The following is a 115,343-nucleotide window of genomic DNA, read 5'->3' as shown; positions in this document are numbered from 1 at the left end:
CCCGTATTACTTAACGCTGCAATTGGTGTACTTCCTCTTACCCCCCATGTCCAACCTCTTCCCGCTGACTCATTCATGTTCATTTTAATACTATAATCAGTAACAGGACCATAATGATATTCGCCTGTATTTCCCATATGAATTTTATAATTGTCATTACCTCCCCAAAAACGAAATCCGTTACCATGGGCTGCAGAAACATCATAATTGGTTGGCTGCCCGTAAGAAATAAAGGATATCCAAAAAAAGAAGAATCTAAATAGTATTATAATATTAATTTTAACTCTCATGGTTGATTACAGTTTTCTAGCTCGGCTTCTAATTTTTTTATTCTTTTATTTTGCTCAATAACGTACAGAGTCAATTCCTCAATTTTTTGCAATAATTTTGAATCCATCTCTCCTAAGAGGATTCCATTTTCTTTTACTTCCTTCGCACTGGGAATATCCTGTAAATGTCCTTTTTCTTGAATATGTCTTTCAACTTCATCAAGCGTGGGTAGGTTATAATCATTTTCAAAAACAAAATCGCTCCAGCCATCTACGTCTACTTTTACTTCTTTAGCCACAAACCTGCCTTTTATACCTAAATTCCCTTTATTACCATCTAAATACATACTGTAATAATTAGGTTTTGTTGCTTTTTGTCCTGTCCCCCAATAGAAATTACCATTAGCATGCATCCCAAACATAAGCTCATCTGCTTTACCAGGATGATAAACTATGGCCGCATGACTCCCATTTAAAAATTCTATTCGGTTTGCAAAACCATTCACTGATGCTATCTGATTATTTGAATCTACACTAAGAGAATTACCATTAATCACTCCATTAACATCAAGTTTTGTTTTTGGAGATTCAGTCCCTATTCCTACATTTCCAGCATTAAAGTATGTTGCATTGTTATTAGCTGAAGTTATTCGTATTCGCTTTTCATGGTTATCTTCTCCTATAGCATGAAAAAATTCCATCGAAGAGTACAACTCTCCATGTGAAGCTCCTCCTGGCTTTAGCTGAATTAAATTATGTGCATACCGCCCTGGAAGTGTTCCAAAAATTAAGGAATGCCCTTTCCAATGTACTTTTGTTTGCGCCCATCCATTTATGCTCTCGTTCCCATCCAAATATAAATCGCCTTTCAAATGAAGTTTTGCTAATGGATTTTGTGTTCCTATTCCTAATTTCCCTTTATCATCTGGTAGAGCAATTACATTACCTTTTCCTGAGCGAAGAACAATATCTCTATCGTTATAGGTGAAGATTGTAAAATCATTCCCATTACCGAAACTTCCTGCCATTTCATTCCACATAAATCCTGCATAATAATTATTCAAATCTCCAAAGCGTAAAAACTTATACGTACCCGAAGAACCTAAATTTGGATTTAAATAACTAACATCAACCGTTTGCCCCACGATACATTGAACACAAAGTACCATCGATACTAAAAATGATATTTTATTTTTCATTTAACCTTTTTAATTTGTTTATTTCTTTTTGCTGAAGGTCATTTTGTTTCTTAAGCTCTATTACGTATAAAGTCAACTCCTCTATTTTCTGCAGCAACTTCGCATTCATTTCACCTAAGTGGATACCGTTCTGTTCTACTTCCTTCGCACTGGGAATATCCTGTAAATGTCCTTTTTCTTGAATATGTCTTTCAACTTCATCAAGCGTGGGCAGGTTATAATCATTTTCAAATACAAAATCACTCCAACCATCTACATCTACTTTCACTTCTTGTGTATGTATTTTACCATTCACTGCTAGTTTGGCGTCAGGAGTTATAGTACCGATCCCTACGTTCCCTTCTCTTGTAATCCTCATTGCTTCTTTTTCTCTAGGAATAAACTGAAAACCATCCCTACCACTTATTCTAAATATATAATCCACTCTTTCTCCCCCTCCTATTGCATCAAGATTATTTATTTCAAAATAATCTCCTAATCCACTCTCCCAACTTTGTTTAATTATATACCCTCTATCTGAATTTACACCAAAACCATAACCCTCTTTATATATAGTATTATTATCGCTTAACAACAAAGACTTAGCTTTTACCACTCCCACTACCTCCAGTTTAGCAGCAGGACTTAAGGTTCCAATACCTACACTTCCCGAACTAGGGAATTTATTTGTTTGCGCAATTATTAGACAAGGAGCTAACACAATAAAAAGTAATAATGATTTCATCTTCTTATACTTAAAAATTTCTTAAAAATAGAAAATATACTCACAAAAACAACTCTTTAATTCCTTTTTTCGATGAAATTAAAAAAATTCAACAAACAATTGTCAACCTATAAAACACATTCATGCGCTAAAAACTTGAAAAAGTATAACCCTACATAAATATTGAAGTCAAAATAAAAACAAACCAATGCTGGCAAAACTTTCTGAATGCAGAAAACTTTATAACTTTACAAACTTAAAATTTAACTCGTCCTCATGGCAACACAAAAAAGGCTATTTCTTTTAGACGCATACGCATTGATTTTTAGAGGCTATTATGCTTTTATCAAAAACCCTCGAATTAACTCTAAAGGAATGGATACTTCTGCCATTATGGGGTTTATGAATTCGCTTTTAGATGTTATTAAAAGAGAGCAACCCGACCATTTGGCGGTAGCTTTCGACAAAGGCGGAAGTGTAGACCGTGTGGAGATGTTTGAAGCTTACAAAGCCAACCGAGACGAAACACCAGAAGCCATTAAAATTGCTGTTCCGTATATTCAAGAAATCTTAAAAGCGATGCACATTCCGTGTGTGGTAAAAGAAGGCTACGAAGCCGATGATATTATTGGAACACTTGCCAAACAAGCCGAAAAGGAGAATTACCAAGTTTTTATGGTTACTCCAGACAAGGATTTTGCGCAGTTGGTTTCTGAAAATATTTTTATGTACCGCCCTGCACGTATGGGAAATGGAATTGAAATATGGGGTATTCCAGAGGTGCAAAAAAAGTTTGAAGTTGAAACGCCAGACCAAGTAATTGATTTTCTTGGGATGATGGGCGATGCTGTGGATAATATTCCTGGACTTCCGGGTGTTGGCGAAAAAACTGCCAAAAAGTTTTTAAAAGAATATGGAAGTATGGAAAACCTTTTAGCAAACACCGACAAGCTAAAAGGGAAAATGAAAGAAAAGATTGAAGCCAACAAAGAACAAGGATTGCTTTCAAAAGAATTAGCGAGAATCATGCTTGATGTTCCGGTGGAATTTCATGAAGAAGATTTTAAGTTGGACACTCCAGATATTGAAAAAGTTCAAGAGATATTTCAAGAATTAGAGTTTAGACGTCTTGCTGAAAACCTTATGAAAACTTTCGGGCAAGAAACTCCAAAAGAAACTGCTACCGCAACAGAAGAAAAGGCAAAAGTAAACAGTAATCTCGAAGTACAATACGACCTTTTTGGAAGTAACAACCCGAGTGAAGAAACTACAACCGCCGTAACTGGATTTAAAACCATCAACGACGTACCGCATTTTTACCAACACGCCAATACACCGCTAGCAAGAAAACTCTTGCTACAAAAATTAATGCTACAAAAAAGTGTTTGTTTTGATACTGAAACCACTAGCTTAAAATCGTTAAACGCAGAATTGGTAGGATGTGCTTTTTCGTGGGAAATAGGCACAGGTTTTTACGTGAGTTTTCCAGAAAATCAAGAAGAAACAAAAGCGATTTTAGAAGAATTTCGTCCGTTTTTTGAAAGTGAAACCATTGAAAAAGTTGGTCAGAATTTAAAATACGACATCAAAGTATTGTCAAACTACAACATGCCTGTAAAAGGGCCTATTTTTGACACCATGATTGCGCATTACCTTATCAATCCAGATATGCGTCATAACATGGATATTTTGGCAGAAACCTATTTAAACTATTCGCCAATTTCTATTGAAACACTCATCGGGAAGAAAGGTAAAAACCAACGCACCATGCGAAGTGTTTCTGTTGAAGAACAAACCGAATATGCAGTTGAAGATGCCGATATAACACTTCAGCTAAAAAATATTTTTGAAAAAGAATTGCCAAACCGAAATGCGCAAAAACTTTTCCAAGAAATTGAAGCACCACTGGTAAAAGTACTTGCCGAAATGGAAATTGAAGGAATCAACTTAGATGAAAAATTTCTTCGCTCCTTAACAGAAGACCTTATAAATGATATTGTTCGATTAGAAAAAGATATTTTTGAACAAGCTGGAGAGACTTTCAATTTAGCTTCTCCAAAACAATTAGGTCCTATTTTATTCGACAAATTAAAATTGGTTGACAAGCCTAAGAAAACAAAAACTGGGCAATATTCTACTGCTGAAGATGTGTTGTCGTATTTAGCAAAAGACCATCAAATTGTAGCCGATATTTTAGAATGGCGCCAACTTAACAAATTAAAAAGTACATATGTTGATGCGCTACCGAATGAAGTAAATAAAAAAACCAACCGAATTCACACCGTTTACAGTCAGGCAGTAGCAGCAACAGGAAGATTGAGTTCGAATAACCCCAACCTGCAAAACATCCCGATTAGAACAGAAAGAGGACGCGAGGTTCGAAAAGCGTTTGTTCCGCGCAACGAAGACTACATTTTACTCGCCGCCGATTACTCGCAAATTGAACTCCGCATTATCGCTGCTTTAAGTGAAGAAGACACCATGATAAAAGCCTTCCAAGAAGGTCAAGATATTCATGCGGCAACAGCAGCACAAGTATTTAAAATTCCGTTAGAAGAAGTAACTCGCGAGCAGCGTAGTAATGCCAAAACGGTTAACTTCGGAATTATTTATGGAGTTTCTGCCTTTGGGTTGAGCAATCAAACCTCGCTGAGCAGAAGCGAAGCCAAAGAATTGATTGATGCATACTACGAAACCTATCCAAAACTAAAAGCTTACATGAGCAAACAAGTGCATTTTGCACAAGATAATGGATATGTAGAAACCATTTTAGGAAGACGCAGGTATTTAAAAGACATCAATTCGCGCAATCAAGTTGTACGCGGTGCTGCCGAACGAAATGCCGTAAACGCACCGATTCAAGGAAGTGCTGCCGATATTATAAAAATTGCGATGATTAACATTCAGCAAAAATTAAAAGAAGGTAATTTCAAAACTAAAATGCTACTTCAAGTACATGATGAATTGGTTTTTGACGCGCACAAAGAAGAACTTGACATAATCAAAAACCTTATCAAAACAGAAATGGAAAATGCTCATACTCTGAGTGTTCCGTTAGATGTTGAAATTGGCACTGGAAACAACTGGCTAGAGGCGCACTAAACACCCTTAATTTTATTCATTTTTTCTATTATTTTAACATTAGTTTTACGTTCTTTAACGGAAATTTAAAGCTAATCAAAAATGAATGTAAACATGAAATGGGTTTTAATGCTTTTATGCATTGCCACCTGGCAAGTTTCACTTGCTCAAGAAAAGACAGTCTCGGGAACTGTAACATCGGCCACCGATGGACTACCATTACCAGGAGCCAACATTGTAGTGAAGGGGACTACAAGTGGGGTTCAAACAGATTTTGATGGAAATTACAGTATTTCTACTCAAGTCGGAGAAACTTTATCTTTTTCTTACATCGGTTACAAAACTATTGATGTTAAAGTTGGAGCTAAGAGTGTTATCAACATCAATCTTGAAGAAGACGCTCAATCGCTAGACGAAGTAATCGTTGTTGCTTATGGTACCTCCAAAAAAGAAGATTTTACAGGGTCGGCGACGCAAATTAATGCGGAGCAATTAGACCAAAGAGTTATTACAAATGCGCTTAATGCGCTAGATGGTGCAGCTGCTGGGGTAAATGTTTCTGCTCCAAACGGTCAACCAGGCGCATCACCAAGTATCCAAATTAGAGGTACAGGTTCTTACAGTGCTTCAAACACTCCTCTTTATATTGTAGACGGAGTACAGTTTAACGGAGAACTTTCAAGTATCAACCCTAATGATATTGAAAGTATGACAGTTCTTAAAGACGCTGCTTCTACTTCTCTTTATGGTGCTAGAGCTGCAAATGGAGTTGTATTAATTTCAACAAAAAAAGGAAAACAAGGAAAAAGCAAAATCTCTTTAAACTTTAGTCAAGGGGTTACTTCAAGATCGATTCCTGAGTATGAAAGAGTAAATGCTAAACAATACTATCCTTTATTATGGGAGGCATACAGAAACGGACTTTCAATGTCTGGAAGCACTCCTGTTGATGAAGCAAACGCAGAAGCTTCTGCAGAAATTTTTAACGAATTAGGATACAATCCTTTTAATGTTGCTAACGATCAAATTGTACTTACAAACGGACAATTAAATCCAAATGCACAATATAAATTAGATCAAAACGATTTAGATTGGCAAGATCAACTTATTAGAACTGGAACAAGACAAAATGTAGATTTTTCTTACCAAGGTGCTAATGAAAACACAGACTACTATGCTTCTTTAGGATATCTTAACGAAGAAGGGTATATCGCAAATTCTGATTTCGAAAGAATTTCAGCAAGAATTAATGTAAATTCAAAACTAAAAGAGTGGGTTAAAACAGGATTAAACCTTTCAGGAACTAGCTCAATCTCTAACCAAGCTGCAGATGGAAGTAGCACTGGGTATGTAAACCCATTTTATACTACTAGAAGAATTGCTCCGATTTACCCTGTTCATCAACACGATCTAGTAACTGGAGAGTACCTTTTAGATGACTACGGACAAAGAATCTACGATATAGGAGACTACCGTGTAGGTGGTGGTGGTAGCGGAAGAAACGTTATTCAAGAAACTATGTTAAATGTAGACCGCGATAAAATTTTCTCTTTCTCTGGACGTACTTATGCTGAGTTTTACTTTTTACAAAACTTTACATTTACAGTAAATGCAGCCTTAGACAAAAGATTTTATTACAACGAAGATTTCGACAATCCAATTGTTGGAGATGGTGCACCAGACGGTAGAGCTGGAAGAACATCTACTACAAGATCTACTCAAAACTACAACCAACTTTTAAGATACGACAGAGACTTCGGAAAACACACCGTTTCTGCTTTATTAGGACATGAGAGTTTTGAAACAGAATACAACTATTTGGATGGATCAAGACAAGAACAAATTGTAGAAGGTAATACTGAGCTTATCAACTTTACTACTACAAACAACTTAGACTCATATACAAGTAGACAAACTACAGAAGGATATTTCTCTAGATTAAACTACGACTTCGACAACAAGTATTACATTTCTGGATCATTCAGAAGAGATGGTTCTTCTCGTTTTGATGAAGATGCAAGATGGGGTAACTTCTTCTCTGTTGGTGGTGCATGGAGATTAGATCAAGAAAACTTTATTAAAAATGTTACTTGGATTGACCTTTTAAAACTTAGAGCTTCTTACGGAGAGGTAGGTAACGATAACTTAGGAGGTTATTACGTAAGTCAGTCGTTATTCGATTTAGGATACAACAACGGTTCTGAAGGAGGTATTTTAGTAAGTTCTCCAGGAAACCCAGTTTTAAAATGGGAAACAAACATCCAAACAGACTACGCTTTAGAATTTGGTTTATTCCAAAACAGAGTTGCTGGTACAGTAGAATACTACAGACGTAAATCTGAAGATTTATTATTTGACGTTCCGTTACCTGTATCTTCTGGATTAGACGATTATCCTGCAAACATTGGAAGCTGGACAAATAGTGGTATTGAAGTTGAACTTAACTTCGGAATTGTAAGAAACCAAGATTTTGGATGGGATTTAGGAATAAACGCATCTACGCTTAAAAACAAAATCAACGAACTTTCTCAAGAAGAAATCATCAACGGATCTAAAAAACTAATTGTTGGTGGAGATATCTACGATTATTGGTTAAGAGATTGGTATGGTGTTGACCCTGCAGATGGAGCTGCTTTATATATCGCAGATCCAGAATTAATCGAAGAAGATGATGACGCAGTGAGAATCATCAATGGTACAACTGTTACAACAGACCAAAACAAAGCTTTATACGACTTTGTAGGATCGGCTACTCCAGATGTATTTGGAGCTATTCGTAACAACTTCAGATTTAAAGGTGTAGAATTAGGATTTACATTTACTTACCAAGTTGGAGGTGAAACTTACGATACTAACTACGCTGGTTTAATGGAGTCTGGAGAGTACGGAACAGCACTTAGCACCGACATTTTAGACCGTTGGCAACAACCAGGAGACGTTACAGATGTTCCTAGATTAGATGCTACAAAAACTTCTGTATTTGGAGCAGGATCAAGCAGATGGCTTACAAGCTCAGACTATCTTGCACTTAGACAAGTAAACTTATCTTACAGCTTTGACAGCAGTGTATTAGACGCTTTAGGACTTAACAGTCTTAAAATTTATGCATCGGGAGAGAACTTATTTAAACTTACCGAAAGACAAGGAATGGATGTAGGACAAAACTTTAATGGTACAACAAGTAACAGGTTTACTCCTGCAAGAGTTATTTCATTAGGGTTAAACGTAATTTTTTAATTAAAAAATCATGAAAAAAACTATAAAAAACAGCATACTAGTCGGATTATCAGTTCTAAATTTAGGACTCTTCTCTTGTAGCGACGACTTCCTAAATGAAGTTCCTACAGAGAGTGTTTCCGATCAATCAGCGACTACTACCACAGGAAACTTATTCTTGGTAATAAACGGTATTCACAGATCGCTATACATTCGTTACCAAGATTCTCAAGGGAAAAGTGGAATCGGATCTTTAATGATTCAAAACGATGTTCTAGGAGAAGATTTCGTTATGACTTCAAGAGGAAATGGTTGGTTTGTTAGTGCATCAGCATGGAACGACCACACCAATGCAAACGATAGTGATGACTTATTCCCATACAGAACCTATTATAGAATCATCAGAAATGCAAACGTAGTTATTAACGGAGCTGAAAATGCCGAAGGACCAGATGCTGAAAGAAATGCAGCAGTTGGGCAAGCGCTAGTTTATAGAGCATGGGCACATTTTCAGTTGGTTCAATTATTCGGAAAAAGATATGATGCTTCTTCTGAAAACACACAGCTTGGAGTTCCAATCCGTTTAACTGCAGACAACGATCCTTTAGCTAGAAATACAGTTGAAGAAGTGTACACACAAATTCACACAGATATCGATGAAGCAATCTCACTTTTAGAAGGTTATGAGCGTCCAAACAAATCACATCTTGATAAATCTGTAGCTCTTGGACTTAAAGCAAGAGTCGCTTTGGTGCAACAAGACTACACTACAGCTGCTACGTATGCTAAAATGGCAAGATCTGGCTATAGCTTAATGTCAAGAGATGATTACTTCGGAAATTTCAACGACTATGGAAATGGTGAATGGATGTGGGGAAGTCATATTCAAGAAGATCAAACAGATTACTTTGGAAACTTCGGAGCATATGTATCTAGAAACTATAGCTCAACAAACATTAGAACAAATCCAAAAGCTATAAACAATTTATTGTATGATAAAATTGAGCCTACGGATATTAGAGCTAAACTTTTTGACCCAACAGGAGAACACGATAGTTTACCTCCAGGGTATGAAATTGCATCAAACTTTACGAAGTATCCCTATACAAGTCAAAAGTTTCTAGCTGCAGGAACAGGAGATAGTAGAATGGACGTACCTTATATGAGAGCTGCTGAAATGTATTTAATTGAAGCAGAAGCATTATCATATACTAATGAAGCTAGTGCAAAACAAGTATTGTTAGAATTTGCTTCTTCACGAGATCCAGAATACACTTTATCTTCAAATTCAGGTCAAGCCTTAAAAGAAGAAATATACATTCAAAGACGTATCGAACTTTGGGGAGAAGGATTTAGATTTTACGATTTAAAACGTTTAAACCAACCATTAGACAGAAATGGTGCAAACCACGTAGGAAGTGTTATTAATAACGTGTACGATGTACCAGCTGGAGACAACAGATGGCAGTGGCTTATCCCACAAGACGCATTAAATGCAAATCCATTATTAGAACAAAACCCGATATAACTACATATCAAACAGATATTAAAACTCCCTTATTCAAGGGAGTTTTTTTATACCCTAAATCTTGTAAATTAACTATAGTAACAATACAAAACTTACCACAGCAGCAACTCAACATACAGTTCATAGTAGTAAAACTAAAAAACGTAGTAAATTGAAAAAACATTAACCCCCTAAAAACCAAACGCTTCAAAACAACAAATAATTAACAACCACTATTTGCAAATAACATAAATAGTTGTACTTTTGCACCCCATTATCCCGAATTCACGTTTGGGGATGGGAATGGAATGTTTAATTTTTAAAAAAAGTTAGTGTGGATACATTAAGCTACAAAACAATTTCAGCAAACAAAGCTACTGTAAACAAACAGTGGGTTTTAGTAGATGCTGAAGGTCAGACGCTAGGCCGTCTTTCTTCTAAAGTAGCAAAGCTACTTAGAGGTAAGTACAAGCCTAATTACACACCGCATGTTGACTGTGGAGATAATGTAGTAATTATCAATGCAGAAAAAATCAACTTAACAGGTAAAAAATGGGATGCAAAACAATACGTGCGTCACACAGGTTACCCAGGTGGTCAGAGAATAACAACAGCTACAGAGCTTTACAAAAAAGACCCAGCGCGTTTGTTAGAAAAATCAATTAAAGGAATGCTTCCTAAAAACAAATTAGGTGCAGCTTTATTCCGTAATTTAAAAGTGTACGTTGGTGCTGAGCATGCTCAAGAAGCGCAAAAGCCAACTGCTATTAACTTAAACGATCTTAAATAATGGAAGTAATTCACAAAATCGGCAGAAGAAAAACTGCAGTTGCAAGAGTGTACGTTTCTGAAGGTAACGGAAACATCACCATCAACAAAAAAGAATTTACGCAATACTTCCCAACACCAACATTACAGTACAAAGTACAACAGCCTTTAGAACTTACAGGAAATGTTGAAAACTTTGACATTAAAGTAAATGTTTACGGTGGAGGTGTTACAGGGCAAGCAGAAGCTATCCGTTTAGCTATCTCTAGAGCACTTTGCGAAGTAGATGCAGAAAACAGAGGAACTCTTAAACCAGAAGGATTATTAACTAGAGATCCTAGAATGGTAGAGCGTAAGAAATTTGGTCAGAAGAAAGCACGTAAGAAATTCCAGTTCTCTAAACGTTAATCTGAATCATTTTTTTACATGTGTTTTTCGCACATGGTTCATTTATTATTGAATTTAAAACATGTCGTTGCTTCGATTCTCTCGAGAAACGAAGATGAGTTTAGCATCCAAATGGTAAAGGCAATCGAACAATCGTGACCACTTTAACATTGCTAAATAAAAAACCCACCTTGTGGGCAACGGAACGTAAACTATTACAAAAATGGCAAATAACATAGAAGTTAAAGATTTACTAGAAGCAGGTGTACACTTTGGTCACCTTACTAGAAAATGGAATCCAAACATGGCTCCTTATATCTACATGGAGCGTAACGGAATCCACGTTATCAATTTATACAAAACAGCTGCAAAAATCGAAGAGGCAAACGAAGCCCTAAAAAAGATTGCAGCTTCAGGTAGAAAAATTTTATTTGTAGCTACCAAAAAGCAAGCAAAAGATATCGTTGCTGATAAAGCAGGAGCAGTAAACATGCCTTACATCACAGAAAGATGGCCAGGTGGAATGCTTACTAACTTTGTTACTATCCGTAAAGCTGTTAAAAAAATGGCTTCAATCGATAGAATGAAAAAAGACGGTACTTTTGATACACTTTCTAAAAAAGAAAAACTACAAGTAGATCGTTTAAGAGCAAAATTAGAGAAAAACTTAGGTTCAATCTCTGACATGACTCGCTTACCAGGAGCATTGTTTATTGTAGACACGATGCGCGAACACATCGCGGTAAAAGAAGCACAAAAATTAAACATTCCAATATTTGCAATGGTGGATACAAACTCAGATCCAAGAGAAGTTGAGTACGTAATTCCATCAAACGATGATGCTTCAAAATCTATCGAGAAAGTTCTAGCTCATGTAACAGGAGCTATTGCTGAAGGTCTTTCTGAAAGAAAAGCAGACAAAGCTGCTGAGAAACAAGCTGACGAAGCTGAAGAATCAAAAGCTGAGCTTGACGCGAAAGAAAAAAAGGCAAAAGCTTTAGAAGCTGAAGAAAACGAATAAATAATAATTTCATAAAGTCGTTATCCGTTTATCTTCTTTACTTTTGTATAGAAATAAATAGGTAACGACTTTACTAATTAAAACTGAAATAGAAATGGCAAAAATTACAGCCGCTGAAGTAAATAAATTAAGAAAAGCCACTGGTGCTGGTATGATGGATTGTAAAAATGCATTAGTAGAAGCAGATGGCGATTTTGATACAGCAGTAGAAGTTCTTCGTAAAAAAGGACAAAAAGTTGCAGCAAAAAGAGCCGACAGAGAATCTACTGAAGGTGCAGTAATTGCAAAAGTAAACGACGCCAACACAAGAGGGGTAATCGTATCTTTAAACTGTGAGACAGACTTCGTAGCTAAAAACGATTCGTTCGTAACTTTAGCAAACGATCTTGCCGAGTTAGCTTTAAACTTCGATTCTAAAGATGCATTCTTAGAAGCAGATTACAAAGGAATTAAAGTTGCCGATAAATTAATCGAGCAAACTGGAGTAATTGGAGAGAAAATCGAAATCGGAGATTTCAGAACTTTAGAAGCTCCATTTGTAGGTTCTTACATCCACGCAGGTAACAAAATTGCTACCCTAGTTGGTTTATCTGCAACTGCAGAAGGTGCAGATGTAGCTGCAAAAGACGTTGCTATGCAAGCCGCTGCAATGAATCCTGTTGCTTTAGACGAAACTGGTGTTGACCAAGAAATTATCGATAAAGAAATCGAAATTGCTAAAGACACTTTAAGAGCTGAAGGAAAACCAGAAGCTATGTTAGAAAACATCGCTAAAGGTAAATTAAAGCGTTTCTTTAAAGACAACACTTTAGTAAACCAAGACTTTATTAAAGACAACAAACAAAGTGTTGCTGAATACGTAAAATCTTTTGACAAAGAGCTTACTGTAGTAGCATTCGAAAGAGTTGCTTTAGGATAAACTATAGCCTTTCAAACATATTTAAAACCCATTTTCAATACTATTTTGAAAGTGGGTTTTTTTATAAATTATATCCAACAGAAAACATCAAAATACGTGGCATGATATAATTACGAGTATCAGAAATAATATAAGATGAAAAACTATTGGAATTTTTATATTGAACATTAAACAAGTTTTTAGCCTCTATCTTAAAACTCCATGCGCTATTATCATTTTTATAATACAAAGAAGCATTTGCGATGTCGTAATTATTTTGAGCATTAAACGTTTTATTTTTATAGGTGTAGGAAGTAAAATCAAATGAGGCTATACATCCTTTTAAAAAATCGTAATCAATATTTATAAATGGTTCGGTAGTCACAAATTTAGACTCGCTACTACTTAAAGTGTACGTCCCAACACTTTGTTTAAAACCTGCTTCAATAGTTGGAAAATTATCAAACAGTGTTTTGGCAGATAAATTATAAGAAAAATTATTGCTTTTATTGGTTTCTAAAACCGAATTGATGTTTTGTAAGTACTTTGAAGTAAATTGATGAAACCCAAAAGCCAAATTTATATTCTTTACATTTTTTCGAATGCGCCCATAAACACTAAAACGATTGGATGGATTATCGATATAAATTGGTATGACACTTTGATTGATGCCTTCATAATTTACATCGTTTATAACACCTTTTGTTTTTTCAGCATAATTAAATGTAATATAATAACTAAAACCCCTATACGTACTAAATTTATTAAAACGTAATCTAAAATTATGCGACAGTTGATTTTCCAAAGCATTGTTTCCTTTAAAAACCGAATTGTACGACAACACATACAACCTGTTTGCAAACATAGAGGCGTTGGAGAACGAGCTATTTATTTCATAACTAAACTCCAACTCTTTTCGCTTACTAAACTTAGCTTTAATAGATACGCTAGGCAACAATACTGCTTTACTTTTAGAAACCTCTTCTTGTTGCGCAATATTCCAATTGTACTGATGTAAAAACGCTCCCTGATCTAGTGTGAAAATTCCTGTTTTAAATTTATAATGTACCCCAAAAAAGAAATCGTTTAAACTAAAATCCAAATCGTTCCCAAAACCACTCGTATTGAAATTATTCATACTTCCGTCGTCCAAAATTTGCATATCGTTTGTAATAAAACGATTGCCAATAAGTGTATTTCCGAGCGTAGTGTAAATATGATTTTTACCATTTAACACCCAATAATATTTAAAAATGGCATCTAGCTGATTTCTCTTTATCTTTTTTAGTTGATCGAGCTCGTATGATTCTGCTTCCATAAGCGGTACAAAACCTTCCAAAATGGGCATATCTGAAAACAAATTCATCTTCGGGTAACGCTCATCAAATTGATAATTTGTAGCAAATGAAAAGATATGGTTTTTTGATTTTTTCCGATGCCATTCTACTATTTGATTAAAAAAAGTATTTACCACATCATCCTGAGAAATAAATGAATTGTTAATAGTATCTACCACAGATTGTAAACGAGTAGTCCCTACATTAGAAGCTCTTTTAAATTGAGTTTTAAACAACCATTGATCGGTTAAATTTGGTAAATATGTAGCGTTTAAACTAGCAATACCAAGTGTGTTTTTTAAATTGGAAGTTTGCTCTTTTAGTTCAGAAAATGTATTGTATTGATTATAAGTTTCAGTTAAAGTACCTTCTTTTGTATGAGAGAATATTCCGTAGCCAGCAATATTAATTTTATCATTAAATTCATTTGAAATATTTAGCGCACCAAATTTGCGATCGCTGGATGTAACATCTTGCTCTTTTAAAAACTGAGAAAACTCATCTGTAGGAAGATCAAAATTGGTATTCCCCTTTAAAAGACTTCGATTTATACCATTTTGAAAATCGGAATATTGCTTATACGTAAATACTTGCTTGGCGGTATTATTTAAATTCCCAATACTGTTTACACTCGTTTTTGGACTGTAATAAAAAAGATTGCTGTGTACATTATAAAAATCTTCATTCCCTTTCCCTGCTTCAATATCCCCAAAAACAAAATTTTTCTTATCCTCCTTCAGCTTTACATTTAACGCCATATCGTTGGTGTCTTCTAGTCCTTTTAAAAAAGACACTTCATTATAATTATCGAGTACCTCTACCTTATCAATAGCGTTAGCAGGTATATTATCGACTCCCAATTTAGTACCTCCACCAAAAAACTTTTTATTCTCTACCAACAATACAGTTACCTTTTTGCCTTGCACCGTAACGGTACCGTCTCTAGCAACTTCAATTCCTGGAAGCTTTTTAAGAACGTCTTTTAACTTACGTTCGTCTCCTTTAACAAACTTATCTACGGTATAAACAATGGTGTCTTCTTTTACTACTACCGGAGGTTCAATAACAACCTCTCCCAATTCTTCTGCTTTTTGTTTTAAAACAATATCCCTCTCTGTATCTTGAGTTGGAGTTATTTCAAAACGATAAGGGAGATACCCCAAATAACTAGTTGTAACAGCATACGAAGTCTCTTTTAAATCTAACCGATAATTTCCTTGCTCGTCTGTGATGGAAAACTCCATTTTTACTTTTTGAAGCGAATCTGTAGTTTGTGCAATTACGTTTGCATATGGTAAAGGATTTTGCAAACTATCTCTCACAACTCCTTTAAGCACTCTTTGTGAAAAACACGAAGTGCCCAGCAGTAGAAAAACTAAAAGAAATAAGAGTTTGTTTAAATTCATGCCTGTTTAAAATAGTTTGAAAACAAAGTAAGGCTTTGATCAATATCTGTTTTTTCGCATTTCTTTTTGGCGTCGTATCAATTCTTGAAAAGATATAATTCGCTCATTTTCATCAACACGGTTTATTTTTAAATCGGCTTCATCTGGATTTAAATCAACATGTATTGCCGTTAACGTATACCGTCTATGCTCTATTTGTAAAATTAGGCCTGGTAATCCTTTATATTCCTGAGGACCAAAACTCAACGGAATATCTGGCGTAAACCAAACTTTAGCCCCTTTTTTATAATAATAAGAATCTGTCATAGCATTATATCGCTTATAAACAGGGATGGCTTGTACACATCTATAATCCCCTATCATTTTAACCCCATCTGTAATCTCCCAATGCTTTTCTGGCATAAAAAGCACATTTCCCATTGACGTGGTCACCTGAATAATAGAATTTGTTTTACTGTTTGTATAGAATGGAGTTCTTTTTGCTAAACTGCCCTTTGTATTTATATTATTTACTTTTAAAGTTTCATCTTCAAAATAATAAGACTCCCCATCTTTAATATGTAAGTAAAATTCATCAGTCATTGCATTCTGATATTTATTAGCAATCTCTTGTTTTAGATGCATTGAAACATTTTTCTTTGCTTTTAACGCTGTCACAAAACTATCTACATATTTCTCGTTTATAACTCCTTGATATTTTATTATTGCAGACCTGCTTTGACTACACAATTCAATAGGTAGTAGCGTTAAACATAAAAGTAAAAGTGGTAATAAGTGTTTATTCATAAATAAAAATCAACTCAATTAATAACGGTTTTTCCGCATTTCTTTTTGACGTCGTATCAATTCTTGAAAAGATATAATTCGCTCATTTTCATCAACACGGTTTATTTTTAAATCGGCTTCATCTGGATTTAAATCAATATGTATTGCCGTTAACGTATACCGCCTATGCTCTATTTGTAAAATTAAACCTGGCAGCCCTTTATATTGTGCAGGGCCAAAACTCAACGGAATATCTGGCGTAAACCATACTTTGGTTCTCTTTTTATAATAATAAGTGTCTGTCTTTTCATTATACCTTTTATAAACAGGGATGGCTTGTATACATCTATAATCCCCTATCATTTTAACCTCATCTGTAATTTCCCAATGCTTTTCTGGCGTAAAAAGAACATTTCCAATAGTTTCATTTAGCTTAATAATAGCTCCTGTTTTAGAATTAGTGTAATAATCATCGTTTGAAGCGAGACTCCCAGCATTGTCCTCTCCTTCTACTTTTAAAGAAAAGTCGGTATAATAATATGACTCTAAACCTTGAATGTGCAAATAAAATATTTCTGGTTGTGCACTTCTATAGTAATTATTTACATTTTGTTTGATGTGCATTGACACATCTTTTTTAGCCTCTAAATCAATTAAAAAACTATCTACATATTTCTCGTTTATAACTCCTTGATATTTTATTATTACAGAACTATTTTGACTACACAACTCAATAGGTAGTAGCGTTAAACATATAAGCAAAAGTGGTAGTAAGTGTATTCTCATAAATAAAAATCAACTCAATTAATAACGGTTTTTTCGCATTTCTTTTTGGCGGTTTATCATTTCTTGAAAAGATATAATTCGCTCATTTTCATCAACACGGTTAATTTTTAAATCGGCTTCATCTGGATTTAAATCAATATGTATTGCCGTTAACGTATACCGCCTATGCTCTATCTGTAAAATTAAGCCTGGCAACCCTTTATATTGTGCAGGACCAAAACTCAACGGAATATCTGGTGTAAACCAAACTTTAGCCCCTTTTTTATAATAATAAGAATCTGTCATAGCATTATATCGCTTATAAACAGGGATGGCTTGTACACATCGATAATCCCCTATCATTTTAACCTCATCTGTAATTTCCCAATGCTTTTCCGGCATGAAAAGAACATTCCCCAGTGTTTCATTTTGCATTATTACAGTACTAGCTTTGGAATTGGTATAATAATAATCGTTTGAAGCAAGACTTCCTACATTATGCTCTCCTTCTACTTTTAAAGAAAAGTCAGTAAAATAATAAGATTCGTGATTTTGTATATGCAAATAAAACTCCTCAGGTTTAGCACTTCTATAAAAATTCGTAACTCTTTGCTTACTATGCATAGACATATCTTTATCAGCCTCTAAAGCTTTAACAAAGCTATCTACATATTTCTCGTTTATAACTCCTTGATATTTTATTATTGCAGACCTGCTTTGACTACACAATTCAATAGGTAGTAGCGTTAAACATAAAAGTAAAAGTGGTAATAAGTGTTTATTCATAAATAAAAATCAACTCAATTAATAACGGTTTTTCCGCATTTCTTTTTGACGTCGTATCAATTCTTGAAAAGATATAATTCGCTCATTTTCATCAACACGGTTTATTTTTAAATCGGCTTCATCTGGATTTAAATCAATATGTATTGCCGTTAACGTATACCGCCTATGCTCTATTTGTAAAATTAAACCTGGCAGCCCTTTATATTGTGCAGGGCCAAAACTCAACGGAATATCTGGCGTAAACCATACTTTGGTTCTCTTTTTATAATAATAAGTGTCTGTCTTTTCATTATACCTTTTATAAACAGGGATGGCTTGTATACATCTATAATCCCCTATCATTTTAACCTCATCTGTAATTTCCCAATACTTTTCTGACGTATGAAGAACATTTCCAATAGTTTCATTTAGCTTAATAATAGCTCCTGTTTTAGAATTAGTGTAATAATCATCGTTTGAAGCGAGACTCCCAGCATTGTCCTCTCCTTCTACTTTTAAAGAAAAGTCGGTATAATAATATGACTCTAAACCTTGTATGTGTAAATAAAATATTTCTGGTTGCGCACTTTGGTAATATTTTGCAATCTCTTGTTTTAGATGCATAGACACATCTTTATCAGCCTCTAAAGCTTTAACAAAGCTATCTACATACTTTTCATTTATAACTCCTTGATATTTAATTATTGCAGATCTGTTTTGACTACTCAACCTAATAGGCAATAGCACAAAACATAAAAGTAAAAGTGGTAGTAAGTGTTTTTTCATATAATAAAAATTTTGTAAAAAATAAAGCTTTCATTACACATTATTGATTAATTCATCTGGTAATGAAAGCTTTTACATTTTTAGTATTGGTATCATCCACAACCGTTATCTCTCATGCAAACATCGAACTCTGCGAAATTATCATCATGACCGTTTTCATCTTCCTCTACAGGGTTATCTTCATCACACTTATTAAAAACTTCACTACAATTTGTTTCTTGAAGAATTGCAGCAGTTGCATAGGAAGACATTAAAGTCAATGCAAAAAGGAAGAACATTCCTAACATTGTTTTGTTTAAGTTTTTCATAATTAAAATGTATTTGGTTAGTACATAAGCACTAACTGATTAAACAATAAAATACATTCAGTCTGGTATTCAGTCGGTAATTGGTTTCAGTCATAAATAAAAAAATCGGCACCGATTTCGTTGCAACTTAATTAACATCCTACACTTGGTTTTGAATGAATAAAAAAACAAGTTTATAGCGCTAATTTTCTCTAATGTAAAAAAAAAAAAAACATACCACACTATAAAAAGTACATATTTTCGATGAAATACATGAAACTGAAACATATTTTCTCACAAAGTTTCCTAAAATCCTTTTTAAGTACTTTACATGGTTTATGAATAGGACTTATACCATTTATAGATTGATTTTACTGTAAAAGAAAATGGATGATTTTTTTCTTTTAGCAAAGAAGAAAATCAAAACATAGCCTAAGCTACGGTTTTATTTTATGATGAAGATAAGAGGAAAAAGAAACATTTTATTCCAGTAATATTGATGTATAAATGGTATTAATAATTTTGTTTATTTTTGCTTCGGAAAATATTCAGAAACAATCTTCAACATACAAACATGCAATACAAAAGAATACTTCTTAAATTAAGTGGAGAGGCCCTAATGGGAGAAAAACAATACGGAATCGACCCTAAAAGGCTTAAAGAATATGCTGAAGAGATAAAAGCCGTAATCGACGCTGGGGTACAAGTTGCTGTTGTTATTGGTGGCGGAAATATTTTTAGAGGTCTTGCTGGAGCCAGCAACGGTATGGATAGAGTGCAAGGAGACCACATGGGAATGCTCGCAACGGTTATTAACGGCCTTGCATTGCAATCGGCTTTAGAAGACGAAGGAATTCAAACTCGTTTACAATCGGCTATTAAAATTAATGAAGTGGCAGAGCCATTTATCCGTCGTCGTGCCATGCGCCATCTCGAAAAAGGTCGCGTTGTAATTTTTGGAGGAGGAACAGGAAACCCTTACTTCACAACCGATTCGGCTGCTGTACTTCGTGCCATAGAAATCGATGCCGACGTTATTTTAAAAGGTACACGTGTAGATGGTATTTATACTTCCGACCCAGAAAAAAACAAAGACGCAACAAAATTCGACAACATTACCTTTAAAGATGTTTTAAACAAAGGCCTAAAAGTAATGGACACTACAGCCTTTACCTTAAGTCAAGAAAACGAATTGCCAATTATAGTTTTTGATATGAACAAGCCAGGAAATCTACTCAAAGTAGTTTCAGGAGAAAATATCGGAACAAAAGTAAATCTTTAATAAACTTGGCTTATTTTTGCCAAACTATTCAAAACATACATCGTTATGACCGAAGAAGTTGATTTTATATTAGACAGTACCAAAGAAGCAATGAACGGTGCTATCAAACATTTAGAGAAAGAGTTTACAAACATCCGTGCCGGAAAAGCAAGTCCTGCAATGGTTGGTAGTGTAATGGTAGATTACTACGGGTCGCCAACACCGCTTAGCCAAGTAGCAAACGTAAGCACACCAGACGGACGTACTATTTCTATTCAGCCTTGGGAAAAATCGATGCTTCAAGAAATCGAAAGAGGAATTATGATTGCCAATCTTGGGTTTAACCCAATGAACAACGGAGAAATGGTAATTATCAATGTTCCGCCACTTACCGAAGAAAGAAGAAGAGATTTAGTAAAACAAGCCAAAGCTGCAGCTGAAGACGCAAAAGTTTCGATTAGAAGTGCACGTCAAGATGCCAATAAAGACATCAAAAAATTGGATGTTTCTGAAGATGTAAAAGCAAATGCCGAAGTAGATATTCAGGAATTAACCGATGAGTTTATCAAAAAAACAGATGCGCTATTGGTAGTAAAAGAAAAAGAAATTATGACGGTTTAAAAATCGTTAAACTTTCAATAAAAAATAAAGCGACTTTCAACAGTCGCTTTATTTTTTTGTAACATTACACGATTATTCTATTTGCAATTATTCCCTCACGAAAAATGAAAAACGTAAACCTCGTTTTTTTGATTTTCTTATTCTTTTTAGCTGAAAATACTTTCGCTCAAACCCCTGTGCCTAAAATTGTAAATTTAGACACCATCCAACAACTCGACGAGGTTGTTCTTCAGCAGAAAAAAGACAGCACAATTGTCATCATCAAAAAAGCTATTGCCAACAAACATAGCAACAACCCTGAAGATACGCTAAACACTTTTAATTACAAAAGTTACAGCAAACTCATAATTACTGCCAATAAAGACTCTATCAACGGTTCTATCGACTCAATTTTTAAAGCAAAGCGAAAGGGCTTAAAGTTTAAAAAAATAGACTCGACCAATTATCAGCTTAAAAAACAACTTGAAAAATCGCATTTATACATCCTAGAAAAAGCGTCTAACTTTTTGTTTTCAAAATACAGAGGGAAACGCGAAATTATTTTAGGAACGCGCATGGCAGGTTTACAAAAACCAATTTACGAGGTTTTGGCTATTGAGATGCAATCCTTTTCATTTTATAAAGACCATTACAAAGTTTTTGGTACCGAGTTTGTAAGTCCGCTCGGAAAATCGGCTTTAAAAACATACAACTATCAACTCCTAGACACTGTAATCGAACAAGGAAGAAACGGTTATTTAATTGAGTTTACTCCAAAAAGAGGAAACGAAAACATTGGTCTTGAAGGTGTTTTGTATATCGATGCGAAGAGCTACGCCTTGCAAAAAACTATTTCGAAATTAAACGCTTCTATCTCGGTTACAGCGGTTCAAAACTACACCTACTTTCCTAGCCAAGATATTTGGTTCCCAGCCAATAATAAGGTAGAAGTTGGTAAAGGAAAAAACAACAATGTAGTTAATCTCTTTGGAACGCTTCGCATTGCAAACAGCTCTAAAATGGAAGATTCTACGTTTGTGAGTACCAATCCAGACGATATTACAAAGCATCTGTATTTAACTTCGGAAACAAATAATTTTGAGGTGTTACTCAATCAACCTGTTACCATTGAACGAAAAGGAACGGCAATTGAATTGGTAGATGTTGCCACACAAAGAGATGCTAATTTTTGGGAAGAATACCGCACTGAGCCCATTACTTCAAAAGAAATTGAAACTTACAAAGCGGTAGATAGCCTTGTGCAAGCCAATAATTACGAGAAGAAATTATCTTTTATAAGAAAATTTGCTGTAGGATATGTAAGCACAAAATATATTGATTTTGATTATAAATCGTTGCTGAAGTTTAACCGTTATGAAGGTTTTCGACTTGGTATGAGTGCAGTAACCAACAATAGGTTTTCAACTAAATTAAAACTTCATGGTTATGGTGCCTACGGAACAAAAGACGGAAACTTTAAATTTGGATTTGGCGCTGAAACAAGATTGGATAAATACGATGATACCCGCATCGGACTTAATTACAAAGATGATTTAGTAGAAACTGGAAGTTTGACTTTTATAACCGACGGGCGCGCTTTTTATTTATTCGAACCCAGACTTTTCAATTTGAGTCAGTTTCACAAAGTAAACGACATAAGCGCATACCTTACCCACGATTTTACGGCAAAACTAAGTTCACGGTTTCAGCTGTCGCATCAAGATGTAAAACCAACCTACGATTATACATTTACCAACGATGGAAAAACATACGACACTTACCAAACAAGTTCAATAACGGCCGCTGTACAATGGAATCCGTATAACAAATACATGCAAACTTCAGAAGGTAAAGTTGTTGTAGAAACTGGCTACCCACAATTTACCTTTCAAACCACACAAGCGTTGCGCGATATTTTTGATAGCGATTTGAGTTTCTCGAAATTCTCGATGCGCATCATGCACGAAATTAGTCCGCTAGACATGGGTAAAACCACCTTTTTATTGTTAGGAGGAATTAGTTTTGGCGATTTACCGATAACCGAATTGTACAACACCTCGCCAAACCAACCCGGCGGAGAACATATTTTAAACCGATTTTCGGTAGCGGGTCGCGATAGTTTTGAAACCATGTATTTCAACGAATTCTTTTCCGACAGATACGCGGTAGCACAAGCAAAACATTATTTTAAACGATTTAATATCACCGAAAAATTTAGACCAGAATTGGTTTTAATCTCCCGATTTGCAATCGGAAATATATCAGAAAGACAACAACACCAAGGGATAGAATTTAGCTCGCTAGAAAACGGATATTTTGAAAGTGGACTCGAAGTCAACAAAATTTTAAAAGGCTTCGGACTCAATTTCATGTACCGCTACGGAGCGTACCATTTGCCAAATTTCGACGACAATATTTCGTTTAAATTTACCTACTATTTTACTTTAGGTTTTTAGGCTCATTAAGCTAGGTTTTCTACCTTTGCACGGAAATTAAATTTGATGCTAAACAAGATCACAAAAGGTTTTTGGAAAAAAACTGCTAGGTTAATACTTCGCAATCGCATTCTTATTTTATTAATCTTAATCGGTATTACCGCTTTTCTCGGTACACAGTGGAAAAACATGCGCTTCACCTTTACCGAAGCCAACCTCCTACCCGATCATCATCCTGTAAATGTAGAGTACAATAAGTTTTTAGATACATTTGGAGAAGAAGGAAACTTAATAATTATTGCCGTAAAAGACAGTAATTTATTTACACCTGATAACTTTAACGAATGGAATAAACTCAGCAAACAATTACAAGCAAAACCAGAAGTCGATATAGTTGTTTCTACGGAAAGTCTTCAGAAACTTGTAAAGAATACCGAAAAGCAACAGTTTGAACTCGAGCCACTCATCAAAGAAGATTTCAAAACAAAAGCTGAAGTAGATAGCATTAAAAATGAACTTTTCCTGAAACTTCCTTTTTACGAAAGTTTACTTTTCAACAAAAAAACACATACGGTTAGAACCGCCATTTATATCGATAAAGAAATTGTAAACACCAACGTCCGAAAGGATTTTGTAATCAACGATTTCGAACCCCTTATCGACGATTTTGAAGCCAAAACAGGACTCGATGTAAAAGTCTCTGGAATGCCGTACATCCGAACGCTCAACTCCCAAAGTATCATCGATGAAATTAGTATGTTTATTGGTGCTGCACTTGGAGTTACCTCGTTAATTTTCTTTTTCTTTTTCCGTTCGTTCCGCGCAACCTTCATTTCAATGATTGTTGTAATTGTAGGTGTTATGTGGGCCTTCGGAATTTTAGGCTTGCTTCATTATGAAATTACAGTACTTACGGCGTTAATTCCTCCGTTGATAATTGTGATCGGAATTCCCAATTGTATTTTCCTCATTAATAAATATCAGCAAGAAGTACAAAAACACGGAAACCAAGCCAAATCATTACAGCGCGTTATCTCGAATGTTGGAAACGCAACTTTAATGACCAATATTACGACTGCGGCTGGTTTTGCAACTTTTATTATTACTGAAAGCAAATTGCTCAAAGAATTTGGTATTGTAGCCTCTTTAAACATCTTTGCTATCTTCGTTTTATCGCTGCTTATCATCCCGATTATTTATAGTTTTATGCCTTTGCCAAAAACAAAGCACTTAAAACACTTAAACAAAAAGTGGATAAACACTTTTGTTGGTTGGATGGAAAAGTCGGTAAGACATCACCGAATTGCTGTTTTTATAATTTCTTTAATTGCATTAGTAGCTAGTATTATCGGTATTTACCAAATACGAATTTCGGGTAGTTTAATTGAAGACATGCCGCAAGATGCAGCCTTTTTTGACGATATTCGTTTTTTTGAAAAAGAGTTTGATGGTATTCTGCCTGTAGAAATAATGGTAGACACCAAACGTAAAAATGGTGTTTTAAAATTATCTACTTTAAGAAGAATGGAAGAATTGGAAACTCTCATTAAAGAAATTCCAGAACTTTCTGATCCTATATCGGTAACCAATTTGGTAAAGTATTCCAAACAGGCATATTACAATGGTAATCCAAATTATTATCAGTTGCCAAACAATCAAGAAAACACATTTATTTTATCATACGCCAAAAAATCGGCCGACAATGCCGATCTGCTAAAAAGTTTTGTCGATTCAACAGGGCAAATTGCACGTATTACAACTTTCATGCAAGATATCGGGACCGACAAAATGGAAGGCATCGAAGAAGATTTATGGAAAAAAATACATAAAGTCCTCCCACAAGATCGCTATAATGTAACTCTAACAGGAAAAGCGCTTGTATTCATGAAAGGAACTAAGTATTTGGTAAAAAACTTAGTGATGTCGCTCGCCTTAGCTATCTTTTTAATTTCGCTATTTATGGCGTACATGTTTAGGTCTTTTAAAATGATTGTAGTTTCTTTAATTCCAAACATACTACCACTTATCATCACTGCAGGAATGATGGGCTTTTTGGGTATTCCTATAAAACCATCAACCATTTTAGTATTTAGTGTTGCCTTCGGGATTTCTGTAGACGACACCATACATTTCTTGGCAAAATACAGACAAGAATTAACCAAAAATCATTGGAATATCAGAAAATCAGTATACAATGCTTTAAGAGAAACTGGAGTAAGTATGTTTTACACTTCTATAGTATTATTCTTTGGATTCTCTGTTTTTATGCTGAGTAGTTTTGGTGGTACAAAAGCACTTGGAGGTTTAGTTTCGTTTACACTTTTAATTGCAATGTTGGCAAACTTAATTTTATTACCAGCACTTTTATTAGCGCTTGAAAGAAACATTGCCAATAAAAAAGTACTGAAAAAACCAAATATTGACGTACTTCCAAAAAGCAGTAAAGAGTAAATTATTGTTTTCCGTAGAATTAAATTTTTTTTGGAAATTAATTTTAAATAATTAGCAGTCTGTAAATTCATCTGTATTAATTTTCCCTACATTTTAATTTACTGCATAAAAAAAGTCTGCCGAAAACAAGTTCCCGAACAGACTTTAAGGTTCCCCCAAACCTACATTTTTAAATATTTTGGAATGCCTTTAGGACATTTTATGTACTATTTTCTACAAATATATAAAATTAAAACAATTAAAAAAGGGGTTTTTCCCTATAATTTATTTCCTTAAACTTTTCTTAAAGTTTCAACTTCATATGTTAAATGTACAAAAAAAATTATTACTCCTACATACTCAGTAAGTAAAATTTTATTCGATTTAACAAAAGCATAATATTATCTGATAAATCTTTTTAACAAACTAAGCTACGATGCTTATAATTAATAGGTTTAAAATTTTATCTTTGTGCTCACAATTATTTTGATGTAAGCATAATGAAATTAGATAGCATTAAAGAACTACTTGGAGGTGAAAAACTTCTTCAAGAAGTACACGTTAAAGGATGGATTAGAACTTTTAGAAGCAACCGATTTATTGCACTAAACGACGGTTCTACGATAAACAACATTCAATGCGTTGTAGATTTTGAAAATATTTCAGAAACAATTTTAAAACAACTCAACACTGGTGCTGCTGTTAGTATTAATGGTACGTTGGTTGAAAGTCAAGGAAAAGGACAAAGTGTAGAAATACAAGTAAAAGATATTAGTGTTTTAGGAACTTCTAACCCAGAAGAATACCCAATACAACCTAAAAAACACTCTTTAGAATTTTTAAGAGAAAAGGCACATTTAAGAGTTCGTACAAGTACATTCAGTGCAATTATGCGTGTACGCTCGGCACTTTCGTTTGCGGTTCACCAATACTTCAACCAAAACGGATTTAACTATGTGCACACCCCAATCATTACAGGGTCGGATGCTGAAGGTGCTGGAGAAATGTTTAGAGTAACTACTTTAGATGCTAAAAATCCGCCGTTAACAGAAGATAACGAAATTGATTATAAAGAAGATTTCTTCGGAAAAGAAACCAACTTAACGGTTTCTGGACAGTTAGAAGGAGAAGCGTATGCAATGGGGTTAGGAAAAATTTATACTTTCGGCCCTACATTTAGAGCAGAAAATTCTAACACATCTAGACACTTAGCTGAGTTTTGGATGATCGAACCAGAAGTTGCTTTTCTTGATTTAGACGGAAACATGGATCTTGCTGAAGATTTTATTAAGTACGTTATTAAATATGCGTTAGAAAATTGTAAAGAAGATTTAGAGTTTTTAGAGCAACGACTTCTTGATGAAGAAAAAACAAAGCCTCAAGCAGAAAGAAGTGAAATGACGCTTACAGAAAAGCTTCATTTTGTAATCGACAATAACTTTAAGCGCGTTAGCTATACAGAAGCTATTGAGATTCTTAAAAACTCAAAGCCAAACAAAAAGAAGAAATTCAACTACATTATTGAAGAATGGGGAGCAGACTTACAAAGTGAGCACGAACGCTACCTTGTAGAAAAGCACTTTAAAACACCTGTAATTCTTTTTGATTACCCTGCCGACATTAAGGCTTTCTACATGAGAGCAAACGAAGACGGAAAGACCGTAAGAGCCATGGATATTTTATTCCCTGGAATTGGAGAAATTGTAGGAGGCGCACAAAGAGAAGAGCGTTACGATGTTTTACTCAACAAAGTTAAAGCAATGGGCATCGACGAAAAAGAACTTTGGTGGTACTTAGAGCTTCGTAAATTTGGTACCGCAACACATAGTGGTTTTGGACTCGGATTTGAGCGTTTGGTATTATTTACCACCGGAATGACCAACATTAGAGACGTTATTCCTTTCCCTAGAACTCCGCAAAACGCCGAATTTTAGAATAAATTAACATCAAAAAACAATAAAACTAGCATGTGAATACGTTTCATATAGCTAGTTTTTTTATTTTTATATAAAGGTTTTTTTATGCTTAAACAGCACTTACAATTTAAATTATCGCAGAAATTATCGCCGCAACAAATTCAATTAATGAAATTGATACAGTTGCCTACACAAGCTTTTGAGCAACGCCTCAAACAAGAGCTTGAAGAAAATCCTGCGCTCGAAAGTGGAAAAGACGATTCGGTAAACGAATACGATAATGACGATATTGACAACAGCATGCAGGACGATTACGATAGCGATTCTATTAATGCTGAAGATATAAATGTAGACGAATATTTAAGCGACGACGAAGTGCCAGAATACCGCCTACAAACCAATAATTACAGTAGCGACGATGATGAAAAAACAGTACCGTATGCCGCGGGAACTTCTTTTCATCAGCATTTAATCAATCAATTAAATACATTTAGACTGAATGACGAAGAAAGAGATATTGCTGAATTTCTTGTTGGTAGTGTAGATGAAAGTGGTTACATCCGAAGAGCAATTCCAGACATTGTAGACGATTTGGCTTTTACACAAAACGTATATACGGATGAAGCACAAGTTGAAAGAATATTGCATATTACGCAACAACTCGATCCTGCGGGAGTTTGTGCTCAAAACTTACAAGAGTGTTTACTTATTCAACTAGACCGAAAAAGTCCGTCAAAAAGTACCGAATTGGCTTATGAAATTATTGACAAGTCGTTCGATCAGTTTACCAAAAAACATTATACGCGTTTAATTCAGAAATACAATATTACTGAAGAAGAACTAAGAGATGCCATACATGAAATTGAACGCCTCAATCCAAAACCTGGAGGTTCGTATGCTGGGAACAATCGTATCGTTGAGCACGTTGTTCCAGACTTTACCATTAGAATTGTAGATGGCGAGTTGGAACTTACCTTAAACGGACGAAACGCTCCAGAATTGCATGTTTCTAGAGAGTATAACAATATGCTGAAAGGCTACAAAGACACCAAGTCAAAATCGAAATCTCAAAAGGATGCTGTGCAATTTATAAAGCAAAAACTAGACGCGGCAAAGTGGTTTATTGATGCTATAAAACAACGTCAAGAAACGTTATACGTTACCATGAATTGTATTATGCATTATCAGGAAGAATATTTTTTAACGGGCGACGAGCGAAAACTCAAACCCATGATTTTAAAAGATATTGCAGACCAAATTGGGATGGACGTTTCTACAGTTTCCAGAGTGGCAAATAGCAAATATGTAGACACTCCCTACGGAACAAAACTAATTAAAGAATTCTTTTCTGAATCGATGAAAAACGACGAAGGGGAAGATGTTTCTACACGAGAAATCAAGAAAATACTAGAAACTGTTATTAATGAAGAAGACAAAAGAAAACCACTTACCGACGATAAATTGGCTTCAATTTTAAAAGAAAAAGGATACCCAATAGCACGTAGAACAGTGGCAAAATATAGAGAACAATTGCACATTCCTGTGGCACGACTTAGAAAAGAAATATAAATGCGTTTGCTCTCTAAAATACTTTCGCAAGTTATAAATCCGCTTTTCATCCCATTAGTAGGCACTGTGCTGTATTTTTTAATCACGCCAAAATACAACACCTACGAAACAAAAAGGTTGGTTGTTTTGGCAGTGCTCATCCTCACAGTTATTATTCCGCTTATACTTTTTTTATTACTGAAAAACTTAGGATGGATAACAGGAAACGAAATTGAAACGGCAAAAGAAAAGAAAATACCACTTTACATTGCGATCATTTTAATCTATATCACTTTTCAGAAGATTACCACTATAGATTTTTCAGAAGAACTTTACTTCTTTTTCGTCGGGATTCTAGGCGCACTATTAAGCTGTTTGATTATGGTTTATCTAAATTTTAAGGCAAGTATCCACGCAATGGCAATAAGCGCATTATTAGTCTTTATTTTGGGTTTGTCATTCCACTACGAAACCAACATCACGTTAGGAATTTCAGCAATAATATTTGTATTAGGACTTGTAGCGACTATTAGACTGTATCTACAGAAAAACGATCTATCCGAAATAGCTGTAGGAGTATTTCTAGGTGGAATAACACAGTTTATAACCTTTGGCTATTGGTTATAAAATGTAGAAGATGAGTCCCGCTTTTAGCACACTCAACTCTAAAGATTCATTGTTTACAGTATACAAATCGTCTTCAAAAACATTGGTTAAATCGTACTGCGCGTAAAAATTCCAAGTATTGTACCCAAAACTTAGGTAAATACCATATTGTAGATCTCTAATATCTGGGTTTTTAAATTTTATTGTTTCTGAATCGGTTACAAATTTAGAATTCCCAGAGAAGAGGTATGAAATACGTACTCCTGAATAAATTCGCCAAAAGCGATAATCTTCAGCAACAGAAGAACGCCATCTAAACTCGATTGGAAATTCTACAAAATTGAGAGAAAGTTTATTCCTTTTATATGAAATATCATCTGGAACTGCCTGATAAGAAATACTTCCATCGGCTTCTTCCGTAGCCAATAAATCGGTATAAAGTGCATTAAATGATAATCCTGCTCCTAAACCAAAACCAATGTTTCTTCTTCGATTAATCGGAATATCTTTAATAAAACCTCCAATAATCCCGTATGAAAAGCTACTTTGACCAATTCCGCTAGGCGATTTCGTAAGCAAATTATAATTCACCCCTACATAAAATTGATCTTCTACATACTTATCATCAGCTTCCAAGACATAAAGAGAATCTTGTTGCGCTGTTGCAAAATGAGTACATAAAATAAAAATAATAAAAGTTACCTTTTTCAAATGAATAATGATTTAGCAACGTAAAGGTAATAGAAAAAGTTAAAATGAGTAGAAATAAAAAACGCTTCGATGTAAATACATGAAGCGTTTTTTAAATATAAGTTTAACTGAAATGGATTATTTCAAGTTTTGAAAAGAGGTACCATTTTTGGTGGTATAATTAATCTTTAAAGCATTAATTTTTCTCAATTCTTGTTTAATATCCGATACGAGTCCCATATTGGTTTCGTTATCAACTTTCAAAGCAGTTGTAAGTACGTTTTGTAACTCCTCACGCTTTGAAGCTCTCTCAGCAAGTACGTAGTTCGCTACTTCTGATACGTCTGCAAATTTATCATTTAACTGAATTTTTGCAGCGGTACCAAATTTATCTTGGTAGCGAGGGCTAGGCTTACCTGCGTAGATATAAATTACCCTGTCTTTTTTATCAAGTTTTTGAACTTGATCAGCATAAGGCAATTCATTTTTTATCATCAGTGAACTATCTTTCATTGTAGTTACCGTCATGAAGAAAAATAACAACATGAATACGATATCTGGCAACGATGCGGTTGATACCGCTGGTAAGTCCCCTTTCTTTTTCTTTGTGAATTTTGCCATAATAGCTATACTAATTTAATTAGTTACTTTTTGGTTCTGCCTCAGATAATTTTTGAGGATACATTTGCTGAATACGCTCTAACTTAGGTTTTAACTCGTCTTTAGCAGCGTCTGGAGTTTTAGGATCTAAATACGTAGCATTCATTTCCGTAAAATCTCTACCGTAAAGTCTTTGCGCTTCTCTATTTCTCAATTCATTATATGCAGCAACCAATTCGTTTTGCACTGCTATATATGTCCCGTATTCTGTCAACCTATCGTTCTGTAAAGAAATTACAGCTTTGCTAGGGTGGTCAGAAGATTCTGGGCTCTTAGCTCCTTGACAGTAATCACAAGGCTCTCCTTTTTCGCCAGTTCCTCCTCCATTATCAAGAAAATCTACTGCAGCTTTTCTTAAGTTTTTAAGCTCCATTGGTTCATCTTCAACAAGTAAATCGTTGTTTTTATTTACAACTACTGTAAAGATGTTTTTTTGCTTAATAACAGGTGGATTCTCTGTAGGAGGCTCTATTGGTGGCAGCTTTCTATCTAAACCTGCATCTGTTTCAATGGTAGTAGTTACCAAGAAAAAGATCAAGAGTAGGAAAGCGATATCCGCCATAGATCCTGCGTTTACTTCAGGTGGTGCTCCTCTTCTTGCCATGTTATATAAATGTTTTTTAAATTATTGTTTTTTAAATCCTCCTACTACCATTGCAACTACAGCAACTGCAGCCAATAAGTAGAACGACCATAAACCAGCGCCTACAGTTTTAACTGTTCCTTCGGTAGCTTCGATACCTCTGTTGGCCATGTCGTTAAGATCAACATCTTTACCAGTAGCAAGTACAAAGTAACTTACTAATAGAATGATGGCGAACGCTCCAACAGAAATTAAAGATTTTTTTAATTTCTCTCCGTCTGAGGCTAAACCTATAAGCGAAAGTACCAAGGTAATTCCTGCTATAATTACAGTTAGCCATAAACCTAGACTTATCATTAAGCTAACAACACCTTCGTTGTCGTCAGACTGCACTATCATAACCCATAGTACAAATCCGATTACACTAAGTATTATTGCTAATATTTTAGCTATTTTATACATATCTTGAATTAAAATTTAGTGCTTATTATTTTTTGTGATCTACTAACATATCTACTAAAGTGATAGAAGCATCTTCCATGCTGTTTACGATACTATCAATTTTAGCGATGATATAGTTGTAGAAAATTTGAAGTATAATAGCCACGATAAGACCAAATACTGTTGTTAATAAGGCTACCTGGATATCTCCTGCAATAAGAGATGCATCTAGTCCACCTGCTGCACTAATTTTTTCGAATGCTTGAATCATCCCGATTACTGTACCCATGAATCCTAACATCGGAGCAATAGCGATGAATAAAGACAACCAAGAAACGTTTTTCTCTAATTGACCCATTTGCACACCACCGTAAGCTACAACAGCTTTTTCAGCAGCGTCAACACCTTCGTCAACTCTGTCTAATCCTTGATAGTAAATTGATGCAATAGGACCTCTTGTGTTTCTACAAACTTCTTTTGCAGCTTCTACTCCACCAGACGCTAATGCATCTTCTACTTTTTGAGTAAGCTTTTTAGTGTTTGTTGTTGCCATGTTCAAGAAAATAATTCTTTCGATAGCCACTGCTAATCCTAAGATTAAACATAATAGTACAATTCCCATGAAACCTGCACCCCCTTGGATGAATTTTTCTTTTAGGACTTGTTGGAAACCTTTTGCTTCTGCAGCAGGAGCTTCGTCTTGTACTAATGCTGTTGAAGCATCGTCGATAGCAACAATTTCTGAAATTTGATCAGCCACAACTGGAGTAAAATCCTTTGCGTTGGCAGTTGTTGCGTTAAGAGCCAATAATCCGGCAATTGCCAGCATAGAGAATAGTCTTTTCATTTCTTCTAAACTTAAATTTGTTCGTTAATAGGGTTAAAGATAAAAAAAAAATGTTATTAAACATTAAAAACTACAAGCAGAGAGGAAGGGATTCGAACCCTCGATACGCTTTTGACGTATACACACTTTCCAGGCGTGCGCCTTCGACCACTCGGCCACCTCTCTTTTTAACGTATAGCTTTAGAGCGCCAAATAACGAATTTTTTTTTAGTTGTTAAAATTTATGTCGTTAATTTTAAGCCATTTCGCCTCTTAATGAGGTTTCATATATGGTTTTGAACACTTTACGTTGAATATTATTCCCCAACAAATACATCAATTTTGTTATTGCTGCCTCTGTTGTGATGTCTTTTCCGTTAATTACCCCTGCTTTTTTTAGATGAGAACTCGTTTCATATTGCCCCATTATTACACTTCCTCCCGAACATTGAGTCACATTGACTATAATTTTGCCAGATTTTATGGTTTTTTTTAGCAAATCCTCAAACCATTTTTCGGTTGGAGCATTTCCAGCACCATAAGTTTCTAATATAATTGCTTTGGTATTTGGATTTCCAAACAAACAACTTAATGTGTTTTCATTAATTCCAGGAAAAAGTTTTACAAGCGCAATATTTACATCCATGGTTTTGTGCACCACCAGTTTTTTTCTATTGGGCTTCAATAAATATTCGTGGTTTACTTTTAAATGTACCCCACTTTCTGCCAACGGCGGATAATTTAACGATGCAAATGCTTGAAAGTGCTCTGCATTTATTTTAGTAGTTCGGTTAGCGCGGTACAATTTATATTCAAAATACAAACACACTTCTCTAATAACAGCATTTCCGTTTTTCTTTAAAGATGCTATTTGAATACTGGTAATTAAATTTTCTTTGGCATCGGTACGCAAATCGCCTATTGGAAGTTGAGACCCCGTAAAAATTACAGGTTTTGATAAATTCTCAAGCATAAAACTCAATGCCGATGCTGTATAACTCATTGTATCGCTACCATGCAACACAACAAAACCATCGTAAGCTTCATAGTTTTTTTCTATAATTTCTACAATTTGAACCCAGTACTGCGGATTCATATTAGAAGAATCGATTGGTTCTTCAAACGAAAAAGTATCGATGTCGCAATCTAAATGTGAAAGTTCTGGAATACGTTTCAGCAATTCATCAAAATTAAACGCATGAAGTGCTCCCGTTTCAAAATCTTTCACCATCCCAATGGTTCCACCTGTATAAATAAGTAAAATTTTAGACTGCATGTTTTAATCTTTTATTTGATTTACCACAGGATTTGCATACATCCTTAAAAAGTTTTCTAACGCAACTTTATTTCCTGCTTCCACTCTTCGCTTTACGCGACGTTTAAACTGACGCTTTTCGGCATCGGTATAAAAAGAAGAAAACTTATCGGTTTTATAAAGCATATCGTACGCCAAATAATTTGACGGCCACAATTTGTAATTTTTATGAATTTCCGCATCAATAGCTTCCGCCAACATTTGAAATTGTTTATTATTTGGCTCTCCGCTTTCTTTTATTTCATCTAAAGTTTTAGAAAGCACTTCGCCCGCAGAAATATGAATGCGTTTTTTTCTTCCTGTAATTCCTTTTAAAATACTATTAAAATCTTCATTACTCGATTTTACATATTCAATTTCATGATGCTTTGCCATCAATTCTGGCATTTTCAACACATCGGTAGGGTCGTATTCATAAGAAATCGACACAGGAACAATTTGTAGTTTTTTAAAATAGTCCATCACTTCAGCTTCGTCGTTTGCAAGCGCCAACATTTTTAAAACACCTTGTTGAGTTTGGTCGTCTCCGTTTTTGGTTCTCCCTTCTCGTTGCGCTATCCAAATGGATCTATTTTCTTGCTGAAGTGCATCCTTTATATAAGAGGACACCAATTGCGAACTTTTCAACATTTCGCGAGGCGACAAATCTCTTTTGATAATAAAACTTCTATTTAATCGAGATAATGCCATCAAAAATGGCTTTTTCACTAAATTATCGCCAATTGCAGAAGCCGTCATCACGAGCCCGTTATCGTATAAAGCAACATTCAGCAAGGAGGTATCGAGAATAATATCTCGATGGTTTGAAATAAACAAATATGGTACTCCTGGTGTGAGCTTGTCAAATCCTTCCGTAGAAAAACCTTCCGAGCTTTTATCGAGCACCGCATTTACACTCTTGTAAATTATTTTTGTTTGAAAATCTCTAATTGAGTGGCAACTCTTTACGAGGTCGCCTATTTCTTCGACACTTTTTTCAGGAAAGGTAAACTGAAGCATTGCCATCACCATTGGGTGTGCCATAAATTTTAAAAGCGCATCGTTTACTTCGCTGTCGTAATAAGGTCGTATATCGTCTATTGTAATCACTCGGACACTTGTTTAAAGGCAAAAAAACAAAATTTAGTTTATACCAAAGCTAAGTTGGTGTTAAACTCCAAATACATCTTTTGAGTTTTGCGTGGTAGTTTCAACAATGGTTTCTAACGGAAGCTGGTACACATCTACCAATTTCCCTGCAACTTCGGTAAGGTAAACACTCTCATTTCGTTTTCCGCGGTAAGGTGTAGGTGCTAGGTATGGTGCGTCTGTTTCAAGCACAATTTCCGAAAGCGGAATTTCATTTAAAAACTTGTCTATTTTGCCGTTCTTAAATGTAACCACGCCTCCAATTCCTAATTTCATATTATAAGAAAGTGCTTGTTTAGCTTGTGCTAATGTTCCTGTAAAACAGTGAAAAATACCAAAAAGATCGGTTCCTTTTTCCGATTCTAACACTTCAAAAACCTCATCAAAAGCATCTCTACAATGAATTACAATTGGAAGTTTGTACTTTTTTGCAAGCTGTATTTGATGTCTGAAAGCGTCTTGCTGTTGTTTTAAAAAAGTTTTATCCCAATACAAATCAATTCCTATTTCTCCAATGGCATAAAAACTACGTTCGTTTAACAAAGCTTCAATATGCGCCAATTCATCTGTATAATTTTCTTTTACATGCGTAGGATGCAAACCCGTCATTAAAAAAACATTGTCTGGATAGTTTTTCTCTAAAGCGAACATAGCTTCGGTATACGTAGAATCGATTGCAGGAATAAAAAAGCGTTCTACACCAGCATCTAGTGCTCTTTGCATCATTTCGTCACGATCTTCATCAAAGGCTTCGCTATATAAATGTGTATGTGTATCTGTAAAAATCATGGCGCAAAAGTAATAGTTTAAACGGCTATATTTGCATAAAATTAAAAGAGATAATGCAAAGCCTAAAGAAATTTCTAACTGAAAAAGGATATATCAAAGTTCCTTTAAACTTCACGAAAACAAATCATTTTGAAGTGGTTGCAAAAATAAACGGAATTTCTGGCAGATTTATTCTCGACACAGGCGCTTCCAATACTTGTGTTGGCTTGGATTGTATTGAACATTTTAATTTGGAAACCGAAGCTTCCGAAGTAAAAGCCGCTGGCGCTGGCGCTACCAATATGCTCACACAAGTTTCTAAAAAGAATTCACTTGAAATGGAAACATGGAAACGTAAAAAAGTGAAAATTGTACTCTTCGACTTAACACACGTAAACTCAGCTCTTACCATTCATAACGCCTTACCTGTACATGGTATTATTGGTGCCGATATTTTGAAAAAAGCAAAAGCTGTAATTGATTATCAGAAGAAAACATTGTATTTAAAATAGGTCATTTATAAATAATTTAAATTTCATCTTTCTTATTTATTTAACCTCAGTACGATATAAATACCAACATATAAAACCTTTAACTTTTTTATTTCAAATATTTGATATTTTTTCATTTTTGCCTTGACACAAAAACGAAACAAAAAAGTCAAGACTGATTAAAAAAGCATCAAAAAATCTACGGAACCATCCTCCTCAGATAAAAAGAACTCGCGTCGCTCAAACAGCTTTTATCTTTCTCCCAACACTGCTTCCTTGATTTTCAATACTTTTTAAATAGGTCTATTTTATCTCATATTCATTATTCTTACGACAAAGTTACTTTATTTATCTGAATATCAATATATTTGAGAAAATAAATAGGGTAAAATTCCCTTTGATATTTCTGTATAGTTTGTTGATTTTTACATCACCAATCTAAAAGAAAAGATCATGGAGGCAGAAGCTAAACAACAAAAAAACTCCAACGACATTAACTTAACCATAACGATTGTTTCGTTAGCTATGATCACCGTTCTTATGAACCTTTTTCTGGTTTTATCAATTTAGAAATTTGATATATTAGCCACCAAAACAAAAAACGCCCAACTTTACGTGGGCGTTTTTTAATTTTATAAAACTTAAACTTTTATAGCTCTAATGCTTTTTTAGCATTTCCATCCATCAATAATTCTTCTGGACTTTCTAATGCTTCTTTAATTGCTACTAAAAATCCTACTGATTCTTTTCCGTCGATAATACGGTGATCGTAAGATAAAGCAACATACATAATAGGTGCTATAGCAATAGCTCCATCTCTAGCAATTGGACGCTCAACAATATTGTGCATTCCTAAAATTGCACTTTGTGGAGGGTTGATAATTGGTGTAGACAACATCGAACCAAAAACACCTCCGTTAGTAATTGTAAATGTACCTCCTGTCATTTCATCTACTGTAATTTCTCCTTCACGCGCACGAATTGCCAAACGTTTAATTTCAGCTTCAATACCTCTAAAGCTTAAGTTTTCGGCATTTCTCACTACAGGAACCATTAATCCTTTTGGTCCAGAAACCGCAATACTAATGTCGCAGAAATCGTAACTTACCATTTCTTTACCATCAATCATTGAATTAACTGCAGGATACATTTCTAAAGCACGTACAACTGCTTTTGTAAAGAAACTCATAAACCCAAGACCTACATTGTGCTTCGTCTTAAATTCATCTTTATATTGTTTACGAAGCTCAAAAATTGGTCCCATATCTACTTCGTTAAAAGTAGTAAGCATAGCTGTTTCATTTTTTACTGAAACCAAACGCTCTGCCACTTTACGTCTTAACATAGAAAGTTTTGTACGCTCAGAACCACGACTTCCTGCTCCTGGAGTTCCTAAAGAAGGAGTAGCTTTTACTGCATCGTCTTTTGTAATACGACCGTCTTTTCCTGTTCCTTGAACTTCTTGAGGATTAATTCCTTTTTCAGCAAGTACTTTTTTGGCTGCTGGACTTGCAGTACCACTTGCGTATGTTTCTTTTTTCTCCGGAGCTTTTTCAGCTGGAGCTGCTTTTTCTTCTTTCTTTGGCGCTTCTTTTGCCTTTTCAGCTGATGCATCTGCACCACCTGCAGGTTTCTCTGCAGAAGTATCGATTAAACAAACCACTTCTCCAACAGCTACTGCATCTCCTTCTTCAGCTTTAAGCGTAATAATTCCGCTTGCTTCTGCTGGTAATTCTAAGGTAGCTTTATCTGAATCTACTTCAGCAATTGCTTGATCTTTCTCTACATAATCTCCGTCTTCCACTAGCCATTCTGCTATCTCTACTTCTGTAATCGATTCCCCAGGAGAGGGAACTTTCATTTCTAAAACCATTGTTCTTTATTTTAGTTTTATATGTTGTTGTCTAACTTTCTTAAATTTTAATATAAATATAGATTATTTCGCTTTACGTTGCATATTGTCTTTGGTTTTATCAAAAACATATTCAATAACCTGTTGATGTCTGCGTTTAGAACGCGTTGCACTACCTGCTGCTGGAGCCGCATAAAAACGTCTGGAAGCAACTCTAAAGGTACGCGCTTCTTCAAAATGAAGTAATAAATGACTCCAAGCACCCATGTTACGAGGTTCTTCTTGTGCCCAAACTACTTCTTCTGCGTTACTGTATTTCTCGATTACTGCTCGCATTTCTGCTGCTGGTAATGGGAATAATTGCTCCAATCTAACTAGCGCAACATCTTCTCTGTTTTCTTCTTCTTTTACAGCCAATAAGTCGTAATAGAATTTTCCTGTACAGAACACCAATGTTTTTACTTTTTCTACGGAAGCTTCCGCATCATCTATAACTGTTTGAAATCTTCCGTTTACAAATTCATCTACAGATGAAACTACTTTTGGATGCCTCAATAAACTCTTAGGAGTAAATACAATTAAAGGCTTTCTGTAATCGGCTTTCATTTGTCTTCTTAACAAATGGAACAAGTTTGCAGGCGTAGTAACATCAGCAACAAACATATTATCCTTTGCGCATAGTTGTAAATAACGCTCCATTCTTGCTGAAGAGTGCTCGGCTCCTTGCCCTTCGTACCCGTGTGGCAATAACATTACGAGTCCGTTTTGCAATTTCCATTTATCTTCGGCAGCCGAAATGTATTGGTCGATCATAATTTGTGCTCCATTACTGAAGTCACCAAACTGCGCTTCCCAAATCGTTAGCGTATCTGGACTTGCCATGGCATATCCATAATCAAAACCAACAACTCCATATTCCGAAAGGAAAGAGTTAAACACATCGAAATGTGCATTTTGATTTTTTCCTAACTCGTTAAGCAATACAATTTCTTCTTCTGAATCTTCAACTTTTATCACCGCATGACGATGCGAGAAAGTACCTCTTTCAACATCTTGCCCCGATAAACGCACTCCAAAACCTTCTTCTAATAAAGATCCGTACGCCAACATTTCTCCCATTGCCCAATCCAACTTATCGGTTTCAAAGAACATTTTGTTTCTTTCTTTGATAAGTTTTTCGATTTTACGCATAAACTTCTTCCCTTCCGGAAGATTGGTTACCGCTTCTGCAATAACTGTAAGTTTGTCTTTTGGATAAGAAGTGTCGATGGTTTCCATCATTCTGTCTTCTAAGCAAGGGTTGAAACCTTTCCACTCGTCTTGCATAAAAGGTGTAATGACAGTTTTTTCTTCTTTTCGAGAATCTTCTAATTTTTCTTCAAGCGATGCTTTATAATCGTCTTCGAGTTTCTTCACATACGAATCGTCTATCACACCTTCTTTTTTCAATTTATCAGCATAAATATCTCGCGGATTTTCGTGCTTCGCAATTGCTTTATAAAGTTTAGGTTGTGTAAAACGAGGTTCGTCTCCTTCGTTATGTCCGTATTTTCTATAACCTAAAAGATCGATAAATACATCTCTTCCGAAGGTCATTCTATAATCTAATGCAAATTTTGCTGCGTGCACTACTGCTTCAGCATCATCGGCATTTACATGCAATACTGGCGACAGGGTAACTTTTCCAACATCGGTACAATAAGTAGATGAACGCGCATCTAAGTAATTGGTTGTAAATCCAATTTGGTTGTTTACCACAATATGAATCGTACCACCCGTTTTATACCCGTCTAAAAGTGCCATTTGCACCACTTCATAAGCAATTCCTTGCCCAGCAATAGCGGCATCTCCATGCACTACAATTGGCAATACTTTAGAAAAGTCTTCTTTGTAATGTCTGTCTTGTTTTGCTCTAGTAATTCCTTCCACTACCGCTCCTACGGTTTCTAAGTGTGAAGGATTTGGAGCAATATTCATATTTATTTTCTTCCCGCTTTTTGTTTCGCGGTCACTCGTCCAACCTAAGTGATATTTTACGTCTCCATCAAAAATATCAAGCTCGTAGTCTTTTCCGTCGAACTCACTAAAAATATCTTTAGCCGATTTCCCAAAAATGTTTGTAAGTACATTTAAGCGTCCACGGTGCGCCATTCCCATAACGAATTGTTGCACGCCCATGTCGGCAGCTTTCTCTACCAAAGTGTCCAAAGCAGGAATAAGCGACTCGTTACCTTCCAATGAAAAACGCTTTTGCCCAACATATTTGGTATGCAAAAAGTTTTCAAAAGAAATAGCTTCGTTTAGTTTTCTTAAAATATTTTTCTTCTCATCTTCATTAAACTTCGGATGATTGTCGTTTACATTTAACCAATTCTGAATCCATTGCTTACGCTCTGGGTTACGAATATACATATACTCAATCCCGATAGCATCGCAATAAATTGCTTCTAAATGATTGATGATTTCTTGTAAAGTTGACGGACCAATTCCTAAAATTTCTCCTGCATTAAAAACTGTAGCCAAATCGGAAGTTGCCAATCCAAAATTTTCAATTGCCAACGTAGGCTCGTATTTTCTACGCTCACGAACTGGGTTTGTTTTGGTAAACAAATGCCCACGACTTCTGTAGCCGTCGATAAGGCGTACTACTTGAAATTCTTTGTAAACATCTTGAGAGATTTCGATTTTCTCTCCCGAGTTCATGTTTTGAATGGTTACCGTGTCTGCATCGAAGTTTTCAGAAACCGAAGTTTCCACTCCAAAATCAAAGCCTTGAAAGAAAGCTCTCCAGCTTGGCTCTACACTATCCGGATTAATTAAGTATTGATCGTATAAGTCCGCAAAAAAAGCGGTATTTGCCGCGTTTAAAAAGGAATATTTATCCATGTTATCTTTTCACTGTCTCTATTTAGACAAAATTTATACAAAAATACAATATTTGAGATTATTGCTACATAGTTTTAATATATTTATAAGATAAAATTTATTGATATGCATATTTATAACAACAGTTGTTTTAAAAAATACATCTTATTCTTCATATTGTTAGGAATCACTCATTTTACTACTGCGCAAATGACTCAAACTTATAGAAATCCTAATTTTTGGAATCGCGTAAGTTTTGGTGGAGGCTTAGGATTAGGTTTTGGAAACGATTTTTTTAGTGCGTCTATTACGCCAAGTGCTGTTTACCATGTAAATGAAAAGTTTGCTACTGGTATTGGACTTAATTTTACTTATTCTGACGAACGCAATTATACAGCAACCGTTTTTGGTGGAAGCGTACTTGGTTTTTATAGCCCAATTAGAGAAATTCAACTTTCCGCAGAATTTGAAGAACTCCATGTAAACCGAAGCTTTGAATACGATGGAATTCCAGATTTTAAAGATGAATATTGGTACCCTGCGTTGCACTTAGGAGCAGGATACAACACTGGCCCTGTTACAATTGGAGTTCGATACGATGTACTTTACGACGAAGACAAAAGCATTTACGGAACACCTTTTATGCCGTTTGTGAGGGTTTATTTTTAAAACGTTATAGCGAAAACTTAACACTCAGCAATAATTGTTGCGGTCTAAGGTTAAAACGTGTTGCTACATAACTGTATTCACTCACATTTACAGTGTTGTAATTTTCAGTATTAAAAATATTACTCCACCTCAACCCAAAATCGACATTCTTTTTTTGCCAAGTATACTTGTAAACAACATCTGCAAAAAGATTGGTGTCTGTTTTAGAGTACAAATTGTTACTCACATACTCGGTATTTAACCCAACATAATGATTTTTACTCGGATATAAATTAATGTTTAGCTCATGGAATTGTTGCGCTATTGTTTTATTTTTTTGTTGCTGAATTTTACTATTTGAATATTGAAAAACACTACTTAATTCTGTATTTAACCAATCGGTAATATCTATATCTATTTTGCCATTAAATTGCCAATTTTGATTTTCAACATCTGTTAATTCTGAATTTAATAGTTGCTGAAAGCTCTGTAAACCATATCTAGTACCAAAAGTTAGGTTTGTACTGATATCACTAAAATATTTACTTCCTTTAAAAGACAGATTATGATTGTCGCGATAATTATTTTGCGGTACTGCTTGCAACTCAACAGCGCCATTGTCTAAAATAAAACTCTCATACAGCAGGTTGTTTTTACTGTTTGAATAATTATAAATTACATTAAAAAACAAAGCCGAAATAGGGTTGCGGTAATTTACAAAGAAGGAATAATTCAAGTTTCTCACCACAGGCAAAGGAGCATCTATACGCTGGATGTTTCGATAGTTTTGCAAAATATAATTGTAATACACTTGGTTTATAGTTCCAAAACTATTGCTCAACCCACTAGATGTACCCAAACTCCAAAACCCAGAAACATCATATTTCAAAGATAGTCTTGGCTCGAAAGTTACTTTGGATAATTCTTGCGCTTCATCGAGAGGTTTATCTTCTAACACATAACGATTGTAATTTATCGGCGAGCTCAACTCCACACGCCAATTCTCAACTTTATATTGTGTTTTTAAATGAAAATAAAGCTTGGTATGAAACCAATCTAAGTTGTTTTGAAAATTGGAAGTTTGCAATGTTTCGGATGTCAAAATTTCTGTATCTAGCTGTTGCTTTTCAACTAAAAAACCAACTTTAGGATTAAAACTAAAATTCTTCCATCCTTTGGAAAACTCTACAAAATTATTTGTGTAAAAAGTATGCTGAACTACATCTTGAACAACCTCATTATACGATGCGCCATTGTTTAACAAACCGCTAAACTGCCCTGGCATAACCGATAAAGATTGCGGAACTTTACTAAAAGCTACATACGATTTTAATGTTGCTATTTGCTTCCCTAACGGAAACAAAACTTTAAAATCATTCGACAATCGAAAATACTTATTACTCAAATTTTGATTGACATTTTCATCGGTAAGCTCAACTGTTCCGCGTTGCCCATCCCAATATCCGTTAAACTTAAGACTATTTTTAAAGTAATTTTCTTTAGTGTTTTTCTGAAGAGTCGCAATCGTTTCTAGAGAATTACTATACAATTGATTGTATTTTTGTTCCAACAACATTACCGTATCAGCATTTACAAAATAACGTGTATCTGTATACCCTCTTTGCTGTTGGTAATCATTTAAATGAGATGTATTTACACGCAACTCATAATCGTTTTTTAATTTTTGCAAAAAGTTAAATGTAAGTAAATGCACGTTATTGTCTAGCCAACGTTGCTCCTTAAATACAGGCTGTTCTATAGGTTGAATAGCCAACCAATCTTCTTTTGTATCATTTCGTTCAAATTGATCTAATAAATCTTCAATTGTTAGCTTTTTAAGTTGCGAGGCTACATTCTCACCTGTATTATTGGTTTGATAAGAAGTGAGCATCTGCTGTTTTTTCGAAAACAACATCGGAGTTATATTTACTTTTCTAAGCAATGGAGATGCTCCACTCCCAATTTCGGCTTGCCCTGTAAAAGTATAACTGTTTTTAAGTTTAATATTTAAAGCTGCACGATCGGAATATACTAAGCTGTCTAAAATTTTTATTGGCTGATGATTCTCTAATATTTGAACTTGCGAAACTTCGGCATGCGGTAAATTATTATTTGCAAGGTTGTACTTTCCTTCTAGCAAATCCAATCCTTCAATATAATATTTATTGATTGGTTTCCCTTGATAAAGTATTTGTCCATCGCTCAACACTTCAATTCCAGGCATATTTTTTATAACATCGGCAATCGACCTGTCTTCTTGTTTAGCAAAACTACTTACATTGTAATTGATTGTGTCGCCTTTTTGGGTAATTGGAGAAGATTTCACGACGACTTCCTTTAACTCGGTTACCTGTTCTTTTAACGTAAAATTGAGGGTCTGACTTTTATTTACAACTGCTATTTTGAATGTAGCAAACCCCATACTTTTTGCTACAACATCTACCATTTCGTCTTCTGAAGTAAACGCTATACTAAAATCACCTTGACCATTTGTTATATCGTAAGCAAGTATCGAATCGGTGTTTTTTACGTTTACAACAACACTAACCCCAGATATTGGTATTTTTAAAGAGTCTGATACTTTCCCGCTAATTACAGCTTGAGCACAGCCTATTTTTACAGTAAAAAATAATATCCAAAATACTATTTGCTTCATTCATTTGTCAATTCCAATGGATTATTTTCATACTGCAACCTTTCTTTAGCTCTTCTATCTGCTTTTTCAAGCAATTCTTTCGGAAATTGTATTCCTCCAGTATTTAACATTGCAGACGGTTTTTGCCTGTACCTTTCTAAAAGTTCATCAAAATTTGATTTACTCATTTCAATATGATCAAAAAACTCATCTTTCGTTGCAAAGAAATAACTCACTTTTTCGATACTTCTAACAGTAAACTCATAATGTTTTTTTTCATCGTAAATAGAAAGTATTAACCCTGGAAGACCGTTAAACTTGTATGGCCCGTCCGATATTGGGATATCGGTTGCATACCAAGCAATATAATCTCTACCTGCAAATTGCATAGTTGCCTTTTTACATGTATAGCCTAAAATATCCTTTTCCTCATTTACCAACTTCCATTTAAATTGATTCATGGGCTGAGTGTAATAGTAATAAGACGTTCCTATTCGGTCGCTAAAACTTAATTCGCCCTTTTTAAAATCTTTTATTACAACGTATAACAACCTAGTTTTTGGTCGTGATTTTATTACTGGCATTTGATTAGACCCTCTATAAGCACTAAACATTTCGCGCAACCTCATGTTTTCATTATTTATATAGTATGAAAAATTGTTGGCTACTTTTAAAACCATAGTAGAGGTTTTCTTACTTAATGTATCTACATTGTTTTCCTGATATGAAAAATCATAAACAAACTCGTAATTTATAGTGTCTTTTAAATTGATTTGAGAAAAAACAACCTGAAACGAACCCAACCAAATTATACTTAAAATTAAAACTTTTAAATTCATATTTTTCTATTTAAACCTATAGTTTACAGTACCTCAACTTTTTAATCTTTACTAATCAAATTTCAATTCTATCGGGTTATTGTTATTGTTTTTAAGTTTAGATTGTAATTTTTTCCTATCGTTTGGATTATCAAACTTCAGCGTTAATCCACTATTTTGAGCATTCAAAAGAAAATTCTCATAAAATTTTTTCTTTTGTTCGTGAAATTCTGATTTAGTTAGTTTTATAAAATTATCATTCTCAAAATATATTGATTGATTATTTTTTGATGAAACAGCTATCAATTCATATTTGTAGTGTTCTTTTTCATCTTTCATAAATACAATAAGACCTGGCAAACCATTAAACTTATAAGGCCCTTCCGAAATTGGAATCTCTTTTGAAAACCATGCTTCATAATTTCTCCCACCATAATTTAAAGTTGCTTTTTGACATTGTTGCCCATTAATTTCTTTTGTATCTGCTAAAATTTTCCAGTTTAATTTCTTCAAGTCTTCCTCATACAAATAATGATCTCTAGCCACAATTTCTATAACACTTATTTTATTTATTGGATGGTTTTTATAGACAATTTCCTTTATCTTAGTTCGTGGTATTTTACTAAACACAGCTCCCACATCAATACTGCCTACTTGATTCGATGCCATTTCTTTTGAGACAGAATCAATAGTCTTCATTCCTTCACTTATAAACTTAGAAGTAGTTTTGCCAATTTGTAAAAGCATTATTTCACTTCTCTTATTTTCTGCGGAAGTAGAATCTGGTTGATATGTCAACAAATATTTACATTCATACTTAAGCTCATCAACAACCATACTTTTCTGCGAGAAAACAACGTTTACAGCAACTATACAAAACACTACAAATACCCATTTCATATTTAAAAATCTTGTTGAATAAATAAGTTTTAAATCATTCAAAAACAACATAATTAAATGAATGTATGGAAGTTATTAAAAAAAATGGATTGAGAAAATAATTTTTGTTAAAATGAAAATAAACATCATTTACAAAAACAAAAACCCCTCTCCTTTAACCATAAAAAAGAAGAGGGATTTTATATAAAATGCAAAATCTAAGTCTGTTATCCTATAAGGACCATGTACGACCTCCAGTAGCTTCTTCTACCGTCATACAGCCGTTATAAACTCCAGGAATAGGATCGTAAGCTAATACTTCTTCTCCTATTTTCTGACTGTTTTTATAAGCGTTAATTACCGACCAACGTAAGTCGTTAATCATTCCAAAGGCTAATGCTTCGTTGTCTTCCACCTTGTTTTCGGTAGTTCCAATTTCTACTTCATTTCCTTCAATACTAATACGCTTGTTAAGGTCGTTCTTTTTATCGTCGGACACCTTTAAATTTTCAGCTACAATTTCTTCATATTGTGCAGGTGTAATATCGCTTACGTCTTCGTTGTATTTTGCTTTAAGCTGTTTTACCAATCCTGCCATACGCTTGCGATAGCGCGCTTGCGCCTCATCCGACTCTACTTCTTTTACGTATCTGTCGATAAATTGAGGAACATTAACTTGCGACGCCGATGGCGTATCGGTTTCAGGAATGATAACATCAACAATATTTGTTAGTGCAATACCTTCTTCTGGTGTAAAAAACTCTGGAACCCAAGTAGCTTTATCAGCAGTACAACTTTGTAACATGCTTAAAAGTGTAGGTGTGGCTACGACAAATCCAGTAGTTAAACCAATATTTCTAAGTGCTTTTCTTCTGTTCATTGTTGTAAGTTTACAGGTTCATTTTTTTAAGTTCTTCGACAGCGTGATTTGCTGCTCTTGCAGTAAACGCCATATAACCAAGCGACGGATTATGACATGCAGACGAGGTCATAAACGCACCATCGGTTACATACACATTTGGCACTGCATGTAATTGATTGTACTTATTTAATACCGAAGTTTTTGGATCTCTACCCATACGAGCAGTTCCCATTTCGTGGATTCCAAGTCCCATTCCTCCAATATCATCATACGTAGAAATATCTTTAAACCCAGCAGCTTCAAGCATTTCGGCAGCTTGCTGCTTCATATCTTTACGCATTGCTAGTTCGTTTTCACCAAAATCGGCATCAAAAGTAACCGTTGGCAATCCCCATTCATCTTTCTTATTATAATCAAGGTACATGCGGTTTTTGTGGTCTGGAAGTGTTTCTCCGAAAGCAGTCATCCCCATAGTCCAATCGCCAGGTTTCATAATTGCTTCTTTCAATTCTTTTCCGTAGGCAAGCTCTCTAATCGATTCCGACCAATCACCTCTACTTGCACCTCCTTGATAACCATATCCTCTGATAAAATCTTTTTGATCGGTAGCACCACCAAGATTTCTAAATCGTGGAATATACACTCCGTTAGGGCGTCTTCCTTTGTAGTATTTATCGTGAAAACCATCAAACTTACCACTCGCACCAACTCTAAAGTGATGGTCCATAAGGTTATGTCCTAGTTCTCCACTATCGTTCCCCATTCCGTCTGGGAATCTTTCTGATTTTGATTGTAATAAAATAGAAGCTGAAGCCACTGCAGACGCACATAAAAAGATAACTTTAGCCTTAAACTCAAACGTTTCTTTGGTTTCAGCATCAATAACTTTTACACCTGTAGCTTTTCCAGTTTCGGCATCGTACATAACTTCGTGTACAATAGAATTTGGACGAAGTGTCATATTTCCTGTAGCCTCTGCCGTAGGTAAAGTAGATGAGTTACTACTAAAATAGGCTCCAAAAGGACACCCTCTAATACAACGGTTTCTGTATTGACATGGCCCTCTTCCTTGACCTTCTTTGGTTCCCTGAGTTATATGAGCAACACGACCAATGGTAACGGTACGGTCTCCAAATTTTTCTTCTATTAAATCTTTAAAATGATCTTCAACACAGTTTAAATCCATCGGTGGTAAAAACTGTCCGTCTGGTAAAATATCAAGTCCTAAATTTACACCACTCACTCCAATAAACTGCTCAACTTTGTCGTACCACGGTTTAATTTCGTTGTATCGAATAGGCCAATCGATAGCAATTCCATCTTTTAAGTTTGCTTCAAAATCGATATCTCCCATGCGGTAACTCTGACGTCCCCACATTAATGATCGACCTCCAACGTGGTAACCACGCATCCAATCAAAACGGCGGTCTTCGTTATAGGGATGTTTTACATCATCAACAAAAAAGTGTTCGCTAGCTGCACTCACAGTGTAACCCGTACGATTTTGTTTAAATTTTCTTTCTTTCACTTCTCTGGAAGCTGCGCCTCCGTTTGGCATATCCCAAGGGTCTAGGTTGGCTGTTGGATAATCTTCAACATGTTTTACCATGCGACCACGTTCTAAAACCAAAGTTTTAAGTCCGTTTTCACATAGTTCTTTTGCTGCCCAGCCGCCAGAAACACCTGTTCCAACAACAATAGCATCATACTCTTCTTGTGGTGAATTGTAATAAAATGTACTCATTATTTTTAGCTTGTTTACAATAGTAGTTCTTCAAATATAAAAATTAATTTTTTACATTAGACGAATATTTTAATTATCAATAAATCATTTTAACAACATTAACTTTATTAATTTAATAATTTTAGACCTAATAACCTACGAATATGAAGAGACGGAATTTTATAAAAAACACCAGTAAAGCAGGAGTAGCCCTCTCATTTTTAGGGGTATACGCATGTAAAGAAAACACCCCTCCTAAGTCATCTTCCGAAGAAAAAATCGACACCTTTACTCCTTTCTTTAAATTATCGTTGGCGCAATGGTCGGTTCATAAATTAATTTGGGAAGAAAAATTAGATCCGATGGATTTTGCTAAAAAAGCAAAAGAATGGGGATTTGAAGGTTTAGAATATGTAAGTCAGTTATATACCAAAGAAATTGAAAAAAGAGGAAACAATTCCGAAGCGATTATTTCTTTAGCTGAAGATTTAAAAAAGGTGAGCGACCAATACCATATGAAAAACCAAATCATGATGGTAGATTTACAAGGGGATGAAAATTTATTGGTAACTCCAAATGTCGAGCATCGAAAAAAAGCCATCGAAAACCACAAGGTTTGGATTGATGCTACTGCTGTTTTAGGTTGCGAATCAATGCGAATTAATTTATTTGGATCGAATGACGAAGCTGTTTGGAAAGAAAATGCAATTGCATCCTTAACCGAACTTTCTGATTACGCCGCTTCTAAAAATGTAAATGTTATTGTTGAAAACCACGGCTACTTATCGTCTAACGCAGCTATAATGGCCGAAGTAATGAAAATTGTAAATAAACCTAACTGCGGAACCCTACCCGATTTTGGAAATTTCTGTTTAAAAAGAGAAGGCAACGAGCTATGGGGAACACCATGTATTGAAGAATACGATATTTATAAAGGTGTAGAAGAATTAATGCCTTTTGCAAAAGGAGTTAGTGCAAAATCTTTTAACTTTGACGAAAGCGGGAATGAAACCTCCATCGATTTCTACAAAATGATGAAAATTGTAAAAGATGCAGGCTTCAACGGCTTTGTGGGTGTAGAATACGAAGGAGAAACCTTATCAGAAGAAAAAGGAATTTTAGCAACTAAAGAGCTCCTACTTAAAGTTGCCAAGCAGCTTAACACCTCAACAAATAAAACCAAAGCATAATAAACAAAGCTGTTTTAAATATGTTTTGCTGAAAAAACTCGGAATCTAAAATTGATAGTGTACTAAATTAGAAGCCGATGCAGAACAAGTTTAACAACCATTAAACTTTTAAACAGCACCATAATAATTACTAACTATACTAATATTTAAACGCAAGCTAACATGAACAAAAAAATTCAATTTCAGCTTTCTTTCATGATGTTTTTAGAATTCTTCATCTGGGGAGGTTGGTTTGTAACATTGTCTACCTTCTTACCAAAGACTTTAAACGCAACAGGAAGTGAGACAGCCATGGCATTCTCAACACAATCTTGGGGTGCAATTATCGCTCCTTTTATTATCGGACTTATCGCCGACCGCTATTTTAACGCCGAAAGAATTTTAGGAGTTTTACATCTTATCGGTGCCGTATTAATGTATCTAATGTATCAGAGTACCGATTTTAGCACTTTTTACCCTTATGTTTTGGCGTATATGATTGCTTTTATGCCAACCTTAGCTTTGGTAAACTCTATATCGTTTAACCAGATGACCGACCCTGGAAAACAATTCTCTTTTGTAAGAGTTTTTGGTACTATCGGATGGATTATTGCTGGATTACTGATAAGTAAAGTGTTTGGATGGGACAGCGAACAAGGAGTGAAAGACGGTCTTCTAAAAAATACGTTCTTAATGACCGCTATTGTTTCTGCTACACTTGGAGTATTTAGTTTTACACTACCTAAAACACCACCAAAGGTTTCTAAGGGAGAAAAAGTAAGTCTTTCTGAAATTTTAGGCCTCGATGCTTTAAAACTATTAAAAGACAAAAACTTTTTATTGTTCTTCATATCATCAGTTTTAATATGTATTCCTTTAGCTTTCTACTATCAAAGTACAAATCTCTTCTTAACTGAAATTAAAGTTGAAGATTCAGCGTTTAAAATGACATTTGGACAAATGTCGGAAGTATTATTTATGCTACTTCTACCATTCTTCTTTAAAAAATACGGGTTTAAAAAAACCATTTTAGCAGGTATGCTAGCATGGACTATACGCTATTTGTTATTTGCTTTTGGAGATGCAGGAGATTTAGTTTTTATGCTAATCATCGGGATTGCACTACACGGACTTTGCTATGACTTTTTCTTTGTTTCTGGACAAATTTATACCGACTCTAAAGCTGGTGATAAATATAAAAGTTCGGCGCAGGGTCTAATTACGTTGGCAACCTACGGTGTTGGAATGCTAATCGGTTTTTACATTGCAGGACTTATCTCTGATAAATTCTTACTTGCTGATAGAACCCACGATTGGCAAAATATCTGGATTTACCCTGCTGGTTTTGCACTAGCCGTTGCTGTGCTATTTGCAATACTTTTTAAAGACGAAAAAATAGAATATAAAGATCAATAAATAGCTCGAGGCAAACCTCGGAGCAATTAAATCTCTATAATCGAGTAAAAACAATTTAAGAGTTTAGCAGAAAGCTATCTCGAAAAATAAAAACTTAATGCTGAATTTATTTCAGCATTTTGGCTTATAAAAATTGACCTTTTAAAGGCTATCTCTTTAACATTATAACGATATATACAAATGAGTAAAAAAATAAAATTAGGAATATTAGGAGGCGGAGGCGATTCGTTAATTGGTGTTTTACACCGTATCGCATCTTCTATGTACGACAGTTACCAATTGGTTGGTGGAGTTTTCAATCCAGACTACAATAATAGTGTGAGTTTTGCTGAACAAATAGGTATTCCTACAGACAGAATTTACAAAGACCTCGATACTTTTATCGAAGAAGAATTAAAACTTCCAGCGGAAGAACGTATCCAAGTAGTATCGGTTTTAACACCAAATTTTTTACACTTTCCAATGGCAAAAAAATTGTTGGAATCGGGGTTTAACGTTATCTGCGAAAAACCAATGACCACGACTTTTGAAGAGGCTCAAATTCTTCAAGAAACATTGGATAAAGCGAACACTGTTTTTGCTGTAACTTATACTTATACTGGCTACCCAATGGTACGCCAAATGAAAGAAATGATTGCCAACGGAGTTGTAGGAAATATCCAAAAAATAGATGTACAATATTACCAAGGTTGGATTAACCCAATTATTCACGACAAAGAAAAAAGAGCTACAACTTGGCGTTTAAACCCAGAAAAATCGGGAATTTCTTGTTGTATTGGAGATATCGGAACACACGGTTTTGACATGATTGAGTATGTAACTGGCATGGAAGTGAAAACCATTCTTGCCGACCTCAACTATTTGTATGCCGACAATAAAATGGATATCGACGGAACTGTTTTACTTCGCTTTGCGGAAAATGTAAAAGGAGTTTTAAGAACCAGTCAAATTGCAACAGGAGAAGAAAATAACTTTACCGTGAAAATTTACGGTGATAAAGGAGGTCTAAAATGGGAGCAAGAAAACCCGAACTTCTTATATCATTTAACGGAAAACGAACCGCTTAAAGTTTTAAAACCTGGACACGCTTATAACAGCGAGTTTTCATTAGACGGCACAAAACTTCCGGCTGGGCACCCAGAAGGAATTTTCGATTCGATGGGAAACATTTACAAAGGTGTTGCCAAAGCCATCCGTAAAGAAAAATACCATCCTGGAGAGTTCCCTACGATGAAAGACGGTGTGCGCGGAATGAATTTTATTGAAAAGGCAGTAGCCTCGCATCAGCAAGGAAATGTTTGGGTAACAATATAATTTGTAACCCTCATGCATACAACAAGGATGTTTAATGAATAAAGTTACTGTCAATTTGAATTTGTATCAGTTTGGCAATTATCATTTTTTAAACATCCTTTTCTTTTTTAAACCGAAATTATTCACTTCAGCAATAAAAAAACAATGAGAAAATTAAGAATGGGAATGGTTGGCGGAGGCATCGGCTCCTTTATGGGCGATGTACACCGAAAAGCATCCGGATTAGACGGAATGATAGAATTGGTATGTGGAGCATTTAACAGTTCTCTCGAAAAGACAATCGAAACAGGAAAAGCTCTTTTTCTTCCAGAAGACAGATGTTACGGGAGTTTCCAAGAAATGATTGAAAAAGAAAAGCAACTCCCCGAAGGAGAACGCATGGATTTTGTAACCATTGTTACGCCAAACCACCTTCATTTTGAGCCCGCAAAAATGGCGCTAGAAAACGGTTTCCACGTAGTATGCGATAAACCGATGACACTTACCATTGAAGAAGCTAAAACGCTCGAAAAATTAGTTTCCGAAACCGGACTTTTGTTTGCACTTACGCACAATTACACAGGGAACGCAATGGTAAAACAAGCCAGAGCAATGGTGCTTAACGGCGACCTTGGAGACATTTATAAGGTACAAGTGCAATACCTGCAAGGTTGGATGACTGCCGAAGTGAACGAACAAGCAAAAATAAAACCTTGGAGAGCCGACCCCTCAAAATCGGGAATTGGAGGTTCGTTAGCCGATATCGGAACTCATGCCGAAAACTTAGTTTCGTACATTACAAATTCTGAAATTACAGAAGTTGCAGCCGATTTAGGTAGAATTGGAAAAGACCGCGTACTCGATAACGACGGTAATATTTTACTACGGATGAAAAATGGCGCAAAAGGAACCATGTCTATTTCGCAAGTAGCAACTGGCGAAGAAAATGCACTCATTGTAAAAGTATACGGAAGCAAAGGAAGCATTGAATGGAATCAAGAAGAATCAACCAAGCTCATTACAAAGTGGATAGACAAACCTCAGCAGACTTTTACTCCAGACGGCGTAAATATTTACGACAGTGTTAGAGCTATTTCTCGTATTCCAAAAGGGCATCCCGAAGGATATTTAGAAGCCTTCGGAAATATTTACAAAGCTTTTGCTACGCATTTAATGAGTGTGTTGGCAAACAACCCTATCGAATCGCCAGATTATCCTTCAGTAAAAGAAGGTGTAACAGGTGTTGAGTTTATTTATGCCGCGGTAAAAAGCGATAAAGAAAATGCAGCTTGGACTGCTTTAAAAGCATAATTTTAAGCACATTTATTTTTAATCAATTTTATTTCTGAATACATTTAAAGAAATTAAACACAAAATATTCCCTGAAAAATGAAAACCATAAAAGGCCCTGCGGTATTTTTAGCGCAGTTTGTAGATAACAAAGCCCCATTTAATTCGCTTGACGGAATTTGTAAATGGGCAGCCGATTTAGGCTATAAAGGAATTCAAATTCCAACCACCGAAAAGTTTTTAATCGACTTAGATAAAGCTGCAGAAAGTAAAACATATTGCGACGAACTGAAAGGTAAAATTAATTCCTACGGATTAGAAATTACCGAGCTTTCAACACACTTGCAAGGACAATTAGTGGCTGTGCATCCAGCATACGACATTATGTTCGACAACTTTGCGCCAGACAATGTAAAAAACAACCCGAAAGCACGTACAGAATGGGCTATCAATCAAATGAAAAAAGCTGCAAAAGCAAGTAATCATTTAGGGTTAAAAGCACATGCTACTTTTTCAGGCTCGTTACTTTGGCACACTTTTCATCCATGGCCACAAAGACCAGCAGGATTGGTTGAAATGGGCTTTGAAGAATTGGCAAATCGTTGGTTGCCTATTTTAAATGAATTTGACGAGCAAGGCGTAGATGTTTGTTACGAAGTGCACCCAGGAGAAGATATTCACGATGGCGATACTTTTGAACGCTTTTTAGAAGCCACAGAAAACCATAAACGTGTAAATATTTTGTATGATCCATCGCATTTTGTGCTTCAACAACTAGATTATATCGAATACATTGACCATTACCACGAGTTCATCAAAGCCTTCCACGTTAAAGATTCTGAGTTCAATCCGACAGGAAAAAAAGGAGCTTTTGGAGGTTACAACAATTGGGGAGATCGCGCAGGAAGGTATCGCTCTTTAGGAGATGGACAAATAGATTTTAAAAAGATTTTTTCTAAGTTGACACAATACGGATGCGACGTTTGGGCTGTAATGGAATGGGAATGTTGCATTAAAAGTCCAGAGCAAGGCGCAAGAGAAGGAGCTCCGTTTATCCAAAAACACATTATTGAAGCTACCGAAAAAGTATTTGACGATTTTGCTGGTGGCGATGTTGATAATGACAAACTAAAAAGAATACTCGGACTATAAAATAGCACTTTATGAAAACTTTAAGTTACCTATGCATTGCATCTGTATTGATGTTATCATGCAAGCAACAAACCACAGAAACAAAGGTTACTACAACTGAAAAAGAAGATGTAACACCAGAAATAAAAGTTACACGTGAATTAATTACCGACGAAAATGGTTGGGCAACATTATTTGATGGCACCAACTACGATGCTTGGCATATGTACAATGGCGGTGAAGTAAGCGACTCTTGGACTATCGAGGATGGAGCAATGGCTTTTATCCCTGGAAAAGGAGGCGAAAATATTGTTACTAATGAAGACTTTACAGACTTCGAACTTTCTTTAGAATGGAAAATAGCCGAAGGTGGTAACAGTGGAATTTTTTGGGGTGTTCAAGAAAATGAAAAGTTTAAAGAAGCATACCAAACTGGACCAGAAATTCAAGTATTAGATGACGAAAGACATCCAGATGCTAAGGCTGGAACTACACATCAGGCAGGGGCTCTTTATGATATGGTTGCGCCAAGTAAAAAAGTGGTAAAACCTGCAGGCGAATGGAACACTTGCGTACTTATGATAAACCATAAAACAAATCAAGGTTCAGTTACTTTAAACGGAACCAAAATAGTTGAGTTCCCAGTACATGGTAAAGAATGGGAAGAAATGATAGCCAATTCTAAATTTAATGGTTGGGAAGGTTTTGGAGCATCGAAAACTGGAAAAATTGGACTTCAAGACCACGGGAATAAAGTTTGGTTTAGAAACATAAAAATTAAAGAACTTTAAAAAATGACTAAAAAACTTATCGTAGGCACCCTTATCGCTAGCAGTATTTTTTCATGTACAACAACTACAAAACAGGCAGAATCTTCTTCCGAAGAAATAACGCAAAAAAGTAGTGATCCTACTGTGATTACTTATCCTGAATTCAGCGGAGAGGAACCAACAAAACCAGAACAAACAGAGTTTTATGAGCCTGTTCCACCAACTGTTCAACCCTTCAGTAAAAATGGTGCACCAAGCGATGCAATCGTTTTATTTGACGGTTCAAATCTAGATAATTGGATAAGTAGTAAAGACAGTACTACTGCCGATTGGATTGTAAACAAAGACGGAAGTATGACGGTAAAAGATAAAGCTGGAGATATTCAAACGAAACAAAACTTCGGAAGTATCCAGTTGCATATCGAATGGATGTCGCCTACCGAAATTCAAGGAGATGGGCAACACCGTGGAAACAGTGGTGTTTTTCTTCAGAATTTATATGAAATTCAAGTTTTAGATAACAACGATAACGATACGTACACCAACGGACAAGTAGGAACCATTTACAAACAGGGAACAGCTTTGGCAAAGGCTTCTGTCCCAACTGGACAATGGAATACGTACGATATTATTTACCACGCTCCAGAGTTTAATGCTGAAGGCGGAAAAATAAAATCGGCTACAGTAACAGTTTTACACAACGGCGTGCTTATACAAGACCACACCGAAATTAAAGGAACAACACCTTACATTGGCTGGCCTAAAAATGAAGCACATGGAAAAGGTCCAATTCGTTTACAAGACCATGGCGATAATAGTCGTGTAAGCTATCGAAACATTTGGGTGAGAGAGTTGGAATAAAGAAAATTTAAAATACTAAAAAAGGGAAGTCGCAGTTGCGTTACTTCCCTTTTTTACATTGTATAATTTAAGGTGAAGCTTCTCCTAGCTTTCCTTTCCTCCTTTTAATTCGTCTTGCCAAGCTTTAAGTGCTACCCACTTCCCTTCGTATGCGAGTTGCGCTTGTCGTGGCCAAGTGTCTGGTTTATGAATTTCGTAGGCTTTCCCTCCCGATTGTAAAACTTCTAAACACTTTTCAACGCTACTTTCTGCAAGTGCTTTCCAAGTTTTAATTCCGTGGTTATGAAACAAAATTTCAATTTTTGGTCCAATCCCTTCGATAATTTTTAAATCGTCTTGCTTTATTTTCTTTCCGTAAGTTGTTTTTGCTAATACAGCATCAAACGGAATTAAATGCAATGTAGTATGCTCGGTACTTGCCAAGTTTGTAGCTACAGAAGCATCAGCTTTTACAGCCAATTTCGATTTACAATCGGCTAAATCTGCACTCAATTTATCATACTTTTTTTGCCAAGCTTCAACCTCAGCATTGTTGTTGCCTGCTAATAGTCTTCCGAGTAAATACCCTAAAATTGCGCATATTACGCCTACTATTATTGGAATAAGTAAACACCAGTTCATATTTATTAATTTTTGGATGATTAATTCTTAATTGTTATTACAGTTCTTCTGTTTTTAGCTCTCCCTTCTTCAGTGTCGTTGGTGGCTATTGGTTTTGTTTGTCCCATAGAAATGGTCTCAATATCTTCAGAAGAAATTCCGTTTCTTACCAAATATTCTTTGATATATTCGGCACGGTCTTTCCCTAAAACCATATTATTTTCAGGGTTTCCTGTATTGTCTGTATGTCCTATAATTTGCACAGCAATATCATCTATTTTGTCCATCGCCTGCACTATTGTAGAATACTTAGCGCGTTGCTCATCTGTTAAAGAAATAGTACTTTTTCCTGTATCAAAATACAATACAATTGGGTTTTTCTTAATATCCTCAATTACAGTTTCAGCATCAGCAAAATTAGAATCGGCTGTAACGGTAAAATCAACGGGACCGATATAAATACTGTCTTGAATTTTTAAATTCGGACTCAACTCGCCGTAGGTATTTATTTTTTTAGAAGAAATTCCTTGAGCTATCAAATGGTTTTTAACTGCATGTGCTCTTGCTAGTCCTAAGTTTGGAAATGCAGAGGTATTTTTTTCTGAAACTGAATAATACCCAGTAACATCTATAAACTTACCGTCTTCGGTATTGATATAATCTTTCAGTTTTAAAATACCAGCGCCAACACCTTCTCCAAGTGGTCTTAAGATGATATAATTTGATTTATTGAAGTTGTAATTATCATTGGTACGGTAGTTAAAGTTACCCGTATTATCTTTTATTACTAACGGATTTACAACAGGAGCGATTTCTTTTGGTGCAACTGTTGAAGGAGCAGAAACCGTTTCGGTGGCTTCGCAACATAAAATCCAATTAAAAAAAGAACCTATCAGTATGGTCAGAATAATACCAACTAAGTACAGAGATTTCATAAGCTATTGAATTGGTTGTTAATTTTTTATACTCAAATTTAGTTAATTTTCTAAATTAACAACCTAAATATGTAAAAAACTTTAAGTCAATTAGTTATCAAATTGTAAAATTTATCTTTCAAACAGGAATATTTTGTATCTTTAGGTGTATAAAACTACTCCCCAAAACACTGAGTTTGTCGTAATTTTAAAGATCCTTTATCAAGAAAACTAATAGAAAAATTACAAACTATTCGTTTATCATGTATAGAAATACGATATTTACCACCATAAAACCAGAACCGAATGTCACTACACAATATTAGACTCGAAGTAATGCAGACGATAGAAAAGAGAATTGACGCTTTTCTAGAACAATACCTTATCCCTGCAGACCAAATTTGGCAACCAACCGACTTTTTACCAGATTCGCAAAGTGAAACCTTTTTTGAAGATGTAAGAACCATTCGAGGAGAAGCTCAAGAATTGGGATACGACTTTTGGGTAGTACTCGTTGGAGATACTATTACTGAAGAAGCTTTACCAACCTACGAATCGTGGTTGATGGATGTTGAAGGTGTAGACCAACACGCTCGTAACGGATGGTCTAAATGGGTGCGCCACTGGACTGCTGAAGAAAACCGACACGGAGATGTATTAAGCAAATACTTATACCTTTCTGGCCGTGTAAACATGAAAGAAATTGAAGTTACCACACAGCACATGATTGCTGATGGTTTTGATATTGGTACAGGAAGAGACCCATACAAAAACTTTGTGTACACTTCTTTCCAAGAGCTTGCTACCAACATATCACACAAAAGAGTTGGGCAACTTGCTAAAAAGAAAGGGAATAAAATGTTGGCGAAAATGTGTAACATTATCGCAGGAGATGAAATGAGACACCACTTGGCATACCGTGAGTTTGTAAAAACAATTTTTGAATACGACCCAAGCGAAATGATGATTGCTTTTTCTGATATGATGAAGCGTAAAATTGTTATGCCTGCACAATTTGTTCGCGAATCTGGCGACCACATTGGTAGTGCTTTCGAAAACTTCTCGAATGCAGCACAACGTTTAGGCGTTTATACTACTTTTGATTATATCCAGATTTTAGAAAAATTAAACGAATTCTGGGAAATTGATAAGGTTAGAGACCTTAACGACAAAGGTGAAAAAGCGAGAGATTATCTTGTAAAATTACCAGACAGATTAAAACGTATTTCCGAAAGAATGGCTACTCCGCAAGACCCACATATTTTTAAATGGGTAGAAGCAAACGGAGTTTTATAAAACAAAAAAGCGGAGTTTAAAACTCCGCTTTTTTTATCTCTATATTTTTCTAATTTTCTACAAATCAAACTTTATCCCTTGTGCCAAAGGCAACTCGGTAGTATAATTAATAGTGTTGGTTTGACGGCGCATATAAACTTTCCAAGCATCCGAACCACTTTCGCGTCCGCCTCCAGTTTCTTTTTCACCTCCAAAAGCACCTCCAATTTCAGCACCACTTGTACCAATATTTACATTGGCAATCCCACAGTCTGAACCTTGATGCGATAAAAACAATTCGGCTTCACGTAAATTATTTGTCATAATTGCAGATGAAAGTCCTTGTACCACGCCATTTTGAAGTTCGATAGCATTTTCTACACCTCCGCTATATTTCATCAAATATAAAATAGGCGCAAAAGTTTCGTGCTGAACAATATCAAAATGATTTTCGGCTTCTACAATTGCTGGTTTTACATAGCATCCGCTTTCGTAACCTTCACCTTCAAGCACTCCTCCTTCAACTAAAACAGTACCGCCTTCTTTTTTCACTTCATCTAAAGCATTTAAATACGCATTTACTGCATCGGTATCTATAAGTGGCCCCACATGATTGTTTTCATCTAAAGGATTTCCAATTCGAAGTTGTTTGTAGGCATCCACCAAAGCGTTTTTCACTTTGTCGTACATACTCTCATGGATAATAAGTCGGCGTGTAGAAGTACAACGCTGTCCGCAAGTTCCAACAGCTCCAAAAACAGCTCCAATAACTGTCATTTTAATATCGGCATCTGGAGTTACAATAATGGCGTTATTCCCTCCGAGTTCCAACAACGATTTTCCGAGTCGCTTTGCAACGGTTTGCGCTACAATTTTCCCCATTCTGATAGAACCTGTTGCTGAAATTAACGGCACACGTTTATCGTTCGTAAGTAATTCTCCAATTTTATAATCGCCTGTAAGCAAACAAGAAATACCTTCTGGCATATCGTTTGCTTTTAATACTTTCGAAATGATATGCTGACATGCAACTGCTGTAAGTGGTGTTTTTTCTGAAGGTTTCCAAACGCAAACATCGCCACAAACCCAAGCTAAAGCGGTATTCCATGCCCAAACTGCCACAGGAAAATTAAACGCAGAAATGATTCCTACAATCCCCATCGGATGGTATTGTTCGTACATGCGATGTCCAGGTCGTTCAGAATGCATGGTAAGTCCGTGTAATTGGCGTGACAATCCTACTGCAAAATCGCAGATATCTATCATTTCTTGCACCTCTCCTAGTCCTTCTTGGTAAGATTTTCCCATTTCGTAAGAAACCAAGGTTCCGAGGGCAACTTTATGTTTTCGTAATGCTTCTCCAAATTGCCTTACCACTTCGCCACGTTGGGGCGCTGTTACTTTCCGCCACGTTACAAAAGCATCCTTGGCAGTTTGCACCACTTTTTCGTAATCTTCTGCAGTAGTTTGCGTAACTTTTGCTATAACTTCTCCGTTTACGGGAGAGTAAGAAATTAATTCTTCACCACTTGCAAACCAATTAGTTCCTGTAGAACTTCCTAGGTTTGAAGGGTTTATTTCTAATTCTTTTAAAGCTTCAGTTATGGTAATATTTTTCGCTTGAAGTGTCATAAATATAACTATCTATTCGTGTTTTGTTTTATTTTTTCTAAATGTACAAAACTTTTAGAACTAAGCCGTTATTACTCCTCTTCAGCAACAAATCTTTTATCAACAGGCATTACGGTACCGCAGTTATTGCATGTACGTAATTCTTTACTTCCGTAGAAATGTTTGAAGTGTTTTAAAAAGTCTTTTTCGATGTCGTTTAGCGGAAAACGCACCTCGTATAATTTTGTGTTGCAGTTATCGCAAAACCAAAGTAAACCGTCTTCCATGTTTAAATGGTTACGTTTGCGCTCGATAACAAGCCCGATAGAACCTTCTGAACGCACAGGACTATGAGGAACTTTTGCAGGATTTAAATACATATCACCAGGGCTGAGTTTCATAATTTGCTTTTCGCCGTTGTCTTGAATATGCACTTCGATTTCGCCTTCAAGCTGGTAAAAAAGTTCTTCGGTTTCGTTGTAATGATAATCTTTTCGAGCATTTGGTCCCGCTACAACCATAACGATATAATCGCCCGATTCTTTGTATAAATTTTTATTTCCAACAGGTGGTTTTAAAAGTGCTCTATTTTCGTCGAGCCATTTATTTAAATTGAAAGGTTTTTGTACTGCCATGACTTCATTTTATTGAAGCATAAATTTAAGCAACTTCCGTTTAAAAACGTTGTCTTTTGCGTGTATCTTTTATTTCTGAAAGAAAATTTGAGTGTAATACAAAACTCCGTCTTGGTCACTCCCGATACAGATTGCGGTATGAGAAAAATCGCCAATCATGTTTACATAATGCCCTTCGCTAGCAATCCAAGCATCTACAACAGTTTGTGCAGTTGTGTAGCCTTTTGCCACATTTTCGGCAACTTTGGTAGCTTTACTTACCGCCGATAATTGTGATGCTCGATCTTGAAATGCATTGTGACTAAGACTCCCTGTTCGAATCATAAATTGGGTTTGTTGCATTGCATACGGATACGCTTCATCGCTTATGGTAAGTGGCGATAATCCTTTTTCGATTCTAAAATTATTCACTTCATCAAAAACAGCTTGTTCCAAAACTTTGTTGCTCGAAACTACCAATTCTTGTTCTTGTATTTCTTCTGAAATACTATCGCTACTACACGAAGAAAATGAAACTACCAAAAATGAAATTATAATGTAAAAATAACTTTTCATCTACAAAACCCAAAAACACTCAAGGTAGGTTCAGAAAAGCTATAGTTTTATTGTATTTTATGTTAAATACATCGATAGTTTTCTCCTGAAATGAAACAATATATTTTTGATGCGGGACACCACAACTGTTTTCAGTAAAAAGTAAAATTATAAAGTTGGGAAAGAGATGGGAAACAATTATTTTAGTAAATAATTACAACGCTAAAGTAACTAATTTTTATGAAAAACCTAAACTTATTGTTAATTTTTGTAGTTTTTTTCTTCTCTTGTCAATCAAAAAATACTACTTCGGAAGAAGAAAAGCCTTCTAAAAATTCAAAAGAAAAATTTGGAATTGTAATTCATGGAGGGGCAGGAACTATTCTGAAAAAAAACATGAGCGACTCCCTTGAAAATGCATACAAAGCAAAACTAAAAGAAGCCATAGAAACGGGTTATGCCATTTTGGAAAGTGGCGGAAGCAGTCTTGATGCCATTGAAAAAACCATAAATGTTATGGAAAACTCACCTCTGTTTAACGCAGGAAAAGGTGCTGTTTTTACAAACGATGGTAAAAACGAATTGGATGCTTCTATTATGGACGGTCGAACTCAAAATGCAGGTGCGGTTGCTGGAGTAACCACCGTTAAAAATCCAATTAACTTAGCGCGTGCGGTAATGGAAAATTCCGAACACGTAATGTTTGCGAGAGAAGGTGCCGAACAATTTGCCAAAGAACAAGGTATTGAACTTGTAGACCCTTCTTATTTTTATACTGAAAATAGAATGAAAGCGCTCAAAAGAGCTCAAAAAAGAGAAAAGGTTGAGCTCGACCACGACGATAAAACTGTCTTTTACGACCCCCTTATAAAAGATGAAAAATTCGGAACTGTTGGCTGTGTTGCACTCGATAAAAATGGAAACTTAGCAGCAGGAACTTCCACTGGCGGTATGACAAATAAACGTTGGGGGCGCGTTGGTGATGCCCCAATAATTGGTGCTGGAACCTATGCCAATAACAACACTTGCGCAGTATCTTCTACTGGGTGGGGAGAGTTTTTTATTAGAGGTGTAGTTGCTTACGACATCTCTGCTATGATGGAATACGGCGGAAAATCGTTGGCTGAGGCCTCTAAAACTGTTATCCAGGAAAAAGTACCAGAAATAGGTGGTGATGGCGGAATTATAGCAATTGACAGTGAAGGGAATATGGCAATGGAATTTAACACCGCAGGAATGTATCGCGCTTCAATGGACGCAAATGGTAAATTAGAAATTGCTATTTACGGAGAATAATTCAAATTAAAAATGATGAAACCACACCTTTTTTCCAACCTCCATCGTGATGAAACGGTTAAAAATATAAAGAACACACATTTCGACCTCATTGTTATTGGCGGCGGAATTACAGGTGCAGGAATTTTATTGGATGCTGCCAGTAGAGGGCTAAAAACTCTGCTTGTTGAAAAAGAAGATTTTGCGTCGGGCACAAGTAGCAAATCCACAAAACTCATTCATGGCGGCTTACGCTATCTAAAGCAATTTGACTTTTGGTTGGTAAAAGAAGTGGGAACCGAACGTGCCATTGTTCACAAACTGGCTCCGCATTTGGTGATTCCTGAGAAGATGCTTTTACCTTTAATTGAAAACGGTGTGTATGGAAAATGGCTCACCTCCATTGGTTTAAAAATTTACGATTTGTTGGCGCAAGTGAATGATGAAGACCAAAGAAAAATGGTCGACAAAAATGAAGCTCTTGCCTTAGAACCCTTACTTCCCGAAGATATTTTAAAAGGCGCTGGGTTTTATGCTGAATACAGAACCGATGATGCTAGGCTTACCCTCGAAAACATAAAAACAGCCTTACAATTCGGCGCAAAAGCGATAAATTATACCGAAGTTAAAAACTTTGCATATCAAAACGATCAAATAAACGGACTTGAAGTTTCCGATCTTGTAACGCAAAACAACTACACTATCAGTGCTAAATATGTTGTCAATGCAACGGGTCCGTGGGTTGATGAACTTCGTTTACTTAACAAATCTGTAAAAGGCGGTAATTTACATCTTACCAAAGGGGTGCATCTAGTTTTTCCGCATCACAAACTTCCTATTAAACAATCGGTTTATTTTGATGTGCCCGACGGAAGAATGATTTTTGCTATTCCGAGAGGAAAAATCACCTATGCTGGAACTACCGACACCAATTACACGCTTGATAAAAATGAAGTTTACACCACACTTCCCGACGCTCTTTACCTTATCGAAGCGGTAAACAATATGTTTCCAGAAATTAATTTAACGTTAGACGATATAGAATCTTCATGGGCTGGACTGCGCCCTCTTATTCACGAAGAAGGAAAGTCGCCTTCCGAATTATCTCGAAAAGACGAAATTTTTATTTCCGCAAGCGGACTCATCAGCATTGCTGGCGGAAAACTAACAGGCTACCGTAAAATGGCAGAACGAACGGTTGATATTGTTTCTAAAAGAATGGAGGAAAACTTCAGTATAAAAACTTCAAAATGTACTACGGATAAAATAGCGCTCACAGGCGGACTTTGGAAAAATTACGAAGAAGTAAAACACTATAAAAAGCTACTTCACGATCACCTTAAAACAGAAGGGTTTTCAACTTTTGATGTTGCATATTTAACACATACCTACGGAAAACAAACGGAGGAAATTTTAAAATTATACAGAAACTTTTCAGAAGGAAATCCACAAGAAAAGATGATAAAAGCCGAATTTCATTTTACCGCACAACACGAACTTATACAAACACCCATCGACTTTTTTGTACGCCGTACAGGACGCTTATATTTTGATATTGAAAGTGTTAAAACACACCTTTCTTTAATTTTGAATGAATATCAAAAACTATTCAAAGTAAACGATTCTGAAATAACTTTTTACAATAAAAAAATGTTGGAACTCATTGAAAAGCACAGTAAAATAACGTGAGTTCGACATAAGAATGATAAATATGTAATAAAATTGTTAAGTTGTTGAATTGTGTAATTGTTGAATCGACTGTGAGTTTTTAGATCTCTCCATTCCGTCGAGAGATGACAACATGACTTGAGAATGTGGTCATGTCGAGCCTGCCTATGTCGGCAGACAGGCGGAGTCGAGACATCACATACTGTTGAAGTGTGAAAGGCGTTATGAGATTTCTCACTCCGTTCGAAATGACCAATAATTTTTCTAAAAATTCTATACAGCAACGAATTGTCATTTCGAATGAGGCATATCCGAAGAGGAATCTCAATTTCATTAACTGTTCATTTGTTGAATTGTGTAACTGTTGAATCGACTGTGAGTCTTTAGATCTCTCCGTTCCGTCGAGATGACAGCATGACTTGAGAATGTGGTCATGTCGAGCCTGCCTTTGTCGGCAGACAGGCGGAGTCGAGGTATCACATACTGTTGAAGTGTTGAAGTGTGGATTCGTTGAAGCGTGAAAAGCGACATGAGACTTCTCACTACGTTCGAAATGACTCAAGAAGATTTCAAAGATAAAATCAAGCAACCTTAGTCTAATTTCTCAGTAAGTTTTAAAAATGTTTTTTTAGGGTCTTTTCCTTCGTAGAGCACAGCATGTACGGCATCGATTATCGGGGTTTTAGATTTTCGTTTTTGCTTTTCAGTAATAAGATGAGCGCTTTTAGTAGCGTAGTATCCTTCAGCAACCATATTCATTTCCATCATGGCACTTTTTACCGTGTAACCCTTTCCTATCATATTACCAAACATTCTATTTCTACTAAAAATAGAATATCCTGTAACTAATAAATCGCCTAAATAAGCTGAGTCATTAATATTACGCTTCATCTTGTGAATTCGCTTTATAAAACGTTTCATTTCTCGAATGGCGTTACTCATTAAAACCGACTGAAAATTATCGCCATAACCCAATCCATGAGCAATTCCCGCTGCAATGGCATAAATGTTTTTAAGTACCGCAGCATATTCAGTTCCTATAATATCGTCACTAATTTTAGTCTTTATATAAGGACCCGCAAGTTTACTAGCCAAAAGTTCGGCTGTTGCTTCATCCGAAGAAGCTACGGTAATGTATGAAAGTCGCTCGAGCGCAACTTCTTCTGCGTGACACGGTCCCGTAATAACGCCAATACGCTCAAAAGGCACATTGTAAAGTTCGTTAAAATATTCTCCTACAATCAATCCTGACTCTGGAACAATTCCTTTTATTGCTGAAAAAACTACCTTATCATCAAGCGATACGGAAAGTTTTGATAATTCTTCATGTAAAAATGCCGACGGAATAGCGAAGATTAAATAATCAGCATAGTTTACAATTTCATTGATATCGCTACTCAATTTTAATTTTTCTGTATGAAACTCTACAGAACTCAAGTAGTTTGGATTGTGCTGCTCTTTTTCAATATGTTTTATAGCATTTTCATTACGCATATACCAACCTACTTCTTGTAAGTTTTCGCATAACATTTTCACCAATGCCGTTGCCCAACTTCCACCTCCTAAAACAGCAACTTTTGTAGTATTATCCATTCTAATTTTCTTCATTTAAACGCCAAAAGTAATTAAATTTTAAAATAAGATATTATCTACTGATTATCAATAAATTAAAAATTATTTACCGAATACAAAAGTACAACTATCTTTAACAATAGATTGTGAAAATTTACACAATATTCATTTAAAAAAAGTCGTTTTACTAGTAAGAAGCAGCTGAACGTATAGATTAAAAGCAAAATATTTTTAGGTTAATTTCTAAATAATTGTTTTTATAGAACATTTGGAGCTTTAAGGTTGCATTATTCATTAAAAAACTGATTCCCAAACCTATATAGTTCAGTTGGTTTTTTTGGTTGATTATTTACGTAAAGTCACTTTTGGAAATTCTAAAAGTGACTTTATCATTTTTAAAAAACTACAAATCAATATTTTAAATTTATTTCTTCGGAAAGAATTCAGTCTAAAAGCAACAATTAAGCAATTCAAAAGAAAAATGAGCCGCAAAATCAACTTTCGACTAAATGAGTAAATAATCATATTTTATTAATTCGTTTTCTTTGCTGATACGTGATAATTTTCATAAATTAGTAGCTATTAACTTTCAAATTAAAAAAATCAAAAAAACTATGGGATTATTTTCATTTATTAAAGATGCAGGAGCAAAGATTTTTGGAGGAAAAACTTCTGCGGAAGAAGCTGCAGAGGCTGCTGCAGATAAAGTTGCTGCTGTAAAAGCTGCTAACTTAGAAGCCGCTGCTGGACTTAAAGAAACAATTAACGATTTAGACTTAAAAGTTGAAAATTTAGATATTGCCATTGCTGGAGATACTGCTACCATTAGAGGAAAAGCATTGAACCAAAGCACTAAAGAAAAAGTAGTTTTAGTTGTAGGAAACAGCGCTGGTATTGCAGTTGTAGACGATCTTATGGAGGTTGAAATCACCGAGCCAGAAGCGAGATTCCACACCGTTGTTAGCGGAGATTCATTAAGTAAAATTGCTAAAAAGTTCTACGGAAATGCAATGAAGTATCCTGAAATTTTTGAAGCAAATAAGCCAATGCTTACCGATCCAGATAAAATTTATCCAGGACAAGTACTTCGTATTCCTCATATAGAAGAATAATCTTTACTAGATACATAATATTAAGCCCAGATGCTTTGTCTGGGCTTTTGTTTTTTTGCTGATATTTATTAACGAGAAGTTTAATTCTTGCTTACTGTCAGACGGACTCAAAAGAACAATAAATAACTTTTGAACCTTTACAACTTTGTGCCTTTGAATCTTTAAATCCTCACCCTACTTATAAAAATTCATCAAGTCGATGTACTCCCAAACCTTATCATCGAGTAAGGGCTTGATACTTTTTTTATTTGCAATGGAATTTCGGATAAAAGTAGAAGATATCTCCATAATAGGAGCGTCTACTTTTTTCACATTTGGATAGGCTTCGAACGGACTCTCACTTGTTGCTTCAGATGTAATTCGAGGATATACATAAATATCATTTTCAGCTAAAATAACATCGTGGTTTTTCCATTTATGGAAGTTCTTTAAATTGTCTTCTCCCATAATTAAAGCAAAGTAATTATCTGGATACTTTTCTTTTAAATACACCAACGTATTCACCGTATAATTAGGTTGCGGAAGTCCGAATTCGATATCGCTAGGTTTTAGTTTTTCATACCCTTCGGTGGCACGATATACCATTTCTAACCGATGATGATTGTCGAGTAACGTACTTTTTTTCTTTAACGGATTATGAGGCGTAACTACCAACCACACTTCGTCTAAATCGCTAAACTCAACCAAGTGGTTTGCAATTGCTAAGTGCCCAACATGAATGGGGTTGAACGTACCAAAATACAATCCGATTTTTTTGCGCATTGTTCTATTTTTTTAAACCGATAAAATTGGCTACCAAGTCGTAAGCCTCTTGCTTTGCCGTATCTAAATCGTAGTTTTTAATAATGGCATCAAACTGTGGCGCCGTAGCAAGTTCTACTGAAGCTTTTGCAATACGCATATTAATTTTGTCTTCGCTTTCGGTTTTTCGTTTTTTAAGTCGAATTTTAAGCTCATCAACACTTGGTGGTTTTACAAAAACGGCCAACGTTTGTTCTGGAAATTTCTTTTTTATACGAAGTCCGCCAGCCACATCAATATCAAAAATTACATTTTTACCTTCTGCCCAAATACGTTCGACTTCTGTTTTTAAAGTTCCGTAGAAATTATCGCGATACACTTCTTCCCATTCTAGAAAGTCGTCGTTTTTGATATGCTTTTTAAAATCTTCTAAAGAAAGAAAATAATAATTCTCGCCGTGTACTTCTTCCCCACGTGCAACTCTAGAAGTTGCCGAAATAGAGAACTCCAAATTTAACTCTGGAAAATTAAGTAAGTGCCTTACAATAGTAGTTTTACCGCTTCCAGAAGGTGCAGAAAAAATAATTAGCTTCCCTCCTGTTTCGTTTTTTTCATTTTGCATGATAAGCTGTTTTCTTGAAAATATTGTAGCTATCTACAATACGTTTAGCATTTGTTCTTTAATTTTTTCGAGCTCATCTTTCATCTGAACTACAATTTGTTGCATCGGTGCATAATTGGCTTTAGAACCAATAGTATTAATTTCGCGTCCGATTTCCTGACTAATAAATCCTAATTTTTTTCCGTTAGAATCATCCGAAGAAAGTGTTTGCAAAAAGTAATCCAAATGGTTTGCCAAACGCACTTTTTCTTCAGTAATATCAAACTTCTCTAAGTAGTAAATTAACTCTTGCTCAAAGCGGTTTTCATCTACATTTTCTTTAATATCAGCTACGGCTTTATTCAATCGCTCGCGCACAGCTTCCACTCGCTCAGGGTCAATTGCTTCAACTTGTTTGAGTAAACTCAATAAGTTTTCAATACGCGACACAAAATCCTTTTCAAGCACAGCACCTTCTTGCGCTCTAAAAGTGTTTATTTCTTTTAAAGCTTCGGTCAATGCTTCTTTTATTTGGGTGTATTCCGACTCGTCAATTTCTTCACGTTCTGCCTTTAAAGCATCTGGCATACGCACTGCCATTTTTAAAAGCTCAACTTCTTGTCCACCAAAACTTAAAGTGTCTACAGCGCGTAATTGCTCGATATATCCTTTAACAATTGAGGCGTTTACCTGCGTGTTAGAAACTTCTCCTGTGATTTCAACATACAAACTAAAATCTATCTTTCCACGCTCTAAACTATTGGCGATGATATTTCTTAATTCGATTTCTTTTTCTCTATACGAAGAAGGAATTCTTGCGTTTAAATCGAGATTTTTACTGTTTAATGATTTTAACTCTACTGTGATTTTTTTTGAAGGAAGCTGAATTACATTCTTCCCAAAACCAGTCATTGACTTTATCATGCTTTTCTTTTATCGATATGCAAAAGTACGAAATCCTAGAAGTTTTAAAAACCATAAAAATTAGCACTTTACAAATTGTTTAAAAACAAAAAACCATGCTTTACAGCATGGTCTTAAAATAATATTTATTCACTCTTTAAGGTACAGCAACTACTGGGTTTGCATTGTTCCAAGTGGTTACTTTTGCAATACTGTTGTCCTCGTAGTTAACTTCTTTTAGCGTATCGTTATTCCAGAAAAACCATTTTCCAGTTTTCTCACCTTTATCGTATTCGGCCATCGCTATTTTCTTTCCTGCTTCATTGTAAGCTTTCCACTCCCCATGAAGTTTCCCTTCTAAATAATATCCTGTTTGAGCAATTTGTCCATTTTCGTGGAAATAGGTTGCTTTCACTAGATATCCTTCTTTCTCCAGTTTTGGCTTGTTCTCAACATTTTGAGCAACCATCACTAACGAAAAAAGCATCGCAAAAATTAAAACTGTCTTTTTCATGATTTTATCTTTTTCGTTATTAATTATTAAATTCTTTACATTTACATAACAAATATACTTAAATACTTTACTTTTTCAAAACGTTTACGTAACATTAAATTAACATTGAAATTGTATTTAATTGATTATCAGTGTGTTTTGTAATGTTAAATCTTTATTTTGACTAAAAACTTAACATTGGAATCTTAAATTTTCACTTACAAATAGGCTAAAAGCGATAATTATAATCTTAAAAAACTCAATTTCTGATACATTTTCAGTAGAAAAAACAATAATTATTCAGCAGAAACATTAACTAGCAATAGCGAAATAGATACAAATTTTAATAGAATAATAAAGAAAAATCGCCCTATTTCATTCAGCAAATTGTTTAAAGTATTAGCCTAAAAAACAGAATAGAATTGACTAAAAACAAGAATCTTAATTTCCAACAGAAAAAGTTTCTTTTAGCACCCTTAACTTATTACCTTTGCACCTTATAAAAAGTTAATATTCATGTACAGAAGTCATACTTGTGGCGAATTACGCAACGAACACATACATAGTGATGTTACCCTTTCTGGATGGGTGCAAAAAGTAAGAGATAAAGGTTTTATGGTTTGGGTCGATTTGAGAGACCGCTACGGAATTACACAGTTAATTTTTGATGAAGAACGTACACCGAAAGACGTTTTGGAAACTGCACAAAACCTAGGGAGAGAGTTTGTTATTCAAGTGCAAGGAACTGTTATTGAAAGAGAATCTAAAAACGCAAATATCCCAACGGGAGACATTGAGGTTTTAGTGAAAAGCATCACCGTTTTAAACGAGTCGAAAACACCGCCTTTTACTATTGAAGACGAAACCGATGGTGGAGACGAACTTCGCATGAAATATCGTTACTTAGACATCCGTAGAAATCCTGTTAAAAACAGCTTGATGTTTAGACATAAGGTGGGTATCGAAGTGCGAAACTACCTTTCTAACGAAGGATTTATTGAGGTTGAAACTCCATATTTAATTAAATCTACACCAGAAGGAGCGCGCGATTTTGTGGTACCTTCTCGTATGAATGAAGGTCAGTTTTACGCACTTCCGCAGTCGCCACAAACTTTTAAGCAATTGCTTATGGTGGGGGGAATGGATAAATATTTCCAGATTGTAAAGTGTTTTAGAGACGAAGATTTACGTGCCGACAGACAGCCAGAGTTTACGCAAATAGACTGCGAAATGGCGTTTGTAGAGCAAGAAGATATTTTGAATGTTTTTGAAGGACTTACACGTCATCTTTTAAAAGAGATTAAAGGAATTGATATTGCTGAATTTCCTCGCATGACGTATGACGATGCCATGCGAAAATACGGGAATGACAAACCAGATATTCGCTTCGGAATGGAATTTGGCGAGTTAAATGAAGTAGCACAACACAAAGATTTTAAAGTATTTAACGATGCTGAATTGGTTGTTGGAATTGCAATTCCTGGAGGAGCTTCATACACTAGAAAAGAAATCGATAAATTGATTGATTGGGTGAAGCGTCCGCAAGTAGGAGCACTCGGAATCGTGTATGTAAAATGCAATGAAGATGGTACTTTTAAATCTTCCGTAGATAAATTTTACGATGAAGGAGACCTTAAAAAATGGGCAGAAGCAACTGGAGCAAAAGCGGGCGATTTAATTTGTGTGCTTTCAGGACCAGCAAATAAAACAAGAGCACAATTAAGTGCTTTACGTATGGAAATGGCAGAACGTTTAGGGTTGCGTAAAGCCGATGAATTTGCACCACTTTGGGTTGTAGACTTTCCGCTTTTAGAATGGGATGAAGAAACAGAACGTTACCACGCAATGCACCACCCGTTTACATCGCCAAAACCAGAAGACATAAAATTACTCGATTCCGAACCAGGAAATGTACGTGCAAATGCATACGACTTGGTGCTTAACGGAAACGAAATTGGAGGAGGTTCTATTCGTATTTTCGACAAAGACTTGCAAGCTTTAATGTTTAAACATTTAGGGTTTACAGACGAAGAAGCAAAAGCACAATTTGGTTTCTTGATGGATGCTTTCCAATACGGAGCGCCACCACACGGAGGCTTGGCATTTGGATTTGATAGATTGGTAGCCATTCTTGGAGGACAAGAAACTATTCGAGATTTTATTGCGTTTCCAAAAAACAACTCGGGTCGCGATGTTATGATTGATGCGCCTGCAAAAATCGACAACGAGCAATTGAAAGAATTACACATAAAGTTGAATCTTTAAAAAGTAATAAGGTTGCCTAAAAATTTAAACGTATTTTTAGGCAACTTTGCTTTTAACTAAAAAATATGGGTGATGCCACACACTAAGAAAAATTTATTTACCCGCATACTTATTTGGCGTGCCAAACATATTTCTCAACAACAATTTGTATATATTTTAAGTATTCTCGTAGGGTTTACCTCTGGAGTTGGAGCGGTAGTTTTAAAAAACTTAACCCACCTTATTCAACTTTTACTCGAAGGGAAACTTATCCAAAAATACCACCATGCATTTTATTTTGTGTACCCACTAATCGGGTTAACACTTACATTCCTAATTATGAAATATGTAATTAGGCATCGGGTAAGTCATGGTATCCCATCTACCCTTTTTGCTATTTCAAAGCGAAAAGGAATTATGAAACAATTTCAAATGGTAGGAAGTATTCTTACCGCACCATTTACCGTCGGGTTTGGAGGTTCAGTAGGATTAGAAGGGCCAACCGTAGCAACAGGAGCTGCCATAAGTTCTAACATCTCGAGATTGTTTCACATGAATCAAGCTACGAGAACATTACTCATCGGAGCCGCCGCTGCAGGAGCTATGTCGTCTATCTTTAAAGCTCCTATTGCAGCTATTATTTTTGCGGTAGAAGTTTTTAGTCTCGACCTTACTTTGGCGTCTTTACTCCCTTTATTATTGGCGTCTTTATCAGGAGTTATTACTTCTTATTTTTTCTTCGGAAGTGACATACTTTTACCTTTCAAACTAGAGGAAGGTTTTGTGCTTCACGATGTGCCATTTTTTATTTTATTGGGAGTTGTAGCAGGATTCACTTCAATATATTTTACAAAAGTTTACGCAGGCATACACAGCTTTTTTGAAAAGATAGAATCGCCCGTAAAAAGATTATTAATTGGTGGTATTGCCATCGGGATTTTAGTGTTTTTTATTCCGCCGCTCTACGGTGAAGGTTACGAAGTAATGAACCATTTGGTACAAGGAAATCCAAAAGCGGCACTCGAAAACAACTTTTTCAACATCGACCTCGACAATGTATGGGTTGTCGTAGCGCTACTGGTTGGATTAATTCTGTTTAAAATTGTAGCAAGCGCCATTACTTTTGGTGCTGGTGGTGTTGGAGGAATTTTTGCTCCTACACTATTTATGGGTAGCATTATGGGGAATTGTCTTGCCAAAGTCCTCAATAATATCGGTATTTTAGATGCTCCTGTTTCCGAAAGTAATTTCACACTTGTCGGGATGACAGGACTCATGGCTGGGGTTTTACATGCGCCGCTTACCGCAATTTTCTTAATTGCAGAACTTACCGGAGGATACGAACTTTTCATTCCGTTAATGATTACTGCAACCATCTCATTTGCAATTACAAAATACTTTGTAGCGCATTCGGTGTATACCATGGAACTTGCAACAAAAGGAGAACTTATTACCCACGACAAAGATCAAGCTGTACTAACTTTAATGGACATTAGTACCGTTATCGAAACTAATTTTGTGCCTTTATACCCTGATATGAATTTAGGAGAAATTGTACACAGTGCTGTGGTAAAATCAAATCGAAATATCTTTCCTGTTCTCAACAGAAAAACTAATTATTTAGAAGGAATTATTTTATTAGATGATATCCGATCGATCATGTTCGATCAGACCTTATACAACGACATAAAAGCATCAGACGTGATGCAAAACCCACCAGCTGTTATAAAAATGCAAACCGATAAAATGACACAAGTAATGCAAAAATTCCAAGACAGCGGTGCATGGAACCTTCCTGTAATAAAAGATGGAAAATATTACGGGTTTGTGTCAAAATCTAAATTATTAACTGCATACAGAAGAAAATTAATTTCTTTCACCAAATAAAAAACAACATGAAAAGAGCAGTTCAATTCGTATTTTTTATCATTTTAATCGCCTTTGTTGTAGGATATTACTTTAAATGGCAAGACAACAATTTGTTGGGCGACCGAATTATTGGTTTGGGCGTACTCGCTTTTTCGTTTATCCTTATTCCGTTATTTCTTTTCTCCAGATCAAAAAATAAAAAAATTACGGATTATATGCTTACAAAAGAAAATATTGATAAAATGAACGATGAAAAGGGGAAAAACACTGAAAATCAATAATTTTTAAAATAAATATCCTTAAAGTTAGTGCTCCGTACAATTTAATTGGTACATTTGGTACTTTAATTTTTATTTACAATTTATAATGACTGGTACAGTAAAATTTTTCAATGAATCAAAAGGTTACGGATTCATTACCAACGACGAAACAGGTAAAGACATTTTTGTTCACGTAACTGAACTTAAAGGTGTTGAGCTTAACGAAGGTGACAAAGTAGAATACGAAGAAGAAGAAGGAAGAAAAGGTATGGTTGCTGCACAAGTGCAAGTAATCGGCTAAAGATATTTTATTTTTGTAAGATGTAAAGTCGTCCATTTGGGCGACTTTTTTTATTTATTTCCTTCGGAAAACACTCAATTAAGATTTCGTTTTTCAATAAAAAAACGCTTCATCAATGTGGAAGCTTCTTCTTCCAACACCCCAGAAACTACTTCGGTTTTCGGATGAAGTTGTGTTCCCATCGCTTTAAATCCGCGTTGCGCATCAGAAGCACCGTACACAATTTTTGAAATCTGACTCCAATACAAAGCACCAGCACACATCTGGCAAGGTTCTAAGGTGACGTACAAAGTACAACCCTGTAAATACTTTCCGCCTAAAAAATTAGCAGCCGAAGTAATTGCTTGCATCTCGGCATGTGCAGTAACATCGGTCAACATTTCGGTAAGATTGTGTGTACGCGCAATCACACGATTATCTACCACAATAACAGCACCAACAGGAATTTCTCCTTTATCAAAAGCTATTTGCGCCTCTTCAAGCGCTTTTTTCATAAAATACGTGTCGTCAAAAGGATCTATCATACCACAAAGATACTAACAAAAATGAACTCGAAATAAGAATGATTTACATGTAATAAATGACCTATTTAAAAAGTATTAAAAATCAAGGAAGCAGCGTGGGCAAATAGATAAAAAGCTGTTTGAGCACAGCGAGTTCTTTTTATCTGTGGAGGTTGTTTCCGTAGATTTTCTGATACTTTTTAAATCAGTCTTGACTTTTTTGTTTCGTTTTTGTGTCAAGACAAAAATGAAAGAATAATTAAATTATTAAAAATCTAGTAGTTGGAGTTCTTCTTTATTCAAATTCTATAAAACTGAAGTTGACATAGTAAAATAAACTTCCACATTACACATCTATATTTCTTAAATACAAAACAGAAAAAGAACAAATCTTTGTTTGTACTTTTGTTACATGAATACATTGTTGCTAGATACCATAAAAAATCCAGACGATCTTCGGAAACTAAACCCCGAAGCGTTACCTACTGTTGCAAAAGAACTCCGCGATTTTATAATTGATATTGTAGCAACCAAAGAAGGACACCTCGGTGCAAGTTTGGGTGTTGTAGAACTTACCATTGCGCTACATTACGTGTTTAACACTCCCTACGACCAACTTGTATGGGATGTTGGACACCAAGCCTACGGGCACAAGATTTTAACTGAACGAAAGTCCATTTTCCACACCAACCGACAGTTACACGGCGTAAGTGGTTTTCCAAAAAGAGAAGAAAGTGTTTTCGACACTTTTGGTGTAGGCCACAGCTCTACTTCTATTTCTGCAGCTTTAGGAATGGCAATGGCTTCCAACTTACTGGGAGCTACCAACAAACAGCACATTGCAGTTATTGGAGATGCTTCTATTGCTAGCGGAATGGCATTTGAAGCGCTTAACCACGCTGGCGTTTCGGATGCTAATTTACTTATCATTCTAAATGACAATGCTATTGGAATCGACCCAAGTGTTGGTGCATTAAAAGAATATCTCACCAACGTAAAAAAGGATAGGCAACTTGCAAAAAACAATATTATAAAAGCCCTGAATTTTGATTATAGCGGCCCAATTGACGGACACAATATTCCTAAACTTTTAAAAGAATTAAAACGCTTACAAAATATTAAAGGCCCTCGTTTTTTACATGTTATTACCACCAAAGGAAAAGGACTAAAAAAAGCAGAAGAAGACCAAGTTAAATACCACGCACCAGGGAAATTTAATAAACTTACAGGTGAGCTTATCAGTAAACCAAGTATAGAACAACCTCCAAAATACCAAGATGTTTTTGGAGAAACCATTATCGAACTTGCCGAAAAAAATGAAAAAATTGTGGGGATTACACCCGCAATGCCAACTGGAAGTTCGTTAAAATATATGATGAAAAAGTTTCCTTCGAGAGCTTTCGATGTAGGAATAGCCGAACAACATGCAGTTACTTTGGCGGCAGGAATGGTAACACAGGGACTTATTCCGTTTTGCAATATTTACTCCACTTTTTTACAACGTGCGTACGACCAAGTTATTCATGATGTAGCCTTGCAAAAACTACCTGTAATTTTTTGTTTAGACAGAGCCGGACTTGTAGGGGAAGATGGCGCTACGCATCATGGCGTTTTTGACATTGCGTATTTAAGATGTATTCCAAACCTTATCATTTTTGCACCAAGAAACGAAATCGAGCTTCGAAACATCATGTTTACAGCGCAACAAGGCTTGAGTCTTCCGATTGCTATTCGCTACCCTCGTGGTCGTGGTGTTACCATCAATTGGAAGCAAGAGTTTTCTTCTATTGAAATTGGAAAAGGAGCCCTACTTAGAAAAGGAAACAAAATAGCCGTAATCAGTATCGGAAATATGGCAAAAAACACTTCAGAAGCAATAAATATTTTAAATACTGAAGCTATTTCTCACTATGATTTACGTTTTATTGCTCCGTTAGACGAACCGCTTTTACATGAAATTTTTTCGACTTACGACACTATTTTTACCGTTGAAGATGGAGTGATTAAAGGAGGCGCAGGAAGTGCTATTATTGAATTTGCTTCGGAAAATAATTACACCAAAAAAATTGTAACTTTAGGAATTCCTGCACAATTTATTGAACACGGAACCGTTGAAGAATTACACCAAATTGTAGGAATAGATGCGAAGAGCATTGCAAATGAAATTAATAAATTTTTATAACATATCTTTTTTTTTCATTTTTGTAAAACCTAAACTAACTTTATTTCTATCAAACAATGAGGATTTTTGCTATTCTCTTCTTTTTCATGTCGTTAACTTTGGCGCAAGCTCAAGATGACGATGAGCATGTGTACACCAACCCAACCACAAAAGAAGTCTTTCTAATTTCTGGTAGAGATACCGTCAATCTTACAAAAATCATTAAAGAATATAAGCCTATTCCGCCACGTTGGAAACGTGTTAATAAAATTGGCATGAACATTAGCGAAATTGCTTTTGTAAACTGGAGCGCCGGGGGTAACAACTCGATTAGCGGTCTTGGAAATGCTAAATTTGAAAGAAATTACAAGTACGAAAAAGTACAATGGAATAACGAAATGATAATGCGATACGGTCTTAACGTTCAAGAAGGACAAAAGATTAGAAAAACCGAAGACGCTTTTGCCATTAACTCTACGCTTGGTTTTAGAATGGAAGATTTATCAAACTGGTACTTTTCTGCTAAAGCGAACTTTAACACTCAGTTTTCAAACGGTTATAAATACCCAAATACCGACGACCCTATATCGGGTTTTATGGCTCCTGGGTATTTCTTATTTGGTTTTGGTAGTGAGTTTTCTCCAGAAGACAAAGACCTTACTTTGTACATCTCTCCTATCACTCAAAAATCGACTTTTGTACTGAATCAAGACCTAGCCGATCAAGGTGCTTTTGGTGTTGAAAAAGCAGTGTATGATGCCAATGGTGTAAAAATTAAAGACGGTAAAAACGCAATTACAGAAATCGGAATTTTAATTACCAATTCGTACCAAACAAAGGTGTACGAAAACATGTTTTTATCTAACCGCTTAACCTTGTACAGCGATTATTTGAATAGCTTTGGAAACATCGATATCAACTGGTTAATCGACGTAGAATTTAAAGTAAACGATTATGTTGTTGCCAATGTCGGAACACAGTTAATTTACGATAATGATATTAAATTCGAGGAATTCGAAACTACAACTGGCGAAACAATTGGTTACAGTCCGCGTATACAATTCAAACAATCGTTGGGAATTGGAGTAATTTATAATTTTTAAATTTTCCGTTTACACCAAAGCTCCATTTATCTTATTAAAAATTAACAATGCATTTCCATCGGTAAGCCCAGCGATAAACTGAGTAACCGCCAACAATGAGGCGTACCCTCCCGATGTAATTTTATATTTCTCTGGAAGTAAATTCAGTATTAACTTATCATAGTTTGTAGCAGTATCATCGCTTGTACGCATTACAGCTCCACAAAAAACATCGAGTAACTGATTGATAATTTTATACCCCACTATTTCCTTCTGAAGTACATCCGCACTTTTATAAATTTTGTTTACACTTAAACTGATGATATCTTCAATTTGCGCTTTGTAAGCCGATTTATCGAGTAACGACACATGGAAATCTCCATTTAAAATAGCTTCTTCATTTTCAAGAAATACCTTTGCAGCGTCGTTAATTAGCGTGCTTATTGAAAGCGCGCGTAAATACGCCAATCTATCGGCTGTGGTAGTTAGCGCATGGTATTTATCTGTTTGAATTGTATTTTTCACCAATTTAATAAGGTACTCCAACGCAAATTCCTCTTGAATAAGTCCGAGGTTGATTCCATCTTCAAAATCGATTATGGTGTAACAAATATCATCGGCAGCTTCCACTAAAAACGTCAACGGATGTCTAGCATACGAAAAGTCTTCTCCCGTTCGTGTTTGCTTCAATCCTAACTCTTGTGCCACATCTTCAAATATATCTTTATCAGCTTGAAAAAAACCGAACTTCTTATCGGCAATTTGTGAGGTTGGTTTCTTCGGAAGGGATTGCTTTGGATATTTCATAAAAGCGCCAAGTGTAGCATAGCTTAATCGTAAACCACCAATAATACCTTCGCGAGTTTCAGTTAAAATTCTGAATCCATTTGCATTTCCTTCGAAATCTATCAAGTCCTGAAACTCTTTATCGGTTAATTGCGATTTGTATTTTTGACCATTTCCATGCTTAAAATACTCCCCAATTGCTTTCTCTCCACTGTGTCCAAAAGGAGGATTCCCGATATCATGAGCTAAAGCAGCTGCGGCAACAATAGCTCCAAAATCGTTAAATTTATACCCATGAACTTCTGCTAAATATGGATGTTTATCAAGGATTGTTTTTCCAACAACTCTTCCTAAACTTCTTCCAACCACAGAAACTTCCAAACTATGCGTAAGGCGTGTATGAACAAAGTCGGTTTTAGAAAGCGGAATCACCTGCGTTTTATCTTGTAAACTCCTAAAAGCAGACGAAAATATAACGCGATCGTAATCTACCTCAAAACCCAAACGAGTTTCATCTTGTTCTTTTCGAAGTCTTTTATGTTTGTCGTTATACCTTTTTAGCGATAATAATTCTTCCCAGTTCATACTACAAATTTAAGTCTGCAAGATACAGTAGAGATTTCTTTTTGAAGGCACTATTCAGCAAAAAAGAGATGAAAATAATTCCGCAGAAATATTAAAACTGAAGGCCACAATTAATTGAGGTGAATTAAATTAATACTAACTTAATTATTTATTTACATTGAATTCAATTGAAACTTACATTTTTGCATCTCATAAAAATGTAATATTTCACTAACTTTTAGTTTTTGTCGACTTAGTTACCGAAATATGCGGCTGCCCAAAAGGCAGCCTTTTTTATGCAATGTTTTTAATATAATAACATACAAGAAACAATTTCTTAACATTGCAGTCTGTTCTTTGCAGCGACAAAAACTAAGAAGTAAAATGAAGTATTTAACAGCGTTTGTGCTGTTTAGCTTGCTGTGCATTTCGGTAAATGCGCAAGAAGTTAAAGCACCGCGTTTTGGTAAAGGAATTCTCAACATTGTTGGAAAAGATAGCACATGGAGTATGAAATTTGCGGCTAGAATGCAATTACTCGGCACCGCAACTTGGAGTGAAGAAAACGGTGACTTTACCGACGCGTACACAAACTTTTTAATTCGTAGAGCACGATTAAAATTTGATGGGCATATCTTAACAAAAAAACTCATTTATAAAATAGAAATTGGTTTATCCAACAGAGATATTTCTGGTGCATCTATCTACACCAACAACACCCCTAGATACATTTACGACGCCTTGTTAAAGTGGAATTTTTATAAGAATTTTAGCTTGTGGGTAGGACAAACAAAACTTCCTGGAAATGTTGAACGTGTAATATCGTCGGGGAATTTACAATTTGTAGACCGCTCTTTACTGAATGCGCAATTCAATATCGACCGAGATATGGGAGCGCAATTAAGGCACCATTGGTATGTAACTCCAACATTTTTAATTCGAGAAAAGTTTGCCTTATCTCAAGGTGAAGGAAGAAACGTTACCGTTGGAAATATTGGCGGCTATCAGTACACCAGTCGTGTAGAACTTTTACCGTTTGGAGCTTTTGAAGGAAATAATGAATACAAAGGAAGCGCACTCAATAGAGAGGAAAAACCTAAACTGATGATTGCTGCTACCTACGATTTTAATGACGATGCCATAAAAACTCGCAGTAATATGGGGAGTTTTATGCAAAATGATGTTGGCGAATACCATACCGATATTTCAACCTTATTTGTTGATGTGGTTTTTAAGTACAAAAACTTTTCTTTTTTAGGTGAATATGCCGACAGAAATGCAGACGATCCCATCGCGAAAAATTCCGACGGAAGCACCACAGGAGATGTAGTTGCAGTTGGAAACGGAGTTAACCTTCAAGCGGGGTATTTATTTAAAAATAATTGGGAAATTAGCACCCGATATACCAATATCGATTTAGACAGATCGGTAACATTAAAAAGTACAGAAAACCAATACACTGTTGGTATTTCAAAATATATAGTTGGCCATAAATTAAAAGTGCAATCGGACTTTAGCTATTTGTCTATTTTCGACAACAGCGATCAACTATTAGCACGATTACAAATTGAAGTTCATTTTTAAAAAAATAAACGAAAAAACACTGCTTATTTAAAAAACTGAATAGTAAGCAGTTATATAAAAGAGAATAATTATATTTGATGTCATGGAGAATATCTATTTATTAATGATTGTAGCCTTAGCAATTCTTGCTATTGCCGATCTTGTTGTGGGAGTAAGTAACGATGCCGTTAACTTTTTAAACTCCGCCATTGGTTCTAAAGCTATTTCCTTTAAAACCATTATGATTATTGCTAGTTTAGGAATCTTTATAGGTGCTGTATTTTCTAGCGGAATGATGGAAGTAGCTCGAAAAGGTATTTTCGTTCCGAAGGAATTTATGTTTAACGAGATCATGATCATTTTCATGGCCGTGATGATTACAGATATTCTTTTGCTCGATTTTTTCAATACACTCGGAATGCCAACTTCTACAACGGTTTCTATTGTATTTGAATTACTTGGAGCAGCCGTTGCAGTAGCTCTTATTAAAATTGGTGCTTCCGACAGCGAAACTGTAGCCGACTTATCAAAATATATCAATTCTGATCAAGCTATGGTTATCATCTCGGGGATTCTACTCTCGGTAGTAATAGCCTTTACAGTTGGTGCCATTGTTCAGTTTATATCAAGATTGATTTTTTCTTTTCAGTATGAAAAAAGAATGAAACATTTCGGAGCTTTATTTGGAGGTGTTGCACTTACTGGAATTACCTATTTTATTTTCATGAAGGGTCTTAAAGGAACTCCATATTATGCTGATATTAAAGAAGTAACCGAAGGAAACGAAATTTTTGTACTGATAGGAAGCTTTATTTTCTGGACACTTTTCTCTCAACTGTACACTCGTGTTTTCAAGAAAAACATTTTAGTATTGGTTATCATTATGGGAACTTTTGGTTTAGCATTGGCTTTCTCTGGAAACGACCTTGTAAACTTTATCGGAGTGCCGATGGCGGCTTACCACTCGTACGAAGCATGGGCAAGTTCTGGTGTTGCTCCAGATCAATTTGCAATGGGTTCTTTAGCTGAAAAAGTTCCTACCGAGCCATTATTACTTTTTGTTGCTGGTGGAATCATGGTGCTTACACTTTGGTTTTCTAAAAAAGCACGTTCTGTAGCCGAAACCGAAATTAGACTTTCAAGACAAAATGAAGGAAAAGAAAAGTTTCAGCCTAACTTACTTTCTAGATGGATCGTAAGAGCTTCAACAAAAACTAATTTGGTTATCACTGCAGTTTTACCAAAAGAAACACAACGCAAAATAAACGCACAGTTTGAAAAACCTGCAATTTTATTAGACAAAGAAAAAGCAGACGATGCTCCTGCATTCGATTTAATTAGGGCTTCTGTAAACTTAATGATTGCGGGAATTTTAATTTCTGTTGCAACTTCAATGAAACTACCACTTTCTACAACTTATGTAACATTTATGGTAGCAATGGGATCGTCTTTAGCAGATAGAGCTTGGGGACGCGAAAGTGCTGTGTACCGTGTTGCAGGGGTTTTTAATGTAATTGGTGGTTGGTTTTTTACAGCCTTCTCAGCATTTATTGCTGCAGCTACAATGGCGTACTTGATTTATATTGGTGGGCCTGCTGCCATTGCTATTTTGTTGTTTTTTGCCATTATTTTATTGGTTAGAAACTACATTAATTACAAAAAGAAATCTAGCGGAATTAAAGAAGAAGATAGCCTTAGCAGAGCTGAAAGTAGTTCTATCCAAGGGGTAATTGAAGAAAGTGCCGATAATATTGCTGCGGTTGCCAATAGAGCTTATAAAATTTACACGGATGCTATTACAGGACTTTCTAAAGAAGATTTAAAACAACTGAAGAAATCCAAAAAAGGAAACGATAAGCTTACCGCCGAAATAGATGAATTACAAGAAAGTGTTTTCTATTTTATCAAGAATTTAGACGAATCGAGTGTTGGTGCTAGCCATTTTTACATTAATGTTTTGGGTTACTTACAAGACATGGCACAGTCGCTAGAATACATCGGGAAATCGTCATACAAACACGTAAACAACAATCATAAGAAACTAAAATTCAACCAAACGCGCGAATTATTAGATCTTCAAAATGATATGCAATCGCTATTCAAAAAAGTAAATAAGAGTTTTGAAGGACGTGCTTTTGGAGAAATCAATGCTATTATCAACGATAAAAAACATTTATTGGATAGTGTAAGCAAAAAAATAGAGAAACAAATTTCGAGAACTCGTAATGAAGAATCGAGTCCGAAAAACACAACACTCTACTTTAGTTTACTAACAGAAACAAAAGATTTGGTAGTTGCAACAATGAATTTATTGGAGCTCTACGACGATCAATACGATAGTTCTGTTCCGAAAGCAGAGATTACTATTGAAGAAGAGAAATAAAAACTTCCTAAATAAGAAAAGGCGCCAAATGGCGCCTTTTTTGTTTTGCTACAAAATAGAATACTATTTATAATTTATCGATTGCATCACCTATCAATACATCTCCTTCAATAATTTCAAAAAGTGAGCTATTAGCTACATCATCGTGTAATACCTTTACTAAAGTTTGACCGACATCTGCTCTGCTGATTTCTCCTCTTTTATTTAATTTTTCTTTTAACTCAATACGACCAGTTCCTACATTATTATTTAAACTTCCTGGACGAACAATTGCATAATTCAAACCACTATTTTTAAGGTGAATATCTGCTTTTTGCTTTGCTTGTAAGTAATCTTTTAATTCATTTACAGCTTCAGGATTATCTACACCCATAGAGCTCAGCATTACAAATTTTTTAATGTTTGCTATTTTAGAAACATCAATTAAACGCTTCGCTCCTTCTTGATCTACTTCTACTACATTTTTACCGCCAGATCCTGCTGCGAAAATAACTTTATCGACTCCTTTTACAGTGTGAGATAAATCTTCTTCTAAATCGCCTAATATGGTTTTTATATTTTTATCGGTAAACTGCTTTTGTTGTTCTTCTTTACGAACCATTGCAATTGGCGTAAAATATTGAGATTCATTTAAAAGGTCTACTACTATTTTTCCTGTGGTACCGTTAGCACCAGCTACTAATATATTTTCCATACTATCAATATAACACATCAAAAAAGTGCCACCAAAATATTAGCAATGATTAACGTAAGTTTTGGATGTCTTTAATACTAAAAAACAAAAAGGGAAGTCGTTTTTACACCACTTCCCTTTCCGCAATTATATAAATGAAAAGATCTAAGATCCACACATTAAGCAATCGTCATCTCCTTGAGCTTCTTTAGATTTTGCAATCATTTCTCTCATTTCTTCTGGAGATAATGGCTCAACTGCTACTGGTGTAGCTGCTTTTGCCTCCGATTTAACTTGCGCTGCTTCCGCAGGCACTTTTTCAGTTTTCTTAGTATTATCAACTGTAAATTTAATTGCATCTACAGCCGATTTAGTTCTTAAATAATACATTCCTGTTTTTAAGCCGCTCTTCCACGCGTAAAAGTGCATCGATGTTAATTTTGCATAGTTAGCACCTTCCATGAATAAGTTAAGCGACTGCGATTGGTCGATAAAGTAACCTCTGTGACGCGACATATCGATAATGTCTTTCATGCTCAATTCCCAAACAGTTTTGTACAAATCTCTAATGTCTTGCGGGATGGTTTCTATATGCTGAATAGAACCGTTAGCACGCATCAACTCTTGTTTTAACTCTTCTGTCCACAATCCTAAATCAACTAAATCTTCTAACAAATGTTTGTTCACCACAATAAATTCACCAGAAAGAACTCTACGTGTATAAATATTAGAAGTATAAGGTTCAAAACACTCGTTATTTCCAAGAATTTGAGAAGTTGAAGCTGTTGGCATTGGCGCTACTAAAAGTGAGTTTCTCACTCCGTTTTTAAGCACCTCTTTGCGAAGCTTTTCCCAATCCCAATTTCCAGAAAGTTCGTTGTCTTTAATACCCCATAAATTGTGTTGGAAATCTCCTTTTGAAATTGGAGAACCTTCATAGGTTTGGTAAACACCTTCTTCTTTTGCCATTTCCATAGAAGCAGTAACAGCAGCATAATAAAGTGTTTCGAATATATCTTGATTTAATTTTTTAGCTTCATCCGAAGTAAAAGGCATACGCAACTTAATAAAAGTATCTGCCAACCCTTGCACTCCCAAACCAATTGGTCTGTGGCGCATGTTTGAATTTTTCGCTTCTTCAACAGGGTAATAATTTCTATCGATTACTCTGTTTAAGTTACGTGTTACACGCTTGGTAACTCTAAAAAGTTCTTTGTGGTCAAACTCATTTCCTTTTACAAACATCGGAAGCGCAATAGAAGCCAAGTTACAAACCGCAACTTCATCTGGAGATGTGTACTCCATGATTTCCGTACAAAGGTTTGACGAACGAATTGTCCCTAAGTTTTTCTGGTTTGATTTTCTATTGGCAGCATCCTTATAAAGCATGTAAGGCGTTCCTGTTTCAATTTGAGATTCTAGAATTTTTTCCCAAAGTTCACGTGCTTTAATTTTCTTTCTTCCTTTTCCTTCTTGCTCGTATTTTAAGTACAAAGCTTCAAATTCTTCACTGTGAATATCTGGAAGTCCTGGGCATTCGTTCGGGCACATCAAAGTCCACTCTGCATTTTCTTCCACACGCTTCATAAACAAATCTGGAATCCACATAGCATAGAACAAATCGCGGGCACGCATTTCTTCTTTTCCGTGGTTCTTCTTCAAATCTAAAAAGTCAAAAATATCGGCATGCCAAGGCTCCAAATAAATTGCGAAAGATCCTTTACGCTTTCCTCCTCCTTGGTCTACATATCGAGCTGTGTCGTTAAATACTTTTAACATCGGAACAATTCCGTTGGAAGTTCCGTTGGTTCCAGCAATATAACTTCCTGTTGCGCGAATGTCGTGAATAGCCAAGCCAATACCTCCAGCAGATTGCGATATTTTGGCTGTTTGTTTTAGCGTGTCGTATATCCCGTCAATACTATCTTCTTTGGTTGTTAACAAGAAACAAGAAGACATTTGCGGTTTTGGTGTTCCTGAATTGAATAGTGTTGGTGTAGCGTGGGTAAAATATTTTTTAGACATCAACTCATATGTTTCCAATACACTGTCGATATCATCTAAATGAATTCCTACGGAAACACGCATTAGCATATGTTGCGGACGTTCTGCAATTTTTCCGTTTAATTTTAAAAGATACGAGCGTTCTAAAGTTTTAAATCCGAAGTAATCATACCCAAAATCGCGATTGTAAATAATCATCGAATCTAGTTTGTCGGCATTCTTCTGAATTACCTCAAACACTTCATCAGAAAGTAACGGCGCATCTTTTCCTGTACGTGGATTTACATAATTATACAAATCGGCCATTGTTTCAGAAAACGACTTCTTTGTATTTTTATGAAGATTTGAAACCGAGATTCTAGCTGCCAAACGCGCATAATCTGGATGCGTTGTCGTCATGGTTGCTGCAATTTCTGCTGCCAAATTATCTAATTCTGAAGTAGTAACCCCGTCGTAAAGTCCTTCGATAACTCGCATCGCTACTTTTACTGGGTCTACCAATTCATTCAACCCATAACAAAGTTTACGAACTCGTGCCGTAATTTTATCGAACATGATGGGTTCTTTTCTGCCGTCTCTTTTAACTACATACATACGCTACAATTTTTTCAATTAAAGGATAGTTTATTCTATTCGAATTTGAAAATTCAAACGGAAAAGATATTTTTAGTTTAACCGCCAACAGCCTGTTAACACAAAATGTTGGCAGTAAATATTTTATAAGTAATGGGGAATCCTACTTTTTAATGCGATTAAAAATCGGCATCAAAACTTATTTTTTGGTTATCGTCATCTTTGTTAAGTACACCCGCTTTTTGGTATTCTGAAACACGCTTTTCAAAGAAGTTTGTTTTTCCTTGAAGCGAAATCATATCCATAAAATCAAACGGATTGGTAGCATTGTAAATTTTTTCGCACTCCAACTCTACCAAAAGTCTGTCGGTTACAAACTCTAAGTACTGCGTCATTAATGTGGCATTCATTCCAATTAAACTAATTGGAAGCGACTCGGTAATAAACTCTCTTTCGATGTCTAACGCATCCACAATAATTTCTTTGATACGCTCTTTGCTTACTTTATTTTTTAGGTGATTGTTGTGTAAATGAACTGCAAAATCGCAATGCATCCCTTCGTCACGAGAAATCAACTCATTTGAAAATGTAAGCCCCGGCATTAATCCACGTTTTTTCAACCAGAAAATAGAACAAAAAGCTCCAGAGAAGAAAATTCCTTCTACCGCAGCAAAGGCAATTAAACGCTCTGCAAAACTTGGTGACTCGATCCATTTTAGTGCCCAATCGGCTTTTTTCTTGATGGCAGGAAAGTTTTCAATAGCTTGAAAAAGTTGTCCTTTTTCTTTTTCATTCTTCACATACGTATCAATCAATAACGAATATGTTTCCGAATGAATGTTTTCCATCATGATTTGGAATCCGTAGAAAAATTTTGCTTCAGAATATTGTACTTCGTTTACGAAATTTTCAGCCAAATTTTCATTTACAATCCCATCAGAAGCAGCAAAAAATGCAAGAATATGTTTAATAAAATAACGCTCGTCGTCGTTTAATTTATTATTCCAATCTGTTAAATCTTGGTGCAAGTCAATTTCTTCAGCAGTCCAAAAACACGCTTCTTGTTTTTTATACCATTCCCAGATATCGTGGTGTTGAATTGGAAAAATAACAAATCGGTCTTTGTTTTCTTGTAAAATTGGCTCTATTGATGCTGACATTTCTTCTGGTTTTTAGCGTTTTATTATTTCTTTTTTTGTTGTAATCTGGGACTAACAAATATTGAAAAATGACGGCGAAATTGAAAGGTTATTAACAATAATAATTTTAAAAGTTTTTAACATGAATTGTTGAAATGTATGTAAACCCCTAATAAACAAAGGGATGTTAAGACATTGTTAATCAATTTGTTGAAATCTAATTTTTGTCGCTTAAAAATACAACGCTATTTTACTGTAAGACTACGTAAATCAAGGAAAAAGAAAAACAATGCGGTTTTATTTCAAAAAAAATAACGCTAGAGGTTCTTTGAAGTTTCTAGAAAAATTTTAGTGTTATTTTACAGATTTAATAGTTGAGAAACTTTTTTTCGCTTGGAAATAACGATTTGTTAACGACAAGGAAATTATCATATTAAAATTTGGAAAATTAATGTCCTAAATCTTTAGCGACTTCTTCGAGTTCGCTATACCATTTTTCGCCAAACTTTTCAATTAAAGCATTTTTCACAAATTTATATACAGGCACCTGAAGCTCTTTCCCTAAGGAGCACGCATCGTCGCAAATATGCCATTTGTGATAATTTACTGCGGCAAACTCTTGGTATTGCTTTATCCGCACAGGGTACAAATAACAAGAAATTGGTTTTTTCCATTGCACCTCACCTGCATTATAAGCTTGTTCGATACCGCAAAAAGCTGTTCCGTTATCAGAAAAAGTTACATACGCACATTCACTTCCGTTTACAAGTGGTGTTTCCCACTCGCCATCTTCACCTTTTATAAAAGTTCCTTGGCGCTCAATAGCTTCGACACCTTCGGGACGCAAAAATGGTTTTACCTTCGGATAAATTTCTTCCAAAATTTTGGTTTCCTCTTCTTCTACGGGCGCTCCCGCTTCTCCTTCAACACAGCAAGCACCTTTGCATGCTGATAAATTACATACAAAGTCGTTTTCTAAAATCTCTTCGGATACGATGGTTTTTCCTAACTGAAACATGCCGCAAATATACTACTTTTAAAAACGACTAAACTGTAAAAAAATTCGCTATTTTTTATGCTGTTTAGCTATGTTTTATCCGTTAGATATTTATAGCTTTGCACCGATTTTAAAAATCGAGAAAACATGAATTTTGATTTTAAAGAAATAGTTACCGCAGGGATGATTCTTTTTGCGGTTATCGATATTGTTGGAAATGTGCCAATTATAGTTGACCTAAGAAATAAAGTTGGACATATTCAGTCTGAAAAAGCATCGATTGTTGCTGCCGTAATTATGGTTGCGTTTTTGTTTATTGGAGAAGAAATCCTAAAACTTATTGGTATCGATGTAAACTCGTTTGCCGTAGCCGGATCGTTTATTTTATTTTTCTTGGCTATAGAAATGATTTTAGGAATAACTCTTTATAAAGATGACGCTCCCGAAACTGCATCTATTGTTCCGCTAGCATTTCCTTTAATTGCTGGTGCCGGTACCATGACCACTTTATTATCGCTACGTGCAGAATACCATGTAGAAAACATCATTATTGCTATTCTTGTAAACATTATTATTGTTTATGCAGTATTAAAATCGTCTAGCAGAATCGGAAAGGTATTAGGTAAATCGGGTTTAGCTGTGATTCGTAAAGTTTTTGGTGTAATTTTGTTAGCCATATCGGTTAAATTATTTGCGAGTAACGTAACCGGATTGTTTTAATTCTAAATCTTTATTAGCTATATGAAAGTTTTCATCATTATACTCATGCTTGTTGCAGTTGCCATGATTGGTGTAAATGTAACAATGCTCGACCTCAACAATCCTTTTGAAGGAGAAAGCATGATAGCAGTTATCGGAATTGTTGCCGCTTTTTGCGCTATTTTAATCCTTGCTATCTTTTATCAGTCTAAAAAAATCGAACAAAAAGTTAAAGGGAAATAATGATTTACCATGCTTTTATTATAGGAGCCGGCCCTGCTGGATTGCAATGTGCGCTTGTTTTAGGATCTGCTAAAAACGCTGCCTATGCTCAGAAAAAAAACATTGGTATTGTAATGCACCAAAAAGCATCGCATCTACAATCGGCTTTACTCAACAATGTTTTGGGAGTTGCCCCTGGCACCAAAGGTTCTACAATTTTAAAAGAAGGAAAAGAGCAACTAGAAAAACTATATCCACACGTTCACCAAATTGAAAACGAAAAAGTATTGGCCATCGATGTGGAAGACGACCTTTACACCATTACCACCAACAAATCTGTTTACGATTCTTACGCGGTGGTGGTAGCACTTGGCTACACCGATATGTTTGAAATTAACGGACTCAAACAATTTTTAGAACCGCATGCCATGAGTCCGGCAAACAAAAATAGAGTACAACTACAAAATACCAATTACGTAGTAAAAAGCGGACTTTACGTTGCTGGTACACTTGCAGGAGGCCGTAGTCAATTTGCAATTGCTGCTGGTAGTGGGGCTCAAGTTGCTACCGATATTTTAACAGAATGGAACAACGGAAATCACACCAAAGTACACGATAAGATAGTTTAATTTTTTATTTTCATTTTTGTCTTGACACAAAAACGAAACAAACCTGCCTGCGGAAGGCAGGAAAGTCAAGACTGATTTAAAAAGCATCAGTTAGGAAATCAGCATTCAACCTTTTATTTTTCTATTAATACTGAACATACAAAATCTGTTTATTCAGAAAACACAACTATATTTCTTGGCGTAATTATTGTTATCTTTAAATTTGAAAATCAAAAGAGCTAGACTTTAAAACTAACTTTCAAAAAACTGAATACAATTCAGCATAACGGAAAGAAAGCTTTTTAAGCAGCTACGTCAACGGAAAACAAACATCTGTGTACAATAAATTATCGCTTCGTACTCGCATTTTTATCACTATGATTTTTATAGTGATTTTAGCTTCTGTACTTATTGCAGGTGTAACCATCTATCAATATAAAGAGCAAGCCGAAGATTATCATAAAGAGTATTTGCAGCGCAAAGAAGACCAACTAAATGCGCAGATAGATTACATTTTAAAAAATACTACTTGGGAGGTTAAAACCGAAAATCTACGCTACATTCTCGAATACAAACAAGCTATTTACGAGGCTTCCGATGTGCTCGACATCAACTTTAATGTGTACGACCTCAACGGAAATTTAATTATTAGCTCAAAACCGAGAATTGAAAATCCAACCGACGATTACATTCTTAACGACACCATTATAAACGGACTAGCATCCAGTGCTACCAAGCGGTATGTTGAAAAAACAAAAGCTGCTGGCGACCGTTTTCAATCGTCTTACAGTTATATTTTAGACTTAAAATTTAAACCTATCGGAATTTTAAAAATTCCGTATTACGAAGACGATACTTTTAATAACAACGAGCTTAAAGAGTTTCTTTTACGCTTGGCAGCGGTGTACGTTTTGCTTCTAGTGCTTGCGGTAATGCTCGCCTACATCATTTCAAAATACATCACGCGTTCGTTAAAAGCCATCAGTGAAAAACTTTATCAAACCCGACTTAGTAAGCAAAATCAAAAAATATTTTTAGACGACCCCAGTGAAGAAATCGGCGCCTTAGTCGATGCCTACAACGGTATGATAGACGAACTAGAAAACAGTGCGCTTTTACTCGCAAAAAGCGAGCGCGAACAAGCTTGGCGCGAAATGGCAAAACAAGTAGCACACGAAATTAAAAATCCGCTTACCCCAATGCGTTTAAGCGTACAAAGTTTTGAGAGAAAGTTCGACCCATCCGATGAAAATGCCAAAAGCAAACTTGAAGAATTTTCTAAAACGCTTATTCAACAAATCGACACCATGAGCAATATTGCTTCAGCCTTTGGAAGTTTTGCAAACATGCCTGCACAACAAAACGAAACCCTAAATGTGATTGAAGTGGTGCGTTTGTCTGTTGAAATTTTTAATGAAGATTACATTCGATTTATTGCTGATGAAAAAGAGATTATTGCTAAACTCGACCGCACACAACTCATTAGAGTTATTACCAATTTAGTGAAAAATGCCACACAAGCCATCCCAGAAGATAGAGAACCAAAAATTGTGGTCAATGTGTATTCAGAAAAAGAAAATGTAAAAATTTCTGTAGCCGATAACGGGATTGGAATTGCAGAAGAAAATCAGGAAAAAATATTCGAACCAAAGTTTACCACCAAATCTAGCGGCATGGGATTAGGTTTAGGAATGGTAAAAAATATAGTAGAAACGTATAACGGACACATCTGTTTGTCATCAGTTTTAGGAAAAGGTACGGTTTTCACAGTTTCTTTTCCTAAATTTAAGGCACCATCAGAATAAAAAAGATACAACCATGAATTTTGAAAATATTTTAATTACTACGGAAGAACATATTGGAATTGTAACCATCAATCGTCCTAAAAAATTAAACGCACTCAATAAAGCTACCATTGAAGAACTTCACCACGCTTTTAATGCCTTAGATGAAGATGAAAATGTTCGTGTAGTTATAGTTACAGGAGCTGGAGAAAAGGCATTTGTCGCCGGTGCAGACATTGCCGAATTTGCCGATTTTTCAGTTTATGAAGGCTCTCAATTGGCTGCCAAAGGACAAGAACTACTTTTCAATCAAGTGGAAAGAATGCAAACCCCTGTGATTGCTGCCATTAATGGTTTTGCACTTGGTGGCGGACTCGAACTGGCGATGGCTTGCCATTTTAGAATTGCAAGCGACCATGCACGTATGGGACTTCCAGAAACTTCTTTGGGTGTAATTCCTGGTTATGGTGGCACGCAACGTTTACCGCAATTGGTGGGTAAAGGTCGGGCTATGGAAATGATTTTAACGGGCGGGATGATTGGTACTGAACAAGCATTAATGTCGGGACTTATAAACCACATGGTAGCTCAAGAGCAATTAATTCCGTTTTGCATGAAAATTGCTAAGAAAATCATCAATAATTCTCCAACGGCAATTGCTTCGGCCATCAATGCAATCAATGCAGGGTTTAGTGATAATGGCTACAAAAAAGAAATTGAAGCTTTTGGCGAGTGTTTTGGCACCGAAGATTTTAAAGAAGGAACTACAGCTTTCCTTGAAAAACGAAAAGCTAATTTTCCAGGGAAGTAAAATTACTTTCTTCCATTAATCTCATCGTAAAATTGCGTTAGAAAGGTTTCCATGTAAGCATGCCTCTGTTCAGCTAGCTTTTTACCAGATTCGGTATTCATTCTATCTTTCAGCAATAACAATTTTTCGTAAAAATGATTAATCGTTGGAGCGGTACTATTTTTGTATTGCTCTTTTGTCATTTGCATATTGGGAGCAATTTCGGGGTCGTATAATTTTCGCTTTTTAAATCCGCCGTAATTAAAACACCTCGCAATCCCGATAGCTCCAATGGCGTCCAAACGGTCGGCATCTTGAACAATATCCAATTCCAAAGATTTAAACTTTTGTTCGAAATTTCCACCTTTAAACGAGATGTTTTCAATGATTTTAACAACATGATTAATCACAGTAGTGTCTACATTTATAGACTCCAAAAACTGTTGCGCCAACGTTGGTCCCACAGTTTCGTCTCCGTCGTTAAATTTAGCATCGGCTATATCGTGTAACAAAGCACCGAGTCCAACTACCAAAGGGTCTGCTTTAGGCTCATCTTTTGCAATTAACAGTGAGTTTTTAAAAACGCGTTGGATATGAAACCAATCGTGACCGCCTTCGGCATCTTTCAAAGTTTCTTTTACAAACGCAATGGTTTGCTCGATTATATCGGTTGTATTCATCTTATTAATGTATCGCTCCAGAAATGGTTTCTTCAATTTTTGCAATAAGTTGGTCGGCAGGTAAATCTCTTGCGCCCATTGGTTCGTGTACATCAAAAGAGATGTGCGCACCAATTCCCATTGGAAATTTACCATAACGCAAGGTTTTCCACGAATTGTTTATGGATATTGGCACCACTTGCGCTTCAGGCATTTTTTTCAATAATATTTTTAGTCCGCCTGTTTGAAAAGGTTTTGGTTTTCCATCTCTGCTACGAGTCCCTTCAGGAAAAATAACAACCGAACGGTTATTTTCAGTAGCGTAATTTGCCAAATTAATAATTGCTTTTAGCGCTTGCTCTCTGTCTTTTCTGTCGATTAAAGCAGAACCTCCGTGACGTAAATTGTACGAAATACTCGGAATCCCTCTTCCTAATTCTTTTTTACTGATAAATTTTGGATGGTGTTTACGCATATGCCAAATTATTGGCGATATGTCGTACATGCTTTGATGATTTGCCACAATAATACACGGTTTATCTGTAGAAATTTTATGCGGATTTCTAAAACTAACGCGGTCTCCTAAAAACAAAAGTGTATAGGTGAGGAAGAAGTTAAGCGTATCGACACTTTTTTTATGCGCCTGATACCCAAAAACATTAAAACACACCCATTGTATTGGATGAAAAATTAAGAGTAAGAGTCCGAAAACAATAAAATAAATAACGGTTAAGGGGTAAGCTAATAGTTTTCTCATGCTTTAATACTTCGTTTTTAAATCTGCTACAAATGCTTTTACTTTTTCTTCAAGTTTTGGCAGTACCATTGCTGGCGCTTCGATATAATCGTCGGCAAAATTCCAATACGTAATTTGATTTTCTTCCGTTGGGAAAAATTGCTTCATGAGTGCTCTATGTTCTGTTTCGTCTAAAGCAATAATTTGGTCGTAATATTCAAAATCTTGCCTAGTTACAGGAATGGGCATTCGGGTTGAAATTTCGAGTTCATTATAATTTTCAGCTAAATAATTTTCCGCATAACTCGAAAGCGGACCTTTATTTTTTTTAGAAAGCCGAAGTCCTTTAGAAAAAGCCTTTACAGGCAACTTTTCTTTTTCAGCTAAATAATTAAAAAGCATTTCGGCAAATCTGCTTCTGTAAAAATTTCCGGTGCAAATAAATAGAATTCTCGATTCCAAAATTTTGGTTTTAATGTCTTCAGCAAAAATAAAAAAACCACGCCTAAACGTGGTCTTTAAAATTATATTTTACAATAAAGTTATTTGCTTAGCAAAACTCATTGTATGCACCCATAAGGTTATCTGCAATAATTTCTGCAGGACGCCCTTCGATGTGATGTCTTTCTAACATATGCACAAGCTCTCCGTCTTTAAACAAAGCCATACAAGGCGATGATGGAGGAAAAGGCAACATATATTCTCTTGCTTTATCGGTAGCATCTTTGTCGAAACCTGCAAACACTGTAAATAAATTATCTGGCGTTTTTGCGTTGTTCAAACTCATTTTTGCACCTGGCCTTGCATTGGCAGCTGCACAACCACAAACCGAGTTTACTACAACAAGTGTAGTACCTTTTTGCGCCATAGCGGCATCAACTTCTGCGGTAGATAACAACTCTTTAAACCCTGCAACCACTAGGTCTTCTTTCATTGGTTTTACTAATTCTGCTGGATACATAATCGCTATATTTTTAAATTTTTATTTCAATTATTAAACTATGTCGCAAAGATAACGAAAAACAAACACTTTCTATCCTATCTCTTTAAAAAGCAAGCCCACAAACCTCGTTCATCATTTTACATAAAAACAAATTAAACTTATATTTGAACAATCTTTAAATTCCTTGGTCTTTAAAGATGTTATTAAGACAAAAATTAAGGTATGCTTAAATGGATTTTCGCCTTTGGCGGATACTTTTTCTTGAGACTTCCAGGTGCAATAATTGGGTTTATTATAGGAAGCATTGTTGATGGTTTTAGAAACGGCGGAATTAATGTAGAAACTGTTTTTAACGACCGCAAAGATGTATCTCCGGCCGATTTTGAACTGAATTTATTATCGCTCTGCTCCATCGTAATTAAAGCCGACGGAAAAGTAAATCAAAACGAACTTCAATATGTGCGCTCGTATTTTGTTTCTACCTACGGAAAAGACAAGGCCAATGCTGTTTTTAGAACCTTTAACGAAGTTGTAAAAAAGCGAGAAATTTCTGCGGAACGTATTTGCGCTTACCTCAACCAACGCACACGTTACGAAACTCGTGTACAGTTAATACATTTTCTCTTCGGAATTGCAAAAGCAGATGGTGCTGTAACGGAAGCTGAAACTTTAAAAATTAGAGAAATAGCCGGGTATTTAAAAGTGCATTATCGCGACTTTGAAAGTGTGATGGCTATGTTTATCGAGTCGACCGACAACGCATACAAAATTTTAGAAGTACGCCCCGATGCAAGCGACGCCGATGTAAAAACAGCTTACCGACAAATGGTAAAAAAATACCACCCAGACAAAGTGCGTACCAACGACGAAGCTATTAAAAAAGGTGCCGAAGAAAAGTTTAAAGAAGTACAGCGCGCCTACGAGCAAATACAAAAAGAAAGAGGGATGTAATCTACTGGAATAAATTCAAATAAAAACGAAACAGGAGTTTACAGTATCTTTGTTGAAGGCTACTAACAAAATATAAAAGCGCAAACTTTTCAGTATGCGCTTTTACACTTTCAATTAAATACACATCGGCTCTCGCCTTAAAACATCTTTACTTTTTCTTTTTCATTTTATTTATCCAAATAAGTGTTCCAGTTATAGGCAAGGTAGTGGCAATTAAACAAGCTAAAAAGTAAATAATTTGAGAAAAAGTTCCAAAAATTTCTCCAGTATGAATCGGACGAATTAAACTCATAATCCGAACATTTAAAGGCTTGTCATTAAAATATTCTTTGTGTAATACATTTCCGTAAATATCGATAGCTAACGCATCTGGCGCAACAGGAGAAAAAGATGCTTCGTTGTATTTACTAATGTTATAAACTTGTGCCCTTTCATTCGGAAAAGAAATACGCGTTTTCCCTTCAAAATCAAATTCTTTATGCGTAATTGCAATTGCCTTTTCTAAAGAAATGGCAGGTTTATCTTGAACTTTCACTTCTAGTTTTGGTCCTCCTCCTCGATTCCCAAAAGCTTTAGCTCCCATAATATTTCCGAGTCCTTCGCGGTATCCTTCAAACGACCAACAAAGTCCTGTAATAGCCATTATCACAATAAAAATACAAGCATAAAAACCTAAGGTATTGTGCAAATCGTGGTTGATACGCTTCCAATTTGCATTCCATTTAATCTTTAGTCCTGGTTTAATAGTTTTCCATTTTATTTTCTTCGGAAACCAAAGTACTATTCCAGTAATCGATAATATTAAAAAGATAATAGTAGCCACCCCAACAATTGGTCTTCCTACAGGCACATCGAGCATTATCCAACGATGCATACGAAACATTGCCATCATAAATCCATCGGCACTCGATTTTGGCGCTTTTAAAATTTCCGCAGTATAAGGATTTACGTAAAATGCTGTCCCTCTACGGTCTTTCGGACTTGTTTTTATGGTGAATTCATACGGCTCGTCAGCACTCGACGGAAGCGTAACACGTGTAAGCTCCCCTTCTACTTTTTGCTGAATAAGCGCTGTTAACGCTGATATAGATTTTGAATCTCCAGTTGGCACTACCTTCATTTTTTCAGCAAACAAATCTTTTATTTCGTGTTCAAAAGCTAAAAATGTTCCACTAAAACACACCAAAAACAAAATAATTCCGCTTGCTATTCCAAGCCAAAGATGCACATCGTTAATAAACTTTCTAAATCCGTAAGTCTTCTTTTTTGCCATACAAAGAGATTGTTTTCCAATAATTTATCCAAAAAGCACAAAAGCTTCTTGCTTGTTTATTTTTAATTGGTTTAAATAAAAAACAAATATATATGCAATTAACATTTAAAACAATTTATTTTTTAGTAAACTACTTCGGAGCAAGCCCATAACGAATTAAAAGAGAATTCAAATCTGATTTCGAAGCAAGCGTAAGAGTGTTTAAATCTCGATTGTCGAGTAAAATCTAGATTTGACATCCATATAGATACAAGTATTATGAAAATGGTATTGAATATTCAAAATAATTGTAAATTTGGCAAAAACCCTTTAATCTATCTTTTATGGATCAATTTTGGTTCTATTTCAAACTTGGACTCGAACATGTTCTTGACATCAATGCATATGACCATGTGCTATTTTTCATCGCATTAACGGTTCCTTATAACTTTTCAAATTGGAAGAAAATTTTATGGCTTGTTACCATTTTTACTGTGGGACATACCATCTCCTTAATATTAGCAACTTATGGCGTTGTAAGCGTAAGTTCTACCCTTGTGGAATGTCTTATTCCTGTAACAATTTTTGTGACGGCGGTATTTAATATTTTTACTGCAGGGAAGGGTGCTAACAAAGAAAAATTCGGACTTACATTTTTTACAACATTATTCTTCGGATTGATTCATGGACTTGGTTTTTCAACCTATTTCAAGCAAATAGTAGCCAGTAGTTCTAATAAAATAATTCCGCTTTTAGAGTTCGCATTAGGTATTGAAGCATCACAAATAATAGTTGTAATTGTAGTGCTTGCATTAGGTTTTGTTTGCCAAACAATTTTCAGGTTTAACAAACGCGATTGGATCATGGTATTATCATCTATTGTTGTTGGTTTTGTTATTCCGATGTTGCTAGATTCTTGTGTATTCAACTAAAAATCAAACGCTTCAAAAATACTATAAGATAAAATTAACTTATTACATATTGTAATTAAGTTGTAAAGCCTTTATATTCGTTTTTTATATAGAATACTTCCTTTTTTCTACAGATAACAATTTTTTCTGATGTTCTTAACGATGTATCTCTATTAATACAACTTCAAAATAAATAATGGCCAAAGAAAAGCAAGCTAGATACGACAGAGCCTATTTAAGAATGGCGCAAGAATGGGGAAAACTCTCGCATTGCAAACGCAAGCAAGTTGGAGCAATTATCGTAAAAGACCGAATGATTATTTCTGATGGTTATAACGGCACGCCTACAGGTTTTGAAAATGAATGCGAAAACGAAGAACACTTTACAAAATGGTATGTTTTACATGCGGAGGCAAATGCTATTTTAAAAGTTGCTTCTTCCACACAATCATGCAAAGGCGCTACCTTATACATTACACTTTCACCTTGTAAAGAGTGTAGCAAGTTGGTGCACCAGGCGGGAATTACTAGAGTTGTTTACAGCCGTGCTTATAAAGACGACGAAGGACTTAAATTTTTAGAAAAAGCAGGTGTAGAATTGGTGTTTCTTGAAAACTTAGAAGAAAATTAAATGCTGAAAAATAAAAGTTATTTACTACCGCTCATTATTGCATCGGCTTTGGCTGTAGGAGTTTTTATTGGTGGAAAATTAAACTTTAATGATGGTCCTGAGCGACTCTTTTCGACTAACTCTAAAAAAGACAAACTCAACAGACTCATCGATTATATTGACTACGAATATGTAGACGATGTAAATACTGACAGTATTGTTGATGTCACAGTAAACAACATTCTCGACAAGCTAGATCCGCATTCGGTTTACATTCCAAAATCGGAAGTAGAAAAAGTTGCCGAAAACATGAAAGGCGACTTTGTGGGTGTAGGTATTAGCTTCTACATGTATAAAGATACACTCTCGGTTATAAAACCGATAAAAGATGGCCCAAGTATTAAAGCTGGAATCAAAGCTGGCGACCGTATTTTAGTAGCCGATAACGACACTCTTTTCGGGAAAAACCTCAGCAGTGAAGAAATTATCAACACACTAAAAGGCGACAATAAAACCAATGTAAAACTTACGGTGTATCGCCCTTCAGAAAAGAAAACCTTAAAAATTAATGTCAAAAGAGCCGAAGTACCACTAAAAAGTGTGGATGCATTTTACCTTATCGACAGCGCCTTTGGATACATTAAAGTTAACCGATTTGCAGAGAGTACCTATAAAGAGTTTAAAGAAGCGCTTACTTTGTTACAAGAAAAAGGCATTAATAAACTGGCTTTAGACTTGCGTAACAATCCTGGCGGATATTTAGGGATTGCAGAACAAATTGCCGATGAATTTTTGGAAGACGACAAACTTATTCTTTTCACCAAAAATAAAAGTGGCGCTATTCAAAAAGCATTTGCCTCTAAAAAAGGAAGTTTTGAAGATGGCGAAATTTATGTCCTTATCAATGAAAAGTCGGCTTCTGCAAGCGAAATTGTTGCAGGCGCTATACAAGATAACGATCGTGGAACTATCATTGGACGACGTTCGTTTGGAAAAGGTCTCGTGCAACGAGAAATGGGACTTGGCGATGGTTCTTCTGTCCGACTTACTGTTTCCCGCTATTACACCCCAACAGGTAGATCTATTCAACGCTCCTACGAAAACGGTACCAAAGATTATTACGACCAATTTTACAGACGCTACGAAAATGGCGAATTACAATCGGCAGACAGCATTAAAGTAGCCGATTCGCTGATTTTCAAAACGCCAAAAGGGAAAATTGTATACGGAGGTGGTGGAATTATTCCTGATATTTTTATCCCGATTAAAGGAACACAAGAAGAAGCTTGGGTAAACACCATTTTAGACTCTGGCTTTATGTCGTTTTTTGTTTTTGAATACCTCGATCAACATCGAAATACGTACGCAGAAACATCCGAAGAAACATTTATCAATACCGTTAGCATTGACGATACTTTGGTAGACGATTTTATTTATTATGCCGATGACAGAGGCTTACGCATCAATTTAGAGCCGTATCGAGACAATTTAAAACTTTACATCAAAGCTACACTTGCCGAACAATTGTATGGTGAAAATGCACAGCAGCAAGTTTTAAAAGTAAACGACCCAATGCTGAATGCACTCATCCATATTGACGATGTTCAAACTGAAGAAAAACTAGAAGCATCCGATTCTATTCCGAAGGAAAACTTGGAATTAATAGAAAACTAAGCTTCTGGATTTTTATCTTGAATACGCTTGTACAACTTAATTCCGAGCATCAGAAGAATAGCCAACAGGAAAATACCGACTACACCAAATATCCAATTGATACTATTTTTTAAGATGACTAAAAACACTACCGAGAATAAAATAATGGTAGCACCTTCATTCCAAATTCGCATAAAACGAGATGTGTATTTCACCTTATCGTTTTGCAATTGCTTAAAAATTTGATGCGTTTTTAAATGATATAGTATCAGCAGTAAAACAAAAACCAACTTTACATGCATCCACCCTTGATGAAGCCAAGCAGGTATTAAAATTAACAACCACACAGCAAAAATAGTTGCCAAAATTGCCGATGGCCAAGTAATGATAAACCAAAGTCTTTTCGCCATTAATTTTAACTGCTTTCCTAAAATTTCTTTTTCAGGAGAAGGCTGATGAAAAGCTTCGATTTGATACACAAACAATCGCGGAATATAAAATAAGCCCGCAAACCAGGTAACTACAAAAATAAGATGCAAGGCTTTGATGTAATTATAATACTCCGTCATTTGTTATTGTTTTCCGCAAAGGTACTACTTTTTATTGCGCCGTAACCGCTTGTGCCCATTCGTCAATCCAACGAGAAAGCACTTTAATCCAAGCTTCGTCGTCATTTAAACAAGGTACCAAATGAAATTCTTCACCGCCGTTTTCTTTAAACTCGTGACGTGCTTCCATGCCAATTTCTTCTAGAGTCTCCAAACAATCCGAAACAAAAGCTGGTGTAATTACCGCCAATTTCTTGATGTTTTTTTCAGGAAAACCATTAATCTTTTTATCGGTAAAAGGCTGTAACCAAGGGTCTATTCCTAATCGCGACTGAAAAGAAGTGGTATAAGTTCCTTCTTTCAATCCTAAATATTCGGCAACTTGTCTAGTAGTTTCATAACATTGATGACGGTAACAAAATTGGTGTGCAGGCGATGCAGTTTTACAACATTGTCCATCTATTTTACAATGCGATTTGGTAATATCGGACTTTTTGATGTGTCGCTCTGGAACTCCGTGATACGAAAACAACACATGCTCCCAATCTTTATCTTTTAAATTTTCTTGAATAGATTCTGACAATACACGGATATAATCTGGGTGATTATAAAAAGCAGGCACATTGGTAAATTGCATTTCTGGGAAATGCTTTTTACGAATTTCTTCAGCCAATACCAAGATAGTTTCGGTAGTTGCCATTGCAAACTGCGGGTATAATGGAATAATCAAAACTTCATCCACACCTTCGTTTTTCAAAGCTTCCAAACCACTATGAATTGAAGGGTTTCCGTAGCGCATTGCTAAAGCTACAGGCACACTTGTAAGCGCATCGACTTTATCTTGCAAACGCTCCGAAAGTACAATTAATGGCGAACCTTCTTCCCACCAAATCCTTTCGTAAGCGGCAGCCGATTTTTTAGGGCGTGTATTTAATATAATTCCTTTTACAATGAAGGTGCGCAACCACAACGGCATGTCGATAACGCGCTCGTCCATTAAAAATTCTTCTAAATATTTTTTTACGTCTTTTGGGTCTGTAGAATCTGGAGAACCCAAATTCACCAATAATACTCCTTTCATGAATGTTTCAATCTCTATTTCTGGTTACAAAAATACGGTATTGTTTAATCAATAAGCTTCTATTTTAAACAAAGGTTTTTATAGAATCATAAAAAATATCGATGCTATTCTGTTCTTTTTAAACAATAAAAAATTCCGCCTAAAATATGTTGCACAAAAAGTGGCTCCGAAAACGACTCTATGCTATGTCCGCCACCTGTATAAAACGACCTACCACCATCAAACTCATGATACCATGCAATGGGATGGTTCTTTCCGTTTGTTCCTCCTTCATATGTAGTTTCGTCTAAATTCATCAAAACATTTATATTCGGATTTATCTCTTTAAAATTATACCACTCGTCTGTGCGAGTCCATTTTTTCGGCAAACCCTTCGTGGCAATATGATTGGTATCTACAACGTTGATTACTGCCTGTGGTGTTCCGCTTGGATGATTTTCAAAATAAGCACCAACCAGTTTACCATACCAAGGCCAATTAAATTCGGTATCAGAAGCAGCATGAATCCCCATAAAACTTCCTCCTGTCTGTATGTACTTCTGAAAATCTTGTTGTTGCGGTTCTCCCAATACATCGAGTGTGGTAGACAAGAACAGAATTAAGTTGTATTTTTTCAAGTTTTTAAAATTGAATTGCAAAGAATCTTCGGTATGATGTACCGTAAACTGATGCTTTTCTCCCAATGTTTTAATCAACTCCACCCCTGCCTCGATAGATTTATGCCTGTAGCCAGCTGTTTTTGTAAAAACCAATACACTATCTTGTTGTACAACTTCTGTGTTGTCTTTTAAAAAGGTTTCCGCTTTTTTAGTTGAAGCCTCTTTACAACTCACAAAAACTAATAACAAACAGCCAATAAAATATAGTTTCATTACAATGGTGGTTTATTTTTGTTGGTATTAATTGAGCGCCATGATATATTTTTTCGGTGTAGTACCGTACTTCTTTTTAAAAGCAGCTATAAAATGGCTGGCGGTACTATAGCCCACTTTCAGTCCCACTTCATTAACATTGAGTTCGCCTGTTTCGAGCATTTTACGGGCATACTCCATTTTATAATCGAATAAAAAACTATAAACCGAGTCTCCATAAACTTGTTTAAAGCCTTCTTTTAATCGCTTTAAATTCAATCCAATTTCATCCGACAGCTCTTGCAACGAAGGTGGCTCTGCCATTCGAGCAATTACAATATCTTTTGCTTTGCGAATACGACGCACATTATCCTCATCAATTAAAAACGGACATTGTTCTACATCGGCATCTTCTGGTTTGTTAAAATACAAGCCCAAAAGTTCGTACACCTTTCCTTTTAAATACAATCGTTTGATAGATTGATGTAAATTGTAATTCATCATCTGACTCAAAACAACCGACATAATTGGTGTTATGGGCGAAGTGTTGTAATATTTTTTATCGATGTTCTCTTCATCTAAAAAGTGAATATAATTTGCTTCTGAAGAAAATAACGAGTGGAATTTTTTAATAGGAATTAACACCGAAATTACCCAAGTTTTTGAGTTCAACTCCATGTTAATAGGTAAATCGCGCTGTGGATTGTACAAAATAAGCGCTTCCTCTTCTTTCAAATCGAGTGCGTAATTTCCTTGATTGAAATGAAAAATCGCACTTCCTTTTAAACAAAAGTGAAACTGAATAAAACTACTGTCTATTTGTTTGCTAATATGCTGAATGTCATGTGTTTCATTTTGAATTTTCAGCAACGTAAAACCATCTTCTATTACAATTTCTTCCATAGCACTTATAGCGTTATTTTTTTACTTTAAAATTGTGTAGAAATCGACCTAAACTATTTAGAATTGTTCTAAACTAATGTTTCGCCAATCACTTAATTTACTTCAAAAATACGGTATTTTGCGGTATATCAAACGAAAAGGAGTTAGATTTTCCTAAAGCGACATAAAAAGTTCCTCTAGCGTTATTTTTATATAGCTATTAACTATAATTTTGTCCCGACTTCAGAAAAAACTGAATGGAAGCTTATAATATTTCAAAACATAGCTCATTTTATAGCATTGGTATTAGTTACAAAAAAGCTGATGCTAGCTTAAGAGGAAAATTTAGCCTAGACGAAACTGCAAAGAATGCACTTTTGGATCAGGCAAAATCTGCTGGTATCGATGGTATTTTAGTAACATCTACCTGTAACAGAACCGAAATTTACGGTTTTGCGCAACACCCTTTTCAACTAATTCAATTATTGTGCGGAAACTCCAACGGAACTGTTGACGAGTTTCAGCAAATTGGATATGTGTACAAAAATAATGAAGCTATATCGCACCTGTTTAGAGTAGGAACAGGACTCGACAGTCAAATTCTAGGAGATTTCGAGATTATCAGTCAGGTTAAACAAAGTTTCATACTTTCAAAAAGTAAAGAACTAACCAATCATTTTTTAGAGCGTTTATGTAATTGTGTTATACAAGCCAGCAAACGTATTAAAAATGAAACCGAAATTTCATCGGGAGCTACCTCCGTAGCATTTGCATCTGTACAATACATCTTGGCAAGAGTTCCAAACATTTCAGAAAAAAATATTTTACTTTTCGGAACAGGAAAAATAGGGAGAAACACCTGCGAAAACCTTGTTAAACATACCAAAAACGACCATATTGTTTTAATCAATAGAACAAAAGATAAGGCTGAAAAAATAGCTGGAAAGTTCAATTTGATTGTAAAAGAATATGGAGATTTACAAGAAGAAATCAGAAAAAGTGATGTACTCATCGTAGCAACTGGGGCACAAAAGCCAACAATTGCAAAAGAGCTGATACATACTTCAAAAGATTTATTAATTTTGGATCTATCAATCCCCCAGAATGTTGATACAAATGTGCAAGAATTAAATAATGTAACGCTTGTTCATTTAGATCAACTATCGCAAATTACAGATGAAACCCTGAAGCGTAGAGAATTATTTATTCCGAAGGCTGAAGAAATCATCAAAGAGGTAGAAGCTGATTTTAAACATTGGTTAGAAACAAGAAAATTTGCCCCCACAATTAAAGCTTTGAAGAAGAAGTTAAAAACAATGAAAGATGCTGAAATTGATTTTCAACGTAAAAAAATCAACGATTTCAACGACGAACAAGCAGAAATCATCAGTAATCGAATCATTCAGAAAATAACTACACACTTCGCTAATCATTTAAAAGAAAGTTCAAACACCTCAGACGAAAGCATTGAACTAATAAAAAAAGTGTTTCAATTAGAAACTTCAAAATGAATAACGTAATTAGAATTGGAACTCGCGATAGTGAACTAGCACTATGGCAAGCTAACCATGTAAAAGATTTATTAGAAAAAAATGGCTATCAAGCAGAAATTGTTCCTGTAAAATCTGACGGAGATTTAGTACTCGACAAACCACTGCACGAACTTGGAATTACGGGGGTTTTTACAAAAACATTAGACGTGGCTATGCTTAACGGAACCGTTGATATTGCTGTACACAGCATGAAAGACGTTCCTACAAAATTGCCAAAAGGTATTGTAAAAGCAGCAGTTTTACCGCGCGCCAACACCAACGATATTTTACTTCATAAAGACAAACCAAAAGAGTTTGACAAGTATGCTACTATTGCCACAGGAAGTTTACGCCGCAAAGCGCAATGGTTGCATAAATACCCTAAGCATACCTTGGTAGATTTACGAGGAAATGTAAATACACGCTTAGAAAAATTAAAAAACAACGAATGGGACGGTGCTATTTTTGCGGCGGCTGGTCTGGAACGAATCAATTTAAAACCTAAAAACCATACCGTTTTAGATTGGATGATACCCGCTCCTGCGCAAGGCGCTATGCTAGTGGTTGCAATGGAAGCCGATCAAAACACGCGTAAGGCACTCGAAACCCTAAACGATTACGAAACCGATATTTGTACAACCATAGAACGCGAATTTTTAAGTACCTTAGAGGGCGGATGTACAGCACCTATTGGAGCAATTGCTACTATCGATATTGATTATGTTACCTTTGTGGGCGGTTTGTTTTCTTTAGACGGAAAACATAAAGTTACTACAGAACACAGAGTGTTAATTGAAAATTGCGAAGGATTAGGATCGGTTTGTGCTAAAGAAATTCTTCATCAAGGAGGTGAAGAAATTATGAAAAAAATTAAAAAAGAGCTAAGCGTGTGAAAAAAGTAAGTCCACAAAGACTATTCTTTTTAATTATTGACTTTTTCGTCATAAGCTTTCTCATTTTTGATTTTGGCTTTTTTGTTTATGAAAAGTTTCGAACGCACAAACTCATCATCGTAAGTGCTTTAATACTCATTCTCCTCGGAACAAACATTTACAAATATTTCATCCAAAAAGATAAAACACGGAAAATTATTAGCCTTACCTACGTAACCATTTTTACATCGGTAGTTTTAATAAGTGTTTTTACATACATTTTTGCATCGCACCACATACTCGAACAATATCTATACAAAATCAAGCCCTTTTTAGAAGGGGCTTTACTTTTGTACTTGGTGCTAAGGCTCACCATTCTTATCCGCTATCTGTACAGTGTGTACTTTAATCCAGCTATTTTATTTGTTGGAAGTTTCTTTATTTTCGACTTACTCGGAGCGTTTTTACTAATGCTTCCAAAAGCAACAACAGGTGGCGACATTAGTTTTATCGATGCCTTTTTCACCTCAACAAGTGCAGTGTGCGTAACTGGTTTGGCGGTTTTAGACACTGCGCACGATTTTACATTGTTCGGTCAAGGTGTTATTTTATTTTTAATACAACTCGGCGGATTAGGAATTTTAACCTTCACTTCGTTTTTTGCATACTTTTTCAAAGGCGGTTCTTCGTTTAAAGAAACCCTTTATGTGAAAGATTATGTGGCTTCGGAAACGCTAAAAGACACTCTTAAATTTGCCATGAATATTGTATTATTCACCTTTGCTCTCGAAGGACTTGGCGCCATTTTTATTTACTTTTCAATTGAAGATTTAACAAAAATAGAACACCCTATTTTTTTCAGTATTTTTCATTCCATCTCGGCATTTTGTAACGCAGGTTTTTCAAATGCTTCCGATGGATTGTATAATGAAGCGCTACGGTTTGATTACTCTTTTCAGTGGGTCATCATGTTTTTAATAATTTTTGGCGGACTTGGTTACAATATTATTTTCAACTTTTACAGCTATGCTAAAGTTTCGTTTATCAATCTTTTTAACAAAGAAAATAAGAGAAACTTAGTGCGCATTTTAACCTTAAATTCAAAAATCGTAATGACTACAACTGTTATATTATTGGTTGCAGGATTTGCGTTTTTCTATTTTGCTGAAGGAAATCATGTATTAAAAGAACACACTACCACGTTCGGAAAAATTACAGCAACTGCATTTCAATCGGTTACGCCAAGAACTGCAGGTTTCAACACTGTAAATTATAGCGATTTAACGATGCCTGCCTTACTTTTTGTAATTTTACTAATGTGGATTGGAGGATCACCAGCATCAACAGCTGGAGGTATCAAAACAACTACTTTTGCCTTGGCAACTTTAAATATTTTAAACATTGCCAAAAACAGAAAACGTATCGAAATAGGTACACGAAGCATTAGCAACGCAACATTAAATAGAGCTTTTGCTATTGTTTCTATTTCGTTAATGACTATTGGAGTTGCTATTTTGTTGCTTTTGTTTTTTGAACCCGAAAAACATTTAATTCCAATTGCATTTGAAGCATTTTCGGCATACAGTACCGTAGGTCTTAGTTTAAACTTTACACCTACATTAACCCCAGAAAGTAAAACAGTAATTATTGTTGTAATGTTTATTGGGCGTATCGGAATGCTCAATATCCTTATCGGATTTTTAAGACAGATTAATAATCAATTTTACGAGTATCCAAAAGAAAACATACTCATTAACTAATTTTTATTCTTATGAAAGTTATCATCTTTGGTTTAGGAAATTTCGGAAGCTCACTAGCTATTAAACTTACCGAATCTGGAAATGAAGTTATTGGTGTGGATTTAAAAATGGAGAAAGTAAATCTGTTAAAAGATAAAATTGCACATACCATTTGTTTGGATGCCACCAACGAGCTCGCTTACGATGCGCTTCCGCTTAAAGACGCGCATATTGCAGTAGTTGCCATTGGGGAGCACGAAGGCGCTGCAATTATTACTACTGCCATTTTAAAAGAAAAATTTTCAGCAAAAATAATTAGTAGGTCATTATCGCCTGTTCACGATACGGTTTTAAAAGCAATGGGCATTGAGCATATTATTCATCCAGAGCAAGAAGCCGCAGCCAATCTTACCGGGAAAATCAACTTAAAAAACGTACTCGACAATTTTAATTTAGACGATGAGTATTCAATTTCCGAAGTAAAAGTAAACGCATCTTTTCAAGACAAAACTTTGCAAGAACTCGACTTCAGAAAACAGTACAATTTAAATGTCGTTACCATTATTCGTCCTTGTAATAAAAAGAATTTTTTAGGAAATCAAATAAAGAAAAAGGAAGTAATTGGACTTCCAGATAACAATACCAAAATAAAAAAAGACGATTTATTGATTGTCTTTGGAAGAAATGAAGATATCGCCATCTTTGGGGAAGAAATGACCAAATAATTTTTTGTAAAATGATAGAAATATTAAGCACAAAAAAATTAACCAACACCCAAAAAAACATTTTAGAAAAAGAAAATATCAAATGTATTGATGAGGATTTCATTAGTATTCAACCAAAAACTTTTGAAAGTCCGACGCTTGTTGAAAATGCAATCTTCACAAGCAAAAATGCAGTAAAATCAATAATTAAAAGTAATATTACGATACATAATTGTTTCTGCGTAGGCGATAAAACAGAAGCCTATTTAATAAAAAACGGATATACCGTGGTAGAAAAATCGTATCAAGCAAAAGCATTGGCAGAACAGATTATTAAAAACCATGCTGATAAAAATTTTACGCTTTTCTGCGGAAACATCCGAAGAGAAGAATTGCCAAATCTTTTAAATGAAAACAAGATAAAATTAAAAGAAATAGAAGTTTACGACACCATCTTAACTTCTAAAAACATGATTCGTACTTTTGACGGCGTGTTGTTTTTTAGTCCAAGTGCAGTAGAGAGTTATTCGCAACGAAATTTATTTGAAAACACAACTGTTTTTTGCCTCGGAAAAACCACCGAAGCAGCAGCTCGAGAACACACCAACAATATAATTACCGCCAACAGAAGTACTGTTGAAAACGTTTTGGTACAAGTAATAAAACATTTTAAATAATTGCCAAGTGGCAACTAGCAGTTCTTCGGAATTGTTTATAAAGAAGTAAAAAATGATAAAAAACGATTTATTTTTAAAAGCACTTAGAGGAGAAACTGTAAACCGTCCTCCTGTATGGATGATGCGTCAAGCAGGAAGATATTTGCCAGAGTTTATGGCGCTGAAAGACAAATACGACTTCTTTACACGTTGCCGCACTCCAGAATTGGCCGCAGAAATTACAGTACAACCAATTCGTATTGTAAAACCAGATGCTGCTATTTTATTTTCAGATATTTTGGTAATTCCGCAAGCCATGAATATTGAAGTGGAAATGAAAGCTGGTGTTGGCCCTTGGCTTCCAAACCCAATTCGTACCGCAAAAGATGTTGAACAAGTAATTGTACCAGACATCAATGAAGAATTAGGCTATGTGATGGACGCTATTAAGCTCACCAAAGAAATGCTTAACAACGAAGTGCCTCTTATTGGTTTTGCTGGTTCTCCTTGGACTATTTTGTGCTATGCCGTAGAAGGACAAGGTTCTAAAAGTTTCGATAAGGCAAAAGGATTCTGTTTCTCGCAACCAGAAGCTGCGCATGCTTTACTTCAAAAAATTACCGATACCACTATTTTATACCTAAAGGAAAAAGTAAAAAATGGTGTAAATGCCGTACAAATTTTCGATTCTTGGGGAGGAATGCTTTCTCCTACCGATTATCAAGAGTTTTCATGGAAATACATCAATCAAATTGTGGAAGCTTTAGCGCCAGAAACCGAAGTAATTGTTTTCGGAAAAGGATGTTGGTTTGCACTTGGCGATATGGCAAAAAGCAAAGCTTCGGCTTTGGGTGTCGACTGGACTTGCTCTCCTCAAAACGCACGTTATTTAACGGGTGGAAACATTACACTACAAGGAAATTTTGACCCATCGCGACTGTTATCCCCTATTCCGACCATCAAAAAAATGGTGCATCAAATGATTGACGAATTCGGAAAAGATAAGTACGTTGTAAACCTAGGTCACGGTATTTTACCAAATATTCCGGTAGACCATGCCAAAGCTTTTATCGAAGCAGTAAAAGAATACGAACACAAATAAAATGAACTTCGGGCGACTTTTAAAATCGCTTTCCGTTGGTCAGCTTTGCAGACTATTCGGAATTGCCATCGCTCGCCCAATTTTATTTTATAACTTTATAAAAGCCACCAAGTTGTGTATTTCCATTTGTACCGAAAACTTTGGAAATACACATCATAAAAACAATGTAGCCAATGCTTTTCGACATGCTTTATGGACTGCGCTTATTATAAGTTTTAGCATCGATGTTGGAAAGAGTATTAAAAAAAGTACGGCTTGGGCAAAGTTTATAACCGATTGGCACGAAGAAACGTTTAAAAATAGTCCGCTTGAAAAAGCAATGGACTTACATAACAACAAGTTTGGAATTGTTTTAGCTGAAAAAACACTTCAGCAGAAAGAAAAAATTGATACTGAAAAATTAGTGCAAACACTTTTAGATGAAGTGAAAAATGCGCAACAAATAACAACAATTTCAGCAATACAAAAACATCCAAAACAACTTGTTTTTATTGAAAAGTAACAATAGATGAAAGAGAAATTCTACCAATACATACAACAACTTCAAGACACCATTACTTCAAAACTAGAAGCAATCGACGGAAAAGCGACTTTTAAACAAGATTTATGGGAACGACCTGAAGGTGGTGGCGGGCGTACGCGTGTTATTGAAAATGGAGCTGTTTTTGAAAAAGGAGGCGTAAATATTTCGGCGGTACACGGCCCTTTGGCTCCTGCCATGCAAAAGTATTTTAACGTTGAAGATTGCGACTTTTTTGCCTGCGGACTCAGTCTGGTTATTCATCCAAAAAATCCTTTTGTGCCTACTGTTCACGCCAATTGGCGCTATTTCGAAATGTATAATAAACAGGGAGAAATTATTGATAGTTGGTTTGGTGGCGGACAAGATTTAACGCCTTATTATTTATTTGATGAAGATGCAAAACACTTTCATCAAACATGTAAAACAGCTTGCGACAAGCACGATGCTTCTTTTTACCCTATGTATAAAAAGAAATGCGATGAATATTTTTGGAATGCACACCGAAACGAAGCCCGTGGCCTAGGTGGTTTGTTTTTTGACTACTGTAAAACTTCCGAAGAAAAAACGATGGAAGACTGGTACAATTTTGTTACCGAAGTGGGCGATAGTTTTTTAGATGCCTACACTCCCATTGTTGAAAAAAGAAAAGACACACCGTTTACCGAAGCGCACAGAAATTGGCAAGAAATTCGACGTGGGCGCTATGTAGAATTCAATTTAGTACACGACAAAGGCACACTCTTTGGATTGAAAACCAACGGGCGTATTGAAAGTATTTTAATGAGTTTACCACCACATGTACAATGGGTCTACGACCATCATCCAACAAAAGGAAGTGAGGAAGAAAAACTCATCGACGTATTACAAAACCCCAAAGAATGGCTCGGATAACGTTTTACATCCTTACATTTTTAATCGGTTGGAATAGTTTTGCGCAAGAAGAAAGAATTCAAGTAAAAGACACCATTCCAACAGACGATTACATCAAAAAGTTTAACAGTTTGGTGGGTATCAAACTTTCTTTTATTGATGTGTCGAACAGTTTCGATTATTACAATCAAGGAGATAAAACAACTTACGATATCATCCCGAATTTAAAACAACGCTTGGCAGTAGGGTTTCAATATCGATTTATAGAATTTGGCTTCGGATTTTCACCTACATTTTTACCTGGAAACAAAAGCAAAGACAACGACGATTCAGAAATTTACAACCTAAATTTTAGAGGAATTTACAAAGGGCTTATTCAAACGCTAAGTTTTTACCATCAAACTGGATTTACAATTTCGAGTAGTGACGGCGATTACAATGCCCCACATTTTGAAACTAATAAAATTCAAGGTTCTACAGCCTTTTCTTTAAACGATAATTTCTCATATCGAGCAACCATTGGGCAACGCGAATGGCAAGCAAAAAGTGCTGGGAGTTTTATTCCGAAAGTTGCTTACGATTACACCAATTTTGTAATGCAATCAAGCGGTTTTGAACATAATGCACAATCGGCAAACATTGGTCTAATTCCGGGGTATCAATACAGCTATGTTATAAACGACCATATGTTTATTTCTGCTGGTGGCGCCATTGGAGTTGGTTTAAATTACAATAACTTTGGCGGAAATGGCATTTTTACAACCCTGTTTAACATGTCGGCAAATGCAGTTTTTGGGTTTAATTTAAATCGCTATTTTGGAGGAATTCACGCCGATTTTTCAAAATTAAAATACAACGGTCACAATCATATTCAGCTAGACGATAATATTACGTATATCGATGTGTATGTTGGCTACCGATTTAAAGCACCAAAACTTTTAACAAAAACCGCCGATAAAATAAACGACACTTTTAATATTGAAGAAGATTGATAGAGGAACAAGTGTGTAATCGTCGAATTGTGTAATTGTTTAAGGAAGTTAATAAGGAATAAATAAAACAGCTAAGGTTTCTAAAACCTTAGCTGTTGAATCGGTTAATTGTTTAAAAAAATAAAAGAGGTAACGAGTTAATGAGTTAAGGTTTTTTTGATTGAAACTTTGCACCTTTGTCCCTTTGTAACTTCACTTCTATAAACCTTTTTAAAGAATCGAATAACATTTAAAAACCCTTTTCTTATTTTTGCTTGCAATAAAAACGAAATGGATCAGTCTTTCCCAAAAAACGAAAAACTCAAAAGCGCAATACTAGTTGGTAAGCTATTTGCCGAAGGAAATTCTGTTTCCAAATACCCTATCCGACTTGTATTTTTAAAGACTGAATTCAGTACCAATCCCAACGAAAAAAATCATTCCGAAGAAATAGCAATTGAGACTCCTGTAAAGATTAAAGCAGGTGTTTCGGTATCGAAGCGTTCCTTTAAAAAGGCTGTCGATAGAAATCGAATTAAGCGACTCATGCGCGAAGCATATCGGTTAAATAAGCATCTTTTTTTTGAAACAGTTCAGGATGAATCTTTTGCTTTTATGCTTTTATACACCGGAAAAGAAATGCCAACTTTTGAAAAACTAAACACCACTGTTCAGAAAATTCATCAAAAATTTGCGGAATTCCTTCAGCAGTAATAGCTCCTAAATTCAACTTGCTTAAGTTAGTCTAAACTATTACCTTGTACATTATAAATACAAACCTTAGCTGATAAATGAACGTTCACGCCAATAAAAATATAATTTTTTGGTTTGTATAAAATCATTGATGTTTATGAAAAAGAAAATCTTCATTCCAGCAATTGCGCTTGTTGTTTTACTCGTAGGATCTAGTTTTAAAAACGATTTTTTTGAGATTGCTAAGCAGGTTGAAATTTTTACAACCTTGTTTAAAGAACTCAATATGAATTATGTTGATGAAACCAATCCTGCCGAACTTATGGATACTGCCATAAAGAGTATGCTTGAAGACCTCGACCCGTACACCAACTTTATGAATGAGCAAGATGTGG

103 protein-coding genes, 1 tRNA gene and 1 pseudogene (2 of these 105 only partly in view) are annotated in these 115,343 nt (G+C 35.4%); 55 read left to right on the top strand and 50 right to left on the bottom strand.

What is annotated here, in order from left to right; translation table 11 throughout:
• From JMA43_RS04075 to JMA43_RS04065, 3 genes and pseudogenes are all read right to left on the bottom strand, one after another.
• Positions 1 to 290: pseudogene (locus JMA43_RS04075) on the bottom strand (hypothetical protein); its annotated part reaches 824 nt to the left of the window's first position; the annotation flags it as partial.
• Complete coding sequence (locus JMA43_RS04070; protein ID WP_342155089.1) at positions 287 to 1,468, bottom strand: hypothetical protein; 1,182 nt, start codon at positions 1,466 to 1,468, stop codon at positions 287 to 289. The gene JMA43_RS04070 and the pseudogene JMA43_RS04075, both read right to left, overlap by 4 nt.
• On the bottom strand, positions 1,458 to 2,192 hold the full coding sequence (locus tag JMA43_RS04065; protein WP_342155088.1) for a hypothetical protein: 735 nt from the start codon (positions 2,190 to 2,192) through the stop codon (positions 1,458 to 1,460). Before JMA43_RS04065 ends, JMA43_RS04070 begins: the two co-directional genes overlap by 11 nt.
• 255 nt (positions 2,193 to 2,447) lie before the next feature.
• Between JMA43_RS04065 and polA the strand changes: the two genes are divergently transcribed.
• The 7 genes from polA (at position 2,448) to tsf (ending at position 13,070) form a co-directional block, all read left to right on the top strand.
• Entirely contained in the window at positions 2,448 to 5,273 is a 2,826-nt protein-coding gene (gene polA, locus JMA43_RS04060) for a DNA polymerase I (RefSeq protein WP_342155087.1), read from the top strand.
• A 93-nt stretch (positions 5,274 to 5,366) separates the two neighbouring features.
• Positions 5,367 to 8,489, top strand: coding sequence for a SusC/RagA family TonB-linked outer membrane protein (locus JMA43_RS04055; protein ID WP_342155086.1), 3,123 nt, complete (start codon positions 5,367 to 5,369; stop codon positions 8,487 to 8,489).
• 10 nt (positions 8,490 to 8,499) lie between these two features.
• On the top strand, positions 8,500 to 9,996 hold the full coding sequence (locus JMA43_RS04050) for a RagB/SusD family nutrient uptake outer membrane protein (RefSeq protein ID WP_342155085.1): 1,497 nt from the start codon (positions 8,500 to 8,502) through the stop codon (positions 9,994 to 9,996).
• Between the two features lie 313 nt (positions 9,997 to 10,309).
• Positions 10,310 to 10,765 carry a 50S ribosomal protein L13 gene (gene rplM, locus JMA43_RS04045; protein ID WP_342155084.1) on the top strand — a complete coding sequence of 152 codons (456 nt, stop codon included), beginning with the start codon at positions 10,310 to 10,312 and terminating at the stop codon, positions 10,763 to 10,765.
• Complete coding sequence (rpsI, locus tag JMA43_RS04040; protein WP_342155083.1) at positions 10,765 to 11,151, top strand: 30S ribosomal protein S9; 387 nt, start codon at positions 10,765 to 10,767, stop codon at positions 11,149 to 11,151. The genes rplM and rpsI overlap by 1 nt, the downstream gene beginning before the upstream one ends.
• 202 nt (positions 11,152 to 11,353) lie before the next feature.
• Positions 11,354 to 12,151: a 30S ribosomal protein S2 gene (gene rpsB / locus JMA43_RS04035; protein ID WP_342155082.1), complete on the top strand. Its 798-nt coding sequence runs from the start codon at positions 11,354 to 11,356 to the stop codon at positions 12,149 to 12,151.
• 94 nt (positions 12,152 to 12,245) lie between these two features.
• Entirely contained in the window at positions 12,246 to 13,070 is an 825-nt protein-coding gene (tsf, locus tag JMA43_RS04030) for a translation elongation factor Ts (RefSeq protein ID WP_342155081.1), read from the top strand.
• A 61-nt stretch (positions 13,071 to 13,131) separates the two neighbouring features.
• Here the strand turns inward: tsf and JMA43_RS04025 are convergent, their stop codons facing one another.
• The 6 genes from JMA43_RS04025 to JMA43_RS04000 form a co-directional block, all read right to left on the bottom strand.
• Positions 13,132 to 15,792 (bottom strand): TonB-dependent receptor, encoded by a 2,661-nt coding sequence (locus tag JMA43_RS04025; RefSeq protein ID WP_342155080.1) that lies wholly within the window; start codon positions 15,790 to 15,792, stop codon positions 13,132 to 13,134.
• Positions 15,793 to 15,831: 39 nt separating this feature from the next.
• Entirely contained in the window at positions 15,832 to 16,578 is a 747-nt protein-coding gene (locus JMA43_RS04020; protein WP_342155079.1) for a GLPGLI family protein, read from the bottom strand.
• An 18-nt stretch (positions 16,579 to 16,596) separates the two neighbouring features.
• On the bottom strand, positions 16,597 to 17,343 hold the full coding sequence (locus JMA43_RS04015; RefSeq protein ID WP_342155078.1) for a GLPGLI family protein: 747 nt from the start codon (positions 17,341 to 17,343) through the stop codon (positions 16,597 to 16,599).
• Between the two features lie 18 nt (positions 17,344 to 17,361).
• Complete coding sequence (locus JMA43_RS04010) at positions 17,362 to 18,108, bottom strand: GLPGLI family protein (protein ID WP_342155077.1); 747 nt, start codon at positions 18,106 to 18,108, stop codon at positions 17,362 to 17,364.
• Between the two features lie 18 nt (positions 18,109 to 18,126).
• Positions 18,127 to 18,873 carry a GLPGLI family protein gene (locus JMA43_RS04005; protein WP_342155076.1) on the bottom strand — a complete coding sequence of 249 codons (747 nt, stop codon included), beginning with the start codon at positions 18,871 to 18,873 and terminating at the stop codon, positions 18,127 to 18,129.
• Positions 18,874 to 18,965: 92 nt separating this feature from the next.
• Positions 18,966 to 19,151 carry a hypothetical protein gene (locus JMA43_RS04000; RefSeq protein WP_342155075.1) on the bottom strand — a complete coding sequence of 62 codons (186 nt, stop codon included), beginning with the start codon at positions 19,149 to 19,151 and terminating at the stop codon, positions 18,966 to 18,968.
• 583 nt (positions 19,152 to 19,734) lie between these two features.
• Between JMA43_RS04000 and pyrH the strand changes: the two genes are divergently transcribed.
• From pyrH to JMA43_RS03965, 7 genes are all read left to right on the top strand, one after another.
• A complete protein-coding gene (gene pyrH, locus JMA43_RS03995; RefSeq protein WP_342155074.1) occupies positions 19,735 to 20,442 on the top strand; it encodes a UMP kinase in 708 nt (235 codons plus the stop codon).
• Positions 20,443 to 20,487: 45 nt separating this feature from the next.
• Positions 20,488 to 21,042 (top strand): ribosome recycling factor, encoded by a 555-nt coding sequence (frr, locus tag JMA43_RS03990; RefSeq protein WP_342155073.1) that lies wholly within the window; start codon positions 20,488 to 20,490, stop codon positions 21,040 to 21,042.
• A gap of 104 nt (positions 21,043 to 21,146) precedes the next feature.
• Positions 21,147 to 23,477, top strand: coding sequence for a DUF5686 family protein (locus tag JMA43_RS03985; protein WP_342155072.1), 2,331 nt, complete (start codon positions 21,147 to 21,149; stop codon positions 23,475 to 23,477).
• Between the two features lie 45 nt (positions 23,478 to 23,522).
• Positions 23,523 to 25,907 (top strand): efflux RND transporter permease subunit, encoded by a 2,385-nt coding sequence (locus JMA43_RS03980; protein WP_342155071.1) that lies wholly within the window; start codon positions 23,523 to 23,525, stop codon positions 25,905 to 25,907.
• 479 nt (positions 25,908 to 26,386) lie between these two features.
• Entirely contained in the window at positions 26,387 to 27,820 is a 1,434-nt protein-coding gene (gene asnS, locus JMA43_RS03975; RefSeq protein ID WP_342155070.1) for an asparagine--tRNA ligase, read from the top strand.
• Positions 27,821 to 27,907: 87 nt separating this feature from the next.
• Entirely contained in the window at positions 27,908 to 29,371 is a 1,464-nt protein-coding gene (rpoN, locus tag JMA43_RS03970) for an RNA polymerase factor sigma-54 (RefSeq protein WP_342155069.1), read from the top strand.
• Positions 29,372 to 29,977, top strand: coding sequence for a hypothetical protein (locus JMA43_RS03965; protein WP_342155068.1), 606 nt, complete (start codon positions 29,372 to 29,374; stop codon positions 29,975 to 29,977).
• Here JMA43_RS03965 and JMA43_RS03960 read toward each other — a convergent pair.
• From JMA43_RS03960 to JMA43_RS03920, 9 genes are all read right to left on the bottom strand, one after another.
• Positions 29,972 to 30,667 (bottom strand): porin family protein, encoded by a 696-nt coding sequence (locus JMA43_RS03960; protein ID WP_342155067.1) that lies wholly within the window; start codon positions 30,665 to 30,667, stop codon positions 29,972 to 29,974. The genes JMA43_RS03965 and JMA43_RS03960 overlap by 6 nt on opposite strands.
• A 117-nt stretch (positions 30,668 to 30,784) precedes the next feature.
• Entirely contained in the window at positions 30,785 to 31,267 is a 483-nt protein-coding gene (locus JMA43_RS03955; protein ID WP_342155066.1) for an ExbD/TolR family protein, read from the bottom strand.
• A 19-nt stretch (positions 31,268 to 31,286) separates the two neighbouring features.
• Positions 31,287 to 31,910 carry an ExbD/TolR family protein gene (locus tag JMA43_RS03950; RefSeq protein WP_342155065.1) on the bottom strand — a complete coding sequence of 208 codons (624 nt, stop codon included), beginning with the start codon at positions 31,908 to 31,910 and terminating at the stop codon, positions 31,287 to 31,289.
• A gap of 21 nt (positions 31,911 to 31,931) precedes the next feature.
• Entirely contained in the window at positions 31,932 to 32,351 is a 420-nt protein-coding gene (locus tag JMA43_RS03945) for a hypothetical protein (RefSeq protein ID WP_342155064.1), read from the bottom strand.
• A gap of 25 nt (positions 32,352 to 32,376) precedes the next feature.
• Positions 32,377 to 33,177, bottom strand: a complete 801-nt coding sequence (locus JMA43_RS03940) for a MotA/TolQ/ExbB proton channel family protein (RefSeq protein WP_342155063.1) — start codon at positions 33,175 to 33,177, stop codon at positions 32,377 to 32,379.
• A gap of 77 nt (positions 33,178 to 33,254) precedes the next feature.
• Positions 33,255 to 33,342, bottom strand: a tRNA-Ser gene (locus JMA43_RS03935).
• A gap of 70 nt (positions 33,343 to 33,412) precedes the next feature.
• Entirely contained in the window at positions 33,413 to 34,432 is a 1,020-nt protein-coding gene (locus JMA43_RS03930) for an asparaginase (protein WP_342155062.1), read from the bottom strand.
• Positions 34,433 to 34,435: 3 nt separating this feature from the next.
• Positions 34,436 to 35,560, bottom strand: coding sequence for a 1-acyl-sn-glycerol-3-phosphate acyltransferase (locus JMA43_RS03925; protein ID WP_342155061.1), 1,125 nt, complete (start codon positions 35,558 to 35,560; stop codon positions 34,436 to 34,438).
• A gap of 60 nt (positions 35,561 to 35,620) precedes the next feature.
• Complete coding sequence (locus JMA43_RS03920) at positions 35,621 to 36,388, bottom strand: TatD family hydrolase (protein ID WP_342155060.1); 768 nt, start codon at positions 36,386 to 36,388, stop codon at positions 35,621 to 35,623.
• A gap of 53 nt (positions 36,389 to 36,441) precedes the next feature.
• Here JMA43_RS03920 and JMA43_RS03915 point away from each other — a divergent pair, with 53 nt between their 5' ends.
• Entirely contained in the window at positions 36,442 to 36,879 is a 438-nt protein-coding gene (locus tag JMA43_RS03915; protein ID WP_342155059.1) for a retropepsin-like aspartic protease, read from the top strand.
• A 628-nt stretch (positions 36,880 to 37,507) separates the two neighbouring features.
• Here the strand turns inward: JMA43_RS03915 and odhB are convergent.
• Both odhB and JMA43_RS03905 read right to left on the bottom strand, forming a co-directional pair.
• Positions 37,508 to 38,731, bottom strand: a complete 1,224-nt coding sequence (gene odhB / locus JMA43_RS03910; protein WP_342155058.1) for a 2-oxoglutarate dehydrogenase complex dihydrolipoyllysine-residue succinyltransferase — start codon at positions 38,729 to 38,731, stop codon at positions 37,508 to 37,510.
• Between the two features lie 63 nt (positions 38,732 to 38,794).
• Positions 38,795 to 41,596 carry a 2-oxoglutarate dehydrogenase E1 component gene (locus JMA43_RS03905; RefSeq protein ID WP_342155057.1) on the bottom strand — a complete coding sequence of 934 codons (2,802 nt, stop codon included), beginning with the start codon at positions 41,594 to 41,596 and terminating at the stop codon, positions 38,795 to 38,797.
• A 105-nt stretch (positions 41,597 to 41,701) separates the two neighbouring features.
• Between JMA43_RS03905 and JMA43_RS03900 the strand changes: the two genes are divergently transcribed.
• Positions 41,702 to 42,244: an alpha-ketoglutarate decarboxylase gene (locus JMA43_RS03900; protein ID WP_342155056.1), complete on the top strand. Its 543-nt coding sequence runs from the start codon at positions 41,702 to 41,704 to the stop codon at positions 42,242 to 42,244.
• A gap of 4 nt (positions 42,245 to 42,248) precedes the next feature.
• On the opposite strand, the gene JMA43_RS03895 is transcribed toward JMA43_RS03900, so the two are convergent.
• The 5 genes from JMA43_RS03895 to JMA43_RS03875 form a co-directional block, all read right to left on the bottom strand.
• The gene (locus JMA43_RS03895) at positions 42,249 to 44,879 is read right to left on the bottom strand and encodes a carboxypeptidase-like regulatory domain-containing protein (RefSeq protein WP_342155055.1); all 2,631 of its coding nucleotides are present in this window, start codon (positions 44,877 to 44,879) and stop codon (positions 42,249 to 42,251) included.
• The gene (locus JMA43_RS03890) at positions 44,876 to 45,697 is read right to left on the bottom strand and encodes a GLPGLI family protein (protein WP_342155054.1); all 822 of its coding nucleotides are present in this window, start codon (positions 45,695 to 45,697) and stop codon (positions 44,876 to 44,878) included. The genes JMA43_RS03895 and JMA43_RS03890 overlap by 4 nt, the downstream gene beginning before the upstream one ends.
• 51 nt (positions 45,698 to 45,748) lie before the next feature.
• On the bottom strand, positions 45,749 to 46,576 hold the full coding sequence (locus JMA43_RS03885; protein WP_342155053.1) for a GLPGLI family protein: 828 nt from the start codon (positions 46,574 to 46,576) through the stop codon (positions 45,749 to 45,751).
• Between the two features lie 211 nt (positions 46,577 to 46,787).
• Positions 46,788 to 47,435, bottom strand: a complete 648-nt coding sequence (locus JMA43_RS03880; RefSeq protein WP_342155052.1) for a gluconate 2-dehydrogenase subunit 3 family protein — start codon at positions 47,433 to 47,435, stop codon at positions 46,788 to 46,790.
• Positions 47,436 to 47,445: 10 nt separating this feature from the next.
• Positions 47,446 to 49,161 carry a GMC family oxidoreductase gene (locus JMA43_RS03875; protein WP_342155051.1) on the bottom strand — a complete coding sequence of 572 codons (1,716 nt, stop codon included), beginning with the start codon at positions 49,159 to 49,161 and terminating at the stop codon, positions 47,446 to 47,448.
• A gap of 143 nt (positions 49,162 to 49,304) precedes the next feature.
• On the opposite strand from JMA43_RS03875, the gene JMA43_RS03870 reads away from it, so the two are divergent.
• From JMA43_RS03870 to JMA43_RS03840, 7 genes are all read left to right on the top strand, one after another.
• Positions 49,305 to 50,330 (top strand): sugar phosphate isomerase/epimerase family protein, encoded by a 1,026-nt coding sequence (locus JMA43_RS03870; RefSeq protein WP_342155050.1) that lies wholly within the window; start codon positions 49,305 to 49,307, stop codon positions 50,328 to 50,330.
• Positions 50,331 to 50,492: 162 nt separating this feature from the next.
• Positions 50,493 to 51,725 carry a nucleoside permease gene (locus JMA43_RS03865; RefSeq protein WP_342155049.1) on the top strand — a complete coding sequence of 411 codons (1,233 nt, stop codon included), beginning with the start codon at positions 50,493 to 50,495 and terminating at the stop codon, positions 51,723 to 51,725.
• Positions 51,726 to 51,905: 180 nt separating this feature from the next.
• A complete protein-coding gene (locus JMA43_RS03860) occupies positions 51,906 to 53,039 on the top strand; it encodes a Gfo/Idh/MocA family protein (RefSeq protein WP_342155048.1) in 1,134 nt (377 codons plus the stop codon).
• Between the two features lie 144 nt (positions 53,040 to 53,183).
• Entirely contained in the window at positions 53,184 to 54,329 is a 1,146-nt protein-coding gene (locus tag JMA43_RS03855; protein ID WP_342155047.1) for a Gfo/Idh/MocA family protein, read from the top strand.
• Positions 54,330 to 54,407: 78 nt separating this feature from the next.
• Positions 54,408 to 55,460 carry a sugar phosphate isomerase/epimerase family protein gene (locus tag JMA43_RS03850; protein ID WP_342155046.1) on the top strand — a complete coding sequence of 351 codons (1,053 nt, stop codon included), beginning with the start codon at positions 54,408 to 54,410 and terminating at the stop codon, positions 55,458 to 55,460.
• A gap of 11 nt (positions 55,461 to 55,471) precedes the next feature.
• Positions 55,472 to 56,230, top strand: coding sequence for a 3-keto-disaccharide hydrolase (locus tag JMA43_RS03845; protein ID WP_342155045.1), 759 nt, complete (start codon positions 55,472 to 55,474; stop codon positions 56,228 to 56,230).
• 3 nt (positions 56,231 to 56,233) lie between these two features.
• The gene (locus JMA43_RS03840) at positions 56,234 to 57,070 is read left to right on the top strand and encodes a 3-keto-disaccharide hydrolase (protein ID WP_342155044.1); all 837 of its coding nucleotides are present in this window, start codon (positions 56,234 to 56,236) and stop codon (positions 57,068 to 57,070) included.
• 84 nt (positions 57,071 to 57,154) lie between these two features.
• On the opposite strand, the gene JMA43_RS03835 is transcribed toward JMA43_RS03840, so the two are convergent.
• Together JMA43_RS03835 and JMA43_RS03830 are read right to left on the bottom strand one after the other, a co-directional pair.
• Positions 57,155 to 57,691 carry a hypothetical protein gene (locus JMA43_RS03835; protein WP_342155043.1) on the bottom strand — a complete coding sequence of 179 codons (537 nt, stop codon included), beginning with the start codon at positions 57,689 to 57,691 and terminating at the stop codon, positions 57,155 to 57,157.
• Positions 57,692 to 57,711: 20 nt separating this feature from the next.
• Entirely contained in the window at positions 57,712 to 58,605 is an 894-nt protein-coding gene (locus tag JMA43_RS03830; RefSeq protein WP_342155042.1) for an OmpA family protein, read from the bottom strand.
• A gap of 285 nt (positions 58,606 to 58,890) precedes the next feature.
• Here JMA43_RS03830 and JMA43_RS03825 point away from each other — a divergent pair, with 285 nt between their 5' ends.
• Positions 58,891 to 59,880 (top strand): acyl-ACP desaturase, encoded by a 990-nt coding sequence (locus JMA43_RS03825; RefSeq protein WP_342155041.1) that lies wholly within the window; start codon positions 58,891 to 58,893, stop codon positions 59,878 to 59,880.
• A 57-nt stretch (positions 59,881 to 59,937) separates the two neighbouring features.
• Here JMA43_RS03825 and amaB read toward each other — a convergent pair whose 3' ends face one another.
• The 3 genes from amaB to JMA43_RS03810 all read right to left on the bottom strand — a co-directional run bounded on the left by amaB (position 59,938) and on the right by JMA43_RS03810 (position 62,660).
• Positions 59,938 to 61,491 carry an L-piperidine-6-carboxylate dehydrogenase gene (gene amaB / locus JMA43_RS03820; RefSeq protein ID WP_342155040.1) on the bottom strand — a complete coding sequence of 518 codons (1,554 nt, stop codon included), beginning with the start codon at positions 61,489 to 61,491 and terminating at the stop codon, positions 59,938 to 59,940.
• 71 nt (positions 61,492 to 61,562) lie between these two features.
• A complete protein-coding gene (locus JMA43_RS03815; protein WP_342155039.1) occupies positions 61,563 to 62,105 on the bottom strand; it encodes a 3-hydroxyanthranilate 3,4-dioxygenase in 543 nt (180 codons plus the stop codon).
• A gap of 69 nt (positions 62,106 to 62,174) precedes the next feature.
• Positions 62,175 to 62,660, bottom strand: a complete 486-nt coding sequence (locus JMA43_RS03810) for a CAP domain-containing protein (RefSeq protein ID WP_342155038.1) — start codon at positions 62,658 to 62,660, stop codon at positions 62,175 to 62,177.
• 219 nt (positions 62,661 to 62,879) lie between these two features.
• On the opposite strand from JMA43_RS03810, the gene JMA43_RS03805 reads away from it, so the two are divergent.
• Together JMA43_RS03805 and JMA43_RS03800 are read left to right on the top strand one after the other, a co-directional pair.
• Positions 62,880 to 63,935 carry an isoaspartyl peptidase/L-asparaginase family protein gene (locus JMA43_RS03805; protein ID WP_342155037.1) on the top strand — a complete coding sequence of 352 codons (1,056 nt, stop codon included), beginning with the start codon at positions 62,880 to 62,882 and terminating at the stop codon, positions 63,933 to 63,935.
• 15 nt (positions 63,936 to 63,950) lie between these two features.
• Positions 63,951 to 65,603, top strand: coding sequence for a glycerol-3-phosphate dehydrogenase/oxidase (locus tag JMA43_RS03800; RefSeq protein ID WP_342155102.1), 1,653 nt, complete (start codon positions 63,951 to 63,953; stop codon positions 65,601 to 65,603).
• A 570-nt stretch (positions 65,604 to 66,173) separates the two neighbouring features.
• Here the strand turns inward: JMA43_RS03800 and JMA43_RS03795 are convergent.
• The gene (locus JMA43_RS03795) at positions 66,174 to 67,175 is read right to left on the bottom strand and encodes an NAD(P)H-dependent glycerol-3-phosphate dehydrogenase (RefSeq protein WP_342155036.1); all 1,002 of its coding nucleotides are present in this window, start codon (positions 67,173 to 67,175) and stop codon (positions 66,174 to 66,176) included.
• A 593-nt stretch (positions 67,176 to 67,768) separates the two neighbouring features.
• Between JMA43_RS03795 and lysM the strand changes: the two genes are divergently transcribed.
• Positions 67,769 to 68,266, top strand: a complete 498-nt coding sequence (gene lysM / locus JMA43_RS03790) for a peptidoglycan-binding protein LysM (RefSeq protein ID WP_342155035.1) — start codon at positions 67,769 to 67,771, stop codon at positions 68,264 to 68,266.
• 174 nt (positions 68,267 to 68,440) lie between these two features.
• On the opposite strand, the gene nadD is transcribed toward lysM, so the two are convergent.
• From nadD to JMA43_RS03770, 4 genes are all read right to left on the bottom strand, one after another.
• Positions 68,441 to 69,028: a nicotinate (nicotinamide) nucleotide adenylyltransferase gene (gene nadD / locus JMA43_RS03785; RefSeq protein WP_342155034.1), complete on the bottom strand. Its 588-nt coding sequence runs from the start codon at positions 69,026 to 69,028 to the stop codon at positions 68,441 to 68,443.
• Between the two features lie 4 nt (positions 69,029 to 69,032).
• Positions 69,033 to 69,629 carry a guanylate kinase gene (gmk, locus tag JMA43_RS03780; RefSeq protein ID WP_342155033.1) on the bottom strand — a complete coding sequence of 199 codons (597 nt, stop codon included), beginning with the start codon at positions 69,627 to 69,629 and terminating at the stop codon, positions 69,033 to 69,035.
• Positions 69,630 to 69,662: 33 nt separating this feature from the next.
• Positions 69,663 to 70,532: a YicC/YloC family endoribonuclease gene (locus tag JMA43_RS03775; protein WP_342155032.1), complete on the bottom strand. Its 870-nt coding sequence runs from the start codon at positions 70,530 to 70,532 to the stop codon at positions 69,663 to 69,665.
• 136 nt (positions 70,533 to 70,668) lie between these two features.
• Positions 70,669 to 71,025: a toxin-antitoxin system YwqK family antitoxin gene (locus JMA43_RS03770; RefSeq protein ID WP_342155031.1), complete on the bottom strand. Its 357-nt coding sequence runs from the start codon at positions 71,023 to 71,025 to the stop codon at positions 70,669 to 70,671.
• A gap of 495 nt (positions 71,026 to 71,520) precedes the next feature.
• Between JMA43_RS03770 and aspS the strand changes: the two genes are divergently transcribed.
• The 4 genes from aspS to JMA43_RS03750 all read left to right on the top strand — a co-directional run bounded on the left by aspS (position 71,521) and on the right by JMA43_RS03750 (position 75,678).
• Positions 71,521 to 73,269, top strand: a complete 1,749-nt coding sequence (aspS, locus tag JMA43_RS03765; RefSeq protein ID WP_342155030.1) for an aspartate--tRNA ligase — start codon at positions 71,521 to 71,523, stop codon at positions 73,267 to 73,269.
• A gap of 72 nt (positions 73,270 to 73,341) precedes the next feature.
• The gene (locus JMA43_RS03760; RefSeq protein ID WP_342155029.1) at positions 73,342 to 75,135 is read left to right on the top strand and encodes a chloride channel protein; all 1,794 of its coding nucleotides are present in this window, start codon (positions 73,342 to 73,344) and stop codon (positions 75,133 to 75,135) included.
• A gap of 8 nt (positions 75,136 to 75,143) precedes the next feature.
• Positions 75,144 to 75,398 (top strand): hypothetical protein, encoded by a 255-nt coding sequence (locus tag JMA43_RS03755; RefSeq protein ID WP_342155028.1) that lies wholly within the window; start codon positions 75,144 to 75,146, stop codon positions 75,396 to 75,398.
• A gap of 85 nt (positions 75,399 to 75,483) precedes the next feature.
• Positions 75,484 to 75,678, top strand: a complete 195-nt coding sequence (locus tag JMA43_RS03750) for a cold-shock protein (RefSeq protein WP_202028381.1) — start codon at positions 75,484 to 75,486, stop codon at positions 75,676 to 75,678.
• A gap of 74 nt (positions 75,679 to 75,752) precedes the next feature.
• On the opposite strand, the gene JMA43_RS03745 is transcribed toward JMA43_RS03750, so the two are convergent.
• The gene (locus JMA43_RS03745) at positions 75,753 to 76,202 is read right to left on the bottom strand and encodes a nucleoside deaminase (protein WP_342155027.1); all 450 of its coding nucleotides are present in this window, start codon (positions 76,200 to 76,202) and stop codon (positions 75,753 to 75,755) included.
• A gap of 391 nt (positions 76,203 to 76,593) precedes the next feature.
• Between JMA43_RS03745 and dxs the strand changes: the two genes are divergently transcribed.
• Positions 76,594 to 78,363, top strand: a complete 1,770-nt coding sequence (gene dxs, locus JMA43_RS03740; RefSeq protein WP_342155026.1) for a 1-deoxy-D-xylulose-5-phosphate synthase — start codon at positions 76,594 to 76,596, stop codon at positions 78,361 to 78,363.
• Between the two features lie 56 nt (positions 78,364 to 78,419).
• Positions 78,420 to 79,445, top strand: a complete 1,026-nt coding sequence (locus tag JMA43_RS03735) for a DUF3078 domain-containing protein (RefSeq protein WP_342155025.1) — start codon at positions 78,420 to 78,422, stop codon at positions 79,443 to 79,445.
• Positions 79,446 to 79,454: 9 nt separating this feature from the next.
• Here the strand turns inward: JMA43_RS03735 and JMA43_RS03730 are convergent, their stop codons facing one another.
• Entirely contained in the window at positions 79,455 to 80,795 is a 1,341-nt protein-coding gene (locus tag JMA43_RS03730) for a deoxyguanosinetriphosphate triphosphohydrolase (RefSeq protein WP_342155024.1), read from the bottom strand.
• A gap of 363 nt (positions 80,796 to 81,158) precedes the next feature.
• Here JMA43_RS03730 and JMA43_RS03725 point away from each other — a divergent pair, with 363 nt between their 5' ends.
• Positions 81,159 to 82,358 (top strand): porin, encoded by a 1,200-nt coding sequence (locus tag JMA43_RS03725; protein ID WP_342155023.1) that lies wholly within the window; start codon positions 81,159 to 81,161, stop codon positions 82,356 to 82,358.
• Positions 82,359 to 82,440: 82 nt separating this feature from the next.
• Positions 82,441 to 84,720 (top strand): inorganic phosphate transporter, encoded by a 2,280-nt coding sequence (locus tag JMA43_RS03720; protein ID WP_342155022.1) that lies wholly within the window; start codon positions 82,441 to 82,443, stop codon positions 84,718 to 84,720.
• A gap of 67 nt (positions 84,721 to 84,787) precedes the next feature.
• Here the strand turns inward: JMA43_RS03720 and JMA43_RS03715 are convergent, their stop codons facing one another.
• The 4 genes from JMA43_RS03715 to JMA43_RS03700 all read right to left on the bottom strand — a co-directional run bounded on the left by JMA43_RS03715 (position 84,788) and on the right by JMA43_RS03700 (position 90,127).
• Positions 84,788 to 85,414, bottom strand: a complete 627-nt coding sequence (locus JMA43_RS03715; RefSeq protein WP_342155021.1) for an SDR family oxidoreductase — start codon at positions 85,412 to 85,414, stop codon at positions 84,788 to 84,790.
• 144 nt (positions 85,415 to 85,558) lie between these two features.
• Entirely contained in the window at positions 85,559 to 87,991 is a 2,433-nt protein-coding gene (locus tag JMA43_RS03710; RefSeq protein ID WP_342155020.1) for a ribonucleoside-diphosphate reductase subunit alpha, read from the bottom strand.
• Between the two features lie 158 nt (positions 87,992 to 88,149).
• Positions 88,150 to 89,130, bottom strand: coding sequence for a ribonucleotide-diphosphate reductase subunit beta (locus tag JMA43_RS03705; protein WP_342155019.1), 981 nt, complete (start codon positions 89,128 to 89,130; stop codon positions 88,150 to 88,152).
• 427 nt (positions 89,131 to 89,557) lie between these two features.
• Positions 89,558 to 90,127 carry a DUF3109 family protein gene (locus tag JMA43_RS03700; RefSeq protein ID WP_342155018.1) on the bottom strand — a complete coding sequence of 190 codons (570 nt, stop codon included), beginning with the start codon at positions 90,125 to 90,127 and terminating at the stop codon, positions 89,558 to 89,560.
• Between the two features lie 126 nt (positions 90,128 to 90,253).
• Between JMA43_RS03700 and JMA43_RS03695 the strand changes: the two genes are divergently transcribed.
• The 5 genes from JMA43_RS03695 to JMA43_RS03675 all read left to right on the top strand — a co-directional run bounded on the left by JMA43_RS03695 (position 90,254) and on the right by JMA43_RS03675 (position 94,230).
• Complete coding sequence (locus tag JMA43_RS03695) at positions 90,254 to 90,826, top strand: MarC family protein (protein ID WP_342155017.1); 573 nt, start codon at positions 90,254 to 90,256, stop codon at positions 90,824 to 90,826.
• A 21-nt stretch (positions 90,827 to 90,847) separates the two neighbouring features.
• Positions 90,848 to 91,048 carry a hypothetical protein gene (locus JMA43_RS03690; RefSeq protein WP_342155016.1) on the top strand — a complete coding sequence of 67 codons (201 nt, stop codon included), beginning with the start codon at positions 90,848 to 90,850 and terminating at the stop codon, positions 91,046 to 91,048.
• Positions 91,048 to 91,656: an FAD-dependent oxidoreductase gene (locus tag JMA43_RS03685; RefSeq protein WP_446719394.1), complete on the top strand. Its 609-nt coding sequence runs from the start codon at positions 91,048 to 91,050 to the stop codon at positions 91,654 to 91,656. The genes JMA43_RS03690 and JMA43_RS03685 overlap by 1 nt, the downstream gene beginning before the upstream one ends.
• A 356-nt stretch (positions 91,657 to 92,012) precedes the next feature.
• A complete protein-coding gene (locus JMA43_RS03680; RefSeq protein ID WP_342155100.1) occupies positions 92,013 to 93,440 on the top strand; it encodes a sensor histidine kinase in 1,428 nt (475 codons plus the stop codon).
• A gap of 13 nt (positions 93,441 to 93,453) precedes the next feature.
• The gene (locus JMA43_RS03675) at positions 93,454 to 94,230 is read left to right on the top strand and encodes an enoyl-CoA hydratase/isomerase family protein (RefSeq protein ID WP_342155015.1); all 777 of its coding nucleotides are present in this window, start codon (positions 93,454 to 93,456) and stop codon (positions 94,228 to 94,230) included.
• Between the two features lie 2 nt (positions 94,231 to 94,232).
• Here the strand turns inward: JMA43_RS03675 and JMA43_RS03670 are convergent, their stop codons facing one another.
• From JMA43_RS03670 to JMA43_RS03655, 4 genes are all read right to left on the bottom strand, one after another.
• Positions 94,233 to 94,889, bottom strand: coding sequence for an HD domain-containing protein (locus tag JMA43_RS03670; protein ID WP_342155014.1), 657 nt, complete (start codon positions 94,887 to 94,889; stop codon positions 94,233 to 94,235).
• A gap of 4 nt (positions 94,890 to 94,893) precedes the next feature.
• Entirely contained in the window at positions 94,894 to 95,625 is a 732-nt protein-coding gene (locus JMA43_RS03665; RefSeq protein WP_342155013.1) for a lysophospholipid acyltransferase family protein, read from the bottom strand.
• Between the two features lie 3 nt (positions 95,626 to 95,628).
• Positions 95,629 to 96,066, bottom strand: coding sequence for an arsenate-mycothiol transferase ArsC (locus tag JMA43_RS03660; protein ID WP_342155012.1), 438 nt, complete (start codon positions 96,064 to 96,066; stop codon positions 95,629 to 95,631).
• 88 nt (positions 96,067 to 96,154) lie between these two features.
• Positions 96,155 to 96,565: a BrxA/BrxB family bacilliredoxin gene (locus tag JMA43_RS03655; protein ID WP_342155011.1), complete on the bottom strand. Its 411-nt coding sequence runs from the start codon at positions 96,563 to 96,565 to the stop codon at positions 96,155 to 96,157.
• 204 nt (positions 96,566 to 96,769) lie between these two features.
• Between JMA43_RS03655 and JMA43_RS03650 the strand changes: the two genes are divergently transcribed.
• The gene (locus tag JMA43_RS03650; RefSeq protein WP_342155010.1) at positions 96,770 to 97,498 is read left to right on the top strand and encodes a TerB family tellurite resistance protein; all 729 of its coding nucleotides are present in this window, start codon (positions 96,770 to 96,772) and stop codon (positions 97,496 to 97,498) included.
• Positions 97,499 to 97,646: 148 nt separating this feature from the next.
• Here the strand turns inward: JMA43_RS03650 and JMA43_RS03645 are convergent, their stop codons facing one another.
• A complete protein-coding gene (locus JMA43_RS03645) occupies positions 97,647 to 98,771 on the bottom strand; it encodes a PepSY-associated TM helix domain-containing protein (protein WP_342155009.1) in 1,125 nt (374 codons plus the stop codon).
• A 323-nt stretch (positions 98,772 to 99,094) separates the two neighbouring features.
• On the opposite strand from JMA43_RS03645, the gene JMA43_RS03640 reads away from it, so the two are divergent.
• The 3 genes from JMA43_RS03640 to JMA43_RS03630 all read left to right on the top strand — a co-directional run bounded on the left by JMA43_RS03640 (position 99,095) and on the right by JMA43_RS03630 (position 101,945).
• Entirely contained in the window at positions 99,095 to 99,682 is a 588-nt protein-coding gene (locus JMA43_RS03640) for a HupE/UreJ family protein (protein WP_342155008.1), read from the top strand.
• Between the two features lie 175 nt (positions 99,683 to 99,857).
• Entirely contained in the window at positions 99,858 to 100,292 is a 435-nt protein-coding gene (locus JMA43_RS03635; protein ID WP_342155007.1) for a deoxycytidylate deaminase, read from the top strand.
• On the top strand, positions 100,293 to 101,945 hold the full coding sequence (locus JMA43_RS03630) for a S41 family peptidase (RefSeq protein ID WP_342155006.1): 1,653 nt from the start codon (positions 100,293 to 100,295) through the stop codon (positions 101,943 to 101,945). It begins immediately after the preceding gene.
• Here the strand turns inward: JMA43_RS03630 and JMA43_RS03625 are convergent.
• The 4 genes from JMA43_RS03625 to JMA43_RS03610 form a co-directional block, all read right to left on the bottom strand.
• Positions 101,942 to 102,493 carry a CopD family protein gene (locus tag JMA43_RS03625; RefSeq protein WP_342155005.1) on the bottom strand — a complete coding sequence of 184 codons (552 nt, stop codon included), beginning with the start codon at positions 102,491 to 102,493 and terminating at the stop codon, positions 101,942 to 101,944. The two genes, JMA43_RS03630 and JMA43_RS03625, sit on opposite strands and share 4 nt — an antisense overlap.
• A gap of 31 nt (positions 102,494 to 102,524) precedes the next feature.
• Complete coding sequence (hemH, locus tag JMA43_RS03620; RefSeq protein WP_342155004.1) at positions 102,525 to 103,553, bottom strand: ferrochelatase; 1,029 nt, start codon at positions 103,551 to 103,553, stop codon at positions 102,525 to 102,527.
• Between the two features lie 104 nt (positions 103,554 to 103,657).
• Entirely contained in the window at positions 103,658 to 104,425 is a 768-nt protein-coding gene (locus JMA43_RS03615; protein ID WP_342155003.1) for a ThuA domain-containing protein, read from the bottom strand.
• 27 nt (positions 104,426 to 104,452) lie between these two features.
• Positions 104,453 to 105,307, bottom strand: a complete 855-nt coding sequence (locus tag JMA43_RS03610) for an AraC family transcriptional regulator (RefSeq protein ID WP_342155002.1) — start codon at positions 105,305 to 105,307, stop codon at positions 104,453 to 104,455.
• A gap of 236 nt (positions 105,308 to 105,543) precedes the next feature.
• On the opposite strand from JMA43_RS03610, the gene hemA reads away from it, so the two are divergent.
• The 11 genes from hemA to JMA43_RS03555 form a co-directional block, all read left to right on the top strand.
• Complete coding sequence (gene hemA / locus JMA43_RS03605) at positions 105,544 to 106,797, top strand: glutamyl-tRNA reductase (RefSeq protein ID WP_342155001.1); 1,254 nt, start codon at positions 105,544 to 105,546, stop codon at positions 106,795 to 106,797.
• Positions 106,794 to 107,711, top strand: a complete 918-nt coding sequence (gene hemC / locus JMA43_RS03600; RefSeq protein WP_342155000.1) for a hydroxymethylbilane synthase — start codon at positions 106,794 to 106,796, stop codon at positions 107,709 to 107,711. Before hemA ends, hemC begins: the two co-directional genes overlap by 4 nt.
• Positions 107,708 to 109,450 carry a TrkH family potassium uptake protein gene (locus JMA43_RS03595; protein ID WP_342154999.1) on the top strand — a complete coding sequence of 581 codons (1,743 nt, stop codon included), beginning with the start codon at positions 107,708 to 107,710 and terminating at the stop codon, positions 109,448 to 109,450. Before hemC ends, JMA43_RS03595 begins: the two co-directional genes overlap by 4 nt.
• An 11-nt stretch (positions 109,451 to 109,461) precedes the next feature.
• Positions 109,462 to 110,154 (top strand): potassium channel family protein, encoded by a 693-nt coding sequence (locus JMA43_RS03590; protein WP_342154998.1) that lies wholly within the window; start codon positions 109,462 to 109,464, stop codon positions 110,152 to 110,154.
• An 11-nt stretch (positions 110,155 to 110,165) separates the two neighbouring features.
• Positions 110,166 to 110,810, top strand: coding sequence for a uroporphyrinogen-III synthase (locus JMA43_RS03585; protein ID WP_342154997.1), 645 nt, complete (start codon positions 110,166 to 110,168; stop codon positions 110,808 to 110,810).
• A gap of 52 nt (positions 110,811 to 110,862) precedes the next feature.
• Complete coding sequence (hemE, locus tag JMA43_RS03580) at positions 110,863 to 111,891, top strand: uroporphyrinogen decarboxylase (RefSeq protein ID WP_342154996.1); 1,029 nt, start codon at positions 110,863 to 110,865, stop codon at positions 111,889 to 111,891.
• A 1-nt stretch (position 111,892) separates the two neighbouring features.
• Positions 111,893 to 112,393 carry a DUF6973 domain-containing protein gene (locus JMA43_RS03575; RefSeq protein ID WP_342154995.1) on the top strand — a complete coding sequence of 167 codons (501 nt, stop codon included), beginning with the start codon at positions 111,893 to 111,895 and terminating at the stop codon, positions 112,391 to 112,393.
• 6 nt (positions 112,394 to 112,399) lie between these two features.
• Entirely contained in the window at positions 112,400 to 113,305 is a 906-nt protein-coding gene (hemF, locus tag JMA43_RS03570) for an oxygen-dependent coproporphyrinogen oxidase (RefSeq protein ID WP_342154994.1), read from the top strand.
• Positions 113,293 to 114,276 carry a DUF4421 family protein gene (locus tag JMA43_RS03565; RefSeq protein ID WP_342154993.1) on the top strand — a complete coding sequence of 328 codons (984 nt, stop codon included), beginning with the start codon at positions 113,293 to 113,295 and terminating at the stop codon, positions 114,274 to 114,276. The genes hemF and JMA43_RS03565 overlap by 13 nt, the downstream gene beginning before the upstream one ends.
• Positions 114,277 to 114,546: 270 nt before the next feature.
• Complete coding sequence (locus tag JMA43_RS03560) at positions 114,547 to 114,969, top strand: ribonuclease P protein component (RefSeq protein ID WP_342154992.1); 423 nt, start codon at positions 114,547 to 114,549, stop codon at positions 114,967 to 114,969.
• Between the two features lie 136 nt (positions 114,970 to 115,105).
• A protein-coding gene (locus tag JMA43_RS03555) for a S41 family peptidase (RefSeq protein WP_342154991.1) crosses the window boundary here: on the top strand, positions 115,106 to 115,343 show its beginning. Its footprint extends 1,379 nt past the window's final position; only the first 238 of its 1,617 coding nucleotides appear in the window; its start codon is at positions 115,106 to 115,108; its stop codon lies beyond the right edge, outside the window.

Origin of the sequence: Joostella sp. CR20, from assembly GCF_038433465.1 — a bacterium.
Classification (GTDB): Bacteria; Bacteroidota; Bacteroidia; order Flavobacteriales; family Flavobacteriaceae; genus Galbibacter.
The sequence above is the reverse complement of the archived record's forward strand: the minus strand, read 5'-3'. Positions and strand labels throughout refer to the sequence as shown.

Coding starts and splice junctions, on each gene's coding strand:
- JMA43_RS04020 (WP_342155079.1), bottom strand. CDS start 16,578: ATGAATAAACACTTATTACCACTTTTACTTTTATGTTTAACGCTACTA.
- frr (WP_342155073.1), top strand. CDS start 20,488: ATGACCGAAGAAGTTGATTTTATATTAGACAGTACCAAAGAAGCAATG.
- JMA43_RS03715 (WP_342155021.1), bottom strand. CDS start 85,414: ATGGAAAATATATTAGTAGCTGGTGCTAACGGTACCACAGGAAAAATA.
- dxs (WP_342155026.1), top strand. CDS start 76,594: ATGAATACATTGTTGCTAGATACCATAAAAAATCCAGACGATCTTCGG.
- JMA43_RS03685 (WP_446719394.1), top strand. CDS start 91,048: ATGATTTACCATGCTTTTATTATAGGAGCCGGCCCTGCTGGATTGCAA.
- JMA43_RS03795 (WP_342155036.1), bottom strand. CDS start 67,175: ATGGATAATACTACAAAAGTTGCTGTTTTAGGAGGTGGAAGTTGGGCA.
- JMA43_RS03980 (WP_342155071.1), top strand. CDS start 23,523: ATGCTAAACAAGATCACAAAAGGTTTTTGGAAAAAAACTGCTAGGTTA.
- JMA43_RS03955 (WP_342155066.1), bottom strand. CDS start 31,267: ATGGCAAAATTCACAAAGAAAAAGAAAGGGGACTTACCAGCGGTATCA.
- hemA (WP_342155001.1), top strand. CDS start 105,544: ATGGAAGCTTATAATATTTCAAAACATAGCTCATTTTATAGCATTGGT.
- JMA43_RS03870 (WP_342155050.1), top strand. CDS start 49,305: ATGAAGAGACGGAATTTTATAAAAAACACCAGTAAAGCAGGAGTAGCC.
- JMA43_RS03655 (WP_342155011.1), bottom strand. CDS start 96,565: ATGTATCCAGCAGAATTAGTAAAACCAATGAAAGAAGACCTAGTGGTT.
- JMA43_RS03710 (WP_342155020.1), bottom strand. CDS start 87,991: ATGTATGTAGTTAAAAGAGACGGCAGAAAAGAACCCATCATGTTCGAT.
- JMA43_RS03860 (WP_342155048.1), top strand. CDS start 51,906: ATGAGTAAAAAAATAAAATTAGGAATATTAGGAGGCGGAGGCGATTCG.
- JMA43_RS03735 (WP_342155025.1), top strand. CDS start 78,420: ATGAGGATTTTTGCTATTCTCTTCTTTTTCATGTCGTTAACTTTGGCG.
- JMA43_RS04005 (WP_342155076.1), bottom strand. CDS start 18,873: ATGAAAAAACACTTACTACCACTTTTACTTTTATGTTTTGTGCTATTG.
- JMA43_RS03680 (WP_342155100.1), top strand. CDS start 92,013: ATGATTTTTATAGTGATTTTAGCTTCTGTACTTATTGCAGGTGTAACC.
- JMA43_RS03720 (WP_342155022.1), top strand. CDS start 82,441: ATGGAGAATATCTATTTATTAATGATTGTAGCCTTAGCAATTCTTGCT.
- JMA43_RS03850 (WP_342155046.1), top strand. CDS start 54,408: ATGAAAACCATAAAAGGCCCTGCGGTATTTTTAGCGCAGTTTGTAGAT.
- JMA43_RS04055 (WP_342155086.1), top strand. CDS start 5,367: ATGAAATGGGTTTTAATGCTTTTATGCATTGCCACCTGGCAAGTTTCA.
- JMA43_RS03875 (WP_342155051.1), bottom strand. CDS start 49,161: ATGAGTACATTTTATTACAATTCACCACAAGAAGAGTATGATGCTATT.
- JMA43_RS03745 (WP_342155027.1), bottom strand. CDS start 76,202: ATGATAGATCCTTTTGACGACACGTATTTTATGAAAAAAGCGCTTGAA.
- rpsB (WP_342155082.1), top strand. CDS start 11,354: ATGGCAAATAACATAGAAGTTAAAGATTTACTAGAAGCAGGTGTACAC.
- lysM (WP_342155035.1), top strand. CDS start 67,769: ATGGGATTATTTTCATTTATTAAAGATGCAGGAGCAAAGATTTTTGGA.
- JMA43_RS03635 (WP_342155007.1), top strand. CDS start 99,858: ATGGCCAAAGAAAAGCAAGCTAGATACGACAGAGCCTATTTAAGAATG.
- JMA43_RS03965 (WP_342155068.1), top strand. CDS start 29,372: ATGCGTTTGCTCTCTAAAATACTTTCGCAAGTTATAAATCCGCTTTTC.
- JMA43_RS03900 (WP_342155056.1), top strand. CDS start 41,702: ATGCATATTTATAACAACAGTTGTTTTAAAAAATACATCTTATTCTTC.
- JMA43_RS03750 (WP_202028381.1), top strand. CDS start 75,484: ATGACTGGTACAGTAAAATTTTTCAATGAATCAAAAGGTTACGGATTC.
- JMA43_RS03695 (WP_342155017.1), top strand. CDS start 90,254: ATGAATTTTGATTTTAAAGAAATAGTTACCGCAGGGATGATTCTTTTT.
- hemC (WP_342155000.1), top strand. CDS start 106,794: ATGAATAACGTAATTAGAATTGGAACTCGCGATAGTGAACTAGCACTA.
- tsf (WP_342155081.1), top strand. CDS start 12,246: ATGGCAAAAATTACAGCCGCTGAAGTAAATAAATTAAGAAAAGCCACT.
- JMA43_RS03585 (WP_342154997.1), top strand. CDS start 110,166: ATGATAGAAATATTAAGCACAAAAAAATTAACCAACACCCAAAAAAAC.
- JMA43_RS03755 (WP_342155028.1), top strand. CDS start 75,144: ATGAAAAGAGCAGTTCAATTCGTATTTTTTATCATTTTAATCGCCTTT.
- JMA43_RS04010 (WP_342155077.1), bottom strand. CDS start 18,108: ATGAATAAACACTTATTACCACTTTTACTTTTATGTTTAACGCTACTA.
- hemH (WP_342155004.1), bottom strand. CDS start 103,553: ATGAAAGGAGTATTATTGGTGAATTTGGGTTCTCCAGATTCTACAGAC.
- JMA43_RS03565 (WP_342154993.1), top strand. CDS start 113,293: ATGGCTCGGATAACGTTTTACATCCTTACATTTTTAATCGGTTGGAAT.
- JMA43_RS03915 (WP_342155059.1), top strand. CDS start 36,442: ATGCAAAGCCTAAAGAAATTTCTAACTGAAAAAGGATATATCAAAGTT.
- JMA43_RS03930 (WP_342155062.1), bottom strand. CDS start 34,432: ATGCAGTCTAAAATTTTACTTATTTATACAGGTGGAACCATTGGGATG.
- amaB (WP_342155040.1), bottom strand. CDS start 61,491: ATGACACTTCAAGCGAAAAATATTACCATAACTGAAGCTTTAAAAGAA.
- pyrH (WP_342155074.1), top strand. CDS start 19,735: ATGCAATACAAAAGAATACTTCTTAAATTAAGTGGAGAGGCCCTAATG.
- JMA43_RS04015 (WP_342155078.1), bottom strand. CDS start 17,343: ATGAGAATACACTTACTACCACTTTTGCTTATATGTTTAACGCTACTA.
- JMA43_RS03630 (WP_342155006.1), top strand. CDS start 100,293: ATGCTGAAAAATAAAAGTTATTTACTACCGCTCATTATTGCATCGGCT.
- JMA43_RS04065 (WP_342155088.1), bottom strand. CDS start 2,192: ATGAAATCATTATTACTTTTTATTGTGTTAGCTCCTTGTCTAATAATT.
- JMA43_RS03830 (WP_342155042.1), bottom strand. CDS start 58,605: ATGAAATCTCTGTACTTAGTTGGTATTATTCTGACCATACTGATAGGT.
- JMA43_RS03840 (WP_342155044.1), top strand. CDS start 56,234: ATGACTAAAAAACTTATCGTAGGCACCCTTATCGCTAGCAGTATTTTT.
- JMA43_RS03705 (WP_342155019.1), bottom strand. CDS start 89,130: ATGTCAGCATCAATAGAGCCAATTTTACAAGAAAACAAAGACCGATTT.
- JMA43_RS03560 (WP_342154992.1), top strand. CDS start 114,547: ATGGATCAGTCTTTCCCAAAAAACGAAAAACTCAAAAGCGCAATACTA.
- odhB (WP_342155058.1), bottom strand. CDS start 38,731: ATGGTTTTAGAAATGAAAGTTCCCTCTCCTGGGGAATCGATTACAGAA.
- JMA43_RS03650 (WP_342155010.1), top strand. CDS start 96,770: ATGCTTAAATGGATTTTCGCCTTTGGCGGATACTTTTTCTTGAGACTT.
- JMA43_RS03615 (WP_342155003.1), bottom strand. CDS start 104,425: ATGAAACTATATTTTATTGGCTGTTTGTTATTAGTTTTTGTGAGTTGT.
- JMA43_RS03775 (WP_342155032.1), bottom strand. CDS start 70,532: ATGATAAAGTCAATGACTGGTTTTGGGAAGAATGTAATTCAGCTTCCT.
- hemF (WP_342154994.1), top strand. CDS start 112,400: ATGAAAGAGAAATTCTACCAATACATACAACAACTTCAAGACACCATT.
- rpsI (WP_342155083.1), top strand. CDS start 10,765: ATGGAAGTAATTCACAAAATCGGCAGAAGAAAAACTGCAGTTGCAAGA.
- nadD (WP_342155034.1), bottom strand. CDS start 69,028: ATGCGCAAAAAAATCGGATTGTATTTTGGTACGTTCAACCCCATTCAT.
- JMA43_RS03770 (WP_342155031.1), bottom strand. CDS start 71,025: ATGAAAAAGACAGTTTTAATTTTTGCGATGCTTTTTTCGTTAGTGATG.
- JMA43_RS03895 (WP_342155055.1), bottom strand. CDS start 44,879: ATGAAGCAAATAGTATTTTGGATATTATTTTTTACTGTAAAAATAGGC.
- JMA43_RS03645 (WP_342155009.1), bottom strand. CDS start 98,771: ATGGCAAAAAAGAAGACTTACGGATTTAGAAAGTTTATTAACGATGTG.
- JMA43_RS03940 (WP_342155063.1), bottom strand. CDS start 33,177: ATGAAAAGACTATTCTCTATGCTGGCAATTGCCGGATTATTGGCTCTT.
- JMA43_RS03625 (WP_342155005.1), bottom strand. CDS start 102,493: ATGACGGAGTATTATAATTACATCAAAGCCTTGCATCTTATTTTTGTA.
- JMA43_RS03800 (WP_342155102.1), top strand. CDS start 63,951: ATGAAACCACACCTTTTTTCCAACCTCCATCGTGATGAAACGGTTAAA.
- JMA43_RS03905 (WP_342155057.1), bottom strand. CDS start 41,596: ATGGATAAATATTCCTTTTTAAACGCGGCAAATACCGCTTTTTTTGCG.
- JMA43_RS03855 (WP_342155047.1), top strand. CDS start 53,184: ATGAGAAAATTAAGAATGGGAATGGTTGGCGGAGGCATCGGCTCCTTT.
- JMA43_RS03865 (WP_342155049.1), top strand. CDS start 50,493: ATGAACAAAAAAATTCAATTTCAGCTTTCTTTCATGATGTTTTTAGAA.
- JMA43_RS03920 (WP_342155060.1), bottom strand. CDS start 36,388: ATGATTTTTACAGATACACATACACATTTATATAGCGAAGCCTTTGAT.
- rpoN (WP_342155069.1), top strand. CDS start 27,908: ATGCTTAAACAGCACTTACAATTTAAATTATCGCAGAAATTATCGCCG.
- JMA43_RS03665 (WP_342155013.1), bottom strand. CDS start 95,625: ATGAGAAAACTATTAGCTTACCCCTTAACCGTTATTTATTTTATTGTT.
- JMA43_RS03690 (WP_342155016.1), top strand. CDS start 90,848: ATGAAAGTTTTCATCATTATACTCATGCTTGTTGCAGTTGCCATGATT.
- JMA43_RS03575 (WP_342154995.1), top strand. CDS start 111,893: ATGAACTTCGGGCGACTTTTAAAATCGCTTTCCGTTGGTCAGCTTTGC.
- aspS (WP_342155030.1), top strand. CDS start 71,521: ATGTACAGAAGTCATACTTGTGGCGAATTACGCAACGAACACATACAT.
- JMA43_RS03880 (WP_342155052.1), bottom strand. CDS start 47,435: ATGAACAGAAGAAAAGCACTTAGAAATATTGGTTTAACTACTGGATTT.
- JMA43_RS03725 (WP_342155023.1), top strand. CDS start 81,159: ATGAAGTATTTAACAGCGTTTGTGCTGTTTAGCTTGCTGTGCATTTCG.
- JMA43_RS03640 (WP_342155008.1), top strand. CDS start 99,095: ATGGATCAATTTTGGTTCTATTTCAAACTTGGACTCGAACATGTTCTT.
- JMA43_RS03835 (WP_342155043.1), bottom strand. CDS start 57,691: ATGAACTGGTGTTTACTTATTCCAATAATAGTAGGCGTAATATGCGCA.
- JMA43_RS03610 (WP_342155002.1), bottom strand. CDS start 105,307: ATGGAAGAAATTGTAATAGAAGATGGTTTTACGTTGCTGAAAATTCAA.
- JMA43_RS03730 (WP_342155024.1), bottom strand. CDS start 80,795: ATGAACTGGGAAGAATTATTATCGCTAAAAAGGTATAACGACAAACAT.
- JMA43_RS04050 (WP_342155085.1), top strand. CDS start 8,500: ATGAAAAAAACTATAAAAAACAGCATACTAGTCGGATTATCAGTTCTA.
- polA (WP_342155087.1), top strand. CDS start 2,448: ATGGCAACACAAAAAAGGCTATTTCTTTTAGACGCATACGCATTGATT.
- JMA43_RS03815 (WP_342155039.1), bottom strand. CDS start 62,105: ATGGCAGTACAAAAACCTTTCAATTTAAATAAATGGCTCGACGAAAAT.
- asnS (WP_342155070.1), top strand. CDS start 26,387: ATGAAATTAGATAGCATTAAAGAACTACTTGGAGGTGAAAAACTTCTT.
- JMA43_RS03885 (WP_342155053.1), bottom strand. CDS start 46,576: ATGAAATGGGTATTTGTAGTGTTTTGTATAGTTGCTGTAAACGTTGTT.
- JMA43_RS03590 (WP_342154998.1), top strand. CDS start 109,462: ATGAAAGTTATCATCTTTGGTTTAGGAAATTTCGGAAGCTCACTAGCT.
- JMA43_RS03670 (WP_342155014.1), bottom strand. CDS start 94,889: ATGAATACAACCGATATAATCGAGCAAACCATTGCGTTTGTAAAAGAA.
- JMA43_RS03810 (WP_342155038.1), bottom strand. CDS start 62,660: ATGAAAAGTTATTTTTACATTATAATTTCATTTTTGGTAGTTTCATTT.
- JMA43_RS03700 (WP_342155018.1), bottom strand. CDS start 90,127: ATGTTTCAGTTAGGAAAAACCATCGTATCCGAAGAGATTTTAGAAAAC.
- JMA43_RS03805 (WP_342155037.1), top strand. CDS start 62,880: ATGAAAAACCTAAACTTATTGTTAATTTTTGTAGTTTTTTTCTTCTCT.
- JMA43_RS03950 (WP_342155065.1), bottom strand. CDS start 31,910: ATGGCAAGAAGAGGAGCACCACCTGAAGTAAACGCAGGATCTATGGCG.
- gmk (WP_342155033.1), bottom strand. CDS start 69,629: ATGCAAAATGAAAAAAACGAAACAGGAGGGAAGCTAATTATTTTTTCT.
- JMA43_RS03825 (WP_342155041.1), top strand. CDS start 58,891: ATGTCACTACACAATATTAGACTCGAAGTAATGCAGACGATAGAAAAG.
- JMA43_RS03985 (WP_342155072.1), top strand. CDS start 21,147: ATGAAAAACGTAAACCTCGTTTTTTTGATTTTCTTATTCTTTTTAGCT.
- JMA43_RS03760 (WP_342155029.1), top strand. CDS start 73,342: ATGCCACACACTAAGAAAAATTTATTTACCCGCATACTTATTTGGCGT.
- JMA43_RS03675 (WP_342155015.1), top strand. CDS start 93,454: ATGAATTTTGAAAATATTTTAATTACTACGGAAGAACATATTGGAATT.
- JMA43_RS04000 (WP_342155075.1), bottom strand. CDS start 19,151: ATGTTCTTCCTTTTTGCATTGACTTTAATGTCTTCCTATGCAACTGCT.
- JMA43_RS03945 (WP_342155064.1), bottom strand. CDS start 32,351: ATGTATAAAATAGCTAAAATATTAGCAATAATACTTAGTGTAATCGGA.
- JMA43_RS03890 (WP_342155054.1), bottom strand. CDS start 45,697: ATGAATTTAAAAGTTTTAATTTTAAGTATAATTTGGTTGGGTTCGTTT.
- JMA43_RS03845 (WP_342155045.1), top strand. CDS start 55,472: ATGAAAACTTTAAGTTACCTATGCATTGCATCTGTATTGATGTTATCA.
- JMA43_RS04025 (WP_342155080.1), bottom strand. CDS start 15,792: ATGAATTTAAACAAACTCTTATTTCTTTTAGTTTTTCTACTGCTGGGC.
- hemE (WP_342154996.1), top strand. CDS start 110,863: ATGATAAAAAACGATTTATTTTTAAAAGCACTTAGAGGAGAAACTGTA.
- JMA43_RS04070 (WP_342155089.1), bottom strand. CDS start 1,468: ATGAAAAATAAAATATCATTTTTAGTATCGATGGTACTTTGTGTTCAA.